At 65.3% G+C, this 110,974-nt stretch carries 113 protein-coding genes, 1 tRNA gene, 1 other RNA gene and 5 pseudogenes (1 of these 120 running past the window's edge); 93 read left to right on the plus strand and 27 right to left on the minus strand.

Annotated elements, in window-relative coordinates:
• From bglX to ACFSCW_RS06675, 5 genes are all read left to right on the plus strand, one after another.
• Window positions 1-1,595, plus strand: the 3' portion of a protein-coding gene (gene bglX, locus ACFSCW_RS06655) for a beta-glucosidase BglX (protein WP_380888073.1). It extends 676 nt beyond the left edge of the window; the window shows 1,595 of its 2,271 coding nt (coding positions 677-2,271); its start codon lies off the left edge, out of view; its stop codon occupies window positions 1,593-1,595.
• A complete protein-coding gene (locus ACFSCW_RS06660; RefSeq protein ID WP_380888074.1) occupies window positions 1,592-3,910 on the plus strand; it encodes a glycoside hydrolase family 3 N-terminal domain-containing protein in 2,319 nt (772 codons plus the stop codon). The genes bglX and ACFSCW_RS06660 overlap by 4 nt, the downstream gene beginning before the upstream one ends.
• 127 nt (window positions 3,911-4,037) lie before the next feature.
• On the plus strand, window positions 4,038-6,107 hold the full coding sequence (locus ACFSCW_RS06665; RefSeq protein ID WP_380888075.1) for a PKD domain-containing protein: 2,070 nt from the start codon (window positions 4,038-4,040) through the stop codon (window positions 6,105-6,107).
• 8 nt (window positions 6,108-6,115) lie between these two features.
• A complete protein-coding gene (locus ACFSCW_RS06670; protein WP_380888076.1) occupies window positions 6,116-7,837 on the plus strand; it encodes a family 43 glycosylhydrolase in 1,722 nt (573 codons plus the stop codon).
• Window positions 7,838-7,919: 82 nt separating this feature from the next.
• Entirely contained in the window at window positions 7,920-10,244 is a 2,325-nt protein-coding gene (locus ACFSCW_RS06675; RefSeq protein WP_380888077.1) for a glycoside hydrolase family 3 N-terminal domain-containing protein, read from the plus strand.
• 85 nt (window positions 10,245-10,329) lie between these two features.
• On the opposite strand, the gene ACFSCW_RS06680 is transcribed toward ACFSCW_RS06675, so the two are convergent.
• Entirely contained in the window at window positions 10,330-11,181 is an 852-nt protein-coding gene (locus tag ACFSCW_RS06680; RefSeq protein ID WP_380888078.1) for an SMP-30/gluconolactonase/LRE family protein, read from the minus strand.
• Between the two features lie 280 nt (window positions 11,182-11,461).
• On the opposite strand from ACFSCW_RS06680, the gene ACFSCW_RS06685 reads away from it, so the two are divergent.
• The 6 genes from ACFSCW_RS06685 (at window position 11,462) to ACFSCW_RS06710 (ending at window position 18,911) form a co-directional block, all read left to right on the plus strand.
• Entirely contained in the window at window positions 11,462-13,243 is a 1,782-nt protein-coding gene (locus tag ACFSCW_RS06685; RefSeq protein ID WP_380888079.1) for an IlvD/Edd family dehydratase, read from the plus strand.
• A gap of 444 nt (window positions 13,244-13,687) precedes the next feature.
• A complete protein-coding gene (locus ACFSCW_RS06690; protein ID WP_380888080.1) occupies window positions 13,688-13,930 on the plus strand; it encodes a hypothetical protein in 243 nt (80 codons plus the stop codon).
• Window positions 13,931-14,059: 129 nt separating this feature from the next.
• Complete coding sequence (locus tag ACFSCW_RS06695) at window positions 14,060-15,613, plus strand: aldehyde dehydrogenase (NADP(+)) (RefSeq protein ID WP_380888081.1); 1,554 nt, start codon at window positions 14,060-14,062, stop codon at window positions 15,611-15,613.
• Window positions 15,614-15,637: 24 nt separating this feature from the next.
• The gene (locus ACFSCW_RS06700) at window positions 15,638-17,044 is read left to right on the plus strand and encodes a sugar porter family MFS transporter (RefSeq protein WP_380888082.1); all 1,407 of its coding nucleotides are present in this window, start codon (window positions 15,638-15,640) and stop codon (window positions 17,042-17,044) included.
• Between the two features lie 50 nt (window positions 17,045-17,094).
• Entirely contained in the window at window positions 17,095-18,177 is a 1,083-nt protein-coding gene (locus ACFSCW_RS06705) for a fumarylacetoacetate hydrolase family protein (protein ID WP_380890043.1), read from the plus strand.
• A complete protein-coding gene (locus ACFSCW_RS06710; protein WP_380888083.1) occupies window positions 18,174-18,911 on the plus strand; it encodes an SDR family NAD(P)-dependent oxidoreductase in 738 nt (245 codons plus the stop codon). The genes ACFSCW_RS06705 and ACFSCW_RS06710 overlap by 4 nt, the downstream gene beginning before the upstream one ends.
• A 390-nt stretch (window positions 18,912-19,301) precedes the next feature.
• Here the strand turns inward: ACFSCW_RS06710 and ACFSCW_RS06715 are convergent, their stop codons facing one another.
• Window positions 19,302-19,565 (minus strand): amidohydrolase family protein, encoded by a 264-nt coding sequence (locus tag ACFSCW_RS06715; RefSeq protein WP_380890045.1) that lies wholly within the window; start codon window positions 19,563-19,565, stop codon window positions 19,302-19,304.
• A gap of 17 nt (window positions 19,566-19,582) precedes the next feature.
• Window positions 19,583-19,709, minus strand: a pseudogene (locus tag ACFSCW_RS06720) (SDR family NAD(P)-dependent oxidoreductase); the annotation flags it as partial.
• A 59-nt stretch (window positions 19,710-19,768) separates the two neighbouring features.
• On the opposite strand from ACFSCW_RS06720, the gene ACFSCW_RS06725 reads away from it, so the two are divergent.
• From ACFSCW_RS06725 to ACFSCW_RS06745, 5 genes are all read left to right on the plus strand, one after another.
• The gene (locus ACFSCW_RS06725) at window positions 19,769-20,371 is read left to right on the plus strand and encodes a TetR/AcrR family transcriptional regulator (protein ID WP_380888084.1); all 603 of its coding nucleotides are present in this window, start codon (window positions 19,769-19,771) and stop codon (window positions 20,369-20,371) included.
• Window positions 20,371-21,777: an efflux transporter outer membrane subunit gene (locus ACFSCW_RS06730; RefSeq protein ID WP_380888085.1), complete on the plus strand. Its 1,407-nt coding sequence runs from the start codon at window positions 20,371-20,373 to the stop codon at window positions 21,775-21,777. Before ACFSCW_RS06725 ends, ACFSCW_RS06730 begins: the two co-directional genes overlap by 1 nt.
• 3 nt (window positions 21,778-21,780) lie before the next feature.
• The gene (locus ACFSCW_RS06735) at window positions 21,781-22,854 is read left to right on the plus strand and encodes an efflux RND transporter periplasmic adaptor subunit (protein WP_380888086.1); all 1,074 of its coding nucleotides are present in this window, start codon (window positions 21,781-21,783) and stop codon (window positions 22,852-22,854) included.
• Window positions 22,855-22,856: 2 nt separating this feature from the next.
• A complete protein-coding gene (locus ACFSCW_RS06740; protein WP_380890047.1) occupies window positions 22,857-25,943 on the plus strand; it encodes an efflux RND transporter permease subunit in 3,087 nt (1,028 codons plus the stop codon).
• Between the two features lie 761 nt (window positions 25,944-26,704).
• Window positions 26,705-27,376, plus strand: a complete 672-nt coding sequence (locus ACFSCW_RS06745) for a helix-turn-helix transcriptional regulator (protein ID WP_380888087.1) — start codon at window positions 26,705-26,707, stop codon at window positions 27,374-27,376.
• On the opposite strand, the pseudogene ACFSCW_RS06750 reads toward ACFSCW_RS06745, so the two are convergent.
• The 3 genes and pseudogenes from ACFSCW_RS06750 to ACFSCW_RS06760 all read right to left on the minus strand — a co-directional run.
• Window positions 27,376-28,005 (minus strand): annotated as a pseudogene (locus tag ACFSCW_RS06750) (PHP domain-containing protein); the annotation flags it as partial. The gene ACFSCW_RS06745 and the pseudogene ACFSCW_RS06750 overlap by 1 nt on opposite strands.
• Window positions 28,002-28,577, minus strand: coding sequence for a DUF6504 family protein (locus tag ACFSCW_RS06755; protein ID WP_380888088.1), 576 nt, complete (start codon window positions 28,575-28,577; stop codon window positions 28,002-28,004). The pseudogene ACFSCW_RS06750 and the gene ACFSCW_RS06755, both read right to left, overlap by 4 nt.
• Before the next feature lie 354 nt (window positions 28,578-28,931).
• Window positions 28,932-29,189, minus strand: coding sequence for a hypothetical protein (locus tag ACFSCW_RS06760; RefSeq protein ID WP_380888089.1), 258 nt, complete (start codon window positions 29,187-29,189; stop codon window positions 28,932-28,934).
• Here ACFSCW_RS06760 and ACFSCW_RS06765 point away from each other — a divergent pair.
• The 3 genes and pseudogenes from ACFSCW_RS06765 to ACFSCW_RS06775 all read left to right on the plus strand — a co-directional run.
• Complete coding sequence (locus ACFSCW_RS06765; protein WP_380888090.1) at window positions 29,178-29,765, plus strand: tyrosine-type recombinase/integrase; 588 nt, start codon at window positions 29,178-29,180, stop codon at window positions 29,763-29,765. The two genes, ACFSCW_RS06760 and ACFSCW_RS06765, sit on opposite strands and share 12 nt — an antisense overlap.
• 52 nt (window positions 29,766-29,817) lie before the next feature.
• Window positions 29,818-30,249: a hypothetical protein gene (locus ACFSCW_RS06770; protein WP_380888091.1), complete on the plus strand. Its 432-nt coding sequence runs from the start codon at window positions 29,818-29,820 to the stop codon at window positions 30,247-30,249.
• Between the two features lie 350 nt (window positions 30,250-30,599).
• A pseudogene (locus ACFSCW_RS06775) lies at window positions 30,600-30,960 on the plus strand (site-specific integrase); the annotation flags it as partial.
• A 118-nt stretch (window positions 30,961-31,078) separates the two neighbouring features.
• On the opposite strand, the gene ACFSCW_RS06780 reads toward ACFSCW_RS06775, so the two are convergent.
• The 3 genes from ACFSCW_RS06780 to ACFSCW_RS06790 form a co-directional block, all read right to left on the minus strand.
• The gene (locus ACFSCW_RS06780) at window positions 31,079-31,561 is read right to left on the minus strand and encodes a GNAT family N-acetyltransferase (protein ID WP_380888092.1); all 483 of its coding nucleotides are present in this window, start codon (window positions 31,559-31,561) and stop codon (window positions 31,079-31,081) included.
• Between the two features lie 263 nt (window positions 31,562-31,824).
• Complete coding sequence (locus ACFSCW_RS06785; RefSeq protein WP_380888093.1) at window positions 31,825-33,492, minus strand: class I adenylate-forming enzyme family protein; 1,668 nt, start codon at window positions 33,490-33,492, stop codon at window positions 31,825-31,827.
• 13 nt (window positions 33,493-33,505) lie between these two features.
• Entirely contained in the window at window positions 33,506-33,994 is a 489-nt protein-coding gene (locus tag ACFSCW_RS06790; RefSeq protein WP_380888094.1) for a VOC family protein, read from the minus strand.
• Window positions 33,995-34,161: 167 nt separating this feature from the next.
• Here ACFSCW_RS06790 and ACFSCW_RS06795 point away from each other — a divergent pair, with 167 nt between their 5' ends.
• The 5 genes from ACFSCW_RS06795 (at window position 34,162) to ACFSCW_RS06815 (ending at window position 42,105) form a co-directional block, all read left to right on the plus strand.
• A complete protein-coding gene (locus ACFSCW_RS06795; protein WP_380888095.1) occupies window positions 34,162-35,436 on the plus strand; it encodes a metal-dependent hydrolase family protein in 1,275 nt (424 codons plus the stop codon).
• 25 nt (window positions 35,437-35,461) lie between these two features.
• Complete coding sequence (locus tag ACFSCW_RS06800) at window positions 35,462-38,929, plus strand: indolepyruvate ferredoxin oxidoreductase family protein (RefSeq protein ID WP_380888096.1); 3,468 nt, start codon at window positions 35,462-35,464, stop codon at window positions 38,927-38,929.
• 97 nt (window positions 38,930-39,026) lie between these two features.
• Window positions 39,027-40,253, plus strand: coding sequence for a MaoC family dehydratase (locus tag ACFSCW_RS06805; RefSeq protein ID WP_380888097.1), 1,227 nt, complete (start codon window positions 39,027-39,029; stop codon window positions 40,251-40,253).
• A 117-nt stretch (window positions 40,254-40,370) separates the two neighbouring features.
• Window positions 40,371-41,210 carry a TauD/TfdA dioxygenase family protein gene (locus ACFSCW_RS06810; protein WP_380888098.1) on the plus strand — a complete coding sequence of 280 codons (840 nt, stop codon included), beginning with the start codon at window positions 40,371-40,373 and terminating at the stop codon, window positions 41,208-41,210.
• 28 nt (window positions 41,211-41,238) lie between these two features.
• Entirely contained in the window at window positions 41,239-42,105 is an 867-nt protein-coding gene (locus tag ACFSCW_RS06815; protein WP_380888099.1) for an SDR family NAD(P)-dependent oxidoreductase, read from the plus strand.
• An 11-nt stretch (window positions 42,106-42,116) separates the two neighbouring features.
• On the opposite strand, the gene ACFSCW_RS06820 is transcribed toward ACFSCW_RS06815, so the two are convergent.
• Together ACFSCW_RS06820 and ACFSCW_RS06825 are read right to left on the minus strand one after the other, a co-directional pair.
• The gene (locus ACFSCW_RS06820) at window positions 42,117-42,881 is read right to left on the minus strand and encodes an SDR family NAD(P)-dependent oxidoreductase (RefSeq protein ID WP_380888100.1); all 765 of its coding nucleotides are present in this window, start codon (window positions 42,879-42,881) and stop codon (window positions 42,117-42,119) included.
• Between the two features lie 33 nt (window positions 42,882-42,914).
• Window positions 42,915-44,633: an FAD-dependent oxidoreductase gene (locus tag ACFSCW_RS06825; protein WP_380888101.1), complete on the minus strand. Its 1,719-nt coding sequence runs from the start codon at window positions 44,631-44,633 to the stop codon at window positions 42,915-42,917.
• Between the two features lie 162 nt (window positions 44,634-44,795).
• Here ACFSCW_RS06825 and ACFSCW_RS06830 point away from each other — a divergent pair, with 162 nt between their 5' ends.
• Window positions 44,796-45,113, plus strand: coding sequence for a Rieske (2Fe-2S) protein (locus tag ACFSCW_RS06830; protein ID WP_380888102.1), 318 nt, complete (start codon window positions 44,796-44,798; stop codon window positions 45,111-45,113).
• Here ACFSCW_RS06830 and ACFSCW_RS06835 read toward each other — a convergent pair.
• Window positions 45,110-46,087 carry an enoyl-CoA hydratase/isomerase family protein gene (locus ACFSCW_RS06835; RefSeq protein ID WP_380888103.1) on the minus strand — a complete coding sequence of 326 codons (978 nt, stop codon included), beginning with the start codon at window positions 46,085-46,087 and terminating at the stop codon, window positions 45,110-45,112. The genes ACFSCW_RS06830 and ACFSCW_RS06835 overlap by 4 nt on opposite strands.
• A gap of 149 nt (window positions 46,088-46,236) precedes the next feature.
• On the opposite strand from ACFSCW_RS06835, the gene ACFSCW_RS06840 reads away from it, so the two are divergent.
• The 6 genes and pseudogenes from ACFSCW_RS06840 to ACFSCW_RS06865 form a co-directional block, all read left to right on the plus strand.
• Window positions 46,237-48,063: a hydantoinase B/oxoprolinase family protein gene (locus ACFSCW_RS06840; protein ID WP_380888104.1), complete on the plus strand. Its 1,827-nt coding sequence runs from the start codon at window positions 46,237-46,239 to the stop codon at window positions 48,061-48,063.
• Entirely contained in the window at window positions 48,063-50,147 is a 2,085-nt protein-coding gene (locus ACFSCW_RS06845; RefSeq protein ID WP_380888105.1) for a hydantoinase/oxoprolinase family protein, read from the plus strand. Before ACFSCW_RS06840 ends, ACFSCW_RS06845 begins: the two co-directional genes overlap by 1 nt.
• A gap of 104 nt (window positions 50,148-50,251) precedes the next feature.
• Window positions 50,252-51,676: an aromatic ring-hydroxylating oxygenase subunit alpha gene (locus tag ACFSCW_RS06850; RefSeq protein ID WP_380888106.1), complete on the plus strand. Its 1,425-nt coding sequence runs from the start codon at window positions 50,252-50,254 to the stop codon at window positions 51,674-51,676.
• A 7-nt stretch (window positions 51,677-51,683) separates the two neighbouring features.
• The gene (locus tag ACFSCW_RS06855; protein ID WP_380888107.1) at window positions 51,684-54,083 is read left to right on the plus strand and encodes a CaiB/BaiF CoA transferase family protein; all 2,400 of its coding nucleotides are present in this window, start codon (window positions 51,684-51,686) and stop codon (window positions 54,081-54,083) included.
• Window positions 54,084-54,302: 219 nt separating this feature from the next.
• Window positions 54,303-55,259, plus strand: coding sequence for a helix-turn-helix transcriptional regulator (locus ACFSCW_RS06860; RefSeq protein ID WP_380888108.1), 957 nt, complete (start codon window positions 54,303-54,305; stop codon window positions 55,257-55,259).
• 215 nt (window positions 55,260-55,474) lie between these two features.
• Window positions 55,475-55,624 (plus strand): annotated as a pseudogene (locus ACFSCW_RS06865) (helix-turn-helix domain-containing protein); the annotation flags it as partial.
• A 1,098-nt stretch (window positions 55,625-56,722) separates the two neighbouring features.
• On the opposite strand, the gene ACFSCW_RS06870 reads toward ACFSCW_RS06865, so the two are convergent.
• Genes ACFSCW_RS06870 through radA form a run of 5 tightly spaced genes read right to left on the minus strand, consistent with a single transcriptional unit; the run spans window position 56,723 to window position 61,165 of the window.
• Window positions 56,723-57,049, minus strand: coding sequence for a DUF423 domain-containing protein (locus ACFSCW_RS06870; protein WP_380888109.1), 327 nt, complete (start codon window positions 57,047-57,049; stop codon window positions 56,723-56,725).
• Window positions 57,049-58,839 (minus strand): cation:proton antiporter domain-containing protein, encoded by a 1,791-nt coding sequence (locus tag ACFSCW_RS06875; RefSeq protein ID WP_380888110.1) that lies wholly within the window; start codon window positions 58,837-58,839, stop codon window positions 57,049-57,051. The genes ACFSCW_RS06870 and ACFSCW_RS06875 overlap by 1 nt, the downstream gene beginning before the upstream one ends.
• On the minus strand, window positions 58,839-59,261 hold the full coding sequence (locus tag ACFSCW_RS06880; RefSeq protein WP_380888111.1) for an iron-sulfur cluster assembly scaffold protein: 423 nt from the start codon (window positions 59,259-59,261) through the stop codon (window positions 58,839-58,841). Before ACFSCW_RS06880 ends, ACFSCW_RS06875 begins: the two co-directional genes overlap by 1 nt.
• Window positions 59,258-59,788, minus strand: coding sequence for a CvpA family protein (locus ACFSCW_RS06885; protein ID WP_380888112.1), 531 nt, complete (start codon window positions 59,786-59,788; stop codon window positions 59,258-59,260). Before ACFSCW_RS06885 ends, ACFSCW_RS06880 begins: the two co-directional genes overlap by 4 nt.
• A gap of 9 nt (window positions 59,789-59,797) precedes the next feature.
• Window positions 59,798-61,165 (minus strand): DNA repair protein RadA, encoded by a 1,368-nt coding sequence (gene radA / locus ACFSCW_RS06890; RefSeq protein ID WP_380888113.1) that lies wholly within the window; start codon window positions 61,163-61,165, stop codon window positions 59,798-59,800.
• Between the two features lie 196 nt (window positions 61,166-61,361).
• Between radA and ACFSCW_RS06895 the strand changes: the two genes are divergently transcribed.
• Window positions 61,362-61,568 carry a hypothetical protein gene (locus ACFSCW_RS06895; protein ID WP_380888114.1) on the plus strand — a complete coding sequence of 69 codons (207 nt, stop codon included), beginning with the start codon at window positions 61,362-61,364 and terminating at the stop codon, window positions 61,566-61,568.
• Here the strand turns inward: ACFSCW_RS06895 and surE are convergent, their stop codons facing one another.
• Together surE and serS are read right to left on the minus strand one after the other, a co-directional pair.
• On the minus strand, window positions 61,569-62,330 hold the full coding sequence (gene surE, locus ACFSCW_RS06900) for a 5'/3'-nucleotidase SurE (RefSeq protein WP_380888115.1): 762 nt from the start codon (window positions 62,328-62,330) through the stop codon (window positions 61,569-61,571).
• Window positions 62,330-63,598: a serine--tRNA ligase gene (serS, locus tag ACFSCW_RS06905; RefSeq protein WP_380888116.1), complete on the minus strand. Its 1,269-nt coding sequence runs from the start codon at window positions 63,596-63,598 to the stop codon at window positions 62,330-62,332. Before serS ends, surE begins: the two co-directional genes overlap by 1 nt.
• An 88-nt stretch (window positions 63,599-63,686) precedes the next feature.
• Here serS and ACFSCW_RS06910 point away from each other — a divergent pair, with 88 nt between their 5' ends.
• From ACFSCW_RS06910 to ACFSCW_RS06920, 3 genes are all read left to right on the plus strand, one after another.
• Window positions 63,687-64,154 carry a host attachment family protein gene (locus ACFSCW_RS06910; protein WP_380888117.1) on the plus strand — a complete coding sequence of 156 codons (468 nt, stop codon included), beginning with the start codon at window positions 63,687-63,689 and terminating at the stop codon, window positions 64,152-64,154.
• 184 nt (window positions 64,155-64,338) lie between these two features.
• Entirely contained in the window at window positions 64,339-64,797 is a 459-nt protein-coding gene (gene dksA, locus ACFSCW_RS06915; RefSeq protein ID WP_380888118.1) for an RNA polymerase-binding protein DksA, read from the plus strand.
• A 55-nt stretch (window positions 64,798-64,852) separates the two neighbouring features.
• Complete coding sequence (locus ACFSCW_RS06920; protein WP_380888119.1) at window positions 64,853-65,269, plus strand: PilZ domain-containing protein; 417 nt, start codon at window positions 64,853-64,855, stop codon at window positions 65,267-65,269.
• A 25-nt stretch (window positions 65,270-65,294) separates the two neighbouring features.
• On the opposite strand, the gene ACFSCW_RS06925 is transcribed toward ACFSCW_RS06920, so the two are convergent.
• Window positions 65,295-65,450, minus strand: a complete 156-nt coding sequence (locus ACFSCW_RS06925) for a YdcH family protein (RefSeq protein WP_380888120.1) — start codon at window positions 65,448-65,450, stop codon at window positions 65,295-65,297.
• 153 nt (window positions 65,451-65,603) lie between these two features.
• Between ACFSCW_RS06925 and ACFSCW_RS06930 the strand changes: the two genes are divergently transcribed.
• Window positions 65,604-65,807: a YdcH family protein gene (locus ACFSCW_RS06930; RefSeq protein ID WP_380888121.1), complete on the plus strand. Its 204-nt coding sequence runs from the start codon at window positions 65,604-65,606 to the stop codon at window positions 65,805-65,807.
• Window positions 65,808-65,877: 70 nt separating this feature from the next.
• The gene (locus tag ACFSCW_RS06935; protein WP_380888122.1) at window positions 65,878-66,336 is read left to right on the plus strand and encodes a DUF1465 family protein; all 459 of its coding nucleotides are present in this window, start codon (window positions 65,878-65,880) and stop codon (window positions 66,334-66,336) included.
• A gap of 128 nt (window positions 66,337-66,464) precedes the next feature.
• On the opposite strand, the gene ACFSCW_RS06940 is transcribed toward ACFSCW_RS06935, so the two are convergent.
• On the minus strand, window positions 66,465-67,433 hold the full coding sequence (locus tag ACFSCW_RS06940; RefSeq protein WP_380888123.1) for an NAD(P)H-dependent flavin oxidoreductase: 969 nt from the start codon (window positions 67,431-67,433) through the stop codon (window positions 66,465-66,467).
• 39 nt (window positions 67,434-67,472) lie between these two features.
• Window positions 67,473-67,910 carry an RrF2 family transcriptional regulator gene (locus ACFSCW_RS06945; protein ID WP_380888124.1) on the minus strand — a complete coding sequence of 146 codons (438 nt, stop codon included), beginning with the start codon at window positions 67,908-67,910 and terminating at the stop codon, window positions 67,473-67,475.
• A 176-nt stretch (window positions 67,911-68,086) separates the two neighbouring features.
• On the opposite strand from ACFSCW_RS06945, the gene ACFSCW_RS06950 reads away from it, so the two are divergent.
• The 26 genes from ACFSCW_RS06950 (at window position 68,087) to ACFSCW_RS07075 (ending at window position 83,615) form a co-directional block, all read left to right on the plus strand.
• Window positions 68,087-68,245, plus strand: a complete 159-nt coding sequence (locus ACFSCW_RS06950; RefSeq protein WP_380888125.1) for a hypothetical protein — start codon at window positions 68,087-68,089, stop codon at window positions 68,243-68,245.
• A gap of 224 nt (window positions 68,246-68,469) precedes the next feature.
• Window positions 68,470-68,841 carry a 30S ribosomal protein S12 gene (rpsL, locus tag ACFSCW_RS06955; RefSeq protein WP_019831557.1) on the plus strand — a complete coding sequence of 124 codons (372 nt, stop codon included), beginning with the start codon at window positions 68,470-68,472 and terminating at the stop codon, window positions 68,839-68,841.
• Window positions 68,842-68,899: 58 nt separating this feature from the next.
• Complete coding sequence (gene rpsG / locus ACFSCW_RS06960) at window positions 68,900-69,370, plus strand: 30S ribosomal protein S7 (RefSeq protein ID WP_380888126.1); 471 nt, start codon at window positions 68,900-68,902, stop codon at window positions 69,368-69,370.
• A gap of 68 nt (window positions 69,371-69,438) precedes the next feature.
• The gene (gene fusA / locus ACFSCW_RS06965; RefSeq protein ID WP_380888127.1) at window positions 69,439-71,511 is read left to right on the plus strand and encodes an elongation factor G; all 2,073 of its coding nucleotides are present in this window, start codon (window positions 69,439-69,441) and stop codon (window positions 71,509-71,511) included.
• Window positions 71,512-71,754: 243 nt separating this feature from the next.
• Complete coding sequence (gene tuf / locus ACFSCW_RS06970) at window positions 71,755-72,945, plus strand: elongation factor Tu (RefSeq protein WP_380888128.1); 1,191 nt, start codon at window positions 71,755-71,757, stop codon at window positions 72,943-72,945.
• A gap of 108 nt (window positions 72,946-73,053) precedes the next feature.
• Entirely contained in the window at window positions 73,054-73,365 is a 312-nt protein-coding gene (gene rpsJ, locus ACFSCW_RS06975; RefSeq protein ID WP_046347132.1) for a 30S ribosomal protein S10, read from the plus strand.
• Window positions 73,366-73,650: 285 nt separating this feature from the next.
• Window positions 73,651-74,511 carry a 50S ribosomal protein L3 gene (gene rplC / locus ACFSCW_RS06980; RefSeq protein WP_380888129.1) on the plus strand — a complete coding sequence of 287 codons (861 nt, stop codon included), beginning with the start codon at window positions 73,651-73,653 and terminating at the stop codon, window positions 74,509-74,511.
• 2 nt (window positions 74,512-74,513) lie between these two features.
• Window positions 74,514-75,140, plus strand: coding sequence for a 50S ribosomal protein L4 (gene rplD, locus ACFSCW_RS06985; protein WP_380888130.1), 627 nt, complete (start codon window positions 74,514-74,516; stop codon window positions 75,138-75,140).
• Entirely contained in the window at window positions 75,133-75,456 is a 324-nt protein-coding gene (locus ACFSCW_RS06990) for a 50S ribosomal protein L23 (RefSeq protein ID WP_380888131.1), read from the plus strand. The genes rplD and ACFSCW_RS06990 overlap by 8 nt, the downstream gene beginning before the upstream one ends.
• On the plus strand, window positions 75,456-76,292 hold the full coding sequence (rplB, locus tag ACFSCW_RS06995) for a 50S ribosomal protein L2 (protein ID WP_380888132.1): 837 nt from the start codon (window positions 75,456-75,458) through the stop codon (window positions 76,290-76,292). The genes ACFSCW_RS06990 and rplB overlap by 1 nt, the downstream gene beginning before the upstream one ends.
• Before the next feature lie 3 nt (window positions 76,293-76,295).
• Window positions 76,296-76,571, plus strand: a complete 276-nt coding sequence (rpsS, locus tag ACFSCW_RS07000) for a 30S ribosomal protein S19 (protein ID WP_327460175.1) — start codon at window positions 76,296-76,298, stop codon at window positions 76,569-76,571.
• The gene (gene rplV, locus ACFSCW_RS07005) at window positions 76,571-76,948 is read left to right on the plus strand and encodes a 50S ribosomal protein L22 (RefSeq protein ID WP_380888133.1); all 378 of its coding nucleotides are present in this window, start codon (window positions 76,571-76,573) and stop codon (window positions 76,946-76,948) included. Before rpsS ends, rplV begins: the two co-directional genes overlap by 1 nt.
• Window positions 76,948-77,655, plus strand: a complete 708-nt coding sequence (gene rpsC / locus ACFSCW_RS07010) for a 30S ribosomal protein S3 (RefSeq protein ID WP_380888134.1) — start codon at window positions 76,948-76,950, stop codon at window positions 77,653-77,655. The genes rplV and rpsC overlap by 1 nt, the downstream gene beginning before the upstream one ends.
• Before the next feature lie 12 nt (window positions 77,656-77,667).
• Window positions 77,668-78,105: a 50S ribosomal protein L16 gene (rplP, locus tag ACFSCW_RS07015; RefSeq protein WP_380888135.1), complete on the plus strand. Its 438-nt coding sequence runs from the start codon at window positions 77,668-77,670 to the stop codon at window positions 78,103-78,105.
• Window positions 78,102-78,302, plus strand: coding sequence for a 50S ribosomal protein L29 (gene rpmC / locus ACFSCW_RS07020; protein ID WP_046347141.1), 201 nt, complete (start codon window positions 78,102-78,104; stop codon window positions 78,300-78,302). Before rplP ends, rpmC begins: the two co-directional genes overlap by 4 nt.
• 12 nt (window positions 78,303-78,314) lie before the next feature.
• A complete protein-coding gene (rpsQ, locus tag ACFSCW_RS07025; RefSeq protein WP_380888136.1) occupies window positions 78,315-78,587 on the plus strand; it encodes a 30S ribosomal protein S17 in 273 nt (90 codons plus the stop codon).
• Window positions 78,588-78,599: 12 nt separating this feature from the next.
• The gene (gene rplN / locus ACFSCW_RS07030; RefSeq protein ID WP_380888137.1) at window positions 78,600-78,968 is read left to right on the plus strand and encodes a 50S ribosomal protein L14; all 369 of its coding nucleotides are present in this window, start codon (window positions 78,600-78,602) and stop codon (window positions 78,966-78,968) included.
• A 2-nt stretch (window positions 78,969-78,970) separates the two neighbouring features.
• On the plus strand, window positions 78,971-79,291 hold the full coding sequence (rplX, locus tag ACFSCW_RS07035) for a 50S ribosomal protein L24 (protein WP_380888138.1): 321 nt from the start codon (window positions 78,971-78,973) through the stop codon (window positions 79,289-79,291).
• On the plus strand, window positions 79,284-79,868 hold the full coding sequence (gene rplE, locus ACFSCW_RS07040; RefSeq protein ID WP_380888139.1) for a 50S ribosomal protein L5: 585 nt from the start codon (window positions 79,284-79,286) through the stop codon (window positions 79,866-79,868). Before rplX ends, rplE begins: the two co-directional genes overlap by 8 nt.
• Before the next feature lie 20 nt (window positions 79,869-79,888).
• A complete protein-coding gene (gene rpsN / locus ACFSCW_RS07045; protein WP_171130790.1) occupies window positions 79,889-80,194 on the plus strand; it encodes a 30S ribosomal protein S14 in 306 nt (101 codons plus the stop codon).
• An 11-nt stretch (window positions 80,195-80,205) separates the two neighbouring features.
• Window positions 80,206-80,601: a 30S ribosomal protein S8 gene (gene rpsH, locus ACFSCW_RS07050; RefSeq protein ID WP_380888140.1), complete on the plus strand. Its 396-nt coding sequence runs from the start codon at window positions 80,206-80,208 to the stop codon at window positions 80,599-80,601.
• Between the two features lie 2 nt (window positions 80,602-80,603).
• Complete coding sequence (gene rplF / locus ACFSCW_RS07055) at window positions 80,604-81,137, plus strand: 50S ribosomal protein L6 (RefSeq protein WP_380888141.1); 534 nt, start codon at window positions 80,604-80,606, stop codon at window positions 81,135-81,137.
• Window positions 81,137-81,490 carry a 50S ribosomal protein L18 gene (gene rplR / locus ACFSCW_RS07060; RefSeq protein WP_380888142.1) on the plus strand — a complete coding sequence of 118 codons (354 nt, stop codon included), beginning with the start codon at window positions 81,137-81,139 and terminating at the stop codon, window positions 81,488-81,490. Before rplF ends, rplR begins: the two co-directional genes overlap by 1 nt.
• Window positions 81,491-82,198 carry a 30S ribosomal protein S5 gene (rpsE, locus tag ACFSCW_RS07065; protein WP_380888143.1) on the plus strand — a complete coding sequence of 236 codons (708 nt, stop codon included), beginning with the start codon at window positions 81,491-81,493 and terminating at the stop codon, window positions 82,196-82,198.
• Window positions 82,199-82,202: 4 nt separating this feature from the next.
• Window positions 82,203-82,379 (plus strand): 50S ribosomal protein L30, encoded by a 177-nt coding sequence (rpmD, locus tag ACFSCW_RS07070; RefSeq protein ID WP_380888144.1) that lies wholly within the window; start codon window positions 82,203-82,205, stop codon window positions 82,377-82,379.
• A 204-nt stretch (window positions 82,380-82,583) separates the two neighbouring features.
• Window positions 82,584-83,615, plus strand: a complete 1,032-nt coding sequence (locus ACFSCW_RS07075) for an endonuclease domain-containing protein (RefSeq protein WP_380888145.1) — start codon at window positions 82,584-82,586, stop codon at window positions 83,613-83,615.
• 44 nt (window positions 83,616-83,659) lie between these two features.
• Here the strand turns inward: ACFSCW_RS07075 and ACFSCW_RS07080 are convergent, their stop codons facing one another.
• Together ACFSCW_RS07080 and ACFSCW_RS07085 are read right to left on the minus strand one after the other, a co-directional pair.
• Window positions 83,660-84,154: a GNAT family N-acetyltransferase gene (locus tag ACFSCW_RS07080; protein ID WP_380888146.1), complete on the minus strand. Its 495-nt coding sequence runs from the start codon at window positions 84,152-84,154 to the stop codon at window positions 83,660-83,662.
• Window positions 84,155-84,163: 9 nt separating this feature from the next.
• On the minus strand, window positions 84,164-84,469 hold the full coding sequence (locus ACFSCW_RS07085; RefSeq protein ID WP_380888147.1) for a type II toxin-antitoxin system TacA family antitoxin: 306 nt from the start codon (window positions 84,467-84,469) through the stop codon (window positions 84,164-84,166).
• A 391-nt stretch (window positions 84,470-84,860) separates the two neighbouring features.
• Between ACFSCW_RS07085 and rplO the strand changes: the two genes are divergently transcribed.
• The 7 genes from rplO (at window position 84,861) to ACFSCW_RS07120 (ending at window position 90,100) form a co-directional block, all read left to right on the plus strand.
• Window positions 84,861-85,391, plus strand: coding sequence for a 50S ribosomal protein L15 (rplO, locus tag ACFSCW_RS07090; protein WP_380888148.1), 531 nt, complete (start codon window positions 84,861-84,863; stop codon window positions 85,389-85,391).
• 113 nt (window positions 85,392-85,504) lie between these two features.
• Window positions 85,505-86,854 (plus strand): preprotein translocase subunit SecY, encoded by a 1,350-nt coding sequence (secY, locus tag ACFSCW_RS07095; protein WP_380888149.1) that lies wholly within the window; start codon window positions 85,505-85,507, stop codon window positions 86,852-86,854.
• 24 nt (window positions 86,855-86,878) lie between these two features.
• On the plus strand, window positions 86,879-87,532 hold the full coding sequence (locus tag ACFSCW_RS07100; RefSeq protein ID WP_380888150.1) for an adenylate kinase: 654 nt from the start codon (window positions 86,879-86,881) through the stop codon (window positions 87,530-87,532).
• An 8-nt stretch (window positions 87,533-87,540) separates the two neighbouring features.
• Window positions 87,541-88,056 (plus strand): SRPBCC family protein, encoded by a 516-nt coding sequence (locus ACFSCW_RS07105; protein WP_380888151.1) that lies wholly within the window; start codon window positions 87,541-87,543, stop codon window positions 88,054-88,056.
• Window positions 88,057-88,147: 91 nt separating this feature from the next.
• The gene (gdhA, locus tag ACFSCW_RS07110; RefSeq protein WP_380888152.1) at window positions 88,148-89,503 is read left to right on the plus strand and encodes an NADP-specific glutamate dehydrogenase; all 1,356 of its coding nucleotides are present in this window, start codon (window positions 88,148-88,150) and stop codon (window positions 89,501-89,503) included.
• 53 nt (window positions 89,504-89,556) lie between these two features.
• Window positions 89,557-89,769 carry a hypervirulence associated TUDOR domain-containing protein gene (locus tag ACFSCW_RS07115; protein ID WP_380888153.1) on the plus strand — a complete coding sequence of 71 codons (213 nt, stop codon included), beginning with the start codon at window positions 89,557-89,559 and terminating at the stop codon, window positions 89,767-89,769.
• Between the two features lie 67 nt (window positions 89,770-89,836).
• The gene (locus tag ACFSCW_RS07120) at window positions 89,837-90,100 is read left to right on the plus strand and encodes a hypothetical protein (protein ID WP_380888154.1); all 264 of its coding nucleotides are present in this window, start codon (window positions 89,837-89,839) and stop codon (window positions 90,098-90,100) included.
• Window positions 90,101-90,103: 3 nt separating this feature from the next.
• On the opposite strand, the gene rpoH is transcribed toward ACFSCW_RS07120, so the two are convergent.
• Together rpoH and ACFSCW_RS07130 are read right to left on the minus strand one after the other, a co-directional pair.
• The gene (gene rpoH, locus ACFSCW_RS07125; protein ID WP_380888155.1) at window positions 90,104-91,012 is read right to left on the minus strand and encodes an RNA polymerase sigma factor RpoH; all 909 of its coding nucleotides are present in this window, start codon (window positions 91,010-91,012) and stop codon (window positions 90,104-90,106) included.
• Window positions 91,013-91,078: 66 nt separating this feature from the next.
• Window positions 91,079-92,032: an RluA family pseudouridine synthase gene (locus ACFSCW_RS07130; RefSeq protein ID WP_380888156.1), complete on the minus strand. Its 954-nt coding sequence runs from the start codon at window positions 92,030-92,032 to the stop codon at window positions 91,079-91,081.
• A gap of 14 nt (window positions 92,033-92,046) precedes the next feature.
• Between ACFSCW_RS07130 and ACFSCW_RS07135 the strand changes: the two genes are divergently transcribed.
• Window positions 92,047-92,442: a M67 family metallopeptidase gene (locus ACFSCW_RS07135; RefSeq protein WP_380888157.1), complete on the plus strand. Its 396-nt coding sequence runs from the start codon at window positions 92,047-92,049 to the stop codon at window positions 92,440-92,442.
• 143 nt (window positions 92,443-92,585) lie between these two features.
• Here the strand turns inward: ACFSCW_RS07135 and ACFSCW_RS07140 are convergent, their stop codons facing one another.
• A complete protein-coding gene (locus tag ACFSCW_RS07140; protein WP_380888158.1) occupies window positions 92,586-93,227 on the minus strand; it encodes a prolyl hydroxylase family protein in 642 nt (213 codons plus the stop codon).
• A 114-nt stretch (window positions 93,228-93,341) separates the two neighbouring features.
• Between ACFSCW_RS07140 and ACFSCW_RS07145 the strand changes: the two genes are divergently transcribed.
• The 22 genes and pseudogenes from ACFSCW_RS07145 to rnpB all read left to right on the plus strand — a co-directional run bounded on the left by ACFSCW_RS07145 (window position 93,342) and on the right by rnpB (window position 110,907).
• Window positions 93,342-94,178, plus strand: a complete 837-nt coding sequence (locus ACFSCW_RS07145; RefSeq protein WP_380888159.1) for a type II secretion system protein N — start codon at window positions 93,342-93,344, stop codon at window positions 94,176-94,178.
• A complete protein-coding gene (gene gspD, locus ACFSCW_RS07150; RefSeq protein ID WP_380888160.1) occupies window positions 94,178-96,385 on the plus strand; it encodes a type II secretion system secretin GspD in 2,208 nt (735 codons plus the stop codon). The genes ACFSCW_RS07145 and gspD overlap by 1 nt, the downstream gene beginning before the upstream one ends.
• The gene (gene gspE, locus ACFSCW_RS07155) at window positions 96,382-97,866 is read left to right on the plus strand and encodes a type II secretion system ATPase GspE (protein ID WP_380888161.1); all 1,485 of its coding nucleotides are present in this window, start codon (window positions 96,382-96,384) and stop codon (window positions 97,864-97,866) included. Before gspD ends, gspE begins: the two co-directional genes overlap by 4 nt.
• Before the next feature lie 230 nt (window positions 97,867-98,096).
• Window positions 98,097-99,367 (plus strand): annotated as a pseudogene (gene gspF, locus ACFSCW_RS07160) (type II secretion system inner membrane protein GspF).
• A gap of 68 nt (window positions 99,368-99,435) precedes the next feature.
• Entirely contained in the window at window positions 99,436-99,876 is a 441-nt protein-coding gene (gspG, locus tag ACFSCW_RS07165) for a type II secretion system major pseudopilin GspG (RefSeq protein ID WP_380888162.1), read from the plus strand.
• Entirely contained in the window at window positions 99,851-100,312 is a 462-nt protein-coding gene (locus ACFSCW_RS07170) for a GspH/FimT family pseudopilin (protein ID WP_380888163.1), read from the plus strand. The genes gspG and ACFSCW_RS07170 overlap by 26 nt, the downstream gene beginning before the upstream one ends.
• A complete protein-coding gene (gene gspI, locus ACFSCW_RS07175) occupies window positions 100,299-100,658 on the plus strand; it encodes a type II secretion system minor pseudopilin GspI (protein WP_380888164.1) in 360 nt (119 codons plus the stop codon). Before ACFSCW_RS07170 ends, gspI begins: the two co-directional genes overlap by 14 nt.
• Entirely contained in the window at window positions 100,655-101,227 is a 573-nt protein-coding gene (gene gspJ / locus ACFSCW_RS07180; RefSeq protein WP_380888165.1) for a type II secretion system minor pseudopilin GspJ, read from the plus strand. Before gspI ends, gspJ begins: the two co-directional genes overlap by 4 nt.
• A complete protein-coding gene (gene gspK, locus ACFSCW_RS07185) occupies window positions 101,224-102,195 on the plus strand; it encodes a type II secretion system minor pseudopilin GspK (RefSeq protein ID WP_380888166.1) in 972 nt (323 codons plus the stop codon). The genes gspJ and gspK overlap by 4 nt, the downstream gene beginning before the upstream one ends.
• Window positions 102,192-103,265 (plus strand): type II secretion system protein GspL, encoded by a 1,074-nt coding sequence (gene gspL / locus ACFSCW_RS07190; protein ID WP_380888167.1) that lies wholly within the window; start codon window positions 102,192-102,194, stop codon window positions 103,263-103,265. The genes gspK and gspL overlap by 4 nt, the downstream gene beginning before the upstream one ends.
• Window positions 103,262-103,732: a type II secretion system protein GspM gene (gene gspM, locus ACFSCW_RS07195; RefSeq protein ID WP_380888168.1), complete on the plus strand. Its 471-nt coding sequence runs from the start codon at window positions 103,262-103,264 to the stop codon at window positions 103,730-103,732. The genes gspL and gspM overlap by 4 nt, the downstream gene beginning before the upstream one ends.
• On the plus strand, window positions 103,732-104,349 hold the full coding sequence (gene gspN / locus ACFSCW_RS07200) for a type II secretion system protein N (RefSeq protein ID WP_380888169.1): 618 nt from the start codon (window positions 103,732-103,734) through the stop codon (window positions 104,347-104,349). Before gspM ends, gspN begins: the two co-directional genes overlap by 1 nt.
• Window positions 104,350-104,414: 65 nt before the next feature.
• Window positions 104,415-104,491 (plus strand) — tRNA-His (locus ACFSCW_RS07205).
• Window positions 104,492-104,518: 27 nt separating this feature from the next.
• On the plus strand, window positions 104,519-105,565 hold the full coding sequence (locus ACFSCW_RS07210) for a Glu/Leu/Phe/Val family dehydrogenase (protein ID WP_380888170.1): 1,047 nt from the start codon (window positions 104,519-104,521) through the stop codon (window positions 105,563-105,565).
• A 214-nt stretch (window positions 105,566-105,779) separates the two neighbouring features.
• Complete coding sequence (gene ccmC, locus ACFSCW_RS07215; protein WP_380888171.1) at window positions 105,780-106,496, plus strand: heme ABC transporter permease CcmC; 717 nt, start codon at window positions 105,780-105,782, stop codon at window positions 106,494-106,496.
• Window positions 106,493-106,621, plus strand: a complete 129-nt coding sequence (locus ACFSCW_RS07220) for a heme exporter protein CcmD (protein ID WP_380888172.1) — start codon at window positions 106,493-106,495, stop codon at window positions 106,619-106,621. The genes ccmC and ACFSCW_RS07220 overlap by 4 nt, the downstream gene beginning before the upstream one ends.
• The gene (ccmE, locus tag ACFSCW_RS07225) at window positions 106,618-107,064 is read left to right on the plus strand and encodes a cytochrome c maturation protein CcmE (RefSeq protein ID WP_380888173.1); all 447 of its coding nucleotides are present in this window, start codon (window positions 106,618-106,620) and stop codon (window positions 107,062-107,064) included. Before ACFSCW_RS07220 ends, ccmE begins: the two co-directional genes overlap by 4 nt.
• Complete coding sequence (locus ACFSCW_RS07230) at window positions 107,061-108,986, plus strand: heme lyase CcmF/NrfE family subunit (protein WP_380888174.1); 1,926 nt, start codon at window positions 107,061-107,063, stop codon at window positions 108,984-108,986. The genes ccmE and ACFSCW_RS07230 overlap by 4 nt, the downstream gene beginning before the upstream one ends.
• Window positions 108,983-109,510, plus strand: a complete 528-nt coding sequence (locus ACFSCW_RS07235) for a DsbE family thiol:disulfide interchange protein (protein ID WP_380888175.1) — start codon at window positions 108,983-108,985, stop codon at window positions 109,508-109,510. The genes ACFSCW_RS07230 and ACFSCW_RS07235 overlap by 4 nt, the downstream gene beginning before the upstream one ends.
• Complete coding sequence (locus ACFSCW_RS07240; protein ID WP_380888176.1) at window positions 109,507-109,908, plus strand: cytochrome c-type biogenesis protein; 402 nt, start codon at window positions 109,507-109,509, stop codon at window positions 109,906-109,908. The genes ACFSCW_RS07235 and ACFSCW_RS07240 overlap by 4 nt, the downstream gene beginning before the upstream one ends.
• The gene (locus ACFSCW_RS07245; protein WP_380888177.1) at window positions 109,908-110,519 is read left to right on the plus strand and encodes a tetratricopeptide repeat protein; all 612 of its coding nucleotides are present in this window, start codon (window positions 109,908-109,910) and stop codon (window positions 110,517-110,519) included. The genes ACFSCW_RS07240 and ACFSCW_RS07245 overlap by 1 nt, the downstream gene beginning before the upstream one ends.
• Window positions 110,520-110,534: 15 nt before the next feature.
• Window positions 110,535-110,907, plus strand: an RNA gene (gene rnpB, locus ACFSCW_RS07250) — RNase P RNA component class A.
• Window positions 110,908-110,974: the final 67 nt, after the last annotated feature.

Raw genomic sequence — 110,974 nt, forward strand, 5'->3', positions numbered from 1 at the left:
CAGACAGCCAGCTGTGGAACGTCTATCTGCCACCGTTCAAAGCCGCAGTCGATGCTGGGGCCGGCAACGTGATGAGCGCCTATATGGGCCTCAACGGTATTCCCGCGGCAGCCAACCACTGGCTGCTGACCGATGTCCTGCGCAAGACCTGGGGGTTCAATGGCTGGGTGGTCAGCGATGGCCAGAATGTCGCCAACCTGCCGACGCACGGCATTGCAAAGGACGCTCAGGAGGCCGCCGCCAAGGCGCTCGACGCCGGGCTCGACATGGAAATGGCCTTCGCCGGTCCGGCGTTCGCCAGCCTGCCAAAGGCGGTCGAGGCCGGGCAAGTCTCGGGCCAGCGCCTCGACCAGGCGGTGCGCAGCGTGCTCGAAGTCAAACTGCGGATGGGCCTGTTCGAGAATCCCTATGTCGACGCGGCCAAGGCTGCCAAGGCGCTGCGCAGCCCCGCGAACCTGGCCGCGGCGCGGGTCGCCGCTGAACGCTCGGCGGTGCTCCTCAAGAACGAGGGCAGCCTACTTCCGCTCGATAGGAAGGCGGTGCACTCGATCGCGGTGATCGGCGGCCTCGCCGACAGCCCGCGCGACAGCAACGGGCCGTGGGTATTCAAGTTCAATGAGCCTGCGCTGCAGGGTATTCTCGACGGGATCAAGGCCAAGGCCGGGGCGCGCATGTCCGTCGGTTACGCGCCGGGCGTCAAGATCCCGCCGCGCTTCAATGCTTCGATTATCGACGGGATGAACGCTGACCTCAAACGCCCCGAGCCAAAGGACGACGACAGCGGCATCGCTGAAGCCGTCGCCCTCGCCCGGCAATCCGACGTCGCTGTGGTGGTCGTCGGCGAGCCTCAGGGGATGAGCGGCGAGATGGCGTCCAAGTCGAATCTGGACCTGCCGGGGCGTCAGCAGGAGCTGCTCGACGCCGTCGTCGCGACCGGCAAGCCGGTGGTCGTTCTGCTGCTCAACGGGCGTCCGCTGGACTTGCACGAGACCAAGGCGCAAGCGATCCTCGACGTCTGGTATCCTGGCTCGCGCGGCGGCGACGCGGCAGCGAATCTCCTGTTCGGTGACGCGGTGCCGGGCGGGAAGCTGCCCTTTACCTGGCCGCGCAACGTCGGTCAGGTGCCGCTGATCTACTCGCACTTGACCTCGCACGATCCCAAGGGCGCGAACAAGCGCTACTCGAACGAGAGCAACGCGCCGCGCTACCCCTTCGGCTACGGGCTCAGCTATTCGACCTTCGCGTATGCGAGCCCCAGTCTTGACCGGCCGAGCATCACCCAGGACGGTGCAGTCACGGTCTCGGTCGACCTCACCAACACCGGCAAGGTCACCGCCGATGAGGTCGCCCAGCTCTATATCCACCAGCGCAGCGGCACCGCCGCGCGGCCAGTCCGCGAGCTCAAGGGATTCCAGCGCGTCACGCTTAAGCCGGGAGAGATGCGGACGCTGCGTTTTCGGCTCGGGCCGAACGAGTTGCGTTATTGGAACGCCGCGGCCAGGGGCTGGGTAATCGACGCGAGCACGTTCGACGTTGCGGTCGGCGGGGACTCGACATCTCCCTTTATCGCCAGCTTTGAGGTGACCGGACCATGAGCAACGGATCGAAACCCACCGGATACGTGACCGAACGCCTCCGCATCCGCCGCCGCTCGCTGCTGCTGACCGCCGGACTGATGGGCGCGTGGGCTGCGAGCCCGTTGCGCGCTGCGGTTGCCGCGGTCGGAGGGGATGGCGGCTCGGCGCGGATCAAGGCCCTGCTAGCGAAGATGACGCTCGAGGAGAAAGCCGGGCAGCTCACCCTGATGCCTCCAGTGGGCGGCGGCGGAGCGGCGGCATTCAACCCCGCGCAACCCGGAGCCGTCTTCAGCCGGCAGCTCGACGACGCTCGGCAAATGCGGCTGGGCGGGGTGTTCAACGCCGGGTCGGTCGCGGCCATGCGCGCGCTGCAGACGGCGGCCGCGAAGGAAAGCCGGCTAGGCATCCCGCTGATCTTCGGCGCCGACGTCATCCACGGCTACAAGACGATCTTCCCGGTACCGCTGGGCGAGGCGTCCAGCTTCGATCCCGGCTTGTGCGAACGTACCGCGCGGGTGGCGGCGATCGAAGCCTCGGCTTCCGGACTCGACTGGACGTTCGCGCCGATGGTCGACATTGCCCGGGATGCGCGCTGGGGGCGCGGCGTCGAGGGCGCGGGCGAGGACCCGCTGCTCGGCAGCGAGCTGGCAAGAGCGCGGGTCCGCGGGTTTCAGGGCCGTTCGCTGAGCGACGACGACGCGGTGCTCGCCTGCGCCAAGCACTTCGCCGCCTACGGAGCGGCGGAAAGCGGGCTCGACTACAACACCGTCGACATTTCCGAATTGCGCCTGGCCGATGTTTACTTGCGCCCATTCAAGGCCGCATTCGATGCCGGCGCGCTCTCGACGATGGCCTCGTTCAACGAGATCAACGGCGTGCCAGTGCACGCCAACTCGTGGCTGCTGAAGCACATCCTGCGCGATTTCTGGAAATTCTCAGGGCTGGTCGTGTCGGACTTCACCGGTGATCTCGAGCTGGTCGCGCACGGCTTCGCCGCGGACGAGCGCGAAGCGGCCAAGCTCGCCATCCTCGGCGGGGTGGACATGAGCATGGCGAGCGGGCTGTACCTCAAGTACCTGCCAGACCTCGTCGCCAAGAACGAAGTGCCGATGGAGCGGATTGACGAGGCCGTCGGTCGCCTGCTCTTCGTCAAGGAGCAGCTCGGGCTGCTCGACGATCCTTTCCGCAGGCTCGATACCAAGCGTCCGGCCAAGCGGATCGGCCGGCCTGAGCATATCGCGCTGGCGCGCGAGGCCGCGCAGAAATCGATCGTTCTGCTCAAGAACGAAGGTCAGCTCCTGCCGCTTCCGCGCACCGGCAAACGACTGGCGCTGATCGGTCCCTTCGCGGCGGGTGCGCACGACCTGGTCGGCCCGTGGACGGTGTTCGGCAAGGACGCGGACTGCGTCGACCTCGCGACTGGCCTGCGGGCCGCGCTTGGCGATGCTGCAAGCCTGGCGGTGGTCGAAGGCTCGACGGTCGATGCTCCGCTCGACGGCGGGATCGACGCGGCGGTAGCTGCAGCCAAGGCTGCGGATATCGTCATCCTTGCGATCGGCGAGAGAACCACAATGTCGGGCGAGGCAAGCTCGCGCGACGAAATCGTCATCCCGCAAGCACAACACGATCTCGCTGTCGCAGTGGCGGCGACCGGTAAGCCAACCGTCGTTGTGCTCAAGAACGGTCGCGCGCTGGCGCTGTCGGGCGCGGTGCTGGACGCTCCGGCAATTGTTGTCACCTGGTTTCTCGGCTCGCAGACGGGCCATGCAATCGCAGACGTCCTGTTTGGTAAGGTCGGCCCTTCGGGCCGGCTGCCGGTGAGCTTCCCGCGCTCATCCGGGCAAGTGCCCTACTACTATGCGCACAAGTCGACTGGACGGCCGAACGCGAAAGCCCGGTCGGTGCGGTTCAAGACCAACTTTCTGGGCTTGACCAACACAGCCCTGTTCCCGTTCGGTCACGGCTTGACGTACGGCGACATCGTCTATTCCGACCTGACGCTAAGCAAAACCGAGCTTTCCCGGAGCGGCATGCTGTCAGTTTCGGCACTGATCACCAACAACGGTGTGCGTGCCGCCGACGAGCTGGCGCAACTCTATTTCGAGGATGTCGCCGCCAGCCTGACCCAGCCGGTGCGCACGCTCAAGGCCTATAAGCGCGTCGCGCTGCCGCCCGGCAAGGCGCAGCGGGTCAGCTTCGAGCTTGCCGCCAGCCAGCTGGCCTTCCTTGGCGCCGATATGCGCCCGCATCTGGAGCCCGGCCTGTTCCGCGTGTGGATCGCGCCGTCGGCTGAGGCGGAAGGTGTTTCGGGGCAGTTCAGCCTCGTCGGCTGACATTCGCCCGTAGCCACTTGATTTCGGATGTAACGTGGAGAGAATCATGTCACGTTTAGAGCCTCGCTTGCACCAGAGTGTCGTTTGGGTTGCAGCGAGCGCGGCGGCACTTTGCGCGGTGCCGGTGATGGCTCAAGCAGGGGCTACCGCAGCGGTAACGAAGAGCGTGCAGAAGCAGCTCTACTCGCCTGATGGCGACGCCAAATGGGCGCAGCCCTATATCGATATCGACGAATGGCGCGACACGCCGGTGCGGCATCGCTACGTCCATGGCGGGTTCAAGGGCACCGACACTCGTTTTTCGTTCTATTTTCCGCCGAAAAAGCAATACCAGGGTAGGTTCTTTCAACACATCACCCCGGCGCCGGACAGTGAGAACCTGGCGCCGCTGGTGCCTGCCGGCGAGTTCAACAAGATCGGCTCGGCCTTTGACAGCGGAGCTTATTTCATCGAGACCAACGGTGGCGGCAAGATCGACATGACGGGCGCGCCCGGCATGGGGGACTCGTCGATCACCGCGTACAAGGCCAACGCTGCGGCGGCAGCATATTCGCGCAAGGTCGCCATCGAGATGTACGGGGGTACTCGGCCCTACGGTTATGCCTATGGCGGCAGCGGCGGCGGATACCGTACCATCGGCTCGATCGAGAACACCCACGGGGTATGGGACGGAGTCGTGCCCTATGTGATCGGCTCGCCAATGGCGATCCCCAACATGTTCACCGTGCGGATGCAGGCGCTGCGCGTGCTGCGCGACAAGTTTCCGGCCATCGTCGACGCGATGGAGCCAGGCGGCAGCGGCAATCCCTACGCCGGCCTCGATCCGCACCAGACCGAGGTTCTGCGCGAGATCGAGCGGATGGGCTTCCCGATGAAAAGCTGGTTCGGCTATCGCACGATGGGGCTGCACGGCTTCGCTGCGCTCTATGGCGGGGTGACCGTCGTCGATCCGACCTACTTTACCGACTTCTGGACCAAGCCGGGCTATCTTGGGCACGACCACCCCGAATACTTCACCGCGGATCGCATCCAGTTCCCGACCACCGTGGCCGAGACGATCACTGCCGCCGAGGCCGCGCGGCTCGGGCTGAATGATGATCCCTTCGCGCAGCAGAATCGCGGCGGGGTGGACACCGCGTTCAAGGGGCCGCCGGAGGAAGCCGCGAAGATCGTCGCGGTCAGGCTGCGCCAGGCGCCGCCGCCGGTCTATTTCCTCGGCGGCGACCTGCGGGTCGGCAGCGGCGACGCCAAGGGCAAGCGGCTGACGCTGAGCACGCTCAAGGGTGACGTGGTTATGTTCGGGGTGATCGACCCGAAGATCGCCGCGCAGCTCAAGCCGGGCGACGAGATCACCGTCGACAACTCCAACTTCCTGGCGATGGAAAGCTATCACCGCCACCAAGTGCCGGGCCCGGAATACCATGTCTGGGACCAGTTCCGCGACGCTGCCGGCAAGCCGCTCTACCCCCAGCGGCCGATGCTGCTCGGCCCGCTGTTCACCCAGGCGACCGCCGGCTCGCTGCAGACCGGCAAGTTCGAGGGCAAGATGATTGTCGCTGCCTCGCTGTGGGATCGCGAGGCGATGCCGTGGCAGGCCGATTGGTACCGCGGGCGCGTCCGCGAGCACCTCGGGGCGGCGACCGACCAGAACTTCCGACTGTGGTACACCGATCACGCGATCCACGGCGACGAGCCGACCAGCGAGGCCGCAAACCACATCGTCACCTACCTGCCGGTGCTCCAGGAAGCGCTGCGCGACCTCGCGCTGTGGGTGGAAAAGGGCGTGATGCCGCCGGCGACGACCAGCTACCGGGTCGAGGCAGGGCAGATCGTCGTTCCGCCGACCGCAGCTGCGCGCAAGGGCATCCAGCCGGTGGTCACGCTGACGGCCAACGGGCGCGACAGCGTGACGATCAGTCCGGGCCAAAGCGTAAGCTTCAGGGGCACAATCGCGGTCCCGCCGGGCGCGGGCACGGTGACCCGCGCCGACTGGGACTTCGCGGGCAACGGCAGCTTCGCCGCGCCCTCCCGGGTTCCCGCCAAGGCCCGCACCGCTACCGTCGCTGCAACGCACCGCTTCGACACCCCCGGCACTTACTTCGTGGCGTTGCGCGGCTTTTCACAGCGCGAGGGAGATCAGGCCAATCTCTACAGGCAAATCCGCAACCTCGGCCGCGTCCGGGTGGTGGTGAAGTGAGAGCTGCGATGTTCCGGAAACTAACGGCGCTTGCCTGCGCCGGCGCGCTGGCGACGCCTGCCGCCGCGGCTTCGGGGCAGGGTAACAGGTTTCAGACGTACGCCAACCCAATCGATCTGCCGTACCGCTTCCAGGCGCCGTATGCGCCGATCAAGCGGCCGGCCGTGCCGTTTCGCGAGGCGGCCGATCCGACCGTGGTATTTTTCAAAGGTGAGTATTGGCTCTTCGCCTCGCACTCGCTCGGCTATTGGCGCTCGAAGGATCTTCAGCGCTGGAGCTTTGTTAAGGGAAGCGGCTACGCAGTCGACAAGTTTGCGCCAAGCGCGGTCGCGATGGACGGCAAGCTCTACCTCGCGGTCAGCGAGGGCGTGCCGGCCATCTGGGTGACCGATGACCCGGGCTCGGGCCAATGGCGAGTCGCGGCCAACCTGCCCGAGGGCTATCAAGATCCCGACCTTTTCCTCGATGACGACGGCCGGCTTTACATCTACGATGGGCTAGCGCCGTTCGGGCCGCTCCATGTCGCCGAGCTCGACAAATCGACCCTGCTGCCGATCCGCAAGGCCGACATCCCCCAATCGCGCGACATGGAGCACCGTGGCTGGGAAGTGCCGGGCGATGCCAACGAGCTGGTCAAGAATCCGTCCTTCATCGAAGGCTCGTGGATGACCAAGCGCGCGGGCCGCTATTATCTCGAATATTCCGGGCCCGGCACCGAGTTCAAGGGCTATGCCAACGGGATGCTGACCGCGAGCCAGCCGATGGGTCCGTTCGCGTATCAGCCCTACAGCCCGTTCGCGGCGAAGCCATCCGGCTTTATCACCGGGGCGGGGCATGGCAGCACCTTCCAGGGACCCGGGGGCCAGTGGTGGCACGTGGGGACGATGACGATCTCGGCCCGCCACATATTCGAGCGCCGGCTCGGTCTCTTCCCGAGCCGCTTCACCCCAAACGGTGAGCCGGTCGCGGACACCTATCTCGGCGATTATCCGCACTATTATGCGGGCTCGCGCGGCCTGACCGGGTGGATGTTGCTGTCGCGTGGCAAGGCTGCGACCGCGTCGTCCTCGCTCACCGGGTTCGCTCCGGCCAAGGCCGCGGACGAGGACGTCCGGACTTGGTGGTCGGCCGAAAGCGGCAAGCCCGGCGAGTGGTTCCAGCTCGATCTCGGCGGACCCAGAACGATCGAGGCGCTGCAGCTCAATTTCGCGGACCAGGACGCGACCACCACAGGCATGTCGACGGCCGGATACCGCTATGTGGTCGAGGCCTCGCGAGACGGGCGCATCTGGCAGTTACTCATTCCCGAGAGCGCGACCGGCGGGGATACCCCGCACGATTACCAAGTGCTAGCCCGGCCCGCTTCGGCGCGGTACGTGCGCGTCCGCAACGTCGAAAGCCCCAACGGCGCGAAGTTTTCGCTCTACGACCTGCGCGTGTTCGGCAATGCCGAGGTGCCTTTGCCCGGGCGCGTCGTCCAGGCCAGAGGCACTCGTGACGCCGCAGACCCGCGGCGCGCGCACTTCACGTGGACCCCAACCAAGGGTGCCGATTTCTACATCGTTCGCTTCGGCATCCGGCCCGACCTGATGATCCAGAATTACCAGGTCTATGGCAGCTCGGAACTCGAGGTGCGGAGTCTCAATGCCGACGCACACTATGTGTTTACGATCGATGCCGTGAACGAGCGGGGGATCAGCATGGGCAAGGCGCGCTGGCCGCTGAAATAAGTGGTCCGCTACATCAAAAGTCGGACATGAAAAGGTAGGAAGCCCGATGAGGAACTCTTGGAGCGTGTCACGGCGTCAGTTATTGGGCGCCACATTCCTGGCGTCCGCAGCGCCCGCGTTCGGCGTGGAACGGCTCACTTATCGCGACCGCAACGCACCGATCGATGCGCGCGTCAGCGACCTGCTCTCGCGGATGACGCTCGAGGAGAAGGCGGCGCAACTGCGCTCGATGTGGTTTAGCAAGTCGGCGATCCTCGGACCCGATGGCAACTTTTCCCCAGACAAGGCGACCAAGGTGCTCGCCGACGGCATCGGCCAGATCGCCCGCCCGCATGACTTCGCAGGCAAGGGCGTTTTCCTTCAGTCGCGCGAGATTGAGGACAGTGTCGCGCTGGTCAATGCCATCCAGGGGCATCTCGTTCAGAAGACCCGGCTTGGCATCCCCGCTCTGTTCCATGAGGAGGGGGCTCACGGCTATCTCGCCAGGGATTCGACGATCTTCCCTGCGCCACCGGCGTTGGGCAGCACTTGGGATCCTGAGCTGGTCGAGCAGGTCTTCACCGCCGTCGCCAAGGAAATCCGTATTCGCGGCGGAACCATCGCTTTGGCCCCGGTGGTCGATCTTGCGCGCGACCCGCGCTATGGCCGTGTCGAGGAGTTCTTCGGGGAAGATCCGCGTCACGTCGCGGTCATCGGTACCGCCGCGGTGCGCGGCTTCCAGGGCCGGCAGCGACCGCTCGCCAAGGACCGAGTATTCGCCACACTTAAGCACTTCGTGCACGGGGTACCGCGCGGGGGCCTAAATATCGCCCCCTCGGATGTCAGCGAGCGAACGCTGCGCGAGACCTTCCTGGTCCCCTTCGCCGAGATCGTGAAGGCGGCCGAACCGGCCATCATCATGCCTTCGTACAATGAGGTGCAAGGCATTCCGGCGCATGCCAATGTGCAGCTGCTGCAAGGCACCGGCCGGCGGCAGCTCGGATTTCGCGGCGCGTATATGAGCGATTATGGAGGCGTGGCCAATCTGCAAACGCACCATCATGTCGCCGCGAACAAGGCGGACGCTGCCGTGTTGGCGATGAACGCCGGGGTGCAGGCGGACCTTCCCGATGGCGAATGTTACATCCACTTGCCAGAACTTGTCCGGGCCAATCGGATCAGCGAAACCCAGATCGACAGCGCCGTAGCGCAGATACTGGCGCTCAAGTTCGAAGCCGGCTTGTTCGAAAATCCCTATATAGACCCCAAGCGCGCGGTGCGCGAGACCAATACCGCGGCCAGCGTTGCTCTGGCGCGAAAGGCAGCGCAACGGGCGATCGTGTTGCTCAAGAACGATGGCGTTGTTCCACTTAAGTCGCGTGCCGGGCTGAAGCTCGCGGTGATCGGCCCCAACGCCGAAGAGGCGCTGTTCGGCGGCTACTCGGGCTTTACTGCGAAAGGTGTCGGCGTCCTGGCGGGCTTGCGCAACGCGGCTCCCAAGGGCGTCACCCTGGAATATGCGGAGGGCGTGCGGATCTCGGAACCGGGGGGGGATGGCCGTCACGACACGTTCACGCCGCTCGTCAAGGTCAAGCCCGAGGAGAACCGCGCACGGATCGCGCAGGCGGTAGAGACAGCCAGCCGGTCGGACGTGATCGTGCTCGCCTTGGGCGACAACCCGATCATAACCAAGGAAGCTGTCGCGTATCCGATGCCCGGTGACCGCAATAGTCTGGAACTGTTCGGTCAGCAGGACGAATTGGTCGAGGCAATGATAGCGACCAACAAGCCCATCGTTGCGCTACTGCTGAACGGACGCGCGCTCGCGGTAAACCGCCTAGCCGAGAAGGCCAATGCGCTGTTCGAGGGCTGGTATCTCGGCCAGGAGGGCGGCAATGCCTTTGCCGACATACTGTTCGGCAAGGTCAACCCTGGCGGCAAGCTCGCAGTCTCGTTCCCGCGTTCGGCGGGTGAGCTTCCGGTCTACTACGACCGGCACCCGTCAGACGACGTCAATCAGTATGTTGAGGGACCGCGCAAGCCGCTGTTCCCGTTCGGCCACGGCCTCAGCTACACCACCTTCGATATATCCGCGCCGCGGCTGTCACGCGCGGATATTGGTCGCGGCGAAAATGTCTCTGTCAGCGTCGATGTCACCAATTCCGGCAAGTGGACCGGCGACGAGGTCGTCCAACTTTACATCCGGGATGACGTCAGCTCGGTGCCGCGCCCAGTGTTGGAACTCAAGGCGTTCCGCCGTGTCACGCTCGCGCCAGGCGAAATGCGAACAGTCGCATTCGATTTAACGCCCGACGACTTGGCATTCTGGGACGCCGACATGAAATGGACCGTGGAACCCGGCCTGTTCCTGGTGGGCGTCGGATCTAGTTCGGTGTCGCTGAAGACGACGAGGCTGAGCGTTGCCTAGTTGATGTCTTGTTGCCGACCTTAGTGACACCGATCGGCGTGGCCATCCAATCGTCAGCCCTTATCCACAGTTGCTGGCTTTGCTGTCAAAGACCTTGACGAATCTGGTTGAGCGGCAAACCCGGCACCTCCGTCTCGAGCCGAAAGAGACCGCCGGCGAGAGGATGGGCTGCTCGCGCGGCAGGGCTCATATGGAGCCTTGCCGTCGTCACGTAGAGGGTTGAGAGGTCTGGTCCTCCAAACGCGGCTTTGGTGACGTTCGGCACGGGCAATCGAATATAGTCGATCAGTTCGCCCCGGGGTGAGTAACGCTCAAGCCCCCATCCACCGAACAGCGCTGTCCACAGACAGCCCTCGGCATCGACAAGCGGCCCGTCGGGGAATGCGCCGGCGCGCGCGATCCGGACAAATGGCCGCCTGTTGGACAAAGCGCCGTCGGCGGCCACGTCGAATGCGTATATGACCCGCTCGGAGGTTTCGGTGTGGTAGAAGGTCCGTCCATCGGGACTCATGGCCGGGCCGTTGGGGATTGTGTACGGTGCGTCCAGGACCCGGCAGGTGCCGTCGCTGAGCAGGCGGTAAAGCTTGCCGCCACCTGGCGCCTCGGAATCGTTCATCGATCCGAACCAGAGGCGCCCATCGAAATCGACATAACCGTCGTTGAGCCGCTGGGAGGAACCGTGATCGTCGGGCGGCACGAGCCTGTCGAACAGGCCGCTTTCGGGGTCGAATCTGGAAAGGCCGCTCTGCAGCCCGGCAATCCAGGTGCCGTCGGCTGCAGGAAGCACGAACCCGACTTGTTCCGGCGCTTGCCAAGAGCGGCGTTCATCGTCCCGAAACCGGTGGATCTGGCGCTTCTTTATGTCGACGAACCAAACCGCCTCATCAAGCGACGACCACAACGCGCCTTCGCCAAGCTCGCAGCCTAGGTCCCACACGCAGGTGGGTTCCTGCTCGCTTCGAGATGAGACCGGGGCCACCTCAGCTTTTCCGGGTGGCATTGATCGAGATGATTTTGAACAACGCGCTGATTTGCATAATCGCTCACCCTAGTGCCGAAAACAGCATTGCGTCCACGATCTGCTGAAAACTATTCAGGCTTTGACAGGGGCTGCGCAAACATCACCCCCGCGAAATCGCAAATGAGCATCGGGGAGAGCTTCCGATTGCGGCATAATGCTGCCATCCGCTCTGAACCGAGGAGGTTGAGCGTCCATCATGAACAAGCTTCGCTCGCGCGCTTGGTTTGATAACCCCGACAACATCGACATGACGGCGCTCTATCTCGAGCGCTACCTCAATTTCGGGCTGAGCCTGGAGGAGCTGCGCAGCGGGCGACCGATCATCGGCATTGCCCAGACCGGAAGCGACCTTTCACCCTGCAATCGCCACCATCTGGTGCTGGCGCAGCGCGTGCGCGAAGGCATACGCGAGGCGGGCGGCATCGCCATCGAGTTCCCGGTTCATCCGATTCAGGAAACGGGCAAGCGTCCGACCGCGGGGTTAGACCGCAACCTCGCCTATCTCGGCCTCGTCGAGGTGCTTTACGGCTATCCGTTGGACGGAGTGGTCCTGACCATCGGCTGCGACAAGACCACGCCGGCGGCGCTGATGGCGGCCGCCACCGTCAATATCCCGGCCATCGCTCTCTCTGTCGGGCCGATGCTGAACGGCTGGCACAAGGGAGAGCGCACCGGCAGCGGCACGATCGTGTGGAAGGCCCGCGAGCTGCTCGCCGCGGGCGAGATCGACGACGACGGATTCATCAAGCTGGTAGCGAGTTCCGCGCCGTCGACAGGCTATTGCAACACCATGGGCACGGCAACAACGATGAACAGCCTGGCCGAGGCGCTGGGGATGAGCCTGCCCGGCTCGGCGGCGATCCCGGCGCCCTATCGCAATCGCCAGGAAGTCGCCTACGACACCGGAAAGCGGATCGTCGAAATGGTCGCCGAGGACCTCAAGCCATCGGACGTGATGACTCGCGACGCCTTCCTGAACGCAATCGTCGTCAACTCGGCTATTGGCGGCTCCACCAATGCGCCGATCCACCTCGTCGCCATCGCGCGCCACATGGGAGTCGAGCTGACCGTCCACGACTGGCAGGAATATGGGCACCATGTGCCATTGCTGGTAAACCTTCAGCCTGCCGGCGAATATCTAGGCGAAGATTATTACCGCGCTGGCGGTGTGCCGGCGGTGATCGCGCAACTGATGGGCCAGCAGCTGATCCGCGAGGATGCGCTGACCGTCAACGGCAAGTCGATCGGCGAAAATTGCCGGGGCGTGTCGATCGAAGATGAAAAGGTCATCCGCCCCTTCGATCGCCCGCTAGTCGATGAGGCGGGGTTCATCGTGCTGTCGGGCAATCTGTTCGACAGCTCAGTCATGAAGACGAGCGTCATTTCCGACGAGTTCCGGCAGCGGTATCTGTCAAATCCTGAGGATCCGGATGCCTTCGAGGGTCCCGTGGTCGTGTTCGACGGACCCGAAGACTATCATGCGCGGGTCGACGACCCCGCGACGGGAATCGATGCTCAGACCCTTTTGGTCATGCGCGGCGCGGGGCCGGTCGGCTATCCTGGCGCCGCCGAAGTGGTCAATATGCGCGCGCCGGCGCATCTGCTGCGGGAAGGCGTGCATGCCTTGCCCTGCATAGGCGACGGGCGCCAGTCTGGCACCAGCGGCAGTCCCTCGATCCTCAACGCGAGCCCCGAGGCGGCCACCGGCGGTGGCCTGGCTATACTCAAAAGCGGGGACCGGGTGCGGATCGATCTCAAGCGTGGCACCGCGGACGTTTTGATCCCTGCCGAGGAGTTGACCAAGCGTCGCCGCGCGCTCGAGGCTGCGGGCGGCTATGCCTACCCCGATTCCCAGACGCCGTGGCAGGCGATCCAGCGCGGCATGGTGGGCGATTTGGGCGCGGGCGCGATTCTCGAGGGCGGCGAGCAGTTTCAGCGCATTGCCCAGACCCGCGGCCTGCCGCGCGACAATCACTAGAGGGACGATGGACGCTCCGTTCCATCCGCCGGCGCAGGCCGATCAATCGCTCATGCGTGCGGCGCTTGTGCTCAACACCCGCGATTTGTCGATCCGCGACCTGAGGGCGATTCCCGCAGCAAGGGCAATCGTTCTCAAGGAGATGCCCAGAAATCGAGGGCCGGCTGAGGGGGCCGATCACTCCGCACCTCGGCAACTTCTCGTTCCGCGACATCTCGCAGTTCAATCTGGCCAAGGCCGCCGACCTCGACCGGATCGACCCACAGCTCGCGGCCTTGAGCCCGAGGTGATACACGCCGACCGTCGCGAGGCCTTGGCGCTCAGCGCGGGCGCTCGCGCTGTCTTCGGGGAGCCGGGACGGCGGCCAGTTCGGGAACTGGGCTGCGCGACATTCCGTTCGATCTTGGCTGGCCATTCCATTGCGGCGCAGACTCGTTCGAAGGAATGCAGATCGACGACTCCGACTGGCGCAAGGAGGACTTGCGTCATGACTGGAGCATTGAGGACCTTCCGGGCGGCACAGATGGCCTGTTCACCAAAGCCGCGATCGGCAAGTCCGGCACTGTTTTCACCATCGGCAGCGAAGGCTGGTATCTCAAACATTTCCGCGTCGAGCAGTCCTGCGGACGCGCGGATCGAAGTGCTGTTCGATTGCGCACGCGAGCAGGTCGAGGCCTGGCTCAATGACCAGCGGCTCGGCGCCAATGCCCACATCCGCGCCCGGGCCATCCTGCGCTCGACCGGACCGGGAGGGCCGGTCAACGTTTCGGTCCAGTCGCCAGGAATCGCGGGCGGCGCCATAACCACGGGGTTAGCATGATTGACGGCAGCATTCTGATCGGTTCCGAAACTCGGCGCACAAATGAAACATTCGCCGGACGCGACGCAGCCTCCGGGGCGACGATCGGTCCGGCGTTTTGTGAAGCAGGGGCGGCGGACGTGGCCGATGCCTGCGCGCTCGCTGCCGCGGCTGCGCCTGCCTTCGCGGCGTTATCTCCCGAGGGTCGCGCGGCATTCCTCGAGCGCGCCGGCGAGGAAATCCTGGCGATCGGTGATGTGCTTATCGAAACCGCGATGGCCGAGAGTGGCCTGTCTCGCCCCCGTCTGGAAGGCGAACGCATGCGCACGGTGAACCAGTTGCGCCTGTTCGCGGCCGAGGTGCGCCAAGGCTACTGGCTTGACGCGACGATCGATCCCGCGCTGCCCGAGCGTGCGCCGCCCCGGTCGGACTTGCGGCGGGTGAACTTAGCGATAGGGCCGGTCGCGGTGTTCGGCGCCTCGAACTTCCCGCTGGCATTCTCGGTCGCTGGCGGAGACGCTGCCTCCGCGTTCGCGGCGGGTTGCCCGGTGGTGGTCAAGGGCCATCCGGCGCACCCCGGCACCGGCGAGCTCGTTGCGCGCGCAATGGCCCGCGCCGTCACGGAATGCTGCCTTCCTGAAGGCGTCTTCTCTTACCTGCCGGGCACCGGCAATGCACTCGGAGCTTCGCTCGTCGGTGACCCACGGATCAAGGCTGTTGGTTTCACTGGGTCGCGAAGCGGCGGCCTTGCGCTCGTCCGCCTCGCGCAACAGCGGCTCGAGCCGATCCCGGTCTATGCGGAGATGAGTAGCATCAATCCGGTCGTCTTGTTGCCCGGAGCGCTGGCCGAGAATGCCGAAGCACTCGGCGCGGCGTTCGTCGCGTCGCTTACCCTGGGAGCCGGGCAATTCTGCACCAACCCCGGGCTGGTTCTGGCGATCGACGCGCCCGATTTAGACAGGTTTGTCGCGGCCGCAGCGCAAGTGCTGGAAAGAAGCGCGGCGCAGACCATGCTTACCGCCGGGATTGCCGAAGCCTATGCCAAGGGCGTTGCCGCGCTCGATGCCAACGCCGCGGTACGGCGCGTTGCCGGCGCGCCTGGCTCAGGCGGAGCGCTGTTCGAAACCACCGCGGCGAAGTTCGTCGCCGACGCGGCGCTGGGCCACGAGGTCTTCGGCGCTTCGTCGGTGCTGGTGCGCTGCGCCCACGCTGCCGAGCTTAGCGAGGTCGTCGCCGCGCTCGAGGGGCAGCTGACCGCGACGCTCCACACCGGTACCGGCGACGACGCGGCGGCAGCAGAAATCTTGCCCAGGCTCGCCGAGCGCTGCGGGCGCGTTCTCGCCAACGGCTGGCCCACCGGCGTCGAGGTAACCCGCGCAATGGTCCATGGCGGGCCGTTTCCCGCCACTTCGGACTCGCGCTCCACTTCGGTCGGAACCATGGCGATGAGCCGCTTCCTACGCCCGGTCTGCTACCAAGACATTCCAGACCCGTTGCTTCCGCCGCCGTTGCAGGCGGCGAACCCGTGGCGCATCCCGCGTCGGGTCGAGGGCGAATGGACAAGCAATTAATTTGGGCCGGAGGGGACTAAATCGATGAGTGTAAATCAGCGGGCGAATCTCGGCTTCATCGTCCTGATCGTAACCGTCGCGACGATTGGTGGGTTCATGTTCGGCTACGACTCCGGCGTGATCAACGGCACTCAAAAGGGGCTCGAGGCCGCGTTCGATCTTGGCGAGTTAGGCATTGGTATCAACGTCGGAGCAATCCTGCTCGGCTCTGCGATTGGCGCGTTCCTCGCAGGACGGCTGGCGGACGCGATCGGACGGCGCAGCGTGATGATGCTCGGGGCAGTGTTGTTCCTGGTCAGCGCTGGTCTAGCGGGCGCTGCCTCCAGCTCGGCGTTGTTCATCCTCGCACGGATCATCGGCGGGCTGGGAGTGGGCGCGGCCAGCGTCATCTCGCCGGTCTATATCTCCGAAGTCGCTCCTGCTGGCGTACGAGGGCGCTTGTCCTCGATCCAGCAGGTGATGATCATTGCCGGCCTGACCGGCTCCTTCGTCGCGAATTTCGTGTTGGCCCGTGTCGCCGGTGGCTCGACCGCCGTTTTGTGGGCGGGCCAAGCGGCGTGGCGCTGGATGTTCTGGCTGCAGGCCATACCCGCCGGAATTTATTTCGTCGCGCTGCTGCTGATCCCGGAAAGCCCCCGCTGGCTCGTGATCCGAGGCCGCAAGGAGGAAGCGGCGCGCGTCCTGGCGAAGCTCTTCGGTGCGGATCAGGCGGAAGGCAAGGTCGCCGAGATCGACGCCAGCCTTGCCGCGGATCACCACAAGCCGAAGCTCTCCGACTTGATCGACCGCGTGACGGGCCGCATCCGGCCATTGGTCTGGACAGGCATCGGGCTGGCCGTGTTCCAGCAGTTCGTCGGCATCAACGTGGTGTTCTATTATGGCGCTACCCTTTGGCAAGCGGTCGGCTTCACCGAGGACCAGTCGCTCCAGATCAACATCATCTCGGGCACGCTGTCGATCGGCGCCTGCCTGCTGACGATCGCGCTGGTCGACCGCGTGGGGCGCCGTCCGCTGCTGCTGTTCGGCTCGCTCGGCATGGCGGCGACGCTGGCGACCGTTGCATGGGCCTTCTCGACAGCGGTGACGGATGCCGCCGGCGCGGTGTCCCTGCCGGGCAGCAACGGGCTGATCGCGCTGGTCGCTGCCAATCTCTACACGGTATTCTTCAACATGAGCTGGGGACCCATCATGTGGGTGATGCTCGGCGAAATGTTTCCCAATCAGCTGCGCGGCTCGGGCCTGGCGGTGGCAGGCTTCGCACAGTGGATCGCCAACGCGACCGTTTCGGTCAGTTTTCCGACGCTCGCGACCTCGCCTGGCCTGGCGGTCACCTATGTCGGCTACGCCGTGTTCGCGCTGATCTCGTACTTCTTCACGCGCGCCATGGTTCATGAAACCAAGGGCCTCGAGCTTGAGGAGATGAAAGGGTGAGCACGGCCGCGCTGCCGGACGACTGGAGCGACGCCTTGCTGCTCGGACGGATGGAAGCTCCAGACGGGCCGACGCCGATCCTGGTGCATCGCGGACGAGTGCTCGACGTCTCGACTTTCGCGCCGACTTGCGCCGACTTCGTCCGGCACTGGCGCGGCGACGTGCCGCAAGGCCGTGATCTCGGGCCGATCGATGAGCTGCCTTGGGCGCCCAGCTGGGAAGACGGAGCGACGACATCGCTGCTCGCGCCGATCGACCTGCAGTGCATCAAGGCGAGCGGCGTGACCTTCGCCGTGTCTGCCGTCGAGCGGGTGATAGAGGAGCGCGCGCGCGGTGATGCGAGGAAAGCGGAGGAGATCCGCGACGCCTTGCGCGAACGGGTCGGCGCCGACATTCGCTCGGTCAAGCCCGGCTCGGAGGCTGCCGCGCGCCTGAAGGAGGCGCTGATCGCCGATGGACTTTGGTCGCAATATCTCGAAGTCGCAATCGGACCGCACGCCGAAATATTTACGAAGGCGCAGCCGCTTTCGGCAGTCGGATGGGGCGCCTGGATCGGGGTGCGCGGCGATTCCCACTGGAACAATCCGGAGCCGGAGATAGTCCTCGCCGTTGCCCCCGACGGCAGGGCCGTCGGTGCGACGCTCGGCAACGATGTCAATTTGCGGGACTTTGAAGGACGCAGCGCCCTGCTGCTTGGCGAAGCCAAGGACAACAACGCCAGCTGCGCGCTCGGTCCGTTCATCCGCCTGTTCGACGATCGGTTCACGCTCGACGATGTCCGCAATGCGGTGGTTCGGCTGGAGATCGCCGGCGATGATCAATTCCGGCTGTCAGGCGAGAGTTCCATGAATCAGATCAGCCGGGATCCCGAGGAGCTCGTCGCCCAGGCGCTCAGCCATCACCGTTACCCCGACGGGTTCGTGCTCTTCCTGGGTACGATGTTCGCGCCGACGCAGGATCGCGACCAGCCCGGGCTGGGCTTCACCCATAAACGAGGCGATGTCGTCCGGGTTTTTACGCCGCGGCTCGGCGTGCTGGAGAACAAGGTCACGCCCGCGGAGGAAGCGCCGGCATGGACGTTCGGGCTGTCCGACCTGATGCGCAATCTCGCCGGCCGAGGCCTGCTGGCATGAGCGGGCGCGCAATCTACCCCAGCCTCAAGGGCAAGCGAGTCGTCATCACCGGCGGCGGCTCGGGGATCGGCGCCGGCGTGGTGGAACGTTTCGTCGACCAGGGCAGCGAAGTCCACTTCCTTGACGTCGCAGAGGAGGATTCGCGCGCGCTCGCGGAGCGGCTTGGAACGCCGAGCTTCCATCGATGCGACCTGACCGACCCCGGCGCGATCGCGGAGACCTTTGCGCGGATTGGCCCGGTCGACGTGCTGGTCAACAATGCTGCGCGCGACGACCGTCACGGCCTGGACGAAGTGACCGCCGACTATTTCGACCGCAGCATGGCCGTGAACCTGCGTCACTTGCTGCTGTGCGCCCGCGAGGTGGCGCCGGGCATGAAGGCGCGGGGTGGCGGGGCGATCGTCAATTTGGGCTCGATTTCGTGGCACCTCGGTCTACCCGGCCTCGTGGCCTATGAGACCGCCAAGGCAGGAATCGAAGGCATGACCCGTGCGCTCGCCCGCGAACTGGGCGGCGCCGGCACCCGCGTCACCTGCGTCATTCCGGGCAACGTCCAGACGCCGCGGCAGATGCAATGGTACACGCCCGAGGCGGAAGCGGAGATCATCGCTTCGCAATGCCTTGCTGGCCGCCTCCAGCCGAGCGATGTCGCTGCACTGGTCCTGTTTCTCGCTTCCGACGACGCGCGGCTATGCACTGGGCACGAATATTGGATCGACGCCGGCTGGCGGTGACTGATCCCACCGTGAGGATTCCGGCTGCTCTTCAATGCGGCTGAGCTGCCGTCGAACGTGATTGTTGAGACGCACCTCCGTCGGGTAGGGCGTCTCTTTCGCTGACTTGGCCTCAGCTGCCGCGTCCGAAACTGACGCGGCGTCGACCCGGTCGCCCTGCGGAGCCTGAAGACGACTCCAAGCCGAACAGGAATGCGATCTCCGCGATGCTGCGCTGAGAACCCTGCAGACGCCTGGCCCGATCGATTTTGGCTTGGCTGAGATATTCGCCGATGGTGATGCGGGTCAGTTGTCGGGTGGACATCGCGCAAGTGCCGGCCAGCTCCGCCAGTTTTGGCGGCGCGCTGTCCCGGCGACATTGTCCTTATAGCGATAGCTTTGATATTCACATCAGACGGTGAGGTGGGGAAGGTGCAGCCGGTCAATCCGGTTCGCGTTGCGGCCCCACAGGTCCCGTTGCTCATCGTCCGACAAATCAGAGATCGAAGCCGCGATTGCGCCCAGCGTATCGTCGACGCTGCCAAAGAGCTTGTCGGTCGGAAAGTCGCTCGCGATCATGCAGCGATCGCGTCCGAAGCCATCGATCACTTCACCCACATAAGGACGGATGAGATCGACCGTCGGCGGGCGCTGGACGAAGCCGAAGCCCGAAATTTTGCCGCCACATTCGGAAGCACTGTCGCTTTAGAGGCTGAGTAGGCCGAGGCATTGGGACTGCCTTCCTTGCCGGCGACGGACGAGACGTTGACAATGCGGCCGTAACCGTTCGCGCATCAACGGGACGACCGCAGCCAAACATCAAAGAAAACAACGCCGTTGCTCTTTACCGATCCAGCGGGTTCGGATAAAGGCTGTGCATGCGCATCAAGACCGAAGCGAAACGGCGAGAAATTATCGATGCTGCCGCATTGGAATTCGGGGCGCGAGGATATCACAAGACGACTCTCGCGGACGTCGCGCGCAGAATGGGAAGCTCGAAGGCGACGATATACAATTACTACAAGACCAAGGACGAGTTGCTGGCCGCCTCGCTTGCGGAGAAGGCCATCCCGGCGGCCGGAGCTCTCTTGTCCGCGCTGGCAGGCAATGAACGGTTCGAATGTCGCCTCAACGACTTCGCGAAGAGATACTTAGCGATGCACACGAGCCAGCATGCTGTCTCGATCCAGCGGTTAGTGGTTGCCGAGAAAATACAGGCGCGGCAGATTATCGACGCGATCGAGGCAAATGCTGGTCCGCGCTTGTGGCCAGCGGTCGCTGCCTGCTTTACCGAGGCGCAAGCTGCCGGAGCGTTGCGCGAAGGAAGCATCGACCAGATTGTTTACCACTTTCGCGCATTGTTGAGCGATCTGCCCTACCGCTTGCTAATCGGTTCAATCGACGGCGTTTCCGAGTCCATCGTTGACAGGTCGGCAGAAGCCGCGGTGGAGTGCATTCTCGCGGCTTATGGTGCCAGGTAATGCGTTCCATATGCGCCATTGCCATCCTGTCGCTTCTTTCGGGCTGCGCGGCCGGTCAGTTGCCGGCACCGAAAATCGATGTTCCGAGACGCTTCGAAGCCGCGCCTGGAGCGGCAGTTTCGGACGACTCAAGCGCTCGATGGTGGGCACTCTTCGACGACGAGCAGCTCACGACGCTTGTAGAACTGGCGCTCAAGAGCGCGCCGGATGCGCGCACGGCGATGGCGCGGCTGCGCGAGGCGAAAGCTGTTCGCCGTGGCGCACTTACTTCCTATGACCCGCAGGGCAATCCCGGCGCGAGCGTCTCGCACAGTCGCACGAGCGTTTCTGGCCTTCCGGAGAGTCAGTCCGAGCTCCAGAGCACGGGCGCGTCAACCAGCGCGGGTGCGTCCTTTAATCCCAGCTGGGAAATCGATCTGTTCGGCCGTCGAGCGGCTGCCCGGCAGGCTGCGGACGCCGACCTTGTCGCTGCCCGATTTGAATATGAGGCCAGTCGGCTCAGCCTTGCAGCCGAAGTGGCAACGCAGCTTATTGGCTCTCGAAATCTGTCGGCGCAGATCGTCGAGGCCGAGGAGACGCTGCGTATTGCGCGCGAGCTCGCTCGCGTTGGACGGGTGAGGTCTGACGCGGGCCTCGGATCGGAGTCGGACGCGGCCAGGCTGGACACGCAGCTCGCCAACTCCCAGGCCGAGCTGACGAGCCTCAAGGCGCAGTTCTTGGTCGGGCGCCGCAATCTACTGGTTTTGCTGGGGCAAGGCTCGCAGTCGTTGGATAGCCTGTTGATTGGGCCAAATCTGCCCGATCCGCCGCGCCCCCCGGTTACCACGCCAGCGGAGGTTATGGCACGCAGGCCGGACGTGCGTGAGGCGGAGGCTCGACTGCGTTCGGCGGCGGGCAATTTGCGGCTGGACGAACTGGCGCTTTTTCCGCGGCTCACCTTCCAGCCCGGGGCGAGTATTACAAAGATCCTTCAGCCCCAAAGCTACGTCCAGTCGCTATGGTCGCTTGGTGCGGGATTGGTCGTCCCGCTTCTCGACCGGCCGCGACTGCTGTCGCAGATCGACGCGCAGACCGCGCGTGGCGAGCAGGCGGTTATCGAATATGAGCGCGCGGTTCAGGCGGCTTACGGAGAAGCGGAGAATGTGCTTACCCGGATCAGCGCGGACTTCGAGCGGCTCGATCAACTGAAGCGGGCTGAGGTGCGCGCGCGTTTCGCGTTCGAGGCTCAGCAGCGCGGCTTCAGCGCCGGCGTCGTCGACCTCGACGCATTACTGCAGACCGAGCAGGCGTGGCGCGCAGCGCGTATCGCGCTTGTTACGCAAAGAGCGTCGACGCTCTCCGATGCCATTGCCGGCTTCAAGGCCCTTGGCGGTGGATGGAACCCAACTGGCGCTTTGGAGAACTGAGAGTTGCGCGTTGCTCCTTTATTATTGTCGTCTCTCCTTCTGGCAGGCTGCGGGTCCGGTGCAAATGAGGAGGCGCAAAATGCGCGCGCGGCGGCGATGCCGCGCGCGGTGTCAGCGGGCAAGATCGAGCGGCGCGCAATCGCCCAGGATCTGCTGGTCTCCGGCGTCCTGGTCGCGCGCGAGGAAGCCGCGGTTTCCAGTCAGCTCTCAGGGTTTGCGGTCGCGCATGTCTATGTTGATCAGGATGATCAAGTCAGGGCAGGACAGCCGCTCGCCGTGCTCGATGACAGTTTGCTTCGCGCCGACATCGAGCAGCAGCGTGCTGTCGTGGCTCAGCAGCGCATAGCAGCCGAAAAGGCACGATCGGAAGCTGCCCGGGTTTCCGGTCTCGAAAATGCTGGCGTGTTGTCATCCGAGGCGATCACCGAGCGCAGGCTTGGGGCGCGTACCGCGGGCGCCACTCTCGCCCAGGCTCAAGCGGCACTTAAGGCGCTTCTGGTTCGCCAGGGCTTTATGACCATACGCGCGCCCGTCAGTGGACGAATACTCTCGCGTGCGGTGAGGCCAGGCGACATCGCCGCACCCGGAACCATCATGTTCCGGATAGCGCGCGACAATCTGGTCGAGCTCGATGCCGAGGTGCCAGAACAGTCCATCAATCTCGTCCGGCCGGGCCAGCCCGCAACGCTGACCCTGCCATCCGGTCTGACGTTGCCCGGTACCGTAAGGTTGGTCAGCGCCGAAATCGATCCGCAAACGAAACTTGGCCGAGCGCGGATTCTGATGGGGCCTGACCGCGCGCTTCGTCCCGGCGGATTCGCCGAGGCGCATCTTACCGTCGCGGAGGCGGAGGTTCCGGCCGTCCGACAGAGTGCCATCAGGCACGAGAGTGGCACGGCAAGCGTGATGATTCTCGATTCGGACAATCGCGTACGATCGAGGCCTGTTCATACCGGCGCGAGCTCCGGTGGATGGATCGCAGTCATCGACGGGCCAGCGATCGGAACCCGAGTGCTGATCGGGGGGCAGGGCTTCGTGCTCGATGGCGACAAAGTTGCGCCGCGGATGGTGCCGTGAGCATGCGAATTTCGGCGTGGGCGATCCGAACGCCGACTCCGGTCGTGCTCGTCATTCTCGCTCTGACGCTCGCGGGCGTGGTCAGCTATCTCAAATTGCCCGTCAAGCAGTATCCGAATGTCGAGTTTCCGATCGTACAGGTCTCCGTGACCCAAAGCGGCGCGGCGCCTTCGGAGGTTGAATCGCAGATCACTAGACCTGTTGAGGATGCTCTTGCCGGGATCGCCGGGCTTCGTCACATCTCCTCGGCCGTGTCGCTGGGATCCTCGGTTACCACGGCCGAGTTTGAACTCGGTACAGACATGCAGAAGGCGACGGACGATGTTCGAACTGCCGTCGAGCGCGCCCGCGTGTTGCTGCCGGGTGGGATAGATCCGCCTTCGACGCGACGTGTCGACATAGCCGGGCTGCCGATCATCACCTACGCGGTGTCATCCTCGACCATGTCAGATGCGGATCTGTCGTGGTTTGTCGATGACAAGGTTTCGCGTGCATTGCAGGCGCAACCGGGTGTGTCGCAAGTCGCACGGGTTGGCGGATTGACCCGTGAAATCGTGGTGACGCTGGATCCAAGGCGACTGGCGGCATTCCGGGTAACCGCCGCACAGGTCAACAGCGCGCTTTTTTCGACCAATGTAAACGACACTGGCGGGCGAGCGGATATCGGCGGTTCGGAGCAGACCGTGCGCGTCCTGGGAGAGGCCAGGGATGTCACCGCGATCGCGGCGACCACCATCCCTATTGCGAATGGCAGCTATGTCCGCCTGACCGACCTTGGAACGATCGTGGACGGCGCGGGTGAACAACGCAGCTTCGCCCGTCTGGACGGCAAACCAGTGGTCGCTTTTCAGGTCAGCAAGACCAAGCAGGCGAGCGACGTTAGCACCGAGGACCGGGTGCGCCAGTCGGTCGATGCATTGCGACGTGCCTACCCCGCGGTGAAGTTCACCGAGATCGTCTCGACCGTGGACAATACCCGCAGAAGCTTTTCGGCGACTATGCATGTCCTTTGGGAGGGAATGCTGCTTGCTGCGCTTGTCGTTTATCTCTTCCTGCGAAGTTGGCGGGCGACGCTGATTGCTGCAGTCGCCATGCCTTTGTCGCTCATTCCGACCTTCGCCGCCATGGTGATCTTCGGTTTCAGTCTGAACGGCATCACTTTGCTGGGTCTGACGCTCGTCATTGGCATCTTGGTCGACGATGCGATTGTTGAAATTGAGAACATAGAAAAGCGCATCGAGACCGGGGCGACGCCTTACCGGGCTGCGCTGATTGGCGCTGATGCGATCGGGCTCGCAGTCATCGCCACGACCTTTACGATTGTCGCTGTCTTCGCGCCGGTCTCCTTCATGGGAGGCCAGGCGGGCCAGTTCTTTCGCGAGTTCGGGCTGACGGTTTCAGTCGCGGTCCTTTTCTCGCTTCTTGTGGCACGTCTCTTCACTCCGGTGCTGGCCGCTTATTTTTTGAAGTCGCGACCTCCGCAACGGCATCGCCCGCTTCCAGGTCTCTATGCGGAAGCTTTGGATTGGAACCTGGCGCGGCCCTGGACTGCGCTGGGCATCGGCACGCTCCTGCTGGCCGGATCGCTCGCTCTCGCGGCGACCTTGCCCACGGGTTTCCAGCCGGTCGGCGACACGGGCATTTCCTATCTTTCCATCGAGGGAGGGCAGGGTGCGACATTCGAAGAAATGCAACAGGCCGTGGCAGAGGTTACGCGCAGCCTCCAAAAGAGGCCGGAAGTCGAGCGTGTCTTCGCTCAGGTCGGGGCGGAGGGGTCTTTGACGTCCGGTCATATGACCATCATCCTGAAACGTGACCGTGGAGTGACGACGGACGACTTCCAGCGTTCGCTCGCGGGCACGCTCAGGGCAGTTCCAAATGTGCGCATCGCGACCGAGGGAGGAGGCTTCGGCCGTGCCGGCGTCGAAGTGGTGCTGACCGGAAGTGACAGCGCCTTGCTGCAACGCACCCAGACTGAGTTGGTGCGCCAGATGCGGACGCTGCCAGAGGTCCTGGAACCACGTCCAACGCCGCCGCCGGCCGCCCCAGAGCTCATCATCCGGCCGCGTGCTCAGGAGGCGGCCCGTCTCCAGGTTTCGGCACGGACCATCGCCCAGGCTGTCCGCGTTGCGACGATCGGCGACATAGACGCCAATGTGCCGAAGTTTTCGACCTCCGAGAGAAGGATTCCGATCAGGGTCCGCTTGCCCGAACTCGACCGCGTGAATCCCGATGTCCTCGCCAATCTTCGGTTGCCGACGCTCGGTGGAAAAACCACGACGCTGGGCAGCGTGGCTGACCTGTCCCTCGACGAAGGGCCCGGGCAAATCATCCGCTATGATCGAGCCCGCAGGGTCTCGGTTCAAGCGGATCTGAATGGCGTCACGCTGGGGCAGGCGCTCAAGGCGATCAACAAGCTCCCGATCATGAGCCATTTGCCGCCCGGGGTCAGCCTGGCGCAGACCGGTGACACGGAGGCGATGGCGGACTTGTTCGGGAACATCATCATCGCGATGATCTCTGGCATCTTGCTGATCTACGGCGTGCTCGTGTTGCTGTTTCACAGCTTCTTCAAACCGATTACGATCATTTCAGCATTGCCACTCACCTTGATCGGGGCGTTCATCGCGCTGAAGGTGACGGGGCTGGCGATCACGTTGCCGGTCTTGATCGGCATGCTGATGCTGCTCGGCTTGGCCGGCAAAAACTCGATCCTGCTGGTCGAGTTCGCGATCGAGGCCGAGCGTGCTGGGCAATCGCAGCGCCAGGCCATCCTCAAAGCATGTCGGGAACGCGCGCGGCCTATTACGATGACATCGGTGGCAATGGCTGCCGGGATGCTGCCCACCGCGCTCGGCATTGGCGAGGGCGCAAGCTTTCGTCAGCCAATGGCCGTGGCGGTAATTGGTGGCCTGATAAGCTCGACGGTTCTCGCCCTGCTTCTCGTTCCGGTTGTCTATGAGCTCATCGAACGGGTGGAGTGGCGCATTCGTCCGCGTTTTGCCCGCTTCGTGACGCCGCGCGTGGCTGGAGACGATGCTCCCCTTGAGGATGAATCATCCGGGCTGGAGTTGCCGGCTCCCCATTAGAGCAACATCTCACTTTGATCAGCCGCGATCCCGGGCTGTCGTTTTGACGAAGGTAAAACCGACACGATTGCAATCGTCTCGAGCCGTTGACCCGCCTCTGGCCGGCCGGCGCGCTTGAGTTGGTCGCTCTCTGCATTCACCATGCCCGGAAGGACAGTACCTATTTTCGCCGGACGCCGATACCCTGTGGTCGCCATCATATGTGGACTTCGACGAGTGACGCGATGCGCCCGTACGCGACCGTGATGCGGCAGTCGCTTCAACCTGAGTGCCGCTGAGATGGCGATCGCGCAGCAAGCAGGCGCCTGATCGGCTCCGGCGCGCCGAGCCCTTTCGCTTGGCTCGCCGCGGAAAGGCGCGGATTGTCGCGCATGACCAGTCCCCAACGGGCGTCTTTCGGCTGCCAATCCCAAGGTTTCGGAAGAAAGCGGGGCAAGGGTCCTGGCCTACTTAGCCGAAATCCATCGCGGCTCGACGTCGCGCCCTGCCGGAAATCCGAACAACGGGATTTTCTCGCCATCCCAAGCGTGGATCCGGATTTCGGCAGGACGCTCGATGGTCATGGCGCCCTCCGGAAAATGTCGTGGGGCCTACCGTGCCCCCGCTGCCAGCGCGCTCTCTTCCTTGGATTCCGGCTACGCGGGCGTCGGAAACAACGCGGCCTAAAGTGATCGGTTTGTGGTGAATCCGGTTGACGTAACGCCGAGCTGCCGATTGCATCCGCTTAAGAAAACGTAATGCGAAGGCACCCTCGTAGGCATATGACGATAGTATCCTGCCTCGACGCTCTGCTGTCGAACTTCCAGACCGCCCGAACAGAAAGCGACCTCCATGCGGCGCTCGAGTTCGCAACCTGCACTCTCGGCTTTTCGGGATTCGCCATGGGCCACCATGTCGATCTCGCGCGGCCGCCCGAGGACGCCATCAGCTTGTCCACCTATGACAAGAGCTGGGTGTCGCATCATGTGGGCCGACGATATTATTCCGACGACCCAATTCACATCGCCAGCACGAAGACCGTCGTTGGGTTCCTCTGGCGTGACGTCGGCAACTTCATCAGGCTCACACCACGCCATAAGCAGATCCTGACCGAGGCCGCCGCGTTCGGGCTCGGCGAAGGATTCACCGTGCCGGTTTATCTACCCGGCGAGTATCACGGCACCTGCTCGTTCAGCGCGCGGTCGCTCGACAACCTCATCCCCGATGCGCTCGCCGTCGCCCAGCTGTGCGGAACATTCGCATTCGAGACGGGGCGCAGGATAATGCGGGCTAGATCCAGCATCGCAATCGAGCCGGCGCCCATCCTCACAGACAGGCAACACGATGCGTTGACCCTTGTGGGTCGGGGCAAGACCGATCCGGAGATCGGCCACATTCTCGGCGTGTCTCGCGCAACGGCTCACGAGCATGTGGAGGCTGTCCGCAATGCCTAGCCGAGTGCGTCGACCGTCGTCTTTTCCCGGATCGCCGTCACCACGTCCTGCAGCGGCCGCACCTCCGGGCTGTGATAGAGCACGTCGCCCGTCGCGACCGCACGCACGCCGTAACGGCCGGCTAGAGCGGCGAGGTCGTGGAGCCGGATCGCATCGTCGGGCCGGCGTCGGAACGACAGCGCGCAATATCCGCGGGCGCCAAACGCCGCTGCCACGTCGGCGAGCTGGAGCCCGGCCGTTTCGTCCGGAAGATCAGGCAGCAGGATGCCGACCAGTCCTTCGGCATGATGGACGATGTCGGCCCAATCGAGGATGCAGAAGCCCTTGCCGCCGCGGGCCTTGCCGATCGACACTAGCCGGGTCAGCCGGCTCCACGCAGCGCGGTTCTGCGGGTAAAGAAGCAGGCCATGGCCGTCGGTTGCATGGACGCGGGCGCCGGGGATCATCCGCACGCCTGTGGTCTTCTGTCCGTCCCAGCCGCGGGCGACGCCGGCAACGCTGCCCCAGTCGGCGAGCCCGAGGGCGCTATGACTTTGGAGTGCTGCCGCCGCGAACAGCTCTTCTGGCGAACTCGCCCCGCGCAGGAACGAGAAGTGGCTCATCACCTGAAGTTCGACATAGGCCATCAGCCGAACATTCCATGGATGTACCAGCTGAGATCACCGGTCTCAGGTTCGAAACCGTCGCCGCGCCGGAACAGACAGAACCGCTCGCCGCTTTCCACCTCGACGCGAAAATAGTCCTGCACCGCCCACAGTTCGCTATCGGTCCGCCACCATTCGCCGTGGATCCGTTCGGGCTCATCGCCGACCGTCACCCGATAGGCCTGACCGCGCCAGGTAAAGCGCCGCGGCGGATGGTCGGGGAGCAGCGCTACGACATGTGTCAAATGCTCCGGCCGGCGCAGCATGCGGACCGGGCGCTTCCACTTCGGCCAACAACCTGGTTCGTCCAATGGGCCGACACGGCGAATGGCGCGCTCGGGAACGTCGCTTTCGTTGGGAGCCACACGGAACACGGCGTCCTCGCCCGCCCGGCCGACAAGCTGATCGATCGCCGGCGCCAGGTCCGTCGCGGCTACATCGGACCTGATGAGAGATCCCGCCGTGCTCGCGCCGAGCGGCTCGCTGTGCGGCACGAGGAGGTGCATCGCTTCGATGCCAAGGCCCGGCTCGATCCGATCGAGCTTCAGCCCGAACATGCGCTTGAGGTGCTTGGCGTCGCGCGTTGCCCACGATGCGCTGATCCCGATCCGCTGTGCCTCACCGCATTGGGGCCGAGCCTCTTCGCCATTGGTCCACGTGGAAGCCGGATGGACGCGGCATGGTCAACAACTGATCGCCCTGGACGCCGACCACCGCAAGGGATGAGGCGGAGCGCCTGTCGCTGCTCGTAGCCCGCGGGCATCGATCCAGGGGATGCCGAACGGCAGCGTCGGCGCGAGGCGGTCGATCTTGCCTTCGACACCTATGCCGGCCGATTCGAGAAGTCCTGCACCGGCGCAGGCTGGCGGAGGCTCGTCGAGCGGTGCCTCCGCATTCATGCCACCCCCGTCTTACGCCAGAAGCCGCTGCCGAAGATCACGCGCGCCGACATCGTCGCGGTATTCGACCGCATGCCTGCGGCGCAGGCCGCGAATCGGCGCAATGTGTTCGCCGTCCTCCGCCGCCTTTTCCGCTGGGCAGTCAGCCGCGGCGATGTCGAGCGAAGTCCCCTGGAGGGGATGGAGACCCCGCCGGCGGTTAAATCCCGCGACCGCTGGCTGGCCGACGAGGAACTCGCCCGGATCTGGAACCAGGCGATGAAAAGCCATCCCTGCTTTGGTCCGATCGTCCGGCTGCTCATCGTGACCGGCCAGCGCCGTGAGGAAGTGAGCTCGCTGGCCTGGGAGGAGCTGGATCGGACCGAGCTGCTCTGGACCCTTCCCGGCGAGCGCGCCAAGAACGGCGAGCCCAATTGCGTGCCCTTGAACGCCCTTGCCGTCGCGGTGCTGGACGAGGCCGCGGGACAGGACAAATGGCCGCGCCGCGGCAGGGTCTTCGCGACGTCGACCGGGGCGGGCTTTACCGGATATCACAAGGGCAAGACCAAGCTCGACGCACTGGTTGCGGATGACGGTGGCGGAGCGCTCGCACCCTGGCAACTGCACCACCTGCGCCGCACGCTCGCAACCGGCTTTCAGAGGCTAGGCGTTCGCTTCGAGGTCACCGAGGCGATTCTGAACCATATCGGCGGTTCGCGTGCGGGCGTCGCCGGCATCTACCAGCGGCATGACTGGAAGAAGGAAAAGCGCGAGGCGTTGGACTTGTGGAACGATCACGTCGAGGCGGCGCTCAAAGCGCGAAGTGAGCGTCACGCGCCCGGGGAATCGCTGCGCCAGGCTGCCTGACGACACAGGCGCGGTCGCTCTCGCCAACCGCGCCTTTAGCCCAAAGCGCTAAGTGGAAGGCACTGCTGGCGAAGGGCTGGCGCCACTCAGGATCGGCGACAAGAGTTACCTGACCGGGGTGATGCACGTGGACCAGCGGACCAAAGCCGCGCGTATTGCATTCGATCAAGCCCAGGAGGATGACTTTGCCGAGGCCCTGCTAGGGCTCGACCTGAGCCAGGTCGCTGCAAACAGTCGCGAAAAATTGAAACTCCTCCAAGAACAGGGTCACGTACAGCAATTGTTCCGGACTGGGCCCGTTGCTATCAAATATCCGCTTAAACCAAGTCAGCCCTTGAACCTAGTCGCGCTGGGTCAGGAACCAGAGCGTGCGGCCAACTTGAAGACACAGACGGTTGGCCAGCTCTTCGTCAGCGAGGATTTGCACCCCGCCCCCCAATGCGCTCACCAACTTGGGCTTGGTGTTAACAATGATCGCGGGTGACACCTGAGAAATTGGCCCGCATTCGTGAGATTGCCCTAGTCATTTGCGATTTTGTAGAGGCTCGTAGACCTATTTCAGAAGCTCCATTCAATTCAGTAAGTAGCTTTCGTTGGTTCAACGACGGCGCGGACGCGGTACCCCCGGAATCGACGGAGCGTTGGCTATAGACTGGTCGGCTCGATGTAGCCTTCGCCGATGAGATTCGCCTGCCCGATTGCAGGCGAAGGCATGGAGTGGCAGCTATATCAGTATTGTAGCTTGAACCGGACTTTCCGGTTACGGCCCCGACCATCGCATCTGCGTAACCGGCGTTTCACTCTTGCGACCATTTCGGCCGCTGGAGACCTGCCATGGGACATACAAGTTATGAGCCAGCTTTCAGGCATCGCCGGCCGTGGAACGACGCCAGGATGGTGGGCGCCAGAAAGCCGCTGAAGCCAAAGGACGTCTGGGCGATCCGCTTCTTTCTCGAGCACCGAGGGCCGCTTTCGCGATCGGGCATTGTTCGACCTCGCGCTCGACAGCAAGCTGCGCGGTTGCGACGTCGCGAAGGTCAAGATCGGCGATCTGGTGACCGGCGGGCGGATCCGTAATCGCGCGACGGTGATTCAGCAAAAGACTGGCCGCCCGGTTCAATTCGAGATACTGGAGCCCGCTCGATCGAGCCTTCTCAAATGGCTTGAACTGCAGGGCGGCTGCATCGACGACTTTGCCTTGTGTACAGAGCAAGCACCGATTTGTGTTTGTGGCGGTATGACTTATCCTGATCGGCTGGAAAGCTACGCCTAAGCTGCGGATGCCGTGTGACGGCTTTGCGCGTCTATGGCAGTCACAGGACCCGAAACATGACCAAGGCGTCGACGTAGCCCAGGGTCGGATGCCTGAATGTAGCGGGCAGGCGCCCGACTTCGGCGAAGCCCATGCGATGCCACAGGTGGATCGCCCGCGCATTGGTACTGACCACAAAATTGAACTGCATCGCGCGGAAGCCGCGCGCGCGGGCGTGTTCGAGCGAGTGCGCGCACATGGCTCGCGCGATGCCCTTACCCGCCGCGGTCGGGCTGCTCATATAGCCGCAGTTGCACACGTGACCGCCCCCGCCCTGCTGGTTGGGCCGGATGTAGTAGGTTCCGACGATCCCATCGTCGGTTTCGGCGACGAAAGTTTCCTTATCACTGCCCATCCAGTACGCGAGCGCCTGGTCCTCACCGATGTCCCGCTCCAAGGCATAGGTGGCCCCGTCCCTGATGACTGGCATGATGATGCCGGCGATGGCTGGCGCCTCCGCAGCGACCGCTTGTCTGATAATCATGATCTGAGTCTTAGGAATGCTCGTCGATCAATTCCACTGGAGCGCGGCGCGCCCGGCGCCGTAACCGAAATTCGGATGATTACTGGGGACGCGCGGATGTCTGCGGTGCTGACGCGCTTGGTCGGAGCCGAGGCCGGCGCAAGCAAGGTTGCCGAGATAGGTGCCAGCCTCGCTGCCGACCACTAGCCTCGTATTCTCGAATGTCTGGGCGGCAATTCGCTGTCCGTCACGGACGAGACCCGAACGACACCTTGAGTTCCACCTCAACTTGCGAGGTGGCGCTGTGCGACATCGCGCAGCGCTGCCAGCTTGACTTTCGCGCTGCCGGTGAGCGGCAGTTCCTCCTCGCGCAGGAACAGCACGCGCCGCGGTACTTTGTAGCTGGCGAGCCGCTCGTTGAGGAAAGTCCGAATCCCGGCTTCATCGAGAAGCGCGTCTTCACGCGCGACGATGCAGGCGACCACCATCTCGCCGCGGGTATCGTGGGGAACGCCGACGGTGCTGGCCAGTTTGACGCCGGGACAGGTCGCCAGCACCGCGTCGACCTCGGCGGGCGACACATTCGCTCCGCCGGTTTTGATGATGTCGTCGAGCCGGCCCTCCCAGAACAATCGCCCGGACTCGTCGAAATGGCCGCCGTCTCCGGTGTGGAAGTAGCCTTCCGCATCCAGGGTCTCACCGGCGGGAATGCCGACGTAGTTGAGCATCAGCGTCGGGCCCCTGACCACGATCTCGCCCGAAATTCCGCGCGGTACGATGGTGCCGGTGAGCGGATCGACGATTTTGACAGTATTGCCCGGAAGCACTTCACCGTGACTGGTGCCCCGGATGGCGGATGGCGTGCCCTCAGGCCAGGCCACGCAAATCGTGAAGGTTTCGGTGACGCCGTATCCGGTCGGCTCCTTCCACCCGCGCGGCACGGTCGGATGCGCGGCCAGCGGGGTGTCGCTATCGAGATAGCGCAAGCTCGACAGATCGACTGGCATGTCCGCGGCAGCCTCGGCCAAGCGCGCCCACTGGTGGGCCCAGGCAAGTGGCACGTTGACCTTCTCGCGCTCCATCAGTTGCAGCGCCTCTTCCGCTGCGAACGTCGGCTGGAGCACGATCGCGCCGCCGGCGGAGAAGGTCATGCCCAGCGCCATGCCGAAGACGCCCGACCAGAACAGCCCGTTGGCGGCCCAGCAGCGCAAATCCCCCTCAAGCGCGTAGATCCGCGCCCAGCGCCAAAGCTGAATGGCGACCCCGCGATGCGCGCTGAGAATGCCCTTGGGCAGCCGGGTGGAGCCCGAGGAGAAGAACAGCACCGCGGTGTCGCTGGGCCGGACTTGCGCCGCGGCGGCGTCGACCAATGCGGTATCGACGTCGCGACCTTCCTCGAGGAAGCGCTGCCACTCACCGGCTCCGGTGGTGTGATCCAGCGCCACGATGCGGCGCAGATACGGGAACCTGGGGCATCGGAATGGCGGTGTGCCCGCCAGCGCCGGCTCGATCGCGTGAAGGTCGGCCAGGAAGTCGCGCTTGAGCAGAGTGCGTTCGAGGAGCAGCACCGAGATGTCCGATGCCGCCAGCAGATGCTCGAGCTCGTCGCGCGTCGAAAACGTGCTGAGCGGCACGGCGACGCCTCCGGCAAGCGAGATGCCGAACGTCGCAGCCAGCCATTCGGGCCGATTGCTCATCAGGATGCCGACACGTCCGTCCTTGCCGAGCCCGCGGGCGATCAGCGCTTTGGCAACCGCCACGGCCTTGTCCCAGAGCGTGGCGTAATCCCATCGGATCACGCCGTGAGGGCTGTGGAACACCACCGCTTCACGTGCCGCGAAGCGTTCGGTTACTTCACGAAGGTACCCGGGCAGGGTCAACGCGCCGAGCCCCGGCTCGTCTTCAAGCGGAGGGCCGCGCACCAGCGACGGCGATGGCGCAACCTCGGTCATCGTTCCGCTCGGCTCAGGCGGGCGCAGTCAGGTTTGCACCTGCCATCGCCAAGGGCATGTCGCTACCCGGAGCAGTCTGCTGGATTTCGATGACGTTGCCTTCCGGATCGCGCCCGTAGACCGATTTGACGTGGCCCATGTCAACCGGGGCGGGGCTGCCGAAGGTCATACCGGCCGAGCGCAGCCGCTCGTATTCCTGCTCGATGTCGGACACGTCGACGCAGAAGTGAGTGTAGCCCTTGTCGAACGGATCGAGTGGCCGGGTCGAGTTGGGCGGCGGGTTGGACCACTGGAACAGCTCGATGTACGCGTTGCCGGCCTTGAGCATCGCCCCGCGCGCGGCGGAACGGGGTACGTCGAGCAACCGATCGAGCGTGTCCTCGCCCTCGTTCCAGGCGAACTGCTCACCCACGACTTCGAAGCCGAACGCGTCGCGGTAGAACGCGATCATCCGGTCCAGATCGCGGACGTGGACCGAGACGTGATGAATCCCGCGGATCATGACAGACCTTTCGATGACCCGAGGGGGATGCGGGAAGCGTGGGAAACCTGCAAGTCGAGGGCCCGGGCCTCAGCAGAGTGAGGCAAGCGGCGATGCGCGCCCGGTCATTCGGCTCGCTTCGCCCGACAAGGTATAGCTTTAAAGCTCGGAAGCCGGAATGAGGCGTAATGAACAGCACGCTATTCGTAGGTGCGCGGGTGTGGGACGCGACCGGCGCCGCACCGTTCGAGGGCGATGTGCTGGTGCAAGATGAGCGGGTTGCCGCGATCAGCCGCACCACCGGCCAGATCGCCCAGGCCGACGCGCAAATCGTCGACGCTCGCGGGCTCACGCTGATGCCCGGCCTGGTCGAAGGTCATGGCCATCTTTCGTTCGAAGCGGTGACCGCTACCGAGGATCTCATTCGCCCCTCGCCCGAGGAGCAGGTTTTCTCCGCCGCGCGCGGTGCCAAGGCGCTGCTCGATGCCGGGTTCACCAGCGTCTACGGAGCGTCCGAGGCCAAGCTGCGGTTGGGCGTCGCGGTGCGTAACGAAGTGAACGCCGGACGGCTGCCGGGGCCGCGCATCCGTGCCGGCGGGCTCGAGATCAGCGTGACCGGCGCGATGGGTGACGAGGGCAAGGAGCACAACCCGCGGGTCGGGCCTTCGAGCATCGTCGACGGCGTCGACGAGATGCGCCGCACGGTGCGGCTGCATTGCCGCGAGGGGGTCGACAACATCAAGCTCGATGTCTCGGGCGATCCGTTCTACCCAGGCACTCCCGGCCACACCACGCCGATGACCTTCGAGGAAATCCGCGTCGCCGCCGAGACCGCGCACGCCTATGGCCGCAAGATCAACGCGCACACGCGCTCGATCGAAGGCTCAAAGCGCTGCATCCACGCCGGCGTCGACGGCCTGTTCCATTGCGAGCACTCCGACGAAGAGCTGCTCGACATGATGGAGGAGGCCAAGGACCGGATATTCGTGGTTCCGACCGTCAGCCTGTTCCACACGATCGTCAGGAACGAGGCCGCGCCGTATGGCCTGTCGTCCGAAGTCGGCGGATACATGGGCATCAATGCGCTGCTCGAAGAATCGGTCAAGACCCACACCGAGCTGCGCAAGCGTGGTGTGCGACACCTGATCGGCGGCGACTATGGTTTCGCCTGGAGCCCGCAGGGCACCAACGCCCGCGACCTCCAGTTCTTCGTCGACTACTACGGTTACACCCCCGAAGGCGCGCTGCTCTGCGCCACCCGCAACGGCGGCCTCGCCATGCGCGATGACGGTGCGCTGGGGACGATCAGGGAAGGCCAGCTGGCGGATCTCTTGCTGGTCGACGGCGACCCCTCGCAGGATGCGCGGCTGTTGACCGATGCCGATCGCATAGTCCACATCATGGTCGGCGGACGCATCCACAAGCACGACCCGAACCGGCAAAACCGGCGCGCCGCCGCGTGAGGCACGCGCCATCGTCGCGTAACTTGTGACCAAGCAAGTTGTCTCCCTGACGGATCGCTTCGAGCAGCGCTCGGGGCAGGTGCTCCTGTCCGGCATGCAGACACTTGTCCGCCTGCCGCTCGACCAAGCCCGCCGCGATCGGGCGGCCGGGCGGCGTAGCGCCGGGTATATCACCGGCTACCGCGGCTCGCCGATCACCACGCTCGATGCGCAGCTGTGGGCTGCAGGGGACCTGCTCGATGCGCACGACATCCGCTTCGAACCAGGGCTCAACGAAGAGCTTGCCGCCACCAGCCTGCGCGGCACGCAGCAGCTCGACTGGTTCGGGCCGTCCCCGTTCGAGGGCGTGTTCGCGATGTGGTACGCGAAGGGACTGGGCGTCGATCGCGCGTGCGAAGCGCTCAAGCTGGCCAATTTCGAAGGCACCGCGGCGCACGGTGGCGTGCTGGTCGTCGCCGGAGACGATCATGGGGGGAAGTCCTCCGCTTCCGCGCACCAGTCCGACCATACGCTGATCGCCGGGTTCATCCCGGTCCTAGCGCCCTCGACCACCGAGGAAATTCTCGAATTCGGCGCGATGGGGTGGGAGCTGTCGCGGTTCAGCGGACTCTACGTCGGGCTCAAGGCGGTCACCGACATGCTCGACCTGACCGCGTCAGTCACGCTGCGAGAGCCGACTCTTGTCCGTCCGGAGCGGCGCGAGCAGCTCAACCTGCAACGCGGATCGCCCCCGCTGCGCCAGGAGGACCTGGTTCTCAACCACCGCCTGCCCGCTGCGCTCGCCTTCATTCGCGCAAACGGATTGAACCGCGTGGTCGTGCCGGCGGACCGTCCTCTGCTGGCGATCGTCAGCGCGGGCAAAGCTTGGCTCGACCTCCGCCAAGCCCTGCTCGACCTCGGGCTCGACGACGTCCGCTGCGCCGCCTTGGGGATTACCCTAGTGAAGTTCGGCGCGATCTGGCCCCTCGATCCTGGGTTCGCTCGCGAGGCGTGCGGCGGTGCGCGCGAGGTGCTCGTTATCGAGGAAAAGCGCCCGGTGATCGAGGAGCAGCTGACTGGGGCGCTCTATCCTCTGTCCGACTCGCGCCCAACGGTGCTGGGCAAGCGCGACGAGCAGGGCCGGACGCTGCTCCCGCTCGACGGGGTGATCGACCCGGCGATGGTCCGGCGCGTCTTGCAACAACGCTTCCACCGGTTGGGGATAAGCGACGCCGAGCTCGAGGCTAGAGCAGCGCACTGGCGCACGCTCGACGCCGCGCACCGCGATGCGGCGATCGCGATACGCCCCGCGTTCTTCTGCTCGGGTTGCCCCCACAACACCAGCACGCTCTTGCCCGACGGCAGCTTCGCGATGGGCGCCACGGGGTGCCACGGCCTGGCCGCCTTCATGCCCGAGCGGCGAACCATGAACGTCGTGGGAATGGGCGCCGAAGGACTCCCGTGGATAGGCGCGCAGCACTTCGTTGAGACCAGCCATGTCTTCGCCAACATGGGCGACGGCACGTTCACCCATTCGGGCATTCTCGCCATCCGCGCCGCAGTCGCGGCAAACGCCCGCATGACCTTCAAGATCCTCTTCAACGACGCCGTGGCGATGACCGGCGGCCAGCCGATGGAAGGCGGGACCAGCGTGCCGATGATCGTCGCCGCGCTGATCGCGGAGAAGGTCGCGCCGGTGGTCGTGCTCAGCGACGACCCGACGCGGTGGGCCGGAAAGCTGCCGCCAAGCGTGCGAATTGGCCATCGCGACGAACTCGACCAAGTTCAGCGCGAGCTGCGCGGTCGCGCCCAGGTCAGCGCCATCGTTTACGAACAGACCTGCGCCAACGAGAACCGCCGTCGGCGCAAACGCGGCATCGCGATCGATCCGGACATGCGCCTGTTCATCAATGCGGCAATCTGCGAGGGCTGCGGCGATTGCTCGGTCCAGTCGAACTGCGTCAGCGTTCAGCCTCTGCAGACCGAATTCGGACGCAAGCGACGGATCGATCAATCGACCTGCAACAAGGATTTCAGCTGCATCAAGGGCTTTTGCCCGTCTTTCGTGTCAGTGACGGGGGCGCGAGTAGCGCGGCGCGGGGCTGACTCGGCAGTGCTCGAGCCGCTTGTCGCGCGACTGCCCGAGCCTCCGCTGGCGAATGTTAGCGGCGGCTACTCGTTGCTGATCTGCGGCATCGGCGGGACCGGCGTGCTCACGCTGGGCGCGCTGCTGGCGATGGCCGCGCACATCGAGGGAAAGGCGGTCAAGGTTCTCGACATGACCGGAATGGCGCAGAAGGGCGGCGGGGTGACCAGCCACGTCCGCTTCGCCTCGAAGGCTTGCGCCATACCGAGCGCGCGTCTCGGTTTCGGCCAAGCCGACGCGGTGATCGCGGGGGATCTCGTCGTCGGCACCGCGCCGGAAGCGCTGGCAACGTTGCACAACGGATCGATCGTCGTCGCCAACCGCGATGTCGTTCCAACCGGTGAGTTTCAGACCCGCCACGATCTCGACTTGCGGCCGGAGCGCTTTCTCCCCGCGTTCGAGCGGCGGATCGCTGCCGGCAATCTCGCTCAGCTCGAGGCCAACACAATCGCGCGGGCGGCGTTCGGCGACACCATCTTCAGCAATCCGCTCCTGCTCGGTTACGCCGCGCAGGCGGGCTTGCTGCCTGTCGCGCCCGCGGCGCTCGAGCAGGCGATCTGCCTCAACGGGACAGCGGCCGAAACCAATCTGGCGGCGTTCGCGCTCGGCCGGGTGGCACAGGCGTTCCCCGACGAGCTGGCCGCAGTGCTGCCGATCGCGCCCACCCAGCGGGTTCCGCAAACACTCGAGGCGATGCTCGAAAGCCGCACGAGCCTCCTCGCCGCATATCAGAACGGGGCCTATGCGGCCTCTTACAAGGAGTTCGTGTCGCAGATCGCCGAGCGGCTGCGGCAGCGGGACGTCGGCGAGTGCGAGCGGTTCCTCACCGCGGTCGCCGAGCAGCTTGCCCGGCTGATGAGCTACAAAGACGAGTACGAGGTTGCGCGGCTTTATGTGCGCCCGGAGTTTCGTGCGGAGTTCGATGCCGAGTTCGACGGTAAGCCTAGGCTCGCGGTCAATCTCGCCCCGCCGCTGCTGGCGTGGCGCAAAGACGTCAAGACCGGCAGCCCGCGCAAGATTGCCCTGGGCCCATGGGTTTTCGGCGCGTTTCGCCTTCTCGCGTGGCTCAAGCGCCTGCGCGGAACGCCCCTCGATGTGTTCGGCTACACCGCCGAACGACGGATGGAACGCGCGCTGATTGGCGAGTATCGCGCCCTGATTGGCGCTCTTGCCGAGCGCATCACGGACGAGACCGCCGAACTGGCCACGGAAATCGCCGCCAGTGCTGCGCTGATCGCCGGCTTCGGCCCGGTCAAGGCTCGCGGCGTCGCTGCCTTCCGGTCGCGCGTTATCGAGATGGAAGACCGTCTCGCCGCAGCGCTGCGCGCCCAGACTGAGGGCTCCCCGGTTGCCGCCGATGCGGCGTGAACCCGCACGTCCACTTGCCTCAGGTGGAGCAACGCCGACGATCGCTTGCCACGCTACCATTGCCTAGGCAAAGGCGCCGCGCACGGGGAAACTGACCATGGCCGACACGGTGGAATTCGATCTCAGCGACGTCGAGCCGCGCGTCGGCAAGCTCGTCGGCGGCGGACAGATGTGGGAGCCGTGCTCGGCGACCGACATCCGCCGCTGGGTCATGGCGCTCGATTACCCCAGCCCAATCCACTGGAACGAGGAGTTCGCGCGCGGCTCGCGCTTCGGCGGGATAGTCGCGCCGCAGTCGTTCGCAGTGGCGATGGACTATGCCCACGGGGTGCAGCCGGCGTGCGTCGGCCGCATTCCCGGCTCGCACCTGATTTTCGGCGGCGAGGAATGGTGGTTCTACGGCACCCCGATCCGTCCCGGCGACCGCCTAGTCCAGGAACGGCGCTTTCACGGCTACAAGGTGACCGACACCAAGTTCGCCGGCCCGACGATGTTCTCGCACGGGGACACCATCCACACCAACCAGCATGGCGCGCTCGTCGCCAAGGAGCGCGCGACGGCGATACGCTACCTCGCGGCCGAAGCCGAGAAGCGAGGGATGTACGACAACCAGGACAAGCCGATTCGTCGCTGGAGCAGCGAGGAGCTGGCCGCACTCGATCGAGCGAGGGTCGCTTGGATTCAATCCAACCGCGAAGGCACCTCGCCGTTGTTCGCCGATGTTAAGGTTGGCACCAAGCTGCCGCGCCGGGTGATGGGTCCGCACACGATCGCCAGCTTCACCACCGAATACCGGGCGTTCATCCAGGATACTTGGGGCACCTATCGCTGGACGGTGCCTGAAGGCGTCGCGGACCCGTGGCTCAACCAGGATTCCGGGTGGATCGAGGGATTTGCCTACGACCTTGACGGCGCGACGATCGATCCGCGCAAGCGCGACGGGCTCTATGGCGGGCCGTCGCGTGCCCATGTCGATACCGACAAGGCCGGTCAAATCGGCATGTTCCGGGCGTATGGCTATGGCGCGACAATGGGCGGGTGGATGACCGACACGCTGGCCTACTGGGCGGGGCACCGCGGGATGGTGCGTCACATCAAGTCCAATTTCCGCGGCCCCGCGTTCGAAGGGGACGCGACCTTCATCGACGCCGAAGTGGTCGACAAGCAGGAGGAGAGCGGCTGGGGCGTGCCGCTGGTGACGATCAAGGCGCGGGCGACCACGCAAGACGGCGAAGTCCTGGTCGATTCCGTGGCCGAGGTCGAGGTACCGCTGCTGGCGCCGAGCGGCAGCGTCGATACCGACTGGAGAGGAAACCCGCTCTAGCGATTGCGTCTGCGGCAAGCGGGTTCTGCGCGCTCAATCATTTCCTTCGCCGGTCTGCGCTGGCAGGGGATGCTCGGCACTACGGCGTGGCGAGCGCCGAGGAAAAGGACGATTGCGATGAAAATGGACATCGAACCGATCAAGCCGGCGATCGGCGCGCGAATCCATGTCGACCGGGCGGACTTCACGCGGCCCGAGTTGGCCGAGCAATGCGCCGAACTGTTGGAGAAACGCCAGGTGCTCGTCTTCCCCCGGCTCAACGCCAGCGACGAGGAGCAACTGGCGTTCACCGACAGCCTAGGCGGGCGAATCAACCTGACAGGGGAGTCCGCGGGAGACAGCCCTGACGTCTACAACGTCACACTTGATCCCAAGCTCAACAAGTTCCCGGCCACGGTGCTGTCGACGTTCTTCTATCACATGGACGGGCTCGTCGGGAAAAGGGACATGACCCCCCCCAAGGCGACCGTGCTGAGCGGGCGGGTCGTCCCCGCAGAAGGCGGCGACACCGAGTTCGCCAGCACCTACGCTGCTTACGAGCACCTTCCGCAGAGCGAAAAGGACGCGTTCGAGGAGCTTCAAGTCGAGCACAGCATGTATGCCGGCTGCCGCAACTTCCTCGACCAGCTTCCCCAAGAGCATGTCGAGATGATCAAGGGGCTGCCGGTCAACACGCATCCGCTGGTGTGGAAACACGATAGCGGGCGCAAGTCGCTGGTCATCGGGCTGACCGCGGACAAGGTCGTGGGGATGGAGCCCGCCGAAGGGCGCGCCCTGCTGGCGCGGCTGACCGAATGGGCCGGCCAACCCGATTTCTCTTACAAGCACACCTGGGAAGTGGGCGACCTTGTGATCTGGGACAATCCCGGCACGCTCCACCGCGCGCGTCCCTACGACAAGAGCTCGGGGCGTTCGATGCATCGGACCTCGGTCGCCGGCCACGAGATGGTCAAGTAGCTGCCAGCGTGGTTCAAAGGAGAAGGGCATGACCGAAATCGCGGGCAAGGCCGCGCTCGTTACCGGTGGCGGCAGCGGCATCGGCATGGCCTTGGCCAAGGCTTTGGCGAAGGAAGGCGCCTCGGTCGCGCTTGCCGACATTCGTCTCGACAATGCCCGCGAGGTCGCCGACGAGATTGTTGCAGAGGGCGGCAGGGCCGTCGCCATCCAGTGCGACGTGTGCGAGCGCGGTGACATCGCGCGGATGAAGGCCGAGGCTAACGCGGCGGTGGGCCGGATCGAGCTGCTGTTCTCCAACGCCGGCGCGAGCTCGTTCGTCCCGGTCGTCGAGATGGACGATCGCGAGATCGAATGGATGATCCAGGTCAACCTGATGGCCGGGATATGGATCACCAAGGCCTTCCTGGCCGACATGATCGAGGCCAGGTCGGGTCACATCATCGTGTCGTCGTCGATGGCCGGGCTGACCCCGGCGCACATCCCGATCCACGCACCGTATTGCGCCGCCAAGATGGGCCTGATCGGCTACGTCATGAACCTCCAGCGCGAAATCGACGAATTCAACATCAAGACCACGATCTATTGCTCAGGCGGGGTGGTCGGCGGAATGCGGCTGCACAACAACAGCTATCGGCCGGAGAAGTTCGGCGGCCCGACCGACGCGAAGATGAAGATTCCCAAGGCGTCGTTCGAGAAGAACCCGATAAAGTTCTACTGGCCCGAAGGCGTGGCGCCGATGGTGCTCACCGCGGTGCGCAACGATCGGCCCTTCGTGTTCGATCACTCCGAGCAGCGCGAGGATTTCCGCAAGACCTACTCGGACATCGTCGAGGCCTGCTTCGACGATACGCTGCGGTACGAACAGGAAGTCGGGATTCCGCCCTCCGTCAACTGACGCACCGCAGCTCAGGCGGCGAAGCGCGGGTTGATCATTCGGGTCGTGCTCCAGCCGCCGTCGATCGGCAGGACTTGGCCATTAATGAACTCGCCCTTGGCCGAACACAGGAACGCTACCGCGTTGGCGACGTCGTCGGGCAGGCAGTCGCGGTAGAACGGGGTCAATCCCTGGTTGATCCGCTGGAACGCCGGATAATCCCAAGCCGCCTCGGTCATCGGCGTCCTGACCACGGTCGGCGCGACCACGTTGGCTCGGATGCCTTGTTCGCCGTACTGCGCCGCCATCGTCTGGGTCAGTCCCGTCAACGCCGCCTTGACCGCGCAATAGATACCGCCGTCGAGCCCGCCCATGATCCCGAAGGTGGAGCCGATGGTAACGATCGCGCAGCCCTTGCCCATGTGCGGAATGACTTCGCGGGAGAGCCGGAATGGCGCGCGCAGGGAGATGCCGATGACTTCGTCGAGCATTGCGTCGCTGGTCTCGTGGACAGGCGCCCAGACCCCGGCCCCGGCGTTGTTGACCAGATAAGAGATACGCCCGAAGCGCTCGAGTGCGTGCTCGACGATGCGCCGCGGCGCGTCGGCTGCGGTGATGTCGGCGACGACGTGACTGAACGCGGCCTCAGGCGAGAGGCCGTCACCGAGCGCACGGAGCCTGGACTCGTCTCGCCCAGTGCCAACCACCGCGACCCCCTGCGCGGCGAGCGCCGCGACGATTGCCTGGCCGATTCCTCCTGCCGCTCCGGTGACGATGGCGACTTCCGATTTGCTCACGTGATCCTCCTCGAGCGGGCGGGGCCAGCGCCATCAGGCGCGCAGGTTGCCGGTGCGTTCGGCAATGTCGTTGGCCGCGACGAAGCCGAAGGTCATCGCGGGCCCGATCGTCGCCCCCGCGCCGGGATAGCAGTCACCGAACGGCGAGCCGGCATTGTTGCCGGCGGCATAGAGCTTGGGGATCGGGCGGCCTTCGCCATCGAGCACCCTCGCGCGCGCGTCGCAGCGGACTCCGCCCTTGGTCCCGAGGTCGCCGTTGTTGATAGGCACCGCGTAAAACGGCGCGGTGTCGATCGGCCCAAGGTTGGGATTGGGCGCGACGGTCGGATCGCCGAAGAACTGGTCGTAAATGTTGCCGCCGCGGCCGAATTCGGTGTCGACGCCGGTCATCGCGAATTCGTTGATCTTCGCCACGGTGCCGACGAGCGCCTTCGCCGGAACGCCGATCTTCTGCGCGAGCAGGGGGATGGTGTCGGCGCGAAACACGTAGTGGTCCCACCAGTCCGAAGGGATCTTGCGTTCGGGGGTATGGACTGTCGGCATCAGCCCGCCCGCGCTGAACCGGGCGCGGAACTTGGCGTCGAACACCAGCCAGCACGGCATGTTGGCGCCGGTGCGCAAGTGATCGTCGACCATGGCTTGGCCGAAGCTGTCGTAACCAGTCGCCTCGTTGACGAAGCGCAATCCGTTGCGGTTGACGCACACGCTCCAGGGGCGCCCGACGTCGAAGGCGGCCTGGTGGGTTTCGTGGAAGTTGGAGGCCTGTGGCATCGGGAAGCTGGTGGTCGGAATCCACCAGCCCTGCTCGGTGTGCTCGGTCGTCGCGCCGATCCGCTCGGCGGCGAGCAGGGCTTCACCGCGGTTGGCGCCTTCGGGGGTGGAAGAATGCCAGATCAGTCCGGGAGCAGGGTAAAATCGATCGCGCAGCTGCTGGTTCCACTCGAATCCGCCCGCCGCAAGGATCACGCCATGGCGCGCCGCGATCTCGTGGTGTTGTCCGAAGCGCGAGACGATCACGCCGGCGACTTCGCCGCCAGCGTCGAGCCTGATCTCCTCGAGCCGGGTTTCCGTCCGCAATTCGACACCGCGGGCGAACACCTGCTTGTAAACCGATCCCATCAGCGCCGCGCCCTGCGTAAAGCGGCGGTCGCGCGGGGAGTTGGCGCGCGCACCGCGGTCGGTCCAGTAGCGCGCGATCATCTTCGCCGCGGTGCCACGCCAACCCTTCTGCTGCATCATCAGCGAGAAGGTTTCGGTCAGGTCCATTGCATAGCGGTGGAACAGCTTGAAGCGGTTGAACTGCTCGCGCATCAGCGGATAGCGCGCATCGCCCAGCTCACGCCCGTCGAACGTCGGGCAGATCACGGAGCGGTCGGCGCGTGCGCCGGGCCGGTCGGGGAAGTAGTCGGGCCAGGCCGCGGCCATGACTTCGACGCCAGCCTTGCGGAGAAAGGCCAGCATTGCCGGCGCCTGATCGATGTAGGCTTCGAGCCGCTCCTCGTTGACCGGGACCTTGATGACGCTGCGCAGATAGGTCAGCGCGTCTTCGCGCGTGTCGCTGGCGTTGCCGTCCATGCCGTGGCCGGGAACCCATATCACCCCTCCCGAAGTCGCCGACGTGCCGCCGAACTTGTGCTCCTTCTCGACGATCAGCACCGACAGCCCGAGATCGGCCGCGCGCAAGGCCGCGGACGCTCCGGCCGCGCCGGAGCCGATGACGACTACATCGTAGGCATCGCTGGGATCGGTCACGCGTGGCCTCGTCTGCCGAAGGGCGCGGCACGCCCGAACGAAGGGGCGTTTCCCACGCGCGCGGTTTCAGCCCAATGACCTGCACTGCAGAAGCACTTGCTTGCGCGCGCGGTTTGGCCGCCGGCGATTGCTTGACCGCCCGTTTCTGACGAGAGGCAGGCGATGAGCGAAGCTGTGTTCACGACTGTCGCCCGCCTGGCCGATGTACCGTCCGGCGAGGTCCGAAAGGTCGTGGCGGGTGACCGGTCGATCCTGCTGTGCCACAGCCAAGACCGCATCTTCGCGATCGAGAACAAGTGCTCGCACGCCGACGAGGCGCTGGAGTGCGGACGAATGCGCCAGGGCTGGATCAGCTGCCCGGCGCATGGAGCGCGGTTCGAGCTGGCCAGCGGCCGCGCGATGAACCCGCCGGCCAAGGAGCCGATCCGCACTTTCGAGGTGCGGATCGACGGCGACGTGGTCCAGGTCGCGCTCGGCTAGGGCTTCGCCCGGCCTCTCCGGCTGAGCCGCCACTCGGGCGGATAGTTGAGGTCGTTGTTTTTTACCGTGGCGGCGATGCCGGCGTCGAAGCCGCCCTTGCCCAGGTTGACCTCGCCCAAGCGATCGTCCTTCATCAGCGGCAGCATTCCCTCGAGCCAGCCGGTCATCAGACTGCCGAGATACTCGCCACGGTATTGCTTGTAGCATTCGATGAAAGTCTTCTGCGCCACCACGACATCGAGCGGGCGCGTGCGCGAGCAGGCATCGGCGTACTTCTCGGTCTCGGCCTCGAGCCGGTCGCGCGGCACTATGCTGTTGACGAAGTTGCAGTCGAGCATTTCCTGGGCGGTGAACGGCCGCCCGGTGAACAGCATCTCGGAAAAGCGGCGCACTCCGACCATTTCCAGCCACTGCCACATGCGCGGTCCCCACCCGGCGTACCGAAACGACGGATGGCCGAACAAGGCATCGTCCGACGAGACGATCAGGTCGGCGTCGGCGCACTGGTAGAAGTGCCAGCCGTAGCAATAGCCCTTGGCTTCGACGACGCTGATTTTCTTGAATTCCTGAAGCGGGCGGTTGCCCGCGCGGCCCTTGGCGTAATGGTCGGTCAGCCCGTGGAGGAAGCGGTAGCTGCCGCCCGGCGGGTAGCGGACGTCGGGATCATCGATCTCGAGGTCGGAGAGAAAATTGTCATCGACGGCCGGATTGAGGTACTTGTCGCCGTGCTCGTCGATATCGCCGCCGGTGCCCAGGTCCTGGCCTTCTCCGCGGATGACCAGGACTTTCACGTCGTCATCGATGTTGGCCTTGTGGACCAGCTCGCCGAATAGCAGGCGCATGCCGATATTGGTCGCATTGGCCTTGTCGACACGGTCGAACGTCAACGTCGCGATCTTGCGGGCACGGTCCTTTTCGTAGCGGATGAACTTCTGCGCCTCGGCCTTGAGGTTGGCCGCGCTCGGCTGGGTCATCGAACAACTCCTTCGCGATATGTCCGTCATGCGCGCTATCGTGCGCGTTGCCGCCGCGCGACTCCCGCCGCGGCATGGACGGCGCGAGGCTTGCCTCGTTACACGCGTGGGCAAAGACGACGGAAGGTTATTCGCCCTAGGAGCTTAGCATGTCCTATGAATTGAACCGCAAACTAGCCGCGCCCTGTCCGCCCCTGACGACAACCGCCAGCGTCGATCCGGTGACCGCCGACATCATCCGCGGGGCGATGGAGACGATCTGCTTCCAGGCGGCCACGCACCTCGGCCGCGCCGCCTCCTCGCCGATCATCAACCAGTCGAACGAGCGCAATGCGAGCATCGTCGACGCCAACGGACGCCTCGCTTCGGGCTCGATCGGAACCCCGCATCTGACGTTCGTCTCGCAACTGACCGTCCGCTACGGCCTGATGCAGCAGGACGCCTACGACTGGGGTCCGGGCGACGTGTTTCTCGGCAACGATCCCGACTTCGGTGGCGGCCATCTGCCGGACTACAACGTCTATGCGCCGGTCTACGACGATGTGGGGCGCCTGGTTATGATCCAGGCGCTGCAAGCACACCAGGGCGACACCGGGGGCAAGGATCCCGGCGGCTTCACGCTCGAGGCCACCGACATCTTTACCGAGGGGCTCGCGATCCCCTGTCTCAAGCTCGTCCACCGCGGCGAGAAGCGGCGCGATGCAATCCACTTGGTCGAGCGCAACAACCGCTTCGCCACCTTTCCCGGCGACCTCGCGGCGATGATCGGCGCGGTTCAGCTCGCCGTCGGTCGGATCGAGGACCTCTTGCGCAAATGGGGCGCCGATACCGTCCGCGCCGCGATCAACCACGCGATTGCGGACAGCGAGCGGCGTTTTCGGGAAGAGGTCGCGCGCTGGCCCGACGGCACTTACGACGCCCAAGTGTTGATAGACCACGACACCGTGGGCAACAAGGACGTCAAGGTCCGCGTCGCCTGCACGATCGCCGGCGACCAGCTGACCGTCGACCTGACCGGCACCGACGACCGCCCGGAGCTGGTCGGGGTGTGGAACACCTTCGGCAACACCCGCTCCTACGTGATGACCCAACTAGCCGCCGCGGTGTCGCCCGACATCGTCAAGAACGAGGGCTTCTTCAATGCGGTCGAGATCGTCGTTCCGGAGGGCTGCATTGCCCAGCCGCCGCCCAACAAGCCGGCCGCGCTCGGCTCGTTCCATCCGGCTTGCGAGATTACCGAGGCGGTGTGCCTGGCGCTGTCGAGCGTTGTCCCCGAACGCTCCGCGCCACAGCTCTACAAGATCGGGATGCCCAACGCCGTGATCGGGTTCGGCGCCAGCGGGATGTGGATGGATCAGGGGGTCGACTGCCGCTCGATGGATTCTTCGGCGGTGGCAGGGATCGACGGCTGGGGCTCATGCCCGGTCAGCCTCGGCAACCTCCTGCTGTCGGAGGCCGAGGACTTCGAAGCGCGCTATCCAGTGCTCAACCTCAGCCGGGAGATGACCATCGATACGGGTGGCGCCGGCCAGTGGCGCGGCATGCCAGGCAGCCGCAACGTCAAGCAAGTGCTCGAGCCGGTGATGGCGATGACCTGGATGGTGTCGGCCGATCATCCCTTGCGCGGCATGTGCGGCGGCGACGACGCCAGCCCTTACGGCAACTGGTTCGAGGTGGGCAGCGACAACGAATACAAGATCGACCTGCGAGCTCAGGCGCAACTGCCCGCGGGCGCAGCGATTGCCTATCAGCACGGCGGCGGCGCCGGCTTCGGTGTCGCGCTCAATCGCGACCCTGCCGCCGTGCGCGACGACGTTCTCGACGAGCTCGTCAGCATCGACGCCGCGCGCGACAAGTATGGCGTGGTGCTGACCGGCTTCGTGGAGAATTATGACCTCGAGGTTGACCAGCAGGCGACCGACGCACTGCGGGTGCGGATGGCGCGGACGCGAACGGACGCGGGAGTGCCCGCCTGATGTACCGGGTCGGGATCGACATCGGCGGCACCTTTACCGACTTCGCACTGCTCAAGAACGGCGAAGTCGTCCTGCACAAGAACCTGTCCACGCCCGATGACCGCTCGCGCGGCGTAATGGAAGGCCTCGAAGTGCTCGCCGCGAAGGAAGGACTGGCGCTGGCGGCGTTCCTGGAACGTTGCGACGCCATCGTCCACGGCACCACAGTGGCCGACAACACGCTGATCGAAATGGACGGGGCGGTCACCGGGCTGATCACTACCGAAGGCTTCCGCGACGAGATGGAATATCGCCGAGGCTTCAAGGAGGACATCTGGGACGTCCGCCTTGGCCCGCCGCCGCCGATCGTACCGCGCCGCCGCCGCCTGACCGTTCCCGAGCGCATCCTGTTCGACGGCTCGGTCCACCGCGAACTCGACGAAGCCGCGGTGCGCGAGGCGTGTCGGCGGCTCCGCCGGCAGGGTGTCGAATCGGTCGCGATCTCGCTGATCTTCTCGTTCGTGAACCCCACGCACGAGCGACGCGTCGCGGAGATTGCGGCCGAGGAGCTGCCGGGGGTGGCGTTGTCGGTCTCGCACCGCGTCCTGGCGCGCGGACCGGAGTACGACCGCACCAGCACGACGGTGGTCAACGCTTACGTCGCGCCCCGGGTCACCGCCTATCTCGAACGTCTGGTCACCCGCCTGCGCGCGGGCGGCTATGCCAAGCGGCTTATGGTCATGCAGGCTTCGGGCGGGGTGATGACCCGCGACTACATCGCCGGTGCGCCGGTCCGGGTGCTGGCCTCGGGACCGGCGGCCGGCGTCGTCGGTTCCGCGCATGCCGGCCGCGCGAAGGCCTGTCCCGACCTCTTGTGCGTCGACATGGGCGGCACTTCCTACGACATATCGCTGGTCCTGGGCGGCTTCGCGCCGGCCGAGGCCGGGTGGAACATGTACCACCGCTACCTCATCGGCATGCCGATGATCCAGGTGGAGACGCTGGGCGCGGGGGGCGGCTCGATCTGCCATGCTGAGGGCGGCTCGCTGCGAGTGGGGCCCGAATCCGCCGGCTCGCAGCCGGGGCCAATATGCTATGGCCGGGGGGGAACGCGCCCGACCGTTACCGATGCTTTGCTCATGCTCGGGATCCTGTCGACCGAAACCCGGTTTGCCGGCGGCAGCTTTTCGCTGACCAAGAATGGCGTCGAAGACGCTTTTGCAGCAGTGGGCGCGCAACTGGGCTACAGCGCGCAGGAGGCCGCGTTCGATTGCTGGCGCGTCGTCAACGCCAACATGTCCAACGGCGTGCGCCGGACAACGGCGGGCAAGGGCATCGATCCCAAGGATCTTGTTATGCTGGCCTACGGCGGCAACGGTCCGGCCTTTGCCTGTATCCAGGCTGAAGAACTGGGCATTTCGCGGGTCCTCGTGCCCAAGGCGTCGCCCACTTTCTCGGCGTTGGGCACGCTCGTTGCCGATCCCAGCATCGACGAGGAGCGCGCTTATGCCGCCTCGGCCGGGGCGCTCGACTTAGCCAAGCTGGATGCGCTGTGGGGCGAGCTGGCTTCGCGCGCCGCCGACCATTTCGCCGATGCTGGCTTCGACGTCGCGGCGGTGGACGCGGCCTATCAACTGAAGCTGCGCTACCCCGGCCAGAACTGGTCGCTGACTTTCGACGTCGGTTCGGCCAGCGGCCTCGACGACCGCAGCTTCATCGACCCCGGACTGGGCAGGCGCGCCATCGCGCTGTTCAATGCGCGGCACATGGCCGAATACGGTCATATCCGCGAGGGCGAGCTGCCCGAAACGACCGGCGTTCGGCTGACCGCCTCGGTGCGGACTCCCAACCCGCCAGCGCGCGGCGGGTTTGCAGCAGCGCGGCACAACGCGAAGCCTGCATCCACGCGCCAGGCCAACCTTGGCAAGGGCTTTGTCCCCACGCCGGTCCACCGCGGCGCCGACCTTGCGCCGGGAGCTCAGGTGAGCGGGCCAGCGATCATCGAGGAAACGTTCACGACGATCGTCGTCTATCCGGGCTGGCGTGGGGTGGTGGACGATGCCGGTGACTACGAGCTACGGCGAGGCTCCGTCGAACCCGGCTAGGCGCGCCGAGCCAACCGCTTCTGCACCGCCAGTCATTGGGCGCGGGGCGGCGAAGCGATAAGGGAAGTGTCGACAGTGGCCGAACTCGCCACGGAGTGTGATCGATGAACGTCCAGACCGGAAAGATCGAACCAGGCGCGGCCCGCTGCCCCGCCATCAGCACCCAGGCGATCATCGCGCGCGACAACGTCGCGGCGCCCAAGTGGGTGCGCTCGGAATCGTACGCCTATCTCGGCAGCGACGACATTTCGACCAACCGCTACGTCGATCCCGCCTTCCAGCGCGAGGAGTTCGCCCGGCTGTGGACCCGCACCTGGCAGTTCGCCTGCCGCGAGGAGCACATCCCCGAAGATGGCGATTACATCGTCTACGACCTCGGACCGTACAGCTTCATCATCACGCGTGTCGCCGCCGGCGGCGACATCCGTGCCTATTACAACGCCTGTCTCCACCGCGGCACCAAGCTGCGGGCCTCGGGCAGCGAAGGCTGCGCGCACGAGTTCAAGTGCAGCTTCCACGGCTGGAGCTGGAATGTCGACGGCACGCTCAAAAGCGTGACTTGCCCATGGGACTTTCCACATGTCACCGCGGACAAGTTCTTGCTCCCCGAAGCCCGGGTGGAGATGCTCGGCGGCTTCGTCTGGATCAACATGGACCCGACTGCGCCGACGCTGTGCGAATATCTGGGAGCGGAAGCGGTCGCCCATATCGAGGCATGGAAGCTCGAGGACCGCTACGTCCACCTACACGTGCAGAAGAGCTTTCCCGCAAACTGGAAGCTCACCGTCGAGGCCTTCATGGAGGCTTACCACGTCATCGTCACTCATCCGCAGGTGGCACCGTCCAATGCCGACGCCAACTCGCAGTATGATGTCTATGGCGAACACGTGAACCGCTTCATCTCGCCCTTGGGGGTGTGCAGCCCGCACCTCGACGGGCAGTACAGCGAGCAGGACATCCTCGACCAGTTCACCGTTGGCGACGGCACGATGCTGAGCGCGGACCGACCCCAGGTGGGGGAAGGTACCGCGCGCCAGGCGATGGCAGACATGTTTCGCACGGTGTTCGAGCAGGCCACCAACAGCGACCTTTCGGCGACTTCCGACAGCGAGATCCTCGACTGCTTTTCCTACACCGTGTTTCCCAACTGCTACCTCTTCCCCGGCATCTCGCTGCCGATGGTCTACCGGTTCCGTCCCGATCCCCGCGATCATCGCCGCTGCATCTACGAGGTGCTGTTCCTGCGCCCCGTACCCAAGGACGGCGAGCGGCCGTTCCCGGCGCCCGTAACCGTGCTCGACGATGCGCAGTCGTTCGCCGAGGCGGAGGGGATGGACCCCGGTTTCGGCAAGATTCTCGACCAGGACACCGACAACCTGTTCCTCCAGCAGGAGGGGCTCGAAGCCAGCGCCAAGCGCGGGCTGACGCTCGGCGACTATCAGGAAATCCGAATTCGGCACTTCGAGCACGCGGTCGACCGCTACATGGCGATGCAGCCGCTTGAGCGGAGGTCTGCGGTCAACCGTTGATCTGCGCATGAGTGCCTTTGCCGGCATCCGCATCGTCGAGCTCGCCCACCGGGTGGCGGGCGAATACGCGAGCAAGCTGTTTGCCGATCTCGGGGCGGAGGTTATCAAGGCCGAGCCGCCGGGAGGATCGCAGACACGCGCGTTGAGCCCATTCGTGTCCGGCACCAGCGTGCCGTTCCTCTACCTCAATACCAACAAGAAGTCGGTGGCCATCGACCTCGACAACTCGGCCGACCGGTCGGTGCTCGCCTCGCTGATCGCTGGCGCCGATGTCGTGCTCCACGATCACGATGAGGCTTGGGAACAGCGTCACGGGCTCGACCCCGAGACGCTGGCGGCGCGTCATCCTGCGCTAATTCATTGCGCCGTCATGCCGTTCGGCCGCGGAGCGCCAGCGAACCTGCAGCAGGCGCGGCCGCTCAACGTCATGCACGCCAGCGGCTGGGGTTATCACACTCCGAGCGAGGCCGATCCGGTCCGGCCGCCTCTCAAGGGCGCGGGGCGCTTCCTCACGGATTACGAGGCGGGGCTCGAAGCCGCGCTGGCGATCGCGGCCGCGCTGATAGCCCGGGAACGGCGTGGGGAAGGGCGAACGATCTCGGTCTCGGATGTCGAGGCGTTGATCTCGCGCAGCGATTGCGTGCTCGGCAGGATGCTCGCCAGCGAGCAGGAGCCGGGTCCCGAGCGCACCCGCTTCGACATGGGCGGACCGGGTGCGGTTTTCGCGTCGGCCGACGGCCATGTCTTTCTGCTGATGACCACCGGCCAGCACTGGTCAGGGATGCGCAAACTGATGGGCGAGCCCGCCTGGGCCGATGCGTTTCCTTCGGATTGGCTCGAGTTCCAGTGCACCCGCGAGCGGGTCGAGACTTTCCGGCAGCATTTTCGCGCTTGGGTTTCCACGCGCGCGAAGGCCGAAGTTTCTGAGCAGGCACAGCGGCTAAAAGTCCCGCTGGTGCCTGTCAATTCGGCGCCAGATCTCCACGCCGATCCGCAATACGCCTTTCGCCGCTATTTCCGTGAGCTTGAGGGCTTGCTCTATCCGACGGTGGCATATCGGATGAGCGCGACCCCGGCGTGCCTCACCGCCCCAGCCCCGAAACTCGGCGCGGATCAAGCCCTCCCGGCTACAGCAGGCAATACGGTCCCGAGAGGGCTTGCGCCAAACGCGATCGGAGTTGCGCAACCGCGACCGGAATCAGCGCCGGTGAGCCAGCTCCGCCAGCGCGGCGGGCCCTTGGCCGGAGTGCGGGTTCTCGCGCTCACCAAAGTCTGGGCCGGCCCTTACGCTGGCAAACTTCTGGCCCTCCTCGGCGCCGAGGTCATCAAGGTCGAAAGCCTCGCCAACCTCGACGAGATGCGCGCCTATGGCGGCGAAAGCATCGATAGCGCGCCCTACTTCCTGAGCATCAACCAGGAAGTCCTCAGCGTTCGCGTGAACACGAAATCGAAGGAGGGGTTGCGCCAGCTGCGGAGGATGGTCGCCCAGTCGGACATCGTCCTCGACAACCTTCGACCCGGGGCGATGGAGCGCGCCGGATTGACCTATGACTTGTTGCGGAAAATCCGGCCCGACATCATCCAGGTCTCGATCAAGATGTATGGCAGCGAAGGTCCGCTCGCGCACCAGACTGGCTATGCGCCGAGCTTCGCCGCGCTTGGCGGGCTGACCTCGCTGGTCGGCTATGAGGGAGAGACACCGACAGGCATGAACATCCGCTACGGCGACTCCACGGTAGGCGCGACCGCGGCCTTCGCGGCGCTGGCCGCCCTGCGTCACCGCGATCGCACGGGCGAGGGCCAATTCGTCGATGTTTCGGCGGTCGAGGCGATTTCGACGATGGCTGGCGATAGCTTGTTCGCCCATTGCGCTACCGGCATCACCCCGAAATGCGACGGAAATGCTCACCCGGAGATGGCGCCCCACGGATGCTATCCCTGCGCCAATGGCGAATGGATCAGTATTGCGGTCGCCGACGATGTTGAGTGGCGGGCGTTATGCCTGGTGCTGGGCATCGATGCCGATTTGTATGCGGCCGCGGGCCAGCGGCTCGCCCAGCGCGTGCCGGTCGACAGGGCCGTCGCCGAGCGAACTCGAACGCATGACGCCGCCGACCTGGCCACGGCTTTGCGCACCGTCGGCGTGCCGGCCTTTCGTAGCCAGAGTTCGCTCGACCTGATCGGCGATGGCCGGTTGTGGTCCAGCGAATTCTTTCGCTTTGTCGACGATCGGCACGGCGGCCAGCGGCCAGTCATGGGCACAGGCTGGCGGATGACGCCAGGCGAGGCGGCGGTTGAACGCGGCGCTCCGGCGCTCGGCGAGCACGACGCCTACATCTATCGCGAACTCCTTGGCATGTCGGCGAAAGAGTACGACAGGCTCGTTGCCGAACAAGCGATCTACTGAGTTCATGCCACCGAGGGTCAACCCCGCGATGCCCGTCTGAGACAATTCGTTTCCGGAAGGCACAAGACGGCCAGTAGCAAATGTCTGGAAAGCGCGAGTCCGTTGTCCTGCGTGGGCGCGTCGCGTCCAAGGTGCAACCTTTGGCCGGATGTGCTATCGTCGGCCTTCGCAGGGTGCACGGAGAGGTACTAGAAGCTCATGCCGGTACTGGCGTTCGACATGAACACGGCGAACCATGAGACCCGCCGCTTCGAGTTCCGTGGCAAGAACAAGACCGACTATTACGATGGAGACCTGATCGCACTGTCGGCGCAGGAAGTCGACATGCGGATCGACAAGAGCCTTCTCGGCGAGTTCGCCATCTACAAACTGGTCTCTAAGACCCCGCTGGCCTTTCGGCGCTCGTGGACGCACATCCGCAAGGACAAGACCAACCTCACGGTGTTCTGGTTCATTCGCCGTGGACGCATGGCGATCACCGCCACGGGCCCACGTTATGCCATTCATCCGGGCGAAGCGGCGATCACCCGTTCGTCGCAAGCCTTCTACATGGAGCTATGGCCGGATGAGCGCGGCCCTCTTGAAGCGATGCACGTCGCTGTTCCGACGCACATCCTCTATCCCGCGCTAAACGAGCAGACCGAGATGGGCCGGCCTTTGCCCGCGACAAGAGGCGACCTTCACCTTGCCGAGCGCATTTTCGAGGTGCTGTTCGAGGAGGCCGACGAGGTCGATCCGGAAACCGCCGAGCAGTTGGTTGGAACTCTCGTGCGTGGACTGGGACGGGCGGTCGAGGCGATGTACGGCGGTTCCACGAACCGCCTCACGCTTGCGGAGAAACGCATCGCCGACATCGTGCAGTTCATCAGCAAGAATTTTTCGAACCTCGACCTCAACGCCAAGATGGTCGCCGACAGCTGCGGCATCTCGCTGCGTTACTTGTGCCACGTGCTGAAGAGGAACGACATGTCGTTCTCCGATCTTCTCTGGGACAAACGGATGGAGACGTCGAAGAGCTGGCTCGAGGACGAGAAGATGGCCCGGTACACGGTCAGCGAGATCGCCTATCTCGCCGGGTTCAAGAGCAGCGCTCACTTCAGCCGCAAATTCAAGTCGCGATATGGGCTGGCGCCGCGCGAATACCGCGACAGCGTCGCGCTTCGTCCATCAGCGTAAACCAGCTGCTCGAAAGCGCGCCTCCCCGTCATCGCCACGGTTGCTGCGGCGCCGGAGCGAGCCCCCAATAATCGACGAGAACGTCTATTATGTATGCAATTCGGTCCGGCCCGCGACAGTTTTGCTCGATGAGCGTTCGCACGACCGGGAAGGCCAAGCGCCCCTCCAGCCCTTCGAACGGTCTCCCGTCTACCCGCGGGCGGCCGAGCAAGGCCATGGTGGCGGCTATCGATCAACGCATCATCGCGGCGGCTTGGGAACTGTTTTGCGCGCGCGGTTACGACCAGACGACGATGGAGCTTGTCGCCGAACGCGCCGCCGTGAGCAAGTTGACGCTCTATGCGCGCCACTCGGACAAGCTGGCGCTGCTCTGCGCCGTCGTCACGGAGCGCATCGAACGGTGGAGCGCGGCTTCCGCACGAGAGGTGCCGCAGCCGGGGGAAACGATCGAAGAGCGGCTCCGGGTCTACGCGCGGCAGATGTTGCGATGGCGCGGCAATGACGAGGTCGCCGCGACCCGCCGGCTGGTCAACGGAACTTGGGGAGATGCCGCCCCGGCCGCCCAACAGTTGCGCGTGGCCATGCGCCAGACCATGGTCGAAACGATTGCCGCGGCAATCGACGATAGCGCGCTGAAGCTCTCCGCCGCCGGGGATCCCGTACAACTGGCGGTGGCCTTCCTCGGGCTGCTCGACGCGCAGCGGATCCTTGAACTGCCGGAAGTGCGGCATGTGCACGCAATCGGTCAGCGGCCCGTAGTAGGCTTCATCGCCGCCGTATTCGCAGTCGATCCCGAGGTTGGCGACGAACGCTTCGGCGTGCGGGAAGCGGGCGGCCTCGTCGAGCTGCGGGACGGGCTCGGCTTCGTAGCCGTCGACCTGCGCGCAATTGGTTCCGAAACTCGCTGCAGCGACGGGACGTCCGGCAACTCACCTACGCTGGTGGCTCACTCATGACACCTGCTTCAATGTGCGGGCGGCTCTGTGGATATTTCTGTCAGGCCTGCACACCACCCGCGACTATTGGAAGGCTGTCGGACTCTATCACAGCCCATCTGAGTGGCGGCAACAGCGCTACGTCGGTGGGGTGGTCACGAAGCTTCGCCGGCGATTCGGATCGAAGATCTTCGAAAAGACAGCCGGCCAGTAGAACGCTCGTGGCCAAGACGATTCTCCGCACTGGCGCCCGAAGCCGATTTTCCGCGACAGATCGCGGTCTTCCAGGGAGGAAGAGGGGAGGGTAAGGGTGAAGAGTTGCGGCTATTCGCCGTTCCGGATGTCCGAACTGGTGGGTGGAGGATCGGCTATAACTTTATTGGAATTGTGTGCCGCCTGCCATCGGCCCTCGTTTCCGGTCCTGGGGGTAGCGGTGGGGGTATCGTAAAATTAAGTGCGATTTTCTTCTTTATTTTTCATAGGTTAGGCAATGAAATCGGTTGGCTCCGGGGCCCACCACCCGCCTGGCTATCGCAGCTTCCAGGCCAGCCACAGCCAGCCGCCGATCATCAACGCACCGCCAATCGGCGTGATCGCGCCGAACCAGCGCGGTGCTCCCAAAGCAATCGCGTACAACGTGGCCGCAAACAGCGCCGCGCCGCCGAGCAGCGTCCAGAGCGGCCCCTGCGCCGCGCTCCGCACCAGCGCGAGCACCGCCACGGCGTGGACAAGTTGATAGAACCCGCCGGTCCGCAGCCACTCCGCTTCCTTGCCGCTGAACCGGTGTGCTCCGAACGCTCCCGCGGCAATCGCTATCGCCGCGGACAGCGCCGCCAGTCGCATCAACCAGATCATCAACCGCTCTCCGCCGGAATGGGCGCCACGTCGGTCGCTGCCGGTTCCGTGGTGGGCCGGATCATCAACTCGTCGCCCGCATGCAGGTCGCCCGTTTCCGATTGCGCCTCCAGGCGTCGGGTATCGAGGTCGCGATAATGCGCCTCGGCCTGGCGGATTTCTTCGTCACCAATGTCGAGGGCGGCCATCGCCAACCGTGCCATGCAAATGGCGGACTCGTAGACTTCGCGAATAGTGCCGGCGATCGGCGCGCCCGAAAGCCGCATGAGCTGCCGCCGGTCGAACGCGCGCACGAAGATCTGCGCCTGCGAGAAGGTCTGGGCGATGATCTCCATCTGCGCGCGGTCCAGCGTGTCGTCGTCGGTGCAGAACAGGATCAACTGCGCATCGGCGGCGCCCGCCTGGCGCAACAGATCGACGCGGGTGCCATCGCCGAAATAGACTTTGACGCCGAACTCCTCGCCGACATCGATCTGCGCGGCTTTTCGGTCGATGATCGTCACCGACAGGCCCTGCGCGGCAAGCATGAAGCCAACGGTCTGGCCGAAACGGCCCCAGCCGATCACGATCGCGCTCGCGCCGTCATGGCTGGGACCGTCGAGATCGGTCCGCAGCGCAGGCGGCGGTTCGCGGAATTTGCGGCTGAGTTGCATGAGGAAAGGCGTCGCCGCCATCGATAGCGTGACCACCGCGCCAAACAGGCTGGCGGCTTCGGGTGCGATGAGCAGGCCGTTCTGAGCCTGGGCAAACAGCACGAAGCCGAACTCGCCGCCTTGGCTCAGCAGCAGACCGAGGGCGAGCGCCGTTCGCCAGCCCTGATTGAACAGCAAGGCGAGTCCCATGACAATGCCGGTCTTGATCGCGACCAGCCCGGCCGCGATCGACAGGATCAGCAGCGGCCGATCGGCGATCGCTTGCAGATCGAGCTTCATGCCGACGGCAATGAAGAACAGGCCGAGCAGGATAGACCGGAATGGATCGACATCGGCTTCGAGCTCATGCCGATAGGGGGAGTCGGCGAGCATCACGCCGGCGATGAACGCCCCGAGGGCCGTCGACAGGCCAAGCTCCTGCATGATGGCCGAGCTTGCCAATACCGCGAACAGCCCTGCCGCAACGAACAGCTCCCGCTCGCCCAGGCCGCCGATCAGTCGGAACAGCGGGTTGAGAATGAAGCGGCCCGCCAGCACGAGCCCGACCACCGCGCCGACCGTGTAAGCGGCCAGCAGCCATCCTGGCGGGGCAATTTCTGCCGCAGGTGTTCGCGACAACGCGGAGACGATCGTGATGAGCGGCACGATCGAGAGGTCCTGAAACAGCAGAACCGCGAAAGCGCGCTGGCCGAACGGAGTACGGAGCCGTCCGGCCGACTCCAGCATCGGCAGCACCTGGGCAGTGGACGAAAGCGCTAATGGCAGGCCGATCGCGATCGCGGCGGCCGCCGAGAGAGGCGTTGCGGCGAAAACGAAGGCCGCGAGCGCGATGCCGCAGAGGGCGACCTGCAGCAGCCCGAGACCGAAGATGTCGTGCTTGAGCCGCCACAACCGGCCCGGGGACAGCTCGAGCCCGATCAGGAACAGCAGCAAGGCGATGCCGATCTCGGCAATGCCGAGCTTGCCTTCGGCGTCGCCGACCAACCGCAGTCCTTGCGGTCCGATGACAGCCCCGCTCACGAGATAGCCGAGCGTCGCGCCGAGGCCGAGGCGGCGGAAGATCAGCACGAGCACGAGCGCCGCGCCCAGCATGATGAACCCGTCGCGCAAAAGCGACACGGGTTCGCTGCCGTGCATCAGCCTTGCGCTCGCGCGGCAGCTTCGGCGGCGGCCTCGAACGGCAGACGGATCGCGGCGTGGCGGCCGGTATGCGGCAGCGCGCGCGCAAGCTGCTCAAGCCCCGGCCAATCGCCCGGATCGGCGCGCTCTCCCGCGAGCCAGGCGGTCAGCGCATCACGGGCCTCGGCGAGTTGCTCGGGCGAGCGACCGATCGCGTGGCTCGCCATGATATTTGCCGACGCCTGTCCCAGCGCGCAGGCCGAAACCTGAAGGCCGAGATCGGAAATCCGACCCTCTTCTATCCTGACATCGGCGATCACGCGGCTGCCGCAGACCGGCGAGCGTCGTTCGGAGGTGGCTTGTGGCTCGGCTAGGCGACCGAGATGCGGAATCGTCGCCGCCAGCCGCAGCAGGGCAGTATCGTAAAGCGGGGCGTTCATGGCGCGCCCGTCGCGTTGCCGACGCCGAGCGTGCCGGTCCGGCGGCGGTTCACATAATCGACCATCGCGCGGCTGGTCGCGTTCAGCAGCGAATAGCTCCGCGCGCCGCGCATCCAGTCCGGCCGGTTGGCGGGGCCGCCGCGCACCGTGTCGATCACCAGCGTCGCGAGCAGGAACAGCAGGCTGGCGGCGATCAGGCCTTTCACGAAGCCGAAGCCGAAGCCGAGCACGCGGTCGACGGGCCCCAGCACCGATTGCCGCGTCCGCTTGCCGAGTGCCGTCGCGAGCATCTTGCCGAGGAAAAACGTCACACCGAAGAGCAGGACCACCGCGGCGACGGCGGCGCCGGAGGACGTGCCGATCACGCCGCCCAGCAGGTTTACGGCAGGCGTGTAGAAGAACCGCACGGCCATCACCGCGAACATCCAGGCGAAGAGCGACAGCGCTTCCTGGACGAAGCCGCGGACGGCGCCGAACGCGGCGCCTCCGCCCAACAGCACCAACGCGACGATATCGAGGGCGGTCATGGCGCCGCGCTAGCCACGCCCGAGCAGATGGTCAACGAGCGCGCCGAGTCGGGCGAAGGCGGAGAGCTTCACGCCCGATCCATCCTTCATGCTGACTGGGACAAGTGCCCGCTCGAAACCCAGCTTGGCCGATTCTTTCAACCGCAATGGTCCGTGAGCCACAGGACGCACTTCCCCCGAGAGAGCAATTTCGCCGAAAGCGACGGCGTCGGAGGGGAGGGGGCGTTCGCTGAGGGCGGAGACCAGGGCGGCGGCGACGGCGAGGTCGGCGGCGGGGTCAGAGAGGCGGTAGCCGCCGGCGACGTTTAGATAGACTTCGGCTGTGGAGAAGCTGAGGCCGCAGCGTGCCTCCAACACGGCGAGGATCATCGCGAGGCGGCCGGCGTCCCAGCCGACCACGGCGCGGCGTGGCGTGGCGCCGCTGGCGAGGCGGACGACCAGGGCCTGGATCTCGACCAGCACCGGACGGGTGCCTTCCAGGGCCGGGAAGACGATCGCGCCGCTGACATTTTCATCGCGATGTGTGAGGAACAGGGCGGAAGGATTTGAAACTTCGTCCAAACCTTCTTCGCCCATCGCGAAGACGCCGATCTCGTCGGTGCCGCCGAAGCGGTTCTTGATGGCGCGCAGGATGCGGTATTGATGGCTGCGCTCGCCTTCGAAGGAGAGCACGGTGTCGACCATATGCTCGAGCACGCGGGGGCCGGCGATCGTGCCGTCCTTGGTGACGTGCCCGACCAGCACGACAGCCGTGCCGCGCTCCTTGGCAAAGCGGATCAGCTCGCCAGCCGAGGCGCGGACCTGGCTGACCGTGCCCGGTGCGCCTTCGATCAGGTCCGAATGCATGGTCTGGATCGAATCGATCACCAGCAGATCGGGCACAACGGTCTGGAGCGTGGTCAGGATGTCGCGCACCGACGTCGCTGCGGCGAGCTGGACCGGCGCGCGGCCAAGCCCCAGCCGCTGCGCGCGCAGGCGAACCTGATCGGCCGCTTCCTCGCCCGAGACATAGGCCACGGTTTTGCCTGCCGAGGCGAGCTTCGCTGTCGCCTGCAGCAACAGGGTGGATTTGCCGATGCCGGGATCGCCTCCGATCAGCGTGGCGGACCCGGCGACGAAGCCGCCGCCCAATGCCCGGTCCAGCTCGGCGATGCTGGTCGGCATGCGGGCGGGGAGGGCGACATCGGCGTTGAGGCCGACCAGATCGATCGCGCGCCCGCCCGACTGGAGGTTATGCCGCGCCTGGAACGGCGTAACGACCGCGCCCGCGTCCTCGATCAACGTGTTCCATTCCTGGCAATCGACGCATTGCCCCTGCCATTTCGGCGAGACGGAGCCGCAGGACTGGCAGACATAGCGCTTCTGGGGTTTGGCCATTTGCGGAGTGTAGGAACAAAGCGAGGCCAAAGCTAGGCGGACCGGACGGGTGGTTACTGGGACGGACGATCGGGTGGAAAAGCAGATGATCGTCCTTCGACCAATCGACGATCGGTTATTGCGATTCCGCAACAAATGATTGAGGAAAGCTTAACCTGCGGCGCTTAAAAGGGAATCGCTGCAATGAGGCTTGCGCGTGCGTAACCGAACCAAACATCAGTCGCGATGGACGCCTGAAGAGGATGCCGAGCTGCGCCGCCGGTGCGAGGCGGGCGAGTATCTGATCGACATGGCGAGGGTGATGGGCCGCTCGCAGGAAAGTCTGCGCACCCGCTGCAACGTGCTCGGCATTCCCTGTCGCTCGGCCCCGCGCCAATCCCGCCGGCAGATCGCCGCGGAATAATCAGTAGAGCGAGCCGAGCCGGCTCAGGCTTTCGGCGTGGGTCAGGTCGAGCTGGAGCGGCGTGACGGAGATATAGCCGTCGTTCACGGCCTCGATATCGGTGTCGTGACCCGGCGTGTGGACCATGGGCCGAAGCCCGAACCAGAAATAGTCATAGCCGCGCGGATCGGTGCGCTGGTCGATGCGGGCGCGTCCGTAGTCGTGGAAACCCTGGCGGACGACGCGGATTCCCTTCACTTCGGCGGCGGGAAGGGCGGGGAAGTTGACGTTGACCAAAGTGCGCGGGGCGAAGTCAGTATCGATCAGCGGCCGCAGCACGCGCTCGCCCCAGGCAGTGGCGGCGTCGAACGGCACCGTGTCGCCCATGCCTTCGCGAGCATAGACCTGGCTGAGCGCGATCGCGCGGACGCCTGCTAATGCGCCTTCCATCGCCGCGGACACGGTGCCGGAATAGGTGATGTCGTCGGCCAGGTTCGCGCCGCGGTTGACGCCCGAGAGCACGAGGTCGGGCTTCAGTTCGCGCATCAAATGGCCGGCCGCCATCATCACGCTGTCGGTGGGCGTGCCGGTGACGCAAAAGCGGCGCTCGCCGAGCTTGCGCAGCCGCACCGGACGCGAGAGCGTCAGCGAATGGCCGGCGCCGGACTGCTCCTCGGCGGGGGCCACGACCCAGAGATCGTCGGAGAATTTTGCGGCGATGCCTTCGAGGATCGAGAGCCCGGCCGCGTTGATGCCGTCGTCGTTGGTGAGAAGGATGCGCATCAGGCGGGCTCGATCGCGGCGAGGCCCGCCATATAGGGCACCAGCGCTTCGGGCACGCGGACCGATCCGTCCGGCTGCTGATAGTTCTCCAGCACAGCGACCAGCGTGCGGCCGACGGCAAGCGCCGAGCCGTTCAAGGTATGGACGAACTCCGGCTTGCCGCCTTCCCGGCGAAAGCGGGCGTTCATCCGCCGGGCCTGGAAGTCGCCGCAGTTCGAGCAGCTCGAAATCTCCCGGTAGCGCGCCTGACCCGGCAGCCACACTTCAAGGTCGAAGGTCTTTCTGGCGGCGAAGCCCATGTCGCCGGCGCACAGCAGCATGCGGCGATAGGGAAGGGCGAGCGCTTCGAGGATGGACTCCGCCGCGCGGGTCATCCGCTCATGTTCCTCGTCCGAGGCTTCGGGCGGCACGATCGAGACCAGTTCCACCTTCTCGAACTGGTGCTGGCGGATCAGGCCCTTGGTGTCGCGGCCGGCGGCCCCCGCCTCGGCGCGGAAGCATTGCGTGAGCGCGGTGAAGCGCAAGGGCAGCTCGCCCTCGTCCAGGATCTTCTCCCGCACCAGATTGGTCAGGCTGACTTCCGCGGTCGGGATCAGCCAGCGGCCGTCCGTGGTGTGGAAGGAATCCTCGGCGAACTTAGGCAGCTGCGTGGTGCCGAACATCGCGGCGTCGCGCACCAGCAGCGGCGGGATGACTTCGGTATAGCCCCATTCGCGGATGTTGCGGTCCAGCATGAACTGGCCGATCGCCCGGTGGAGGCGGGCGACGCCGCCTTTCAGCACGGCGAACCGGCTGCCGGCGATCGCGGCAGCGCTCTCGAAATCCAGCCCGAGCGGGCCGGCGAAATCGGGATGCTCGGGGAAATCGCCTTCCGGCGGATCGCCCCAGATGGTGAGCTGGACGTTGCCGGCTTCGTCAAGCCCGTCTGGCACATCCGGCGCGGGCAGGTTGGGGATGACGGCCAGGTTCGCTTCAAGCGCCGTATCGGCTTCGCGCGCGGCATCCTCCAGCGCGGGCATCCGGTCCTTCAGCTCGGACACTTCGGCCATAAGCGCCTGCGCTTCGGCCTCCCGCTTTTGCGCCTTGGCAGCGCCGATCGCCTTCGACGCTTCGTTGCGGCGGGCGAGGGCGGTCTGAAGCTCGGTCTGGGCGGCGCGACGGCGCTCGTCGAGCGCGGTCAGCGCTGCGGCCACCGGCTCCAGACCGCGGCGCGCGAGGGCGGCGTCGAACGCTGTCGGGTCGTCGCGGATCGGGCGGATGTCGTGCATGGGCGCGGGCTATGGCGAGCGTCGATGAGCCACGCAACCCCGGCGCGGCCGCCGCGTTCATCCGCCAAACGGACAAGGAGACCTTCCCATGCAGATCCCGCACGACAGCTATGTGCTGGTGGCCGACGGCCAGAAGATGCTGTTCTTCCGCAATCAGGGCGACGAGGTTTTCCCGAATCTGGAAGTGGTGAGCGCCGCCGAGCACCCCGACGCGGAGACGCGGGATCAAGGGACGGACGAGCCGGGCCGGTCTGCGGCCGGCGGTGCGGCGCGGGCATCGGGCATGGGCGTGAAAGCCGGGCGCAGCGCCTATTCGGAAACCGATTTCCACACGCTGGAGGAACAGCATTTCGCGGCGGACGCGGCGGAAATGCTGAAGAAGCGGGCGTTGGCGAACGAATTCGAAAAGCTGCTGATCGTGGCGCCGCCCTCCACGCTCGGGGACCTGCGCAAACACTATCACAAGGAGATCGAGCAGCGCCTGATCGGCGAGATTCCGAAGGACCTGACCAACCATCCGGTGAGCGAGATCGAGAAGATTATCTCGGAAAGCTGAAACCTTACGTCAACAAAGTTCCCGCAATTTGCGCCAAGCCGAGAGTGGATGCGATGAAATGAAAGTCGCTTCCGATTCCGCAGCTTGTGCGGAGTCTTGCGCCAGCGTATAGGCCGCTCCCGGGCAAAAGGGGCGTGGACCCGGCAGCATAGTTGGGCCGCGACCAGGTGGAGCGGAGACGATTATGGCGACGGCGTTGAGTAGCGTTGAAGGCGTGGGCAAACTGCCGATGCCGGTCAATGATGACGATTATCGGCCCAGTGCCGACGAACCGTTCATGAACGCGCGGCAGGTGGAATATTTTCGCCGCAAGCTGATCCAATGGAAAGAGGACATTCTGAAAGAGGCGCAGGGCACGCTTGCGCATCTGCAGACTGAGTCCTTGCGCGAACCGGACGTGACCGACCGGGCCTCCAGCGAGACCGACTGGTCGATCGAGCTCAGGACCCGCGACCGGCAGCGCAAGCTGATCGCCAAGATCGAGGCGGCGCTGCGCCGCATCGAGGAAGGCGAATACGGCTATTGCGAAGTGACCGGTGAGCCGATCTCGCTCGCGCGGCTGGAAGCGCGGCCGATCGCGACGATGACGGTCGAGGCGCAGGAGCGGCACGAGCGGAACGAAAAAGTTTCGCGCGACGAATAGCTTCTCCGGGCTTGTTTACGGGTTGTCGACCATTCCGGCGTACCACCGCCGGCATATGAAAACGTCGCACCCCACACCCGAAGAGTCGCAAAAGGCCGAGGCGCGGGAGCGCGCCTCCGAACGACGCAATTTCTTTCTGAGCGCAGCGCTCAGCTTCGATGGTCACAAGGCGGTGACTGCCCGCGTCCGCAACCTTTCGGGTGGCGGAATGATGGCGGAGCTAAGCGCCGACCCCGAGCCTGAAGTCGTCAGCGGCGAAAGGCTCACGGTCGAGCTCCGCAACATCGGCCGGGTCAAGGGTGAGGTCGCCTGGGTGCGCGGCCGGCGTTACGGGATCCGCTTCGATTACGAGATCGACCCGGAACTCGCGCGCAAGCCGGTCGGTGGCGGCGAGGGCACGCCCGACTTCGTGAAGCCGGTGCTCGTGCCCGACCGCTCGCTCAGATACGTCGAAGGACTGAAGGGCCGCTAAGGCCCGGATCAGCTCCGGCTCGGCGTCAGGCTCGAGTCATTTCGTCCTTTATTCGGAGCTTTTGCTTCTTGAGGCTGGCAAGCGCGGACGGATCCGGCGCGGGTCTTTGCAACTCGTTGACAATTCGGGCTTCGAGCCCGGCGTGCTTGGCTTGAAGGGCGGCCAGATGCACATTGTCCATTGCGAGACACTCCTCTCGTTTCGCCGATGGGGGAAGGAGTTAAACACACCTGTCCCGAGTCTGTCTCGCCCTTTGTGACTAAAGTGCGACGAACGCGTTGCCCCTTTGCGACGGGCTGCTTGAGCGCGGCCCCGAACGTGATAGTCTTGAGGGATGGGGCAAAGCGAAGAAGAAATAGCCAGGCGATTGGCGGCGTTGCGTACCGAACATCGCGATCTCGACGATTCGATCACCGCGCTTTTGCTGAGCGGCCATGTCGACCAGCTTCAGCTGGCGCGCCTCAAGCGACGCAAATTGCGGCTGAAGGACGAGATCGCGCTGCTCGAGGATCAGCTTATCCCCGACATAATCGCCTGATCCCGTATCGGGACGCGGTTTACCTCTTTCCGACGTTCCGGCCGGCGCGGGAACGTGGCAAAAGCAGGCTATGGCACTGGATCACGCCAGGAAATTGATGACCGCGCGACTGGTCGACAGCCTCTATACCGAGGCGATGGTCATGGCCGACGAGGCGCGCGGCTATTTCGACGAGGTCGGCCGCGGCGACCGCGACTTGCTGGCGCCGGCGCAGCGCGTCGCGTTTTCGTGTGAGTCGCTGAAAGTGACGACCCGACTGATGCACGTCATTGCCTGGCTGCTGACCCGCAAGGCGATCGCGGCGGGGGAAATCCGCGAGGACGATCCGGGCGCCGATTCCCGCCGGCTTGGCCGCGAAGTGGACAGCGACGCCGCCGTCATCGACAACCTGCCGGGACCGGCGCAGGCGATCATCCGGTCCAGCATGGATCTGTACGACCGCGTCGCCCGGATCGATCGCGGCCTTATCGAGCCGGAGCCCGAGAGCCCGGCGCTGGGGCTGCTTCGCCGGATCGAGCGAGCGCTGTGACAAGCCCCTTCCCTTCAGGGGAGGGGTTGGGGTGGGGCAGTCTTCACTTCGTTCCGGCTTCGGTGTTTTGATCGGCCTGCGGCCGAACCCCACCCCTTTCCCCTCCCCTGAAGGGGAGGGGCCGTGGCTCACTTCATCTTGGCGAGCAGCTCCGCCTTGGCCGCGCGATATTCCTGTTCCAGCCGGTCGACGCGCTCGGCGACGGTCTCGATGGCCTTGACGGCGCCGATGCCCTGGCCGGAGCCCCAGATGTCGCGCCACGCCTTCTTCGCCTGATTGGCGCCGCCGCCGAAATCCATCGTCTTATAGTCGCCCTGCGGCAGATTGTCGGGATCGAGGCCGGAGGCTTCGATCGACTGGCGCAGATAGTTGCCGTGCACGCCGGTGAAGAGATCCGAATAGACGATGTCGGCAGCGCGGCCGGCGACGATGCCGCTCTTGTAGGTCTCGTCCGCATTGGCCTCGACCGTCGCGATGAACGGGGAGCCGATATAGGCGAGGTCGGCGCCCATCGCTTGCGCGCCCAGCACCGAACGCCCGGTCGCGATCGCTCCCGAAAGGGCGATCGGCCCGTCGAACCATTCGCGGATTTCGGACACCAGCGCAAACGGCGAAGTGGTGCCGGCATGGCCGCCCGCACCGGCGGCCACCGGAATCAGCCCGTCCGCGCCTTTCTCGATCGCCTTGCGCGCGAAGCGGTCGTTGATGACGTCGTGCAGCGTGATCCCGCCCCAGCCGTGCACGGCCTGGTTCAAATCCTCGCGCGCGCCCAGTGAGGTGATGACGATCGGCACCTGCCATTTGGCGCAGGTCGCGACGTCCTGTTCCAGCCGGTCGTTCGATTTGTGCACGATCTGGTTGACCGCGAACGGCGCGGCCGGGCGGTCCGGGTGCTTGCGGTTATGCTCGGCCAGCTCCTCGGTGATGCGGTGCAGCCATTCGTCGAGCAGCGACTGCGGCCGCGCGTTCAGCGCGGGGAAGGAGCCGACGATCCCCGCCTTGCACTGGGCAATGACGAGGTCGGGACCGGACACGATGAACAAAGGCGAGCCGATGACCGGCAGGCGCAAGCGATCGAAGAGAGGCGGCAAGCTCATGTTTCGGTTTCATAGCGAAACGAAAGCGAGCGGGAAGACCTATTCCGCTGCGACGTCTTCCAGCGGCACCGGAACGGGATCGGACAGGCGGATCGTATCGAGGATGCGGGCGGTCTCGTCGCGGACCTTCAGCATCACCCAATGGATGCGGCACTGGTCCTGCGTGATGCAGTTCTTGCACGGCTCCGGGGCGAGGCGGCTGGCGCAGGGAACCAGCGCGAGCGAGCCGCGCGTCAGCCGGATGATGTCGCCATAGCTGATTTCGCCGGGCCGCTTGGCCAGCCAATAGCCTCCATCCTTGCCGCGCAGCGTCTCGACCAGGCCGGCGCGGCCCATTTCGGAGAGGATAACCGTCAGGAACTTGGCCGGAATATTCTGCGCGGCCGAAATCTCGCCAAGCTGCACCGGTCCCTTCCCGTAGCGGTCCGCAAGATGCAGCAAGGCGCGGATGGCATAACGGGTCCGTTGCGACAGCATCCGCCTGAAATGGCGGGAATCGGACCATTTTTCAAGTTTGCAAAAAAGTTCCCGGCAAATGCGACGAGCCGTGATCGGACCGGAGAAAAGGGGCGCTTTTCCCCATGCGGAGTGGTAGTCTGTGGACAACCGACTCGCCGTCCTGTTCGCGATGGCGCCGCCCGGGGAGAGCATAAATGCCAGAGTCGCAAGCCGAATATTGGGCCCGCAGAGCCAAAGAGCATGCCCGACTCGCCGCAGCCGCGCCGCACCGGGCAGCAGTCGCCGCGCATCAGGCGCTTTCGCGCGCCTATGAGCAGCGTGCCGAAGACGTGAAAATCACGGCGCACGGCTGACCGCATTCGGGGCGTCCGGCCCCGTTGACCGGCGGACACCTCGCCGCTATAGGCCCGCCACGCTCGCGAGCCCGGTGGTGACTTATGTCGCCTTGGACGCGCGGGTGAGCTTGAACATTGTTGGCGCATGAGGGGGCCAGGAGGCAGCACGCCGCCGCGGCTCTTTTAGTTTTGAAACGGTTCGGGCGCCAGCAAAGTAACCGTGTGAAAGGTGAAGGGCTTCAATGCCGACGATCAATCAGCTGGTCCGCAAGGGCCGCGAGCCGCAGAAGGCCAAGTCCAAGGTCCCTGCGATGGAACAGAACCCGCAAAAGCGGGGCGTGTGCACGCGCGTCTATACGACGACGCCGAAGAAGCCGAACTCGGCGCTCCGCAAGGTGGCCAAGGTTCGTCTGACCAACCAGCGCGAAGTCATCAGCTACATCCCGGGCGAAGGTCACAACCTTCAGGAGCACTCGGTGGTGCTGATCCGCGGCGGCCGCGTCCGCGACTTGCCGGGCGTCCGCTATCACGTGCTGCGCGGCGTGCTCGACACGCAGGGCGTCAAGGACCGCAAGCAGAGCCGTTCGAAGTACGGCGCAAAGCGGCCCAAGTAACAGGCCAAGTAAGCTCCGGACAGGTTCCGGATGAAGCTGAAGCAGAAAGGTATTACCAATGGCTCGTCGTCGTCGTCCCGAGAAGCGGGAAATCCTGCCTGATCCCGTTTACGGCGATCAGGTTCTCTCCAAGTTCATGAATTCGGTGATGCTGGACGGCAAGAAGTCCGTCGCCGAATCGATCGTCTATTCGGCGCTGCAGACCGTCGAGCAGCGCGCCAAGCGCGAGCCGCTGGGCGTGTTCCACGACGCGCTCAACAACATCAAGCCAGGCATCGAGGTTCGCAGCCGCCGCGTCGGCGGCGCCACCTATCAGGTGCCGGTCGAAGTCCGCGCCGAGCGCGCTCAGGCGCTTGCCATCCGCTGGCTGATCTCGGCTGCGCGCGCGCGCAGCGAGAAGACGATGTCGGCGCGCCTGTCGGGCGAGTTGATGGACGCCGCGCAGAACCGCGGCAACGCCGTGAAGAAGCGCGAGGACACGCACCGCATGGCGGAAGCGAACCGCGCGTTCAGCCACTACCGCTGGTAAGTTTCGTACTTATATCGTGGGGAGCGGGCACCCGTGCCCGCTCCCCACATCGCTAAGGATCAAAGATCATGGCCCGCAGCCATCCGCTCGAGCGCTATCGCAATATCGGCATCATGGCGCACATCGACGCCGGCAAGACCACGACGACCGAGCGCATCCTCTATTACACCGGTAAGTCCTACAAGATCGGCGAAGTGCATGAAGGCACCGCCACGATGGACTGGATGGAGCAGGAGCAGGAGCGCGGCATCACGATCACGTCGGCCGCGACGACCTGCTTCTGGAACGACCACCGGATCAACATCATCGACACGCCGGGCCACGTCGACTTCACCATCGAAGTCGAGCGTTCGCTGCGCGTGCTCGACGGCGCGGTCGCGTGCTTCGACGGCGTTGCCGGCGTGGAGCCGCAGTCCGAGACCGTGTGGCGCCAGGCCGAGAAGTACAACGTGCCGCGCATGTGCTTCGTCAACAAGCTCGACCGCACCGGCGCGAGCTTCGAGCGCTGTGTGGAGATGATCAAGGACCGCCTCGGCGCCCGTCCGGCCGTGCTCTATTTGCCGATCGGCATCGAGGGCGGCTTTAAGGGTCTCGTCGACCTGGTCGAGAACCGCGCGATCATCTGGCTCGAAGAGTCGCTGGGCGCGAAGTTCGAATACCAGCCGATCCCGGACGATCTGAAGGACGCCGCCGAAATGGCGCGCGCCGAGCTGATCGAAATGGCGGTCGAGCAGGACGACGCCGCGATGGAAGCGTTCTTCGAGGGCAAGGAGCCCGACGTCGCGACGCTGAAGGCGCTGATCCGCAAGGGTACGCTGAACTTCTCGTTCGTGCCGGTGCTGTGCGGCTCGGCGTTCAAGAACAAGGGCGTGCAGCCGCTGCTCGACGGCGTCGTCGACTATCTGCCGTCGCCGCTCGACATTCCGAACGTGCAGGGGGTGAAGCTCGACGGCGAGACGCCGGACGAGCGCCCGGCCGACGACAGCGCGCCGTTCTCGGCGCTGGCGTTCAAGATCATGAACGATCCGTTCGTCGGTTCGCTCACCTTCGCGCGCATCTACTCGGGCAAGCTCGAGAAGGGCACCATCCTGAACTCGGTGAAGGACAAGAAGGAAAAGATCGGCCGCATGCTCCTCATGCATGCCAACAGCCGTGAGGACATCGACGAGGCCTATGCCGGGGACATCGTCGCCATCGCGGGCCTGAAGGAAACGACGACCGGCGACACGCTGTGCGCGCCGAACGCCCCGATCATTCTCGAGCGGATGGAATTCCCCGAGCCGGTGATCGAGCTGTCGGTGGAACCGAAGACCAAGGCCGACCAGGAGAAGATGGGCCTCGCCCTCAACCGCCTGGCCGCCGAGGACCCGTCGTTCCGCGTCTCGACCGATCACGAATCGGGCCAGACCATCATCAAGGGGATGGGCGAGCTCCACCTCGAGATCCTGGTCGACCGCATGAAGCGCGAGTTCAAGGTCGAGGCCAATGTCGGCGCGCCGCAGGTCGCCTATCGCGAGTATCTCGCGAAGCCGGTCTCGATCGACTACACCCACAAGAAGCAGTCGGGCGGCTCCGGCCAGTTCGGCCGCGTGAAGGTGGAAGTGAAGCCGGGCGAACGCGGTTCGGGCTTTCAGTTCTTCGACGAGATCAAGGGCGGCAACATCCCGCGCGAATATATCCCGTCGGTGGAGAAGGGCTTCCGCGAGACCGCGGAGACCGGTCACCTGATCGGCTTCCCGATCATCGACTTCGAAGTGCACCTGATCGACGGTGCGTACCACGACGTCGACTCGTCGGCGCTGGCCTTCGAAATCTGCGCCCGCGGCGCGATGCGTGAAACGGCCGCCAAGGCCGGCATCAAACTGCTCGAGCCGATCATGAAGGTGGAAGTGGTGACGCCGGAAGACTATCTGGGTGACGTCATCGGCGACCTGAACAGCCGCCGCGGCCAGATCCAGGGCACCGACACGCGCGGCAATGCCCAGGCGGTCTCGGCGCTGGTCCCGCTCGCCAACATGTTCGGCTATGTGAACCAGCTCCGGTCCTTCACCCAGGGCCGCGCGCAGTACACGATGCAGTTCAGCCACTATGACGAAGTGCCGCAGAACGTGGCCGACGAAGTGAAGGCGAAGCTGGCCTGAGGCGGGCGGAGCTAAGCCCGGCTTAGCTCAACCTCGCCGAAAGGCCGGCCGGCCTCGGGCCCGCCCCGAGGACCGACGACGGCGGATTCATTCCGCCGTCGGCCCGGTGTCAAGCGGGACCCCGGATCAAGTCCGGGGTGACGAGGTGGAAGGGCTGGCGTTCGATTGAATCAGCCGCTATGGGGCCGCGTTCTCGCGCGCCCCATGACGGCCGGGGAAACAGACTCATAAGGTAGGAAGAAAATGGCCAAAGCGAAATTCGAGCGGAACAAGCCGCACGTTAACATCGGCACCATCGGTCACGTCGACCATGGCAAGACGTCGCTGACCGCGGCGATCACCAAGGTTCTGGCCGAGACGGGCGGCGCGACGTTCGTCGATTACGCCAACATCGACAAGGCGCCGGAAGAGCGCGAGCGCGGCATCACGATCTCGACCGCTCACGTCGAGTACGAGACCAACGACCGCCACTATGCGCACGTCGATTGCCCGGGCCACGCCGACTATGTGAAGAACATGATCACCGGCGCCGCGCAGATGGACGGCGCGATTCTGGTCGTGTCGGCCGCCGACGGCCCGATGCCGCAGACCAAGGAGCACATCCTGCTCGCCAAGCAGGTCGGCGTGCCGACGATGGTCGTGTTCCTGAACAAGGTCGACCAGGTCGACGATCCCGAGCTGCTGGAGCTCGTCGAGCTCGAAATCCGCGAGGAGCTTTCCAAGCGCGACTTCGACGGCGACAATATTCCGATCATCGCCGGCTCGGCGCTCGCCGCGCTCGAGGACAGCAATGACGAAATCGGCAAGCAGGCGATCCTGAAGCTGATGGCCGAAGTCGACAAGTGGATCCCGACCCCGGAGCGTCCGCTCGACAAGCCCTTCCTGATGCCGATCGAGGACGTGTTCTCGATCTCCGGCCGCGGCACCGTCGTGACCGGTCGCGTCGAGCAGGGCGTGGTCAAGGTCGGCGAGGAAGTCGAGATCGTCGGCATCAAGGACACCCGCAAGACCGTCGTCACCGGCGTCGAGATGTTCCGCAAGCTGCTCGACCAGGGCCAGGCGGGCGACAACATCGGCGCGCTGATCCGCGGCGTCGGCCGTGAGGAAGTCGAGCGCGGCCAGGTTCTGGCCAAGCCCGGCTCGATCACCCCGCACACCGACTTCACCTCGGAAGTCTATGTCCTCTCGAAGGACGAGGGTGGCCGTCACACGCCGTTCTTCGCCAACTATCGTCCGCAGTTCTACTTCCGGACCACGGACGTCACCGGCGAAGTGCAGCTTCCCGAGGGCACCGAGATGGTGATGCCGGGCGACAACGTGCAGCTCACGATCAAGCTCATCGCGCCGATCGCGATGGACCAGGGTCTGCGCTTCGCGATCCGTGAAGGCGGCCGCACCGTCGGCGCCGGCGTCGTCGCGAACATCATCAAGTAAGCTTTATCGCTTGCATCGCCGCCCGGCCCTCTCTAGGGGGCCGGGCGGTTTTGCAATTAATGTAAGCCCGGTCGAACCGGGCATGGCTCTTTCGCATCGGTAGTGGACATGGAAACCCAGAATATCCGGATTCGCCTCAAGGCGTTCGATCATCGCGTGCTCGATCAGGCGACGGGAGACATCGCCGACACCGCCCGACGTACGGGCGCTCTGATCCGGGGTCCCATTCCGCTCCCGACGCGCATCGAAAAGTTCACCGTCAACCGGTCCCCGCACGTCGACAAGAAGTCGCGCGAGCAGTTCGAGGTGCGTACCTACAAGCGCATGCTCGACATCGTGCAGCCGACCCCGCAGACCGTCGATGCTCTTATGAAGCTCGATCTCGCCGCGGGTGTTGATGTCGAGATCAAACTCGCGTAAGGGCCCGGCTTCTCGACGGAGAAGGTGATTCACCGCTCCGTCATTCGGCCTTGATGGCCGACTGTTTGGCCGGCTTCCGGCAAGACGGAATAGCAAGGGATACCGCAGGGCGCTTTCGTTAGCGACCTGGCCTGCGTCCCCGCCATTCGCAGCAATGCGGATATCCAGCCCGGGCGGGGGCGTATCGAACATTGGGTTGGGCCTCGGGAAACCCCGGGGCTTTTTCGTTGGCACGCTCCCGAGCTCGCACGAGCGACGGAGCCTCTGTTTGGAAGGAACCAGATCATGCGCACTGGCGTGATCGCGAAGAAAATGGGCATGACCCGCCTGTTTCAGGAAGACGGCCGGCACGTTCCGGTGACGGTCCTGCAACTGGACAATCTGCAGGTTATCGGACGTCGTGAAATGGACCGTGACGGTTACGTCGCGGTGCAGCTCGGCGCCGGCACGGCGAAGGCGAAGAACGTCGCCAAGCCGCAGCGTGGCGCATTCGGCAAGGCCGAAGTCGAGCCCAAGGCACGCGTCGCCGAATTCCGTGTCGCCGAGGACGCGCTCCTCGATGTCGGCGCAGAGATTTCGGCCGATCACTTCGTCGCCGGCCAGCTCGTCGACGTTTCGGGCCACACCCAGGGCAAGGGCTTTGCGGGCGGCATGAAGCGTTGGGGCTTCGGCGGTCTGCGCGCCACCCACGGCGTCTCGGTTTCGCACCGCTCGCTCGGTTCGACCGGCAACCGCCAGGATCCGGGCCGCGTATTCAAGAACAAGAAGATGGCCGGCCATATGGGCGACCGTCAGCGCACCCAGCAGAATCTCGAAGTCGTCTTCACCGACGCCGCGCGCGGCCTGATCTTCGTCAAGGGGTCGGTGCCGGGCCACAAGGGCGCCTGGCTGACGATCAAGGACGCCGTGAAGGTCGCGCGCCACCAGGACGCGCCGTATCCGGCCGGCCTGCGCTCGCCCGAGCACAACGAAGAGCCGGCTGTGCCCGAGGTCGATCCGGCCGCCGTGCACGAGCTGCCGCCGCTGCCGGGCGCCGACGAAGTCGCCGCCGGCGTTGCCGCTGCCGACGAGCACGGCGCTGGCTCTGTCGACGCGGGCGCGAGCGGTGCCGCGGCCGACGACAACAACACCGGCCAGGAGGGCTGAACGTGAAGGTCAAGGTTCAAACCCTCGACGCCAAGGGCAAGGGCGAGATCGAGCTCAAGGACGAGATTTTCGGTCTCGAGCCGCGCGCCGACATCCTGCACCGCGTCGTCACCTGGCAGCTCGAGAAGCGCCGCGGCACGGCCCGCGGCACCCGCGAGCGCGCCGATGTGGCCCGCACCGGCAAGAAGTTCGGCCGCCAGAAGGGCGGCGGCACCGCCCGTCACGGCGATCGCCGCGCGCCGGTGTTCATCGGCGGCGGTAAGGCGCACGGCGCCCGCGTTCGCGACTTCAATCCGTCGCTGAACAAGAAGATCCGCGCGCTCGGCCTGAAGATGGCGCTGTCGTCGAAGGCCAAGGACGGCAAGCTGATCGTCATGGAAACGCTGGAGCTGAAGGACGCCAAGACCAAGGCGCTGCAGGGCAACCTCGCGGCTCTGGGCTTCGGCAAGACGGCGCTGGTGATCGACGGCGACACGGTCGAGACGAGCTTCGCGCTCGCCGCGAACAATCTCCGCGAGATCAACTTGCTCCCGGCGATCGGCGCCAACGTCTATGATATCCTGAAGCACGACACGCTGGTGCTCACCCGGGCCGCTGTCGAAAAGCTGGAGGCCCGGTTCAATGGCTAAGAAGCAGGCCGCGGCCGCGATCGACACCCGTCATTACGACGTGGTCGTCGCGCCGCACATCACCGAAAAATCGACACTGCTCAGCGAGCATAATGCGGTCGTGTTCAAGGTCGCCGACAGCGCGACCAAGCCGCAGATCAAGGCGGCCGTCGAGGCACTGTTCAACGTGACGGTGACCGGCGTGAACACGATCAACCAGAAGGGCAAGACCAAGCGCTGGAAGGGCAAGCCCTACACGCGCTCGGACGTGAAGAAGGCGATCGTGACGCTGAAAGACGGCGACTCGATCGACGTGACGACGGGGATCCAGGGCTAATGGCACTCAAGCATTACAACCCGACGAGCCCGGCCCGCCGCGGCCTTATTCTCGTCGACAAGTCTTCGCTGTGGAAGGGCAAGCCCGTCAAGGCGCTGACCGAAGGCAAGCGCAAGACCGGCGGCCGCAACAACAAGGGCCATGTCACGTCGCGCGGCATCGCCGGCGGCCACAAGCAGCGCTATCGTTATATCGATTTCAAGCGCCGCAAGTGGGATGCCCCGGCAACGGTCGAGCGGATCGAGTACGATCCCAACCGCACCGCGTTCATCGCGCTGGTCAAGTATGAGGACGGCGAGCTCGCCTACATCCTCGCGCCGCAGCGCCTTGGCGCTGGCGACGTGGTCGTGGCCGGCAAGAAGACCGACGTGAAGCCGGGCAATGCGATGGAAATCGGCCAGGTTCCGGTCGGCACCATCGTCCACAACGTCGAGATGAAGCCCGGCAAGGGTGGTCAGATCGCGCGTTCGGCGGGCACCTATGTGCAGGTCGTGGGCCGTGACCGCGGGATGGTGATCGTTCGCCTGAACTCGGGCGAGCAGCGCTACATCCACGGCGCCTGCATGGCGACGGTGGGTGCGGTGTCGAACCCCGACAACGCCAACCAGTATCTTGCCAAGGCCGGCCGCAACCGCTGGCTGGGCAAGCGCCCGCTGACTCGCGGCGTCGCCAAGAACCCGGTCGACCACCCGCATGGCGGTGGTGAAGGCCGGACCTCGGGCGGCCGTCATCCGGTCACTCCGTGGGGCAAGCCGACCAAGGGTGCGCGCACTCGTCACAATAAGTCGACCGACAAGATGATCATCCGGTCGCGTCACGCGAAGAAGAAGGGTTAAGAGATGGCCCGTTCCGTCTGGAAAGGTCCGTTCGTCGAGCTCAGCCTTCTGAAGAAGGCCGAAACGGCGCAGGAATCCGGTGGCCGTGCGCCGATCAAGACCTGGTCGCGCCGTTCGACGATCCTGCCGCAGTTCGTTGGGCTGACGTTCAACGTCTATAACGGCCGCAAGTTCGTGCCGGTCTCTGTCAACGAAGACATGGTGGGCATGAAGCTCGGCGAGTTCGCGCCGACGCGCTTCTTCCCGGGCCATGCCGCCGACAAGAAGGGCAAGCGCTGATGTCGAAGGCGAAATCCCCCCGCAAGGTGGACGACAAGGAAGCCTTGTCGGTCGGCACGCAGATCCGCGGCTCGGCCCAGAAGCTGAACCTGGTCGCCGGCCTCATCCGCGGCAAGAAGGCCGGGGAAGCGATGAGCATCCTCCAGTTCTCGCCCAAGGCGATGGCGGTCGATGTCCGCAAGGTTCTGGCGAGCGCGATTGCGAACGCCGAGAACAATCACAATCTGGATGTCGACGCGCTGGTCGTGAAAGAGGCCAGCGTCGGCAAGTCGATCTCCATGAAGCGGTTCGCCACCCGCGCCCGCGGCCGTTCGGCCCGGATCGTGAAGCCGTTTTCGCGGCTGCGGATCGTCGTGCGCGAGCAGGAAGAAGCATAATGGGTCAGAAGAGCAATCCGATCGGCCTCCGTCTCCAGATCAACCGGACCTGGGACAGCCGCTGGTTCGCGGAAGGCAGCGACTATGGTCGCCTGCTTCTCGAGGACCTGCAAATCCGCAAGCACATTATGAAGACGCTGCCGCAGGCGGCGATCTCCAAGGTGGTGATCGAGCGTCCGGCCAAGCTGTGCCGTATCTCGATCTACGCGGCGCGCCCCGGTGTGATCATCGGCAAGAAGGGTGCGGACATCGAAAAGCTTCGCAAGAAGCTGAACGAGATGACCGCCTCGGACGTGTCGCTGAACATCGTCGAGATCCGCAAGCCCGAGATCGACTCGAAGCTGGTGGCCCAGTCGGTCGCCGATCAGCTCGAGCGTCGTATCGCCTTCCGCCGCGCGATGAAGCGCGCGGTGCAGTCGGCGCTGCGCCTGGGCGCGGAAGGCATCCGCATCACCTGCTCGGGCCGTCTTGGCGGCGCCGAGATCGCGCGGACCGAATGGTATCGTGAAGGCCGCGTGCCGCTGCACACGCTGCGCGCGAACGTCGATTATGCCGAGGCCGAGGCCCACACCGCTTATGGCGTGTGCGGCGTCAAGGTCTGGATCTTCAAGGGCGAAATCCTTGGCCATGATCCGACGGCGACCGACCGCCTGATGATGGAAGCGCAGACTTCCGGCGTGCGTCCGGCGCGCGAAGACCGCCGCTAAGGATAAGAGAACATGCTGCAACCGAAACGCACCAAGTTCCGCAAGGCTTTCAAGGGTCGCATTTCCGGCGACGCGCCGGGCGGCACCCAGCTCAACTTCGGGTCCTATGGCCTGAAGGCGATGGAGCCGGAGCGCATCACCGCCCGCCAGATCGAAGCGGCTCGCCGCGCGATCACGCGTCACATCAAGCGCCAGGGCCGTCTCTGGATCCGCGTGTTCCCCGACGTCCCCGTGTCGTCGAAGCCGGCCGAAGTCCGCATGGGCTCGGGCAAGGGCGCGCCGGAATTCTGGGTCGCTCGCGTCAAGCCGGGCCGGATCCTGTTCGAGCTCGACGGCGTCCCGGGCGACATCGCGGCGGTGGCGTTCAGCCGCGCGGCGATGAAGCTGCCGATCAAGACCAAGGTTGTGGCCCGCCTGGGCGACACCTCGCACCTGGGAGCCGGTAAGTGAAGCAGAGCGAACTGAAGCCGCTGACCGACGATCAGCTATCCGAGCAGCTTGGCAATCTGAAGCGCGAGGCGTTCAACCTCCGCTTCCAGGCGGCGACCAGCCAGCTCGAAAAGCCGTCGCGGGTCCGCGAAGTGCGCCGCACCATCGCGCGCATCAAGACGATCCAGTCCGAGCGTTCGCGCTCGGCTGCGAAGTAAGGAAACGGAAACATGCCGAAGCGCGTGCTGACGGGGACGATCGTCTCCGACAAGACCGACAAAACGGTGGTCGTCCGTGTGGAGCGCAAGGTGAAGCACCCGCTCTACGGCAAGATCATTCGCCGGTCGAAGAAGTATCATGCCCATGACGAGGGCAACGAGTTCCATGAGGGCGAGATCGTGCGGATCGAAGAGACCGCGCCGATTTCGAAGCTCAAGACCTGGCGCGTGGTGGATCGCGTCGCAGCCCGTACCACGCCTGAGCGTGCGTCGGCCGAAGGCTAAGGGAGTTCTGCAATGATTCAGATGCAGTCCAACCTGGACGTCGCCGACAACTCGGGCGCGAAGCGCGTCCAGTGCATCAAGGTGCTCGGCGGCTCCAAGCGTCGCACCGCCTCCGTGGGCGACATCATCGTTGTGTCGATCAAGGAAGCGGCGCCGCGCGGCAAGGTGAAGAAGGGTGACGTGCACCGCGCCGTCATCGTCCGCACCGCCAAGGACATTCATCGTCCGGACGGCTCGACCATCCGCTTCGACGGCAACGCCGCGGTGCTGGTCAACAAGAACGAAGAGCCGATCGGCACCCGTATCTTCGGCCCCGTCGTGCGCGAGCTGCGCGCCAAGGGGCACATGAAGATCATCAGCCTGGCGCCGGAGGTTTTGTAATCATGGCTGCCGCCAAGATCAAAAAGGGCGACACGGTCGTCGTCCTGTCCGGCAAGGACAAGGGCAAGACCGGCGAAGTCACCCGTTCGCTCCCGAAGGACGGCAAGGTCGTCGTTTCGGGCGTCAATATCGCCACGCGCCACAAGAAGCCGAGCCAGACCAACCCGCAGGGTGGCCTGGAGCGCACCGAAGCGCCGATGCATGTGTCGAAGGTTGCGCTGGCCGACCCGAAGTCGGGCAAGGCCACCCGCGTCCGCTTCGAGCAGCGCGACGGCAAGAAGGTCCGCGTGGCCGTCAAATCCGGGGAGGTCATCAATGGCTGACACCTACACCCCGCGGATGAAGAAGCTGTACGAAGACCGCGTCGCCAAGGCGATGACGGAGAAGTTCGGCTACGCCAACCGCATGGAAGTGCCCAAGATCGAGAAGATCGTGCTCAACATGGGCGTGGGCGAAGCGACGCAGGACAAGAAGAAGGTCGAAGCGGCCGCCTCCGAAATGGAAGCGATCGCCGGCCAGAAGCCTGTCATCACCAAGGCGAAGAAGTCGATCGCGCAGTTCAAGCTGCGTGAGGGCATGCCGATCGGTTGCAAGGTCACCCTGCGCCGCGAACGCATGTACGAGTTCCTCGATCGTCTGATCACCATCGCGCTGCCGCGCGTCCGCGACTTTCGCGGCCTGAACGCCAAGTCGTTCGACGGGCGCGGCAACTATGCGATGGGTCTCAAGGAACAGATCGTGTTCCCGGAGATCAACTATGACCGCATCGAAAAGGTGCGGGGCATGGACGTGATCGTCACCACCACCGCGAAGACCGACGAGGAAGCGCGCGAGCTGCTCCGTCTGTTCGGTTTCCCGTTCCCGCGTGAAGACGCGGACGACCAGAAGCAGGCGGCCTGAGGGCCTGGAGAACTTAAGTCATGGCGAAACTGAGTTCCGTGAACAAGAACGAGCGTCGCAAGAAGCTCGTCAAGCAGTACGCACCGAAGTACGCGAAGCTGAAGGCGATCGCGAACGACGAGTCGCGCGACGAGACCGAGCGTCTGATCGCACGCCTCAAGATGGCCGAACTGCCGCGCAATGCGAACCCGACCCGGATCCGCAACCGTTGCGAGATCACCGGCCGTCCGCGCGCTTACTATCGCAAATTCCGTCTCGCTCGCGTGATGCTGCGCGATCTGGCCAACAAGGGCCTGATCCCCGGCGTGACCAAGTCGAGCTGGTGAGGATTTAACCTATGGCAATGACCGATCCCCTGGGCGATCTGCTCACCCGCATCCGCAACGGCCAGCAGGCGCGTAAGGACAGCATCATGACGCCGGCGTCCAAGCTGCGCGCGCGCGTGCTCGATGTCCTTCAGCGCGAAGGCTATATCCGCGGCTATCGCGAGGAAGAACTCGCCGGCCATGCGGGCCTGCGCATCGAGCTGAAGTATTTCGAGGGCCAGCCGGCCATCAAGCACATCGCTCGCATCTCGAAGCCGGGCCGCCGCGTCTATTCGGGTTCCAAGGACCTGCCGCGCGTGCGCAACGGCCTTGGCATCACCATCGTCTCGACGCCCAAGGGCGTTCTGTCCGACGCGGAAGCGCGCGACCAGAATGCGGGCGGCGAGGTTCTCGCGGAGGTCTTCTGATCATGAGCCGCATCGGAAAGAAGCCGGTCGCGATTCCTTCGGGCGTCACTGCGACCATCGACGGAGGCCAGCTTTCGGTCAAAGGGCCGAAGGGCACACTGACCATGCCGCTCGCCGACCAGATCGCCTATGAGGTTCAGGACGGCGCGATCTCGGTCCAGCCGGCCAACGACACCAAGCAGGCGCGCGCCTTCTGGGGCATGCAGCGCACGCTCGTGCAGAACCTGATCACCGGCGTGACCGAGGGCTTCACCAAGACTCTCGAGATCACCGGCGTCGGCTACCGCGCGAACGCCCAGGGCAAGACCCTGAAGCTGCAGCTCGGCTACAGCCACGACGTGAACTACGCGGTGCCGGAAGGCATCACGATCGCGACGCCGGACCAGACCACGGTGAACATCACCGGCATCGACAAGCAGAAGGTCGGGCAGGTCGCCGCCGAGATCCGCCGCTGGCGCAAGCCCGAGCCGTACAAGGGCAAGGGCATCAAATATCGCGGCGAGTATATCTTCCGCAAGGAAGGGAAGAAGAAGTAATGGCGAAGCTCTCTCTGTTCGCAAAGCGCCGCCAGCGCGTCCGCACGGCGCTCCGTGCCCGCGCCGGTGCGCGTCCGCGCCTGTCGATCCACCGTTCGGGCCGGCACATCTATGCGCAGGTCATCGACGACGAGGCGGGGCGCACGCTCGCCGCCGCCTCGACGCTCGACAAGGATGGCAAGGGCAAGACCGGCGCGACGTCCGAGGCTGCGGCTTCGGTCGGCAAGCGCATCGCCGAGAAGGCGACGGCCGCGGGCGTCAAGTCCGTCGTGTTCGATCGCGGCGGCTTCCTGTTCCACGGGCGCGTCAAGGCGCTCGCTGATGCCGCCCGCGAAGGCGGATTGGAGTTCTAAATGGCTGAAGAAACCGAAATCCAGGCCGGCGCGCCCGAAGCCGCTCCTGCTCCCGAAGGCGGCGAGCGCCGCGGCCGTGGCGGCCGCGGACGTGGCGGCGGCGACAATCGCGGCCGCGGCGGCCGTGACGGCAACCGCGGGCGTCGCGACGATCGTCGCGGCGGCGCGGAAGAGGGCGGCGAGGAGCTGATCGAAAAGCTCGTCCACATCAACCGCGTCTCGAAGACCGTGAAGGGCGGCAAGCGCTTCGGCTTTGCGGCGCTGGTCGTGGTCGGCGACGGCAAAGGCCGGGTCGGCTTCGGCCATGGCAAGGCTCGCGAAGTGCCGGAAGCCATTTCGAAGGCGACGGCTTCGGCCAAGAAGAAGATGATCCGCGTGCCGCTCCGCGAGGGCCGGACGCTGCATCATGACGGCAACGGGCATTTCGGCGCAGGCCGGGTGACGCTCCGTTCGGCGCCGCAGGGCACCGGCATCATCGCCGGCGGTCCGATGCGCGCCATCTTCGAGAGCCTGGGCGTTGCCGACGTGGTGACCAAGTCGGTCGGCACCTCCAACCCCTACAACATGATCCGGGCGACGTTCGAAGCGCTGGGCGAGCAGACCTCGCCCAAGTCGGTCGCGCAGCGCCGGGGCAAGAAGATCGCCGACCTGCTCGGCCGCGGCGGTTCGCAGACCGCCGAGGCGGACGCGGCGATGGTGACGGAGTAAGATCGTGGCGAAGATCAAGATCAAGCAGATCGGCTCGCCGATCCGCCGCACCAAGGATCAGCGCGCGACGCTGATCGGCCTGGGCCTCAACAAGATGCACAAGGTCAGCGAGCTCGAGGACACCCCCGAGGTCCGCGGCATGATCCGCAAGCTGCCGCATATGGTGGCGATCGTCGACTGATCGACGATCGTCATCCCGGACTTGATCCGGGATCCAGCTTCTCCTACCTTGTGTGGGAAGCAAACGAAAAAGCCCGGACGGCCCCGCCGCTCCGGGCTCTTTTTGCGTGTGAGCGAGGCGGCGGCGCGCAAGTTTCAAGATGGTTGCTGGCAACCTCAGATGATGCGAACACCAGTTCATCTCACCGGAGGGACTAACTAGCCTGTGTTGCTCTTTCTTTGCGTAGCCGTCGCTGCCTTCGTGCTTTGGCATTTTCTGCCGGGAAGTAAACCGCCCAGCGCCTCGCCGCAGTTCCGACAGATAGGCGCCACGCCGGACGACGATGATTGGTTCGACCGCGTCAAAACACAGTGCGAGTCGCCCGCCGAAGTCGCATTCCTTGCCGCGATGGTGAGGGAATATGAGCTACGACCGCGCCAAGGCTCCTTGCGCAATGACCGCCTGAAGCTCGACATGCAGGTCAAGGATGGCGGTTACCGCATCGACTTTCTCGCAAACGACTGGTTGATCATCGAAATCGATGGAGCAGCCTATCATTCTTCTAAAATGGATCAGGCACGAGATCGTGCGAGGGATGAGCATCTGGAGGGGCTAGGCTACAGTGTTCTGCGGATACCTGCGAAGGTTGTTTTTGCCCAGCCCGACGAGGCAGTGAGGAAGGTTGGCGAAGCACTTAACCGTGGGAAAAGGCAGATTCCCGCGCACGAGCGGCGGAGTGGCTTCACGCGGTTGAATGAGACTATGTCAGGGCTCAACAAAGCGCTCACAGAGGTCAACGACGGATCTGCACGCCAACGTAAGTTGCAAGCTGCAATGACTTCTGCTGAAAAGTCGTTCGCGATTGAGAGACATGTAATCGACTCTGCGATAGAAGCAGCAACTCGGACGATGGAGATCGAAGAGTATATCGGCGGATCTCAAGAAAAGCGCGACGCGTACGAACGAAACTTCCGTGAACTGGAGGAGGCATTTAGATCCCGCCAGGAAGGGCTTGGGGTAGCCGCGAACTACGTGCAGGAGTCCGTGATAGTTGTTCCTCAGTTTGCTGCCATGACGACCGGCGAGATCGAGTTGGATGCCCAGGTGCAACAGGTTTTTCGCAGGCTAGAGGCTGAGCGAGCAGAGTACCTAACAAAAGTGCGGCAACAGCTTTCGTCTAATCCGCAATTGCGCTCGCTGGCGAAGGATGAGCTGTCCCGACTGGGGTGCCCCGAGGTCTGGTCGAGGATTAGTTAGCCGCTCATCTCCGGCGGCAGCGACTCTGATCGAATATGAGCTCGCTAGCTTAACGCCGCCGCCACGGTCTCGATCGGCAGGAACAGCGTGCGGCTGTCTTGCGGGAATTCCTGAAACTCGGCGCAGGCGAGGTAGAAGCGTTTCGCTTGTTCGTCCTTGGCCTGCACCATCACCGTGCCGATGCCGATGCTTTGTGAGGCGAGGGCGATGCGGCGCAGGGCGTCCGCAAGGACGTCGGCGCCGAGGCCGCGACCGGTATAGTCCCGGTCCACGGCTAGGCGGCCAATGATCGAGACCGGAACGGAGTTCGGCGCATTGCGCCGGAGCTTGCCGGGCGCAGCAGAGCGTTCGACTGCGCCGGCTGCGACGCAGAAATAGGCGACCACGCGGTTGCCGTCGCAGACCACATAAGTGCGGGAGAAACGGCTCTCGTTCTTGAGCGCGCGCTGCTTTAGCCAGTCGTTGAGCGCCGGCTCACCGCAGTCGAAGGCTTGAAGGTCGTGGCTCGGCAGAATTGGAGCCGGGGCGGACAGCGCCATGCAGGTCGCTCAAGCCTCCCAGGCCGGCTTGCGCTTCAGCAGCGCCCGCAATTTTGGGCCGGGAGCTAACGGGTTGTCGAGCGCCGCGACGAAGCTGTCGTACCGCTCTGCATCCAGCGTGAAGAGTCGCTGGTCGAGCAACACGTCGATCGCGAGCGCGCGGGCACTGTCGACCATGAACTCAGTGCGTGTCTTGCCGAGCACGGCTGCGGCCTCGTCGATCAAGCGCCGCGTCTGCGCTTCGACGCGCAGGTTGATCGTTCCCCTTGTCGGCTTTGACGTGGCGCGATCGGCAAGGGCATGAGACTTGTGCATGCCGGAAAGATCGTGCTTTGTATGTACGTTGTCAATACGCGTTATTTGAGATGCTTCCAGAGAAAAGGCTGTCCTACACGCCACCGGATTGCCAGGCTACGCGCCGGCTCTTTCCAATCGTCGATACGCCCGATCCCGCATGAGCTGACGCTTCTTATGCGACATGCGCGAGTTTAGTGAAGTTTGAGGGCTTCGCATCGCCTGCCGAGCGAATGCATCACGACAATTTCCTCAACTTCGGCTCGTTTTCGCACCGCGTCACGTGTCGCCCTTGCGTAAACTTCCGCACCTCTTCCAGCTCTTCGTGCCTTTCCCGCGTGACAAACCCGTCAACCCCCGCTAAGGGCCGCCGCTTCCATCAATCTGCGCGAACACAGGGAAACCGAGTGCAATGAAACTGAACGAAATCCGCGACAACGAAGGCGCGCGCAAGGGCAAGATCCGCGTCGGCCGGGGCATCGGCTCGGGCAAGGGCAAGACTGCCGGCCGTGGCCAGAAGGGCCAAAAAAGCCGCGAGGGCGTGTCCATCGCCGGCTTCGAGGGCGGTCAGATGCCGCTCCACATGCGGCTGCCGAAGCGCGGCTTCAACAACATCTTCGCCAAGGATTATGCCGAGGTGAATTTGGGCGCGATCCAGAAGCTGGTCGATGCCGGCAAGCTCGACGCGAAGGGTACGATCGACCATGCGGCGCTGAAGGCGGCTGGCGTCGCGCGCGGCGGCAAGGACGGCGTCCGTCTGCTCGGCAAGGGCGATTTCTCGGCCAAGCTGAACTTCTCCGTCGCCGGCGTGTCGAAGGGCGCGCGCGAGGCGGTCGAGAAGGCCGGCGGTTCGGTCGAGGTGCTGACCGTGGTTCCCGCCTCCGAAAAGGCGGCCGCGAAAAAGAACAGCGTGCGCGACGCGAAAAAGGCGGCCAAGGCCTGATCGCCAGCCGCCTTGCAACGCGGGCTTAGACAAGCGCGCGAGCGACACTATATGGCGGCGGGGGGCTTTCGGGCTCGCCGCCGCTTGTGGCTTCTCAGGACTGACGAACACTCATGGCATCACGAGCCGACGCACTGGCCACCAACATCAACCTGTCCAAGTTCGGACAAGCGACCGAGCTCAAGAATCGGCTGTGGTTCACGATCGGCGTGCTGATCGTTTTCCGGCTGCTGAGCTTCGTGCCGCTGCCGGGCATCGACCCGACCCGGCTCGAAGCGCTGGTCAACCGCACCCGCGGCGGCGTGCTCGACTTCTTCAACACCTTCTCGGGCGGCTCGCTGCAGCGCCTGTCGATCATCGCCCTGGGCGTGATGCCTTACATCACGGCGTCGATCGTGGTGCAGCTTGCAACCACGCTCAGCCCGCAGCTCGCGGCGATCAAGAAGGAAGGCGAGAGCGGCCGCAAGCGGCTGAACCAGTACACCCGCTACGGCACGGTGTTCCTGACCGCGATCCAGGGCTTTTTCGTCCTGCGCGGCGCGGTCGCGCAGAACCTGGTGTTCGATCCCAGCGCGCTGTTCTTCATCACCGGCACGATCTCGTTGATCGGCGGCACGATGTTCCTGATGTGGCTGGGCGAGCAGATCACCACGCGGGGCGTCGGCAACGGCGTGTCGCTGATCATCATGGCCGGCATCGTCGCGCAATTGCCGACAACGCTCGTCAACCTGTTCGAAGGCGGCCGCACCGGCAGCCTGTCGGTGCCGCTGATCCTGACGATCATCGTCGCGGCGCTGGGCCTGATCGCGTTCATCTGCTTCATGGAGCGCGCGCAGCGCCGGGTGCTGATCCAGTATCCGAAGCGCCAGACCCAGCGCGGCATGATGCAGGCGGATCGCAGCCACTTGCCGCTGAAGATCAACACGTCGGGCGTGATCCCGCCGATCTTCGCCTCGTCGCTGCTGCTGATGCCGCTGACGATCAGCCAGTTCGCCGGCCAGCAGGCGACGGCGGGGCAGGGCTGGTGGGGCGATTTCCTGATCACCCTCAACCAGTATCTGCAGCACGGGTCGCCGATCTACATGGCGCTGTATGGTGCGGGTATCATCTTCTTCAGCTTCTTCTACACCGCGGTCGTCTTCAATCCGGAGGAAACGGCGGACAATCTGAAGCGCTATGGCGGCTTCATCCCCGGCATCCGTCCGGGCAAGAACACCGCCGACTATCTGGATTTCGTGCTGACACGCATCACCGTGATCGGCGCGGCCTATCTGACGGTGATCTGCCTGCTGCCGGAATATCTGGTCTCGGCCGCGGGCATCCCCTTCTATCTGGGCGGCACCAGCCTGCTGATCGTCGTCAACGTGACGATGGACACGGTGACGCAGATCCAGAGCCATCTGCTCGCCCATCAGTACGGCGATCTCATCAAGAAGGCGAAACTGAAGGGTCGCGCCCGCTAGTTCGGGTCGATAAGGGGGATCCCCATGAACATCATCCTGCTGGGTCCGCCGGGCGCGGGCAAGGGAACCCAGGCCGAGCGGCTTGTCGCCGATCGCGGCATGGTCCAGCTCTCCACCGGCGACATGCTGCGGGCGGCGCGGACGTCCGGCACGGCGCTCGGCGCGCGGGTCGCGGCAGTGATGGATGCGGGTGAGCTGGTTTCGGACGAGATCGTCTCCGACCTGATCGGCGAGGCGCTCGACCGGATGGGGCCGGAGCAGGGCGCGATCTTCGACGGCTATCCGCGCACCGCTGCGCAGGCCGAGTCGCTCGACGGGATTCTCGCCAGCCGCGGACGCAAGCTCGATCATGTCATAGAGCTGGACGTGGACGAGGACGCGCTGGTCGAGCGCATCACCGGCCGCTTCACCTGCGCCAAGTGCGGCGCGGGCTATCACGACAAATTCAAACTGCCCAAGGTCGAGAACACCTGCGACGTCTGCGGTGCCCATGAGTTCAAGCGCCGCCCTGACGATAACGCCGAGACGGTGCGCACCCGCATGGCCGAATACCGCGCCAAGACCGCGCCGATCCTGCCGCTCTACGAGGCGCGCGGCATTGTCAGCCGCGTCGACGGCATGGCCGACATGGACGCTGTTACCGCGGCGATCGAAGAGGTATTGAAGACCTCTCGCTAGGAGGGGCTATGCGATATCTGTTCGTGCTGCTGGCGTGCGCCGCGGCTCCGGCCGCCGCCGAGGTGAAGTCGGTGTCGCCTGCCGGCTTCGAGATCGCCAACACCGCCGTAGTCAACGCGACGCCGGAGCAGGTCTATGCGATGCTCGGCCAGCCGGCGAAGTGGTGGAACAAGGCGCACAGCTACTCGGGCAGCTCCGACAATCTCAGCCTGACGCTCCGCGCCGGCGGCTGCTTCTGCGAAGCGATCCCGGCCGATCACGGTTCGGTGGAGCATGGCCGCGTCATCAATGCCCAGCCCGGCAAGGCGCTGCGTATTGCCGGCGCGTTCGGGCCGCTGCAGGCCGAGGGTGTGAGTGCAGTGCTCACCTGGGCATTGAAGCCGGTTGCCGGCGGCACCGAGGTCACGCAGACCTATGTCGTGGGCGGATATATCCGGGTCGGAGCCGACAAGATCGCGCCACCGGTGGATCAGGTTCTGGGCGAGCAACTCAAAAGGCTGCAGGCGGTCTTTGCCGCGCGCTGAACTGTGCTAACTCTGGATCGTAACGGCCTCGAATCACAGAAGGCCGGACGGGTCAGAACAATCACCGATCCGCACCAAGAGGGGGCACAGAATGGCAGTTTCCGATCACGTCGACCTTCCGACGTTCATCGAGGGCGTGAAGAAGCGCAATCCGGGCCAGCCCGAGTTCGTGCAGGCCGTCCAGGAAGTCGCCGAGGACATTTTCGACTTCATCGAGGACAAGGAGGAATACCACTCCCAGCAGATTCTGCGCCGCATCGCCGAGCCCGACCGGATCATCTCGTTCCGCGTGTGCTGGGAAGACGATGCCGGCAACATCCGCGTCAACCGCGGCTGGCGCGTGCAGAACAACAACGCGATCGGTCCCTATAAGGGCGGCATCCGCTTCCATCCGTCGGTGACGGAAAGCGTGCTGAAATTCCTCGCCTTCGAGCAGACGTTCAAAAACGCTCTGACCGGCCTGCCGATGGGCGGCGGCAAGGGCGGCGCCAACTTCAATCCGAAGGGCAAGTCGATCCGCGAGATCATGCGCTTCTGCCAGAGCTTCATGACCGAACTCTACCGCCATGTCGGCGCGGACGTGGACGTGCCGGCGGGCGACATCGGCGTCGGCGGCCGCGAGATCGGCTTCATGTTCGGCCAATACAAGCGGATCACCAACCAGTTCACCGGCGTGCTGACCGGCAAGGGACTGGAATATGGCGGCTCGCTGATCCGTCCCGAAGCGACCGGCTATGGCGCGGTCTATTTCCTCTCCAACATGCTGAAAACCAAGGGGCAGGACCTGAAAGGCAAGACAGCCGTCATCTCCGGCTCGGGCAACGTTGCGACGCATGCGGCGGAAAAGATCGTGCAGCTCGGCGGCAAGGTGCTGACCCTCTCCGATTCCGGCGGCTTCATCCACGATCCGGACGGCATCGATCAGGAAAAGATCAACTGGGTGAAGACCCACAAGACGCACCGCCGCGGCCGGATCGAGGACTATGTCGCCGAGTATAAGGGCGCGACTTTCCACGCCGGTAAGACGCCCTGGGGCGTGAAGTGCGACGTAGCGCTGCCCTGTGCGACGCAGAACGAACTGCTGGGCGACGACGCGCGCGAACTCGTCAAGAACGGCTGCATCGCCGTCGCCGAGGGCGCGAACATGCCGACCAATCTGGAAGGCGTGCACGTTTTTAAAGACGCGAAGATCCTCTACGCGCCGGGCAAGGCGTCGAACGCGGGCGGCGTGGCGGTTTCGGGCCTGGAGATGAGCCAGAATTCCGAGCGTCGCTCATGGAAGGAAAGCGAGCTGCAGCAGCTCCTGCTGGACATCATGGAAGGCATCCACGCCTCGTGCGTCCAATATGGTGATCAGGGCGGTGGCTATGTCGATTATGTGCGCGGCGCCAACATTGCCGGCTTCAAGAAAGTCGCCGATGCGATGCTGGCCTACGGCGTAGTCTAGGGAACGCCCAAGGAGGTCGTCTGTTGAGGCTCCGCGCAACAGCGGAGCCTCGCATGGCCAAGGATTTGAAACCCGGCGACAAGGTCAAGTGGAAGTCGCACGGCGGCGAGGCTGTCGGCCAGGTCGTGAAAAAGCTGACCTCCGAAACGCGGATCAAGGGTCACAAGGTCGCCGCGTCGAAGGACAATCCCGAATTTCTCGTCCGTTCGGAGAAGTCGGGCGGCGAGGCGGCGCACAAGCCGGCGGCTCTGACCAGAACGAAGTGATCCTGCTATAGTCCGGGGAAACGTCATCCCACGCGGATCGTTGGAGTGCGACGCGAGGAGATTATCCGTGGCCAGTCTTGACGAAACTCGTATCGCCCCTGCAACGTCGAAGCCGAAACGCGCGTCCGACGAAGCGGCGCGCGCTTCGACGGAGACGGAAGTGAACGAGATCGTGAAGACCGCCCAGGACGCCAAGCGCGGCGAGGAAAAGGCCGGGCCGGAGAACAAGACCGCGTGGATCGCGGCGGGCGTGGGCGTCGGGATTGGTTCTGCCGCCCTTGTCGCGGCGCTGCTCTACGCGAACCGCGACAAGGGCAAGAAGAAGGGCTGATCGTCAGGCCATTGCGGGCAGCAGGCGCTTTTCGCCTGCCAGCCGCATCATTGCCCGCTGCAGTTTCTCGAACGCACGCACCTCGATCTGGCGGACGCGCTCGCGGCTGACGCCATAGACCTGGCTCAGCTCCTCGAGCGTCTTCGGCTCTTCCGCCAACCGCCGCTCGGTGAGGATGTGCTTTTCGCGGTCGTTCAGATCGTCCATCGCCTCGACCAGCAGCTCGTGGCGGACCTGCTTTTCCTCGTCCTCGGCGATGCGCTCGTCCTGCAGCGGATCGGTGTCGGCCAGCATGTCCTGCCACTGGCTCTCGCTGTCATCGCGCATAGTGACGTTCAGCGAGGTGTCGCCGCCCATCGCCATGCGGCGATTCATGCTGACGACATCCTCTTCGCTGACGCCCAGATCGGTCGCGATCTTGGCAACATCCTCGGGCTTCAGATCGCCATCCTCGAACGCGTCGATGCGGTTCTTCATCCGGCGAAGGTTGAAGAACAGCTTCTTCTGCGCAGCCGTGGTGCCCATCTTCACGAGGCTCCACGAGCGCAGGATGAATTCCTGGATCGAGGCGCGGATCCACCACATCGCGTAGGTGGCGAGGCGGAAGCCGCGATCGGGCTCGAATTTCTTCACGCCCTGCATCAGACCGATATTGCCTTCGGAGATCAGCTCCGAAACGGGCAGGCCGTAGCCGCGATAGCCCATCGCGATCTTCGCGACGAGGCGGAGATGGCTGGTCACGAGCTGCGCCGCCGCTTCGGGATCCTGATGCTCCTGATAGCGCTTGGCGAGCATGAACTCCTGCTCGGGCGACAGGATCGGGAATTTTCTGATCTCGGCGAGGTACCGGTTGAGGCTGGCCTCGCCGCCCAGCGCCGGAATGGTCGCGGGGACGTTTTTACCGTTGGCCATGATGTTTCTCTTTCTCCCTGCCGAACCGCCGCCTCGGCTGCCGAGGCCGGCGAAAGCTTAACAAACCTATACCGTCAATGCGCTTAACAGTTCCTGCATGTCATCGGGCATCGGACTGTCGAACGCTAAAGGCCGTCTATCGATCGGGTGCAGAAAGCCGAGCCGTGCCGCATGCAGGGCCTGCCGTTCGAAACCCAATCTTTTCAATATCTCGCGCGTCGCCGGGCGGCTGCGGCCGTAAACCGGGTCGCCCAGCAGCGGATGACCGATCGAGGCCATATGGACGCGCACCTGGTGCGTGCGTCCGGTTTCCAGCCGGCATTCGACGAGGCTCGAGTCGCGCAATGCCTTTTCGAGTCGCCAATGCGTGACGGCGCGCTTGCCGCGGCCTTCGCTTACAATCGCGATCTTTTTCCGGTTCGCATCGGACCGGGCCAGGTTAGCGTCCACCGTGCCTTCGCCCTTCGCTAGCCCCGCGACGATCGCGTTGTATCGGCGGTCGATGCTGTGCGCCTGGAACTGCTTCGCTAGTCCTTCGTGCGCGCGGTCGGTCTTGGCCGCGACGAGGAGCCCGGAGGTGTCCTTGTCGATGCGGTGGACGATCCCCGGCCGCGCCACGCCGCCGATGCCGGACAGATTGCCGGCGCAGTGGTGAAGCAGCGCGTTGACGAGCGTCCCATCCGGATTGCCGGCGGCCGGATGCACAACCATACCCGCCGGCTTGTCGATCACGATCAGATGTTTGTCCTCGAACACCACGCTTAAGCCGAGGTCCTGAGCCTCGTTGTGCGGAGGCTCGGGCGCGGGCACTTCGACAGCGAACGTTTCGCCGGCGCGCGTCTTGATCGCGGGATCGCGAAGCTTTGCCCCGTCGCCGCGCGTGACTTGCCCGGCGGATATCAGCGCCTTGATCCGCTCGCGCGACAGCGTCGGCAGCGCGGAGGCGAGCGCACGGTCGAGCCGCCAGCCTTCCGCCTGCGGTTCGATTACTGCCTCGAGAATGGAATCCCCCCGGATCATCGGTTAGCGCTGACATGGTGACGCGGATCGAAATTTCAAGGACCGTTCTGGACGCGATCCAAGCTCATGCCGCCGCGGATGCGCCGCGCGAGGCGTGCGGGCTGCTGTTCGGAAACGACTCGCGGATCGACGCGTCTGTTCCGGCAGCCAATGTTGCCGACGACCCGCAGCGGCACTTCGAGGTGGATCCGGCTATTCTCTTACAGGCGTCCCGCGCCGCCCGCGCAGGCGGGCCTACGATCGCCGGATACTACCATTCCCACCCGAGTGGCTGCGCTGAACCATCCGAGACCGATCAGCGCATGGCCGCGCCCGACGGCCGGCTCTGGCTGATCGTGGCAGGGGACACCGTAACGGCCTGGCGTAACGGGAAGAACGGTTTCGAGGCAGTAACACTGGCGATCGTGTGACGCGCGCCGATGTCGTTATTTTACAATCCTTTTCGGTGGCGACCGGATATGGCTGCGAGGCCTTTGCGGGCTCGGCGCTGGCTCCAGCGCTGCCCGCTTCGGCCCCTTTCGTCACATACAGGGGGATGTGACGAAGGGGGCCCTTAGGTCCAGCCCCAAGGGCGTTCCCTGAACCATTTGGTGACGACGTATTTCTGTCCCGCGCGCACCTTCATCGCGTGGTGAATGGTTGACGGGTTGGCGCTGCCGTCGGGGCGGCGGTTGTTCCAGGCTAATAATTTCCCGGCCTCGGGCTGGACCATCTTGTCGACTGCCTTGAAGCGGGTTGCGCCGCCCGCCTGTACGTCGTTCAGATAGACCATCACCGTCCAGGTGCGCTGGCCCGCGACGCTGGTGTATTTTTCATAGTCGACGCTCTGCGGCTCGAAGTAATCGGTGTGCGCCTTGAACTCCTGGCCGACCTCGTAGCGTTGGCCCTGCATCGGCTCGCCATATTTTAGGTCGAGGCGAGAGAAGGCGGCGATCTTCTCGTCGATCGCTTTCACCACCGGATCGTCGCCGTCGAGGTCGCAAGTCTCGCTGGTGCGGAAAGCGTCGTCGCCATTGTAATTGGCGAGCGTGGACGGGCGACGGTTAGCGTCTATGCGCTCTATCACCGCAGCGCATTCGTCCGGCGAGAGGAAATTGCGCTTGATGAAGAGCGTCAGCTTGGGGTTAGGCAAGCGCTGCACGCCGGCATGGCTCATCATGGTATCGATGACCATCTGGTCGAAGGAATTGTCCATAAGCTCCGGCTCTCGGTATAGTCGAGCGAAGTGCGATGCTTAAGCCACGCGCGTCAAGCGTGACTCGGCCGGGCAAAGCTGTCACCAATGCATCGTCCGTCCGGGGGGAGGTGAATGCGTTTCGCGATCAGTCCGCGCCTGTCTCGCCTTCTCCGGCGCCTGCCGCGCTACAGCCTGTTGAGCCTCACCGAGCTGCTGCTGCTGACGTTGCTCGCAGTGCAATGCGCGCGGCTGTTCTGGGCTTTGGTGACCCCGATCGGACCGGTAGGCGACTGGCGACCGGTGGCCGGACCGGACGCGGCGCGCGGAAGGGCGGCGCTGGCGAGCGGGTTCGATCCCTTCTTCCGGGTGAGTGGCGGCGGGACGGCAGTCGTCACGTCGCTACAACTAAAGCTGTTCGGCGTGCGGGTGGACGAAGCGACTGGTCGCGGCTCGGCGATTATCGCGGGGCCAGATAATGTCCAGACCAGCTATTCGGTGGGCGAAGCGATTCAACCCGGCGTGATCCTGAAGTCTGTCGGCTACGACAGCGTGATCATTGAGCGGGGCGGGGCGCAGGAGACGCTGTATCTCGACCAGTCTGGCGCTGCGCCGGCGGTGACGCTTCCGGCGCCTCCGCCCGCCAATATCGGCCTGCTGAGAGCGCCGGCCGGGCTGACCCAAGCGCCTGGTGCTGTGTCGCTCGGCGAGCTGCAGGGCAATCTGTCGCTCACGCCGCGGCAGAACGGGGGACGAGTGACGGGGCTGGTGCCGCGCGGCGATCCAGCTTTCCTCGCGCGGGTCGGACTGCAGTCGGGCGATGTCCTCGTTCAGGTGTCGGGCCGTCCGATCGCTGGTCCCGAAGATCTGCAACGCGCCGCCTCCGCTCTCGCCAAGGGCGGCAATCTCTCGATCGCAGTGGAGCGTGGCGCACAGGTCGTGCCGATCGCGATCAGCATTTCAGGACAATGATGCGTAGATTTCTTCTTCCCGCCCTGCTGCTCGCCGTCGCCAGCCCGGTTGCCGCACAATACTCGCTGAACGTGCGCGATGCCGACATCCGTGCGTTTATTCAGGACGCGGCGAAGGTGACCGGCCGAACCTTCATTATCGACCAGCGCGTGCAGGGGAAAGTCTCGGTCGTCACGGACCGGCCTCTCAGTCGCACCGAATATTTCGAGGTGTTCCTGTCGACGTTGCGTGCGAACGGATTGGTTGCGGTGCCGGCGGCGGGCGGCGCGTTCCGCGTGCAGCCGCTCGAGGGCGCGGCCTCGCAGCCGAGCCGGGTCGGCCGGCCCGGCGCTTCCAATTCGCTGGTGACGGAGATTTTCCGCCTGCGCTCGATCGACGCGCCGAGCGCGGTGGAGACCGTGCGACCACTGATCAGTCCGCAGGGTTCGGTGACCGCCAACCGCGCCGGCAATTCGCTGGTGATCGTCGATTTCGGCGACAATGTCCGCCGAGTCCGCGAGGTGCTGCGGCGCATCGACCAGGACAGCGCCGCGACGACGCTGGTGCCTCTCCGCAACGCCGGCGCGCGCGAAGTCGCGCAGTCGCTGGCGCAACTCGTGGGAGCCGGTGGGCAGGGGCCTGCGGCCAGCATCGTCGCGATCGACAGCTCCAACTCGATCGTGCTGCGCGGTGATCCGGGCACGGTGTCGCGGCTAGCGGCGATCGCGCGCGAGATCGACAAGCGCGCCGCGAACGGCACCGAAGTGCGGGTCTATTGGCTGCAGAACGCCGACGCCGAGTTGCTGCTGCCGGTGCTTCAGCAACTGACCGGCCAGCCCGTGACGCAGCCATCGGCACCGCGCGGGCTGACGCAGGTCAATCCGCGCGGCAGTAGCGGCACGAGCAGCCGCGTAGGGTCGACCACGGTCACGACCACGCCGCTCGCCAATACGGTCGAGGTCCAGGCTGCGCCTGCTCCGACGCTGAATGGGCAAAGCATCATCGGCCGCAACTCCGCGATCGTCACGCGCTTCGAAGGTGCGAACGCGATCATCGTCGCGGCCAGCCCCGACACGCAGCGCACCTTGGGCGAAGTGATCCGTCAGCTCGACGTGCGCCGCGAGCAGGTGCTGGTTGAAGCGATAATCGTGGAAATATCGGACAACCTCGCCAAGCGGTTGGGGGTGCAGTTCCTCCTCGGTGGAAAACCGGGTAGCGACATACCGTTCGCCGTCACGAACTATTCGAATGCCGCGCCCAATATCCTGACCATCGCCGGCGCGGTTGGAGCGCGGCAACTGAACACAACCACGACGGTCGTGAACGGCTCGACTACCACGACCACCAGCAATAGCGCCGCCGCCGATCAACTCGCGCAGGCGGCGGTGAACTCGATCCTTGGCGGGACCGGGGGCATCGGCGGGTTCGCGACGACGATCGGCAAGGACGGAATCTTTGGCGCGATCATCAATGCGGTGAAATCGGACAGCACGTCGAACATCCTGTCGACGCCGTCGATCGTGACGCTCGACAATCAGGAATCGCGCATCCTTGTCGGGCAGGAAATCCCGATCACGACGGGGCAGGCGCTGTCCAACAACTTCGACAATGCCTTCCGCACGGTGCAGCGCGAGAATGTCGGCATCCAATTGCAGGTGCGGCCGCAGATCAACGAAGGCGGCGCGATCAAGCTGCAGCTCCGGCAGGAAGTGAGCTCGATCGCGGGGCCGGTATCGAACGACAATAGCGAGCTGATCCTCAACAAGCGCGAGATCGAGACGACCGTTACGGTCGATAATGGCGAGATCATCGCGCTTGGTGGACTCCTTGATGATAACGAGCGGAGGACGATCGAGAAGATTCCGCTGCTGGGCGACATTCCGGGTTTAGGCGAACTCTTCAAGTCGCGCTCCAAGTCACGGACAAAGACCAATTTGATGGTCTTCATCCGTCCGACGATCCTGCGATCGGCGGCTGACGCGCGAGCACTCGCCGAGCGGCGCTATGGCTATGTGCGGCAGGAGCAATTGCTTCAACGGCCCAACCAGGAGCCGAGCATTGACGAGCTGGTGCGGGAATATATGGGCGCCGAGCCGCCGGTGCCGCCGGTCGACTTGCCCGGCAGCACGCCGCCGGCGCTGCCCCCGCCCAAGGTGATCGTGCCGGAAGTGCATAGCTCCACGACCACGGTGCAGCCGGTGCCCCCGCCCAGGGAGCGCCGGAAGTGACCGAAGCGCTGGTCGCCGTCCCTTACGCCTTTGCGCGCAAGTTCGGCGTGGTGCTGCTGGAACCGGACGGCGAGCGCTTCAAGGTGGCGCTGCGCGAAGGCAGCGACCCCCGCGCGCTGCTGGAGGTACGGCGGCATCTGGGCCAGCCGATGACGGTTGAGACGGTCGCGGCCGATGCCTTCGACAAACTGCTGTCCGACCGTTACGCAATGAACGGCGAAGCAGCGGCCGCGGCGGCGGGATCGCTGGGATTGGGCGACGACCTCGCGCTGATCGCGGGCGACTTGCCGACCGCCGACGATTTGCTCGATTCCTCGGACGATGCGCCCGCCATCCGGCTGATCAACGGCGTGATCGCGGACGCGGTGCGGCAAGGCGTGTCGGACATCCATGTCGAGCCGTACGAGACCGGGCTGATCGTGCGGATGCGGATCGACGGCGTGCTGCGCGAGACGCTGCGCATGCCGGCGCATGTCGCGCCGGTGCTGGTCAGCCGCATCAAGGTGATGGCGCGCCTCGACATCGCCGAGCGGAGGGTACCGCAGGACGGCCGCATTTCGCTGATGCTGGGCGGAAAATTGCTGGATGTGCGCGTCTCGACTTTGCCGAGCCGGGCGGGCGAGCGGGTGGTGCTGCGCATCCTCGACAAGGAGAATGCCGGGCTCGACCTCGCCCAGCTTGGCCTGTCGGCGGTGGCCGAGAGCGTGCTGCACGACGCGCTGACCGAGCCCAACGGCATCATCCTCGTCACCGGCCCGACCGGATCGGGCAAGACGACGACTCTCTATTCCAGTCTCCGGCTGCTGAACGACGGCAGCCGCAACATCCTGACCGTCGAGGACCCGGTCGAATATGCGATCGAAGGCGTGGGCCAGACCCAGGTCAATCCGAAGGTGGGCCTGACTTTTGCGGCCGGCCTGCGCGCGATCCTGCGCCAGGACCCGGACGTCGTGATGGTCGGCGAAATCCGCGATCGCGAGACGGCCGAGATCGCCGTGCAGGCATCGCTGACCGGCCATCTGGTGCTTTCGACCGTCCACACCAATGACGCGATCGGCGCGATCACGCGCATGCGCGACATGAAGGTCGAGCCGTTCCTGCTTTCTTCGACCCTGCGCGCCGTGATCGCGCAGCGGCTGGTGCGGCGGCTGTGTCCGGACTGCCGCAGGGCCGAGCCGGCGAGCGAACAGGTCGCGGCGCTGATCGGGGTGAAGTCGGGGACGACGGTTTACGAACCGGTGGGTTGCGATGCCTGCGGGCAGACCGGATTCCGCGGTCGGGTCGGCGTGTTCGAAGCAGTGAGGATCGACGACACGATCCGTGGGCTGATCAACCAGAATGCGGATGAAGCGGCGATCGCGCGACATGCTTTTGCTAAGGCGCCGAACCTTGCGGCATCGGCGCGGGCGCTGGTGGCGGACGGGGTGACGACGCCCGAGGAGGCGGTGCGGATTACGCGGCGGGAGCAGGGGGATGCTTGAAGCCATCTACAACCCTCTCCCCATCGGGGAGTTTCGTATTGGAGCCGGGCCGGATCGTGCCCCGCACGATCCTGAAACATGCGGGGGGCATGTTTCACCCGGATCCAATACGAAACTGGTGTCCGAGCGCAGCGAAGCCGGGAGAGGGGCCGAGTCCCGCTCTCAGCCCCTCTCCCTGCGCGCTTCGCGCGCTGTCCCTCTCCCCAGTGGGGAGAGGGTTGGGGTGGACCATGCCTGACTTCGATTATCTCGCGATCGACACGCGGGGCGGGGAGCGGCGCGGGTCGGTCGTCGCGCAGTCGATAGAGGATGCGCGCGCCACGCTCGACCGGCGGCGGCTGTATGTCGTGCGGATCGAGCCGGGATCGGGGGCGCCCAGGCCGAAGGCGCCGCTGCTGTCCTTTTCCCGCCGCAGGCTGACCGCGAAGGAGCTGACGTTGTTCACGCGCCAGATCGCGACATTGGTGCAGGTCAGTCCGCTCGAGGAAACGCTGCGCACGATCTCGCGCCAGACCGAAAAGCCGCATGTCCGCGCGATCACGTCTGCGGTGCATGCCGGCGTGCTGGAAGGCCGCCGCATGTCCGCGCGATCACGTCTGCGGTGCATGCCGGCGTGCTGGAAGGCCGCCGCATGTCCGAAGCGATGGCGCGCGAGCCGAAGAGCTTTCCGCCGCTCTATCGCGCGATGGTGAGCGCGGGCGAAAGCTCGGGCACGCTGCCGACCATCCTGGAGCGGCTGGCCGACCTGATGGAGCGCCAGGCGCAGGTGCGGTCCAAGGTGATGACCGCGATGGCCTATCCGGCGGTGCTGGCGCTGGTCGCTTTGTTCGTCGTCACCGCGCTGATGATGTTCGTCGTGCCGAAGGTGGTCGAGCAATTCGAGAATGTCGGCCAGCAATTGCCGCTGTTGACCCGCATTGTGATCGGCGTGTCAAGCCTGCTGGTCCATTGGTGGTGGGCGATGCTGCTGGTCGCGGGCGTGGCGGGCGTGATTTTCTGGCGGGCGCTGCAGGACGCGAGCGTTCGCCTGCGCTTCGATGCCTGGCTGCTGAAGCTGCCGCTGATCGGCCGGCTGACCCGCGATCTGCACGCGGCGCGGATGGCGCGGACGCTGGCGACGATGGTCTCGTCGCGGCTGCCGCTGCTCGAAGGCCTGGCGCTGACGACGGGCACGATCCACAACCGCGCGCTGCGGGCGGCTTCGGAAGAGATCGTCGAAGCGATCCGTGGCGGCGGCAGCCTGTCCGCGGCGCTGCGACGGGCGGGCGTGTTTCCGCCTTTGCTCGTCTATCTGGCGGCGAGCGGCGAGGCGTCCGGCCGGCTCGACACGATGCTGGAGCGCGCGGCCGATTATCTGGAACGCGAGTTCGACAGCTTCACCGCCGCCGCGCTGTCGCTGCTGGAGCCGGCGATCATCGTCCTGATGGGCGGCCTGGTCGCGACGATCGTGCTATCCATTCTTCTTCCCATTCTTCAGCTCGAAACACTGGCAGGCGCGTGATGTTTTCCTTTTCTCGTCATTCCCGCGAAAGCGGGGACCCACCTTCTTCTTCCGCCGCTGAAAGGCAGGTGGATTCCCGCTTTCGCGGGAATGACAGAGAAGAGGGCTTTACCCTGGTCGAGCTGATGGTGGTGATCGTCATTCTGGGGCTGCTGGCGACGATCGTTGCGATCAACGTGCTGCCGGCTTTGGGCAAGGGCAACACGACCAAGGCCAAGGCGGATATCGCGACGATCGAGCAGGCGCTGGAAATGTACCGGCTCGACAACCTCACCTACCCGTCGACGACGGAAGGATTGCAGGCGCTGGTCGCGCCGCCGCCGGGGGCCGCCCAGCCGCAACGCTACCGCCAGGGCGGCTATATCAAGCGACTGCCGAACGATCCCTGGGGGCACGCGTACCGCTATGTCTATCCGGGTCAGCACGGCGCGTTCGACGTGTTCAGCTATGGCGCCGACGACAAGGAAGGCGGCGAGGGCGAGAATGCCGATATCGGCAACTGGCAATAGCGAGCGGGGATTCACTCTCGTCGAGCTGATGATCGTGCTTGCGATTATCGGGCTGGTTACGGCCGGCGTGATGATCGCGATGCCGGACCCGCGCGGGCGGCTGTCCGACGAAGCGGACCGGTTCGCGGCGCGGACGGTTGCGGCGCGCGACCTCGCGATTCTTGAAGGGCGGCCGGTCGCGGTGCGGGTGACGGCGCAGGGCTATGCGTTCGACCGGCGGCAGGACGGCAACTGGGCGCCGTTGCCGGATCAGTCCTTCCGGTCGCGGCCGTGGAGCAGGGGGACGGCGGCGCTGGTGGGGCAGGGCGGCACAATCCGTACCGCGTTCGACGCGACCGGCCAGCCGAGCGCGCCCACGACCATCGTGCTGACGCGCGAGAGCGAGCAGGTGCGGGTCGCAATCGCCGCCGATGGAGGCGTGCGTGTCGGGTCGTAGGGCGAACGGGTTTACCCTTCTCGAGATGCTGGTCGCGCTGGCGGTGTTCAGCCTGGCGGCGCTGGCGCTGCTGCGGCTGGAAGGCGCGACGGTGCGGCAGACGGGCGAACTGGATGAACGGATGATCGCTCAGCTCGTCGCGCGCAATCTGGCGGTGGAGACGCTGACCGATCCCGCGCCGCCGCCGATCGGCGCAAATGCGGGCGAGACGGTGAATGGCGGGCGGCGCTGGCGCTGGTCGCGCGTGACCAGCCGGACGCCGGATCAGCGGCTGGTGCGGGTGGATATCAGCGTCGCGACGGCGCGCGCGCCGGCGGTGCTGACGATCGTGAGGCCGGCCACGTGAAGCGCAACGGATTTACTCTCGTAGAGATGATGGTCGCGCTGCTAATTTTCGGCATGATCGCGGCGGCGGGGGTGGGGCTGCTGCGCATCAGCGTGGATGCGCAGGCGGCAACGAAGACGCGGCTGGATGCGCTGGCCGGTGAGCGGCGGGTGGAGGCGCTGATCGCCTCCGATGCGGCGCAGGCGGTGCCGCGCGTCACCCGCAACGCGGCAGGCGACCGGGTGCAGGCGTTCGAGGGCGCGGCGGGCGGGTTCACGCTGGTGCGCGCCGGGGTCGATCCGCTCGACGATTCCGCGCGGCCGGCGCTGCAGAAGGTCGGCTATGCAGTGGAGGAGGGGCGGCTGGTGCGGCGCACCTGGCCGATGCTCGACGGGGCAGAGCCCAATGCGCCGGCGGTGCTGGTCGATCGCGTGGCGTCGGTCACGCTCCGCTATCGGTCGAAGGACGGCTGGCGCGAGGTTTGGGACCCGATCCGGCCCGACCTGCTGCCGCGCGCGATCGAGATGATCGTGACGCCGATGAAGGGCGTGCAGATGCGCTACCTGTTTCTGGTGGGGGCGGGCGTATGAGGCCGGGTGAGCGCGGCGCGGCGCTGCTGACAGTGCTGATGCTCGTCTCGGTGATGGCGGTGCTGTCCGCTTCGGCGCTGGAGCGGCTGCGGCTGTCGACGCGGGTGGCGGCGAACGCGGGCGCGATCGATCAGGCGCGGGCCTTCGCGCTCGCCGCCGAGCAGATCGCGGCGAACCGGATCAATGCGCTGGTCGAGGCCGATCCGGTGCGGACGCCGACCGGCTGGGCTGGGCGGGAGACGGCCTTGCCGCTACCGGGCGGAATCGCCAGCGCGGTCGTGCAGGACGGCGGCAATTGCTTCAACCTCAACAGCGTCGTCGGCGGGCAGGCGGCGGGGCCGCTGATGGCGCGGCCGGTGGGGATCGCCCAGTTCGTGGCGCTGATGCAGATTCTGGGCATCGGCGAGGGCGAGGCGCGGCATGTCGCGGTATCGCTGTCGGACTGGATCGACAGCGATAACCTTATGCAGCCGGAGGGGGCGGAGGATGCGGCCTATGCGGGCCGCGAGACGCCCTACAGGACGCCGAACACCTTGATTGCCGATCCGAGCGAGCTGCGCGCGGTTGCGGGCGTGACGCCGGAGATTTACCGGAAGATCCGGCCGTGGGTGTGCGCCTTGCCTGTGACCGAGCTTTCGCCGATCAACGTCAACACTCTCACGCCGGAACAGGCTCCGCTGATCTCCATGCTTGCGCCCACGATCGTTTCGCCTGCCCGAGCGCGCGCGCTGCTCGCCGCGCGTCCGGTTGCCGGCTGGGAGGGGGCTTATCAGTTTTGGCAGAACTTCAGCGCGCAGGGTCAGGTCGTTCCGGCCGAGGCGCAGGCGCAGGTGGGCGTCCGCACGCGCTGGTTCGCGCTGAAGCTGAAGGTGCGGCTGGGTGACAGCGACGTCGACGAGACCGCGCTGATCGACGCGACGGTGCCGCCGGCGCGGTTGGTGCGGCGGAGCTGGGGGGAGACGCTGTGAGCACGCTCGTCCTCTTCATCGCGCCGGACGACCGGCTGGCGGGCTGGTGGATTGTCGAGGATGGCGCGGTCGTCGGCCGTGGCGATGCGGATGACGTGTTGCCGGATGCGTTGCCGGAGCGGGTGGTCGCGGTCGCGCCGGCGGAGGCGATGACGATCCATGTCGCGGAGCTGGGCGCGCTCGCCCCGCAGCAAGCGGTTGCGGCGGCGCGGCTCCTGGTGGCGGAGACCAGCGTCGTGCCGGTCGAGACGCAACATGTCGCGGTGGGCGCCGCGGACGGCAAGGATCGCACGGTGGCGGTGATCGGCAACGGGCGGATGTCGGCCTGGTTGGAGTCGCTGCAGGCGCGCGGGATCGATCCGGACGCGGTGCTGCCGGCGCCGCTGCTGCTGCCGCGGCCCGAGACGGGTTTCGTCCGCGCCGGTGTGGGCGGAGAGATAGTGCTTAGGGGGCGGAGCGCCGCCTTTGCGGACGATCCGGGACTGACCGGGCTGCTGGTCGGCGATGCGCCGGTCGAGGAGGTGGATGTCGAGCCGCTGGTGCTGGCGGCGCTGGATGCGCCGGAGCTCGACCTGCGTCAGGGCGCGTTCGCCAAGCGGCGGCGGTTCCGGGTGGACTGGAGCCATGTGCGGCGGCTGGCGATGCTGGGCGGCGCGGTGGTGGCGGTGACGCTGCTGATCGCGGTCGTGCAGATCGTGCGGTATGGCTTCGGCGCGGATGCGCTTGACGCGGAGGCGGAGCAGGTGGCGCGGACGGCGGTGCCCGATGCCGGACCCAACGCGGTGTCGTCGATGCAGGCGCGGCTGGCGGCGCGGCGCGGCGGCGGGCTCGGCTTCAGCGCTACGGCAGGGGCGCTGATGGCGGCGGTGAAATCGGTGCCCAATGTCGAGCTGGCGAGCCTGACGTTCGATCCGGACGGGCTGCTGCGCGCGACGGTGCTTGCGCCGGGCGCGCCGGAGGCGGAGCAGCTCCGCGCGCGCATCCACAGTGCCGGGCTGAACGTTGAGGCGACGCCGTTCACGTCCGAAAATGGCCGCATCCGCGGCGAGTTCAGGATCGGCGGACGATGACGGCACGGTTCCTCGCCTGGTGGCGCGAGCGCAGCGTGCGCGAGCAGCGGCTGCTGCTGGTCATGTTTGCGCTGCTGGCGGTCACGATCCTGTGGCTGGGCATCTACCGGCCCATCCAGAACGCCTTGTCGGCGGCGCGCGAACGGCATCAGGAGGCGGTGATCCGACTGGGCGAGGCGCGCGCGCAAGCCGACGCGCTACGCGGTCTGAAGGGCCTGGCGCGCGTGTCCGGACCGCTGGCCGCGGTGGTGACGCAGGCGGCGAGCGACGCCGGCTTCGCGAATGCAGCGGTGTCGCCGCAGGGCGAGCGGCGCGTGTCGATTTCCATTCCCTCGGCGCGGCCGGCGCCGTTCTTCTCGTGGATCGCGGGACTGGAGACGCGCGGCATCGTGGTCGAGCATCTGTCGTCACGCGCGAACACTGACCAGACGCTTGCGGTCGACGCCGTACTGGTGGGCGGAAGCTAATGCGGATCGCGATTCCGATGCGCCCCGCAGTGCTGTTCGCGATCCTGTTCGCGGTGGCGCTGGTCCTGTTCTTTCCGTTGCGCCTCGCCGTCGGCGGCAGCGGCCTCAGCGCGCGCGAGGCGAGCGGGAGCGTGTGGTCGGGCAGCCTGAAGGAAGCCCGGATCGGCCCGGCGGTGTTGGGTGATCTCGATGCGCGGCTGTCGCCATTGGCATTGCTGACCGGAAGGATGCTGCTCTACGTCGCGCGGCCGAGCGCCGCGCCCGACCGGATGGTCGGCGCGCTCGGCCTGTCGCGCAATCGCCGCTCGGTCGAATCGGCGAGCGGGCTGATCCCGATCGACGGCGCCTTCGGCGCGCTGCCGGTCGCTTCGTTCGAGCTGACCGATGTGACGGTGCGCTTCCGCGACGGCGAATGCGACCGCGCGGAAGGCATGGTCCGCGCCAATTTGTCCGGCGACGGTGGGCTGAATCTGCCGGCGAGCCTCACCGCCGCGCCGCGCTGCGATCGCGGCGCCGTGCTGCTGCCATTCGCGGTGCCGACCGGCGGTGGCGCCGAGATGCGAATCTCCGGCGACGGCCGTTGGGACGTGCGTTCGACGGGAGCGCCGCCTCGATAGGGAATACAGGTTGACGCCGCGCCACCCCGCCTCCTATGTGCGCGCCCTCGGTTCGAGCCGTCGTGGCGATCGTAGCTCAATTGGTTAGAGCGCCGGTTTGTGGTACCGGAGGTTGCGGGTTCAATCCCCGTCGATCGCCCCATCATCGTTGCTTTTCAAAGGGTTCTCCGTGACAGCCTGGGACCTTCCCGACTTCGACGACCATGAGGGCGTTCACCTGTTCCGTGACCGCGCGAGCGGCCTGACGGCAATCATCGCGGTCCATTCGACCGCGCTTGGGCCGGCGGCCGGCGGCGTCCGCTTCTGGCACTACCCGAACCGCGGCGACGCGGTGACCGATGCGCTCCGCCTGTCGCGGGGCATGAGCTACAAGAACGCCATGGCCGGCCTGCCGCTGGGCGGCGGCAAGGGCGTGATCCTGGCCGACAAGGCCGGCACCAAGACGGCGTCGTTGCTGGAAGCGTTCGGCAAGAGCGTCGAATCGCTCGGCGGCCGCTATGTGACGGCCGAGGATGTCGGCATCTCAACCGACGACATGGTCGCGATCTCAAAGGCGACGAAGTTCGTCTCGGGCCTGCCGGTGGCGCAAGGCTCGGCCGGCGGCGATCCCGGGCCGTTCACCGCTTACGGCGTGTTCCTCGGCGTGAAGGCGGCAGTGAAGCGCGTGCTGGGCAAGGACAGCACCAAAGGCGTGCATATCGCGATCCAGGGCGTGGGCAGCGTCGGCGGCGGCCTCGCCAAGCTGCTTGCCGAAGAAGGGGCGAAGCTGACGCTTGCCGACGTGAACGCCGATCGCGCCAAGGCGCTGGCGGCGCAGCTTGGCGGCACGGCGGTTGCGTCGGACGAAATCCTGCGCATCGAGGCGGACGTGATCAGCCCGAACGCTCTGGGCGCGATCCTGACCGAAGAGAGCATTGCCGCGCTGAAGACACCAGTGGTGGCGGGCGGCGCGAACAACCAGCTTGCGACGCCGGAAGACGGCGACCGCATCCATGCGCGCGGCATTCTTTACGCGCCGGACTACGTGATCAACGCGGGCGGCATCATCAATGTCGGCCTCGAATATCTCGGCCGCGGCGACGAAGCGGAAGTGCGCTCGCGCATCCGCCTGATACCGGACCGGCTGGAGCAGGTCTGGGCCGAAAGCGCACACACCGGCGACCCCGCCGCGCGGGTCGCCGACCGGATCGCGCAGCGGTTGATTGGACGGGGCTAATTTCTCCCCTCCCCTTCAGGGGAGGGCCGGGAGTGGGGCTGTCATTGACACGCGGTATTGGTCACTGCCCCACCCCAACCCAGCATCAGGTGAACCGTCCCCCCGGACGGTTCAGGTCAGTCCGGGGGACTGACCGACCTGATGCTCCTGAAGGGGAGGGGCTTAATGTCCTTTCGCGGGTTCGCGTGCTGCGCTAGGTAGGACCCCATTCCCCATGCACGCGTTCGCCAATCCCGCCCGCTTCCTGTCGATCGCCCGGCCGCTGACGCCGTGGCTGTTGTTCGCGGGTGCTTTGCTGTCCGCGTACGGCTTCTATGCCGGGTTGTTCCTGACTCCGCCGGACTATCTGCAGGGCGAGAGCGTGCGGATCATGTATGTGCATGTGCCGGCTGCCTGGCTGGGCATGGGCGGATGGACCGGGCTTGCCCTTGCCAGCATCATGCAGCTCGTCTGGCGGCATCCGCTCGCCGGCGTCGCCGCGCGCGCGATCGCCGCGCCGGGCGCGCTGTTCACGGCCATCTGCCTCGTCACCGGATCGATCTGGGGCAGCCGCACCTGGGGCACCTGGTGGCAATGGGACGGGCGGATGACCTCGATGCTCGTGCTGCTGTTTCTCTATTTCGGCTATATCGCGCTCGCCAATGCGAGCGACGAGAAGGTTAGCGTGTCGAAGGCGACCGCGATCTTCGGGCTGATCGGCGCGGTCAACGTGCCGATCATCAACCGTTCGGTGGTGTGGTGGAACTCGCTGCACCAAGGGCCGAGCATCACGCTCAAGGGCTCGACGATCGCGCCGGAAATCCTGTGGCCGCTCGGCTTCACGACCGTCGGGTTCTCGCTGATGTTCGGCGCGATCGTGCTGATGCGGATGCGGACGTTACTGGCCTCGGCCAAGGTCGAGGCGCGGCTGCGCAGGCTCGCCACCGCATGAGTCACTGGCCCTACATCATCGCGTCCTATGCGCTGACGATCGGCGGCATGGCCGGGCTGGCGCTCGCAAGCTGGCTCAGGATGCGCAAGGCGGAGCGCGACGCGGAGGCGGTCCGGCGCAAATGAAGGCCAAGCATCAAAGACTGACGCTGGTGCTGCTGGCGCTGGCGGCGCTGATCGGCGCGGGGCTGCTCGCGGCCTCGGCGTTGCGCGACCAGGCGGCGTATTTCTATTCGCCGGCCGATCTGCAGCGGAACCCGGTCGAGCCCGGCAAGCATATCCGGCTGGGCGGCATGGTTGCCGACCATTCGATCGTGCGGCAGGCGGATGGGGTAACGATCGACTTCGTCGTGACGGACGGGCCGGCGACGACGAAAGTGCGCTTCAAGGGCATCCCGCCCGACCTGTTCAAGGAAAAGAGCGGCGTGGTTGCGGAAGGGGCGTTCGCGCCCGACGGCATGTTCGTCGCCGATACGATCCTCGCCAAGCATGACGAGCGCTACATGCCGCCCGAGCTGGCGAAGAAGGACGGCAGGCAAGAGCACAAGATGAAGAGCCGCGTGGAATGATTGCCGAGGGGGGCCTGGCAGCTTTGTGGCTGGCGGCGGCGCTGTCGCTGCTGCAGCTCATCATGGGTGCAGTGGCATTGACGCCGGGACGTGAAGAGGCCGGTGCGATCGTGCGGCCGGTTGCGATCGTACAGGGGCTGCTGACGCTCGCCGCCTTCGCCGCGCTGATCACGGTGTTCGTGACCTCCGACATGTCGGTGAAATTGGTCGTGGCGAACAGCAATTCGATGAAGCCGCTGCTCTACAAATTCGCCGGCACTTGGGGGAACCACGAAGGCTCCATGCTGATGTGGGTGACGATCCTGGGCGTTGCGGGGGCGGCGGTCGCGATCTTCGAGCGGCGCGTGTCGGAGCGGATGCTGCTGGCGACCCTGGCCGCGCAGGCGGCGATCGCGCTCGGTTTTTTCGCCTTCCTGCTGTTTTCGTCCAACCCGTTCGAGCGGCTGCCGATGCCGGCGGCGGACGGGCAGGGGCTGAATCCGCTGCTGCAGGACCCGGGTTTGGCCTTTCACCCGCCGACGCTGTACCTCGGCTATGTCGGGCTCTCGGTGGCGTTTTCGTTCGCGGTGGGCGCGCTGGTGACGCGGGAAGTGAACGCGGCGTTCGCCAAGGCGATGCGGCCCTGGGTGCTGGGCGCGTGGATCCTGCTGACGCTCGGCATCACGGCCGGCAGCTATTGGGCCTATTACGAGCTCGGCTGGGGCGGCTGGTGGTTCTGGGACCCGGTCGAGAATGCCTCGCTGATGCCGTGGCTGGCCGCGACGGCGCTGCTCCATTCGGTAACGGTGCTGGCGACACGAGACTCCCTGCGCGCCTGGACGGTGATGCTGGCGGTGGTCGCCTTCTCGATGTCGATGGTCGGCACGTTCCTGGTGCGCTCGGGCATTTTGACGTCGGTGCATGCCTTCGCGGTCGATCCGGAGCGGGGGAGCTTCATCCTGGCTTTGCTCGCCATCTATATCGGCGGGGCACTGGCGCTGTTCGCACTCAGGGTCTCGACGGTGAAGGAGGGCGCGCAGTTCGATCCGGTGAGCCGCGAAGGCATGCTGGTGGCGAACAACCTGTTGCTGACCGCTATCCTCGGCATCGTGTTCGTCGGCACGCTGTATCCGCTCGCGGTCGAGGCCCTGTCGGGCGAGAAGCTTTCGGTCGGGCCGCCTTACTTCAACTCGGCGGCGGGGCCGCTGGCGCTGCTGCTGGTCGCGCTGATGGCGGCGGGGCCGCTGATGCGTTGGCGGCGGGACCGGGCGGGCGCGGTGCTGAACCGGATCGCGGTTCCAGTGCTGGCGACGGCGCTGGTGCTGCTCGCGGTGATGATCTTTGCGCCGCCGCTGGGGGTGCTGCCGACGCTGGGACTGGTGCTGGCGATCGGGGTGGGCACCGCGAGCCTGGCCCCGCTCTGGGGCCGCAACCTGCGCCGCACGCCGCTCTTCACCTGGGGCATGGTGATCGCGCATCTGGGGATCGCGGTCAGCCTGGCCGGCATGGCCTGCGAGAGCGCGTTCACGAAGGAGACTTTGGTCGCGGCACGCGTCGGCGAGGTGAAGAAGGTCGGGCCGTATAATGTCCGGCTGGAAGCGATCGAGCCGGTCGCGGGGCCGAACTGGACGGCGCTGGAGGCGACGCTTACGGCTTGGCAGGACGGGGCCAAGCCGTTCGTGCTGAAGCCGCAGGCGCGGAGCTGGCCCAATCCGCCGACCGAAACCAGCGAGTCGGCGATCTCGACCAAATGGAACGGTCAGCTCTACACGGTGCTCGGCAAGGAAGGCGAGGACGGGCGCTGGCAGCTTCGGCTGTGGTGGAAGCCGTTCGTGACCCTGATCTGGGCGGGCGGCGCGCTGGTCGCGATCGGCGGCGCGCTGTCGCTGCTCGGGCGGGTGCGGCGTGAACGGCGCTACCAGGACCGGATCGCCTACGCATGAAGCGTTTCTGGCTCTGGGCGCCGCTGATCGGCTTCGTGATCTTCTTCGGCGTGGTCGCGTTCAAGCTGGTCAAGCCCGGCGATAATCTGATCACCTCGAAGATGATCGGCAAGCCGGTGCCGGCGTTCGATCTGCCTGCCGGTGCGCCGGGGCGGACTTCGTTCACGAGCAAGGATCTGCAGGACGGCCGGCCGCGGCTGCTCAACATCTTCGCGAGCTGGTGCATTCCGTGCATCTCCGAGGCGCCGGTGCTGGCGCAGCTGAAGGCGCAGGGCGTGAGCATCGACGCGATCGCGATCCGCGACCGGCCGGAGGATGTCGCGGGCTTCCTTGCGCGGAACGGCGATCCGTATGACCGGATCGGTTCGGATGTCGCATCGCGCGTGCAGCTCGCAATGGGCTCGTCGGGCGTGCCGGAAACGTTCGTCGTCGATGGCAAGGGCGTGATCCGCTACCAGCATATCGGCGACATAAGGCCGGAGAATATCCCGGAAATCCTCGAGCAACTGGAGAAGGCGAAGTGAGGCGGCTGGCGCTTGCTCTGGCCTTGGCCGCCGCTCCCGTTCTGGCCGATTCGACGCTGCCGGCGGCGAAGTGGGCGAACGAGCAATTGCCCGATCCTCGCCAAGAGGAAGCGGCCAAGAACCTGATGCTGACGCTTCGCTGCATCGTTTGCCAGGGGCAGTCGATCGCCGATTCGGATGCCGAACTGGCCGGCGACATGCGGGCGATGGTGCGGACGCGGATCGCGGCGGGAGAGAAGCCGGAGGCGATCCGGGCATGGCTGGTCGAGCGCTATGGGCAATGGGTCAGCTACAAGCCGTTGGTCGAGCCGCTGACCTGGCCGCTCTGGTTCGCGCCGCTCGCGCTGCTGGCCGTCGGCGCCTTCCTTGCGCGCGGCCGTTTCCGGAAGCATCGCTGATGGGCTGGGTGATCATGTTCGCGCTCGTCGCCATTGTCGGCGCGGCGCTGTGGAAATCGCGCCATCTGCCGCGCGCGGCGTTCGAGCCGATCGCGGCGGCGCTGCTGCTGGGTCTTGCGGGCTATGCGCTGCAGGGCTCGCCGGGCCTCCCCAGCCATCGCGTCACGCCGCCCGACGACACGTCCAAGGCCAACGAGACCGAGATCGAAATCCGCAACGAGATGGGCGAGCAGCGCTTCGGCAGCGGCCCTTCCTGGCTGATGGCGGCGGACGGGGCAATGCGCGCAGGCTCGCCGATGGCGGCGGTCACCTACATCAAGTCCGGCCTGAAGCAGAACCCCAACGATCCGGACCTGTGGGTGGGCCTCGGCAATGCGCTGGTGGTGCACAATGGCGGCATGGTCTCGCCGGCCGCGACTTACGCCTTCCAGAAAGCGGCGCAGATTGCGCCCGAGCATCCGGGGCCGCCCTTCTTCATGGGGCTGGCGCTGGCGCAATCCGGGCAGTTCGCCCAGGCCAGGGCGATCTGGACCGAGCTGTTGAAGCGAGCGCCGGCCGACGCCCCCTGGAAGGCCGATCTGGAGCAAAGGTTGGCGCAGCTTCCGAGCTAGGCTATGGCGCGCCGGCCAGAGGGTCGGGCGGCCGCGTCGCACTTCGGTGCGCCGAGGAAAGTCCGGGCTCCACGGAACAACGGTGCCGGGTAACGCCCGGCGAGGGGCGAAAGCCTCTTAGGGAAAGTGCCACAGAAAGCAGACCGCCGCGGCCTCGGCCAGGCAAGGGCGAAAGGGTGCGGCAAGAGCGCACCGCGGGACCGGCAACGGAACCGGCACGGCAAACCCCACCGGGAGCAAGACCGAATAGGGGCGGCACATGAGCCTTGTTCCGGCTCGTCGCCCGGGTTGGTTGCTGGAGGCTGTCGGCAACGGCAGCCCGAGAGGAATGGCCGCACATCGCCCGCAAGGGCGAGGACAGAACCCGGCTTACAGACCCTCTGGCGCCGCGAGGGAGCGCTGCGCGCCGCAGCGCGGTCGGGCGGCGAGGCATGCCCGGCCCACGCGGCTGGCCA

The organism is Sphingomonas tabacisoli (assembly GCF_042678385.1).
GTDB classification, from domain to species: Bacteria; Pseudomonadota; Alphaproteobacteria; order Sphingomonadales; family Sphingomonadaceae; genus Sphingomonas_B; species Sphingomonas_B tabacisoli.

Coding starts and splice junctions, on each gene's coding strand:
- ACFSCW_RS06755 (WP_380888088.1), bottom strand. CDS start 28,577: ATGTTCGGGCTGAAGCTCGATCGGATCGAGCCGGGCCTTGGCATCGAA.
- rpsN (WP_171130790.1), top strand. CDS start 79,889: ATGGCGAAACTGAGTTCCGTGAACAAGAACGAGCGTCGCAAGAAGCTC.
- rpsJ (WP_046347132.1), top strand. CDS start 73,054: ATGGAAACCCAGAATATCCGGATTCGCCTCAAGGCGTTCGATCATCGC.
- radA (WP_380888113.1), bottom strand. CDS start 61,165: ATGGCCAAACCCCAGAAGCGCTATGTCTGCCAGTCCTGCGGCTCCGTC.
- rpsE (WP_380888143.1), top strand. CDS start 81,491: ATGGCTGAAGAAACCGAAATCCAGGCCGGCGCGCCCGAAGCCGCTCCT.
- rpsH (WP_380888140.1), top strand. CDS start 80,206: ATGGCAATGACCGATCCCCTGGGCGATCTGCTCACCCGCATCCGCAAC.
- ACFSCW_RS06740 (WP_380890047.1), top strand. CDS start 22,857: ATGCGAATTTCGGCGTGGGCGATCCGAACGCCGACTCCGGTCGTGCTC.
- ACFSCW_RS06910 (WP_380888117.1), top strand. CDS start 63,687: ATGCAGATCCCGCACGACAGCTATGTGCTGGTGGCCGACGGCCAGAAG.
- ACFSCW_RS06810 (WP_380888098.1), top strand. CDS start 40,371: ATGAAAATGGACATCGAACCGATCAAGCCGGCGATCGGCGCGCGAATC.
- ACFSCW_RS06880 (WP_380888111.1), bottom strand. CDS start 59,261: ATGAACGCCCCGCTTTACGATACTGCCCTGCTGCGGCTGGCGGCGACG.
- ACFSCW_RS07135 (WP_380888157.1), top strand. CDS start 92,047: ATGGTGACGCGGATCGAAATTTCAAGGACCGTTCTGGACGCGATCCAA.
- ccmE (WP_380888173.1), top strand. CDS start 106,618: ATGAAGGCCAAGCATCAAAGACTGACGCTGGTGCTGCTGGCGCTGGCG.
- rplP (WP_380888135.1), top strand. CDS start 77,668: ATGCTGCAACCGAAACGCACCAAGTTCCGCAAGGCTTTCAAGGGTCGC.
- ACFSCW_RS06835 (WP_380888103.1), bottom strand. CDS start 46,087: ATGACCCAGCCGAGCGCGGCCAACCTCAAGGCCGAGGCGCAGAAGTTC.
- ACFSCW_RS06790 (WP_380888094.1), bottom strand. CDS start 33,994: ATGATCCGCGGGATTCATCACGTCTCGGTCCACGTCCGCGATCTGGAC.
- ACFSCW_RS06700 (WP_380888082.1), top strand. CDS start 15,638: ATGAGTGTAAATCAGCGGGCGAATCTCGGCTTCATCGTCCTGATCGTA.
- ACFSCW_RS07230 (WP_380888174.1), top strand. CDS start 107,061: ATGATTGCCGAGGGGGGCCTGGCAGCTTTGTGGCTGGCGGCGGCGCTG.
- rpsG (WP_380888126.1), top strand. CDS start 68,900: ATGGCTCGTCGTCGTCGTCCCGAGAAGCGGGAAATCCTGCCTGATCCC.
- rpsC (WP_380888134.1), top strand. CDS start 76,948: ATGGGTCAGAAGAGCAATCCGATCGGCCTCCGTCTCCAGATCAACCGG.
- ACFSCW_RS06850 (WP_380888106.1), top strand. CDS start 50,252: ATGAACGTCCAGACCGGAAAGATCGAACCAGGCGCGGCCCGCTGCCCC.
- ACFSCW_RS06945 (WP_380888124.1), bottom strand. CDS start 67,910: ATGCTGTCGCAACGGACCCGTTATGCCATCCGCGCCTTGCTGCATCTT.
- rplB (WP_380888132.1), top strand. CDS start 75,456: ATGGCACTCAAGCATTACAACCCGACGAGCCCGGCCCGCCGCGGCCTT.
- ACFSCW_RS07220 (WP_380888172.1), top strand. CDS start 106,493: ATGAGTCACTGGCCCTACATCATCGCGTCCTATGCGCTGACGATCGGC.
- ACFSCW_RS06845 (WP_380888105.1), top strand. CDS start 48,063: ATGTACCGGGTCGGGATCGACATCGGCGGCACCTTTACCGACTTCGCA.
- ACFSCW_RS06990 (WP_380888131.1), top strand. CDS start 75,133: ATGGCTAAGAAGCAGGCCGCGGCCGCGATCGACACCCGTCATTACGAC.
- ccmC (WP_380888171.1), top strand. CDS start 105,780: ATGCACGCGTTCGCCAATCCCGCCCGCTTCCTGTCGATCGCCCGGCCG.
- ACFSCW_RS07245 (WP_380888177.1), top strand. CDS start 109,908: ATGGGCTGGGTGATCATGTTCGCGCTCGTCGCCATTGTCGGCGCGGCG.
- ACFSCW_RS07170 (WP_380888163.1), top strand. CDS start 99,851: ATGCCGATATCGGCAACTGGCAATAGCGAGCGGGGATTCACTCTCGTC.
- ACFSCW_RS06785 (WP_380888093.1), bottom strand. CDS start 33,492: ATGACCGAGGTTGCGCCATCGCCGTCGCTGGTGCGCGGCCCTCCGCTT.
- ACFSCW_RS06780 (WP_380888092.1), bottom strand. CDS start 31,561: ATGATTATCAGACAAGCGGTCGCTGCGGAGGCGCCAGCCATCGCCGGC.
- rplV (WP_380888133.1), top strand. CDS start 76,571: ATGTCGAAGGCGAAATCCCCCCGCAAGGTGGACGACAAGGAAGCCTTG.
- ACFSCW_RS06710 (WP_380888083.1), top strand. CDS start 18,174: ATGAGCGGGCGCGCAATCTACCCCAGCCTCAAGGGCAAGCGAGTCGTC.
- rplN (WP_380888137.1), top strand. CDS start 78,600: ATGATTCAGATGCAGTCCAACCTGGACGTCGCCGACAACTCGGGCGCG.
- ACFSCW_RS06795 (WP_380888095.1), top strand. CDS start 34,162: ATGAACAGCACGCTATTCGTAGGTGCGCGGGTGTGGGACGCGACCGGC.
- ACFSCW_RS06950 (WP_380888125.1), top strand. CDS start 68,087: ATGCCAGAGTCGCAAGCCGAATATTGGGCCCGCAGAGCCAAAGAGCAT.
- rpsS (WP_327460175.1), top strand. CDS start 76,296: ATGGCCCGTTCCGTCTGGAAAGGTCCGTTCGTCGAGCTCAGCCTTCTG.
- ACFSCW_RS06885 (WP_380888112.1), bottom strand. CDS start 59,788: ATGACCGCCCTCGATATCGTCGCGTTGGTGCTGTTGGGCGGAGGCGCC.
- gspD (WP_380888160.1), top strand. CDS start 94,178: ATGCGTAGATTTCTTCTTCCCGCCCTGCTGCTCGCCGTCGCCAGCCCG.
- ACFSCW_RS06695 (WP_380888081.1), top strand. CDS start 14,060: ATGATTGACGGCAGCATTCTGATCGGTTCCGAAACTCGGCGCACAAAT.
- ACFSCW_RS06760 (WP_380888089.1), bottom strand. CDS start 29,189: ATGGCTTTTCATCGCCTGGTTCCAGATCCGGGCGAGTTCCTCGTCGGC.
- ACFSCW_RS06725 (WP_380888084.1), top strand. CDS start 19,769: ATGCGCATCAAGACCGAAGCGAAACGGCGAGAAATTATCGATGCTGCC.
- ACFSCW_RS06665 (WP_380888075.1), top strand. CDS start 4,038: ATGGCTCAAGCAGGGGCTACCGCAGCGGTAACGAAGAGCGTGCAGAAG.
- ACFSCW_RS06930 (WP_380888121.1), top strand. CDS start 65,604: ATGGGGCAAAGCGAAGAAGAAATAGCCAGGCGATTGGCGGCGTTGCGT.
- ACFSCW_RS06920 (WP_380888119.1), top strand. CDS start 64,853: ATGAAAACGTCGCACCCCACACCCGAAGAGTCGCAAAAGGCCGAGGCG.
- ACFSCW_RS06935 (WP_380888122.1), top strand. CDS start 65,878: ATGGCACTGGATCACGCCAGGAAATTGATGACCGCGCGACTGGTCGAC.
- rpsL (WP_019831557.1), top strand. CDS start 68,470: ATGCCGACGATCAATCAGCTGGTCCGCAAGGGCCGCGAGCCGCAGAAG.
- ACFSCW_RS06840 (WP_380888104.1), top strand. CDS start 46,237: ATGTCCTATGAATTGAACCGCAAACTAGCCGCGCCCTGTCCGCCCCTG.
- surE (WP_380888115.1), bottom strand. CDS start 62,330: ATGCGCATCCTTCTCACCAACGACGACGGCATCAACGCGGCCGGGCTC.
- rpsQ (WP_380888136.1), top strand. CDS start 78,315: ATGCCGAAGCGCGTGCTGACGGGGACGATCGTCTCCGACAAGACCGAC.
- ACFSCW_RS06875 (WP_380888110.1), bottom strand. CDS start 58,839: ATGCACGGCAGCGAACCCGTGTCGCTTTTGCGCGACGGGTTCATCATG.
- ACFSCW_RS07080 (WP_380888146.1), bottom strand. CDS start 84,154: ATGGCGCTGTCCGCCCCGGCTCCAATTCTGCCGAGCCACGACCTTCAA.
- fusA (WP_380888127.1), top strand. CDS start 69,439: ATGGCCCGCAGCCATCCGCTCGAGCGCTATCGCAATATCGGCATCATG.
- ACFSCW_RS06860 (WP_380888108.1), top strand. CDS start 54,303: ATGAACACGGCGAACCATGAGACCCGCCGCTTCGAGTTCCGTGGCAAG.
- ACFSCW_RS06925 (WP_380888120.1), bottom strand. CDS start 65,450: ATGGACAATGTGCATCTGGCCGCCCTTCAAGCCAAGCACGCCGGGCTC.
- gspN (WP_380888169.1), top strand. CDS start 103,732: ATGCGGATCGCGATTCCGATGCGCCCCGCAGTGCTGTTCGCGATCCTG.
- ACFSCW_RS06855 (WP_380888107.1), top strand. CDS start 51,684: ATGAGTGCCTTTGCCGGCATCCGCATCGTCGAGCTCGCCCACCGGGTG.
- ACFSCW_RS06705 (WP_380890043.1), top strand. CDS start 17,095: ATGGAAGCTCCAGACGGGCCGACGCCGATCCTGGTGCATCGCGGACGA.
- ACFSCW_RS07140 (WP_380888158.1), bottom strand. CDS start 93,227: ATGGACAATTCCTTCGACCAGATGGTCATCGATACCATGATGAGCCAT.
- ACFSCW_RS07105 (WP_380888151.1), top strand. CDS start 87,541: ATGCGATATCTGTTCGTGCTGCTGGCGTGCGCCGCGGCTCCGGCCGCC.
- dksA (WP_380888118.1), top strand. CDS start 64,339: ATGGCGACGGCGTTGAGTAGCGTTGAAGGCGTGGGCAAACTGCCGATG.
- gdhA (WP_380888152.1), top strand. CDS start 88,148: ATGGCAGTTTCCGATCACGTCGACCTTCCGACGTTCATCGAGGGCGTG.
- ACFSCW_RS07100 (WP_380888150.1), top strand. CDS start 86,879: ATGAACATCATCCTGCTGGGTCCGCCGGGCGCGGGCAAGGGAACCCAG.
- gspK (WP_380888166.1), top strand. CDS start 101,224: ATGAGGCCGGGTGAGCGCGGCGCGGCGCTGCTGACAGTGCTGATGCTC.
- ACFSCW_RS07085 (WP_380888147.1), bottom strand. CDS start 84,469: ATGCACAAGTCTCATGCCCTTGCCGATCGCGCCACGTCAAAGCCGACA.
- ACFSCW_RS06805 (WP_380888097.1), top strand. CDS start 39,027: ATGGCCGACACGGTGGAATTCGATCTCAGCGACGTCGAGCCGCGCGTC.
- ACFSCW_RS06685 (WP_380888079.1), top strand. CDS start 11,462: ATGAACAAGCTTCGCTCGCGCGCTTGGTTTGATAACCCCGACAACATC.
- ACFSCW_RS07115 (WP_380888153.1), top strand. CDS start 89,557: ATGGCCAAGGATTTGAAACCCGGCGACAAGGTCAAGTGGAAGTCGCAC.
- tuf (WP_380888128.1), top strand. CDS start 71,755: ATGGCCAAAGCGAAATTCGAGCGGAACAAGCCGCACGTTAACATCGGC.
- ACFSCW_RS06670 (WP_380888076.1), top strand. CDS start 6,116: ATGTTCCGGAAACTAACGGCGCTTGCCTGCGCCGGCGCGCTGGCGACG.
- ACFSCW_RS06870 (WP_380888109.1), bottom strand. CDS start 57,049: ATGATCTGGTTGATGCGACTGGCGGCGCTGTCCGCGGCGATAGCGATT.
- ACFSCW_RS06815 (WP_380888099.1), top strand. CDS start 41,239: ATGACCGAAATCGCGGGCAAGGCCGCGCTCGTTACCGGTGGCGGCAGC.
- gspM (WP_380888168.1), top strand. CDS start 103,262: ATGACGGCACGGTTCCTCGCCTGGTGGCGCGAGCGCAGCGTGCGCGAG.
- ACFSCW_RS06730 (WP_380888085.1), top strand. CDS start 20,371: ATGCGTTCCATATGCGCCATTGCCATCCTGTCGCTTCTTTCGGGCTGC.
- rplR (WP_380888142.1), top strand. CDS start 81,137: ATGGCGAAGCTCTCTCTGTTCGCAAAGCGCCGCCAGCGCGTCCGCACG.
- ACFSCW_RS06745 (WP_380888087.1), top strand. CDS start 26,705: ATGACGATAGTATCCTGCCTCGACGCTCTGCTGTCGAACTTCCAGACC.
- ACFSCW_RS06830 (WP_380888102.1), top strand. CDS start 44,796: ATGAGCGAAGCTGTGTTCACGACTGTCGCCCGCCTGGCCGATGTACCG.
- rpoH (WP_380888155.1), bottom strand. CDS start 91,012: ATGGCCAACGGTAAAAACGTCCCCGCGACCATTCCGGCGCTGGGCGGC.
- ACFSCW_RS07235 (WP_380888175.1), top strand. CDS start 108,983: ATGAAGCGTTTCTGGCTCTGGGCGCCGCTGATCGGCTTCGTGATCTTC.
- ACFSCW_RS06660 (WP_380888074.1), top strand. CDS start 1,592: ATGAGCAACGGATCGAAACCCACCGGATACGTGACCGAACGCCTCCGC.
- secY (WP_380888149.1), top strand. CDS start 85,505: ATGGCATCACGAGCCGACGCACTGGCCACCAACATCAACCTGTCCAAG.
- rplC (WP_380888129.1), top strand. CDS start 73,651: ATGCGCACTGGCGTGATCGCGAAGAAAATGGGCATGACCCGCCTGTTT.
- rplX (WP_380888138.1), top strand. CDS start 78,971: ATGGCTGCCGCCAAGATCAAAAAGGGCGACACGGTCGTCGTCCTGTCC.
- ACFSCW_RS06690 (WP_380888080.1), top strand. CDS start 13,688: ATGCAGATCGACGACTCCGACTGGCGCAAGGAGGACTTGCGTCATGAC.
- ACFSCW_RS06940 (WP_380888123.1), bottom strand. CDS start 67,433: ATGAGCTTGCCGCCTCTCTTCGATCGCTTGCGCCTGCCGGTCATCGGC.
- ACFSCW_RS07145 (WP_380888159.1), top strand. CDS start 93,342: ATGCGTTTCGCGATCAGTCCGCGCCTGTCTCGCCTTCTCCGGCGCCTG.
- serS (WP_380888116.1), bottom strand. CDS start 63,598: ATGCACGACATCCGCCCGATCCGCGACGACCCGACAGCGTTCGACGCC.
- ACFSCW_RS06765 (WP_380888090.1), top strand. CDS start 29,178: ATGAAAAGCCATCCCTGCTTTGGTCCGATCGTCCGGCTGCTCATCGTG.
- rplE (WP_380888139.1), top strand. CDS start 79,284: ATGGCTGACACCTACACCCCGCGGATGAAGAAGCTGTACGAAGACCGC.
- rplO (WP_380888148.1), top strand. CDS start 84,861: ATGAAACTGAACGAAATCCGCGACAACGAAGGCGCGCGCAAGGGCAAG.
- rplF (WP_380888141.1), top strand. CDS start 80,604: ATGAGCCGCATCGGAAAGAAGCCGGTCGCGATTCCTTCGGGCGTCACT.
- ACFSCW_RS07130 (WP_380888156.1), bottom strand. CDS start 92,032: ATGATCCGGGGGGATTCCATTCTCGAGGCAGTAATCGAACCGCAGGCG.